This window comes from Luteibacter sp. TLI7-4A (genome assembly GCF_056754745.1).
In genome coordinates this window covers 2,953,664-3,068,470 of the sequence record NZ_JBPGWO010000001.1, presented here as the reverse complement: position 1 = coordinate 3,068,470, position 114,807 = coordinate 2,953,664, and the positions used below count along the sequence as shown (strand labels likewise).

At 66.4% G+C, this 114,807-nt stretch carries 97 protein-coding genes, 1 tRNA gene and 1 riboswitch (2 of these 99 only partly in view); of the genes, 62 read left to right on the top strand and 36 right to left on the bottom strand.

Translation table 11 applies throughout. The annotated features are described in order from the left end of the window. The 3 genes in view from ACR9Y6_RS13525 to ACR9Y6_RS13515 are tightly spaced (each overlapping or abutting the next) and all read left to right on the top strand, a layout consistent with a single transcriptional unit that may run on beyond the window. On the top strand, positions 1–1,593 hold the end of the coding sequence (locus tag ACR9Y6_RS13525; RefSeq protein WP_481281752.1) for an efflux RND transporter permease subunit. 1,611 nt of this gene lie to the left of the window's left edge; only the last 1,593 of its 3,204 coding nucleotides appear in the window; its start codon lies beyond the left edge, outside the window; the stop codon is at positions 1,591–1,593. Further along, positions 1,583–2,782, top strand: coding sequence for an efflux RND transporter periplasmic adaptor subunit (locus tag ACR9Y6_RS13520; RefSeq protein ID WP_481281751.1), 1,200 nt, complete (start codon positions 1,583–1,585; stop codon positions 2,780–2,782). Before ACR9Y6_RS13525 ends, ACR9Y6_RS13520 begins: the two co-directional genes overlap by 11 nt. Continuing rightward, positions 2,769–4,316, top strand: a complete 1,548-nt coding sequence (locus ACR9Y6_RS13515) for an efflux transporter outer membrane subunit (protein ID WP_481281750.1) — start codon at positions 2,769–2,771, stop codon at positions 4,314–4,316. The genes ACR9Y6_RS13520 and ACR9Y6_RS13515 overlap by 14 nt, the downstream gene beginning before the upstream one ends. Positions 4,317–4,614: 298 nt before the next feature. Here the strand turns inward: ACR9Y6_RS13515 and tal are convergent, their stop codons facing one another. The 3 genes from tal to ACR9Y6_RS13500 form a co-directional block, all read right to left on the bottom strand. After that, entirely contained in the window at positions 4,615–5,568 is a 954-nt protein-coding gene (tal, locus tag ACR9Y6_RS13510) for a transaldolase (protein WP_481281749.1), read from the bottom strand. Positions 5,569–5,720: 152 nt separating this feature from the next. Next, the gene (locus tag ACR9Y6_RS13505) at positions 5,721–7,895 is read right to left on the bottom strand and encodes a primosomal protein N' (protein WP_481281748.1); all 2,175 of its coding nucleotides are present in this window, start codon (positions 7,893–7,895) and stop codon (positions 5,721–5,723) included. A gap of 371 nt (positions 7,896–8,266) precedes the next feature. Then, the gene (locus ACR9Y6_RS13500) at positions 8,267–9,445 is read right to left on the bottom strand and encodes a DUF3667 domain-containing protein (RefSeq protein WP_481281747.1); all 1,179 of its coding nucleotides are present in this window, start codon (positions 9,443–9,445) and stop codon (positions 8,267–8,269) included. 88 nt (positions 9,446–9,533) lie between these two features. Between ACR9Y6_RS13500 and ACR9Y6_RS13495 the strand changes: the two genes are divergently transcribed. Beyond that, complete coding sequence (locus tag ACR9Y6_RS13495; protein WP_481281746.1) at positions 9,534–10,922, top strand: MATE family efflux transporter; 1,389 nt, start codon at positions 9,534–9,536, stop codon at positions 10,920–10,922. A gap of 53 nt (positions 10,923–10,975) precedes the next feature. Then, on the top strand, positions 10,976–12,895 hold the full coding sequence (sppA, locus tag ACR9Y6_RS13490; protein WP_481281745.1) for a signal peptide peptidase SppA: 1,920 nt from the start codon (positions 10,976–10,978) through the stop codon (positions 12,893–12,895). 80 nt (positions 12,896–12,975) lie between these two features. On the opposite strand, the gene ACR9Y6_RS13485 is transcribed toward sppA, so the two are convergent. Then, entirely contained in the window at positions 12,976–13,188 is a 213-nt protein-coding gene (locus ACR9Y6_RS13485; protein ID WP_481281744.1) for a hypothetical protein, read from the bottom strand. Positions 13,189–13,233: 45 nt separating this feature from the next. After that, positions 13,234–14,034 carry an ABC transporter ATP-binding protein gene (locus tag ACR9Y6_RS13480; RefSeq protein ID WP_481281743.1) on the bottom strand — a complete coding sequence of 267 codons (801 nt, stop codon included), beginning with the start codon at positions 14,032–14,034 and terminating at the stop codon, positions 13,234–13,236. A gap of 69 nt (positions 14,035–14,103) precedes the next feature. Here ACR9Y6_RS13480 and ACR9Y6_RS13475 point away from each other — a divergent pair, with 69 nt between their 5' ends. Together ACR9Y6_RS13475 and ACR9Y6_RS13470 are read left to right on the top strand one after the other, a co-directional pair. Then, entirely contained in the window at positions 14,104–14,886 is a 783-nt protein-coding gene (locus tag ACR9Y6_RS13475; protein WP_481281742.1) for an SDR family oxidoreductase, read from the top strand. Between the two features lie 81 nt (positions 14,887–14,967). Continuing rightward, a complete protein-coding gene (locus ACR9Y6_RS13470) occupies positions 14,968–16,353 on the top strand; it encodes an Hsp70 family protein (RefSeq protein ID WP_481281741.1) in 1,386 nt (461 codons plus the stop codon). Between the two features lie 319 nt (positions 16,354–16,672). Here the strand turns inward: ACR9Y6_RS13470 and ACR9Y6_RS13465 are convergent, their stop codons facing one another. Together ACR9Y6_RS13465 and ACR9Y6_RS13460 are read right to left on the bottom strand one after the other, a co-directional pair. After that, the gene (locus ACR9Y6_RS13465; RefSeq protein ID WP_481281740.1) at positions 16,673–17,317 is read right to left on the bottom strand and encodes a DUF4124 domain-containing protein; all 645 of its coding nucleotides are present in this window, start codon (positions 17,315–17,317) and stop codon (positions 16,673–16,675) included. Positions 17,318–17,319: 2 nt separating this feature from the next. Next, positions 17,320–18,264, bottom strand: coding sequence for a DegV family protein (locus tag ACR9Y6_RS13460; protein ID WP_306848005.1), 945 nt, complete (start codon positions 18,262–18,264; stop codon positions 17,320–17,322). Between the two features lie 194 nt (positions 18,265–18,458). Here ACR9Y6_RS13460 and ACR9Y6_RS13455 point away from each other — a divergent pair, with 194 nt between their 5' ends. Further along, entirely contained in the window at positions 18,459–19,247 is a 789-nt protein-coding gene (locus tag ACR9Y6_RS13455; protein ID WP_481281739.1) for an AMP nucleosidase, read from the top strand. Further along, positions 19,244–20,128 (top strand): EamA family transporter, encoded by an 885-nt coding sequence (locus ACR9Y6_RS13450; protein ID WP_481281738.1) that lies wholly within the window; start codon positions 19,244–19,246, stop codon positions 20,126–20,128. The genes ACR9Y6_RS13455 and ACR9Y6_RS13450 overlap by 4 nt, the downstream gene beginning before the upstream one ends. A 375-nt stretch (positions 20,129–20,503) precedes the next feature. On the opposite strand, the gene ACR9Y6_RS13445 is transcribed toward ACR9Y6_RS13450, so the two are convergent. Then, complete coding sequence (locus ACR9Y6_RS13445; RefSeq protein ID WP_481281737.1) at positions 20,504–23,626, bottom strand: TonB-dependent receptor domain-containing protein; 3,123 nt, start codon at positions 23,624–23,626, stop codon at positions 20,504–20,506. Positions 23,627–24,101: 475 nt separating this feature from the next. Beyond that, complete coding sequence (locus ACR9Y6_RS13440; protein WP_481281736.1) at positions 24,102–27,152, bottom strand: TonB-dependent receptor; 3,051 nt, start codon at positions 27,150–27,152, stop codon at positions 24,102–24,104. A 456-nt stretch (positions 27,153–27,608) separates the two neighbouring features. Here ACR9Y6_RS13440 and ACR9Y6_RS13435 point away from each other — a divergent pair, with 456 nt between their 5' ends. Next, the gene (locus tag ACR9Y6_RS13435) at positions 27,609–29,267 is read left to right on the top strand and encodes a Na+/H+ antiporter (RefSeq protein ID WP_481281735.1); all 1,659 of its coding nucleotides are present in this window, start codon (positions 27,609–27,611) and stop codon (positions 29,265–29,267) included. 52 nt (positions 29,268–29,319) lie between these two features. Here ACR9Y6_RS13435 and ACR9Y6_RS13430 read toward each other — a convergent pair whose 3' ends face one another. Next, entirely contained in the window at positions 29,320–30,111 is a 792-nt protein-coding gene (locus ACR9Y6_RS13430) for a TatD family hydrolase (protein WP_481281734.1), read from the bottom strand. Between the two features lie 553 nt (positions 30,112–30,664). Between ACR9Y6_RS13430 and ACR9Y6_RS13425 the strand changes: the two genes are divergently transcribed. The 17 genes from ACR9Y6_RS13425 (at position 30,665) to ACR9Y6_RS13345 (ending at position 55,830) form a co-directional block, all read left to right on the top strand. Further along, entirely contained in the window at positions 30,665–31,108 is a 444-nt protein-coding gene (locus tag ACR9Y6_RS13425) for a post-PEP-CTERM-1 domain-containing protein (protein ID WP_481281733.1), read from the top strand. After that, positions 31,105–33,084, top strand: coding sequence for a PA domain-containing protein (locus ACR9Y6_RS13420; protein WP_481281732.1), 1,980 nt, complete (start codon positions 31,105–31,107; stop codon positions 33,082–33,084). The genes ACR9Y6_RS13425 and ACR9Y6_RS13420 overlap by 4 nt, the downstream gene beginning before the upstream one ends. Before the next feature lie 219 nt (positions 33,085–33,303). Then, positions 33,304–40,176 (top strand): ESPR-type extended signal peptide-containing protein, encoded by a 6,873-nt coding sequence (locus ACR9Y6_RS13415; protein ID WP_481281731.1) that lies wholly within the window; start codon positions 33,304–33,306, stop codon positions 40,174–40,176. Between the two features lie 207 nt (positions 40,177–40,383). Beyond that, positions 40,384–42,099, top strand: coding sequence for a type II secretion system ATPase GspE (gene gspE / locus ACR9Y6_RS13410; RefSeq protein ID WP_481282730.1), 1,716 nt, complete (start codon positions 40,384–40,386; stop codon positions 42,097–42,099). 8 nt (positions 42,100–42,107) lie between these two features. Further along, positions 42,108–43,325 carry a type II secretion system inner membrane protein GspF gene (gspF, locus tag ACR9Y6_RS13405; protein WP_481281730.1) on the top strand — a complete coding sequence of 406 codons (1,218 nt, stop codon included), beginning with the start codon at positions 42,108–42,110 and terminating at the stop codon, positions 43,323–43,325. Positions 43,326–43,350: 25 nt separating this feature from the next. Beyond that, complete coding sequence (gene gspG, locus ACR9Y6_RS13400) at positions 43,351–43,776, top strand: type II secretion system major pseudopilin GspG (RefSeq protein WP_306851228.1); 426 nt, start codon at positions 43,351–43,353, stop codon at positions 43,774–43,776. 27 nt (positions 43,777–43,803) lie between these two features. Beyond that, entirely contained in the window at positions 43,804–44,244 is a 441-nt protein-coding gene (locus ACR9Y6_RS13395; protein WP_481281729.1) for a GspH/FimT family pseudopilin, read from the top strand. Further along, positions 44,241–44,657: a prepilin-type N-terminal cleavage/methylation domain-containing protein gene (locus tag ACR9Y6_RS13390; RefSeq protein ID WP_481281728.1), complete on the top strand. Its 417-nt coding sequence runs from the start codon at positions 44,241–44,243 to the stop codon at positions 44,655–44,657. Before ACR9Y6_RS13395 ends, ACR9Y6_RS13390 begins: the two co-directional genes overlap by 4 nt. Then, on the top strand, positions 44,654–45,286 hold the full coding sequence (locus ACR9Y6_RS13385) for a prepilin-type N-terminal cleavage/methylation domain-containing protein (protein ID WP_481281727.1): 633 nt from the start codon (positions 44,654–44,656) through the stop codon (positions 45,284–45,286). Before ACR9Y6_RS13390 ends, ACR9Y6_RS13385 begins: the two co-directional genes overlap by 4 nt. 28 nt (positions 45,287–45,314) lie before the next feature. Continuing rightward, complete coding sequence (locus tag ACR9Y6_RS13380) at positions 45,315–46,169, top strand: type II secretion system minor pseudopilin (protein WP_481281726.1); 855 nt, start codon at positions 45,315–45,317, stop codon at positions 46,167–46,169. After that, positions 46,166–47,425 carry a PilN domain-containing protein gene (locus tag ACR9Y6_RS13375; RefSeq protein ID WP_481281725.1) on the top strand — a complete coding sequence of 420 codons (1,260 nt, stop codon included), beginning with the start codon at positions 46,166–46,168 and terminating at the stop codon, positions 47,423–47,425. Before ACR9Y6_RS13380 ends, ACR9Y6_RS13375 begins: the two co-directional genes overlap by 4 nt. Continuing rightward, a complete protein-coding gene (gene gspM, locus ACR9Y6_RS13370; RefSeq protein WP_481281724.1) occupies positions 47,406–48,008 on the top strand; it encodes a type II secretion system protein GspM in 603 nt (200 codons plus the stop codon). Before ACR9Y6_RS13375 ends, gspM begins: the two co-directional genes overlap by 20 nt. Continuing rightward, a complete protein-coding gene (locus tag ACR9Y6_RS13365) occupies positions 48,005–48,793 on the top strand; it encodes a hypothetical protein (RefSeq protein ID WP_481281723.1) in 789 nt (262 codons plus the stop codon). Before gspM ends, ACR9Y6_RS13365 begins: the two co-directional genes overlap by 4 nt. Positions 48,794–49,088: 295 nt before the next feature. Continuing rightward, positions 49,089–51,029 (top strand): type II secretion system secretin GspD, encoded by a 1,941-nt coding sequence (gspD, locus tag ACR9Y6_RS13360; RefSeq protein WP_481281722.1) that lies wholly within the window; start codon positions 49,089–49,091, stop codon positions 51,027–51,029. Between the two features lie 45 nt (positions 51,030–51,074). Next, positions 51,075–53,585, top strand: coding sequence for an ATP-dependent helicase HrpB (gene hrpB / locus ACR9Y6_RS13355; RefSeq protein WP_481281721.1), 2,511 nt, complete (start codon positions 51,075–51,077; stop codon positions 53,583–53,585). 143 nt (positions 53,586–53,728) lie between these two features. Next, entirely contained in the window at positions 53,729–54,946 is a 1,218-nt protein-coding gene (locus tag ACR9Y6_RS13350) for a hypothetical protein (protein WP_481281720.1), read from the top strand. Next, the gene (locus tag ACR9Y6_RS13345) at positions 54,943–55,830 is read left to right on the top strand and encodes a hypothetical protein (protein ID WP_481281719.1); all 888 of its coding nucleotides are present in this window, start codon (positions 54,943–54,945) and stop codon (positions 55,828–55,830) included. The genes ACR9Y6_RS13350 and ACR9Y6_RS13345 overlap by 4 nt, the downstream gene beginning before the upstream one ends. Positions 55,831–55,837: 7 nt before the next feature. Here ACR9Y6_RS13345 and dbpA read toward each other — a convergent pair whose 3' ends face one another. The 4 genes from dbpA to ACR9Y6_RS13325 form a co-directional block, all read right to left on the bottom strand. Continuing rightward, positions 55,838–57,214 (bottom strand): ATP-dependent RNA helicase DbpA, encoded by a 1,377-nt coding sequence (gene dbpA / locus ACR9Y6_RS13340; RefSeq protein WP_481281718.1) that lies wholly within the window; start codon positions 57,212–57,214, stop codon positions 55,838–55,840. 73 nt (positions 57,215–57,287) lie between these two features. After that, entirely contained in the window at positions 57,288–58,007 is a 720-nt protein-coding gene (locus tag ACR9Y6_RS13335; protein WP_481281717.1) for a pseudouridine synthase, read from the bottom strand. Positions 58,008–58,011: 4 nt separating this feature from the next. Further along, the gene (locus ACR9Y6_RS13330; RefSeq protein WP_481281716.1) at positions 58,012–58,785 is read right to left on the bottom strand and encodes an ABC transporter permease; all 774 of its coding nucleotides are present in this window, start codon (positions 58,783–58,785) and stop codon (positions 58,012–58,014) included. Continuing rightward, positions 58,782–59,714: an ABC transporter ATP-binding protein gene (locus ACR9Y6_RS13325; protein WP_481281715.1), complete on the bottom strand. Its 933-nt coding sequence runs from the start codon at positions 59,712–59,714 to the stop codon at positions 58,782–58,784. The genes ACR9Y6_RS13330 and ACR9Y6_RS13325 overlap by 4 nt, the downstream gene beginning before the upstream one ends. An 82-nt stretch (positions 59,715–59,796) precedes the next feature. Here ACR9Y6_RS13325 and ACR9Y6_RS13320 point away from each other — a divergent pair, with 82 nt between their 5' ends. Both ACR9Y6_RS13320 and ACR9Y6_RS13315 read left to right on the top strand, forming a co-directional pair. Further along, positions 59,797–60,543: an FAD-binding oxidoreductase gene (locus ACR9Y6_RS13320; protein WP_481281714.1), complete on the top strand. Its 747-nt coding sequence runs from the start codon at positions 59,797–59,799 to the stop codon at positions 60,541–60,543. Between the two features lie 46 nt (positions 60,544–60,589). After that, complete coding sequence (locus tag ACR9Y6_RS13315) at positions 60,590–61,870, top strand: peptidase MATCAP family protein (protein ID WP_481281713.1); 1,281 nt, start codon at positions 60,590–60,592, stop codon at positions 61,868–61,870. A 7-nt stretch (positions 61,871–61,877) separates the two neighbouring features. On the opposite strand, the gene ACR9Y6_RS13310 is transcribed toward ACR9Y6_RS13315, so the two are convergent. Both ACR9Y6_RS13310 and ACR9Y6_RS13305 read right to left on the bottom strand, forming a co-directional pair. Next, positions 61,878–63,875 (bottom strand): reprolysin-like metallopeptidase, encoded by a 1,998-nt coding sequence (locus ACR9Y6_RS13310; protein WP_481281712.1) that lies wholly within the window; start codon positions 63,873–63,875, stop codon positions 61,878–61,880. Between the two features lie 95 nt (positions 63,876–63,970). Beyond that, positions 63,971–65,854 (bottom strand): reprolysin-like metallopeptidase, encoded by a 1,884-nt coding sequence (locus ACR9Y6_RS13305; RefSeq protein WP_481281711.1) that lies wholly within the window; start codon positions 65,852–65,854, stop codon positions 63,971–63,973. Between the two features lie 224 nt (positions 65,855–66,078). Here ACR9Y6_RS13305 and ACR9Y6_RS13300 point away from each other — a divergent pair, with 224 nt between their 5' ends. The 3 genes from ACR9Y6_RS13300 to ACR9Y6_RS13290 all read left to right on the top strand — a co-directional run bounded on the left by ACR9Y6_RS13300 (position 66,079) and on the right by ACR9Y6_RS13290 (position 71,680). After that, complete coding sequence (locus tag ACR9Y6_RS13300) at positions 66,079–68,379, top strand: NADP-dependent malic enzyme (protein WP_481281710.1); 2,301 nt, start codon at positions 66,079–66,081, stop codon at positions 68,377–68,379. A gap of 152 nt (positions 68,380–68,531) precedes the next feature. Next, positions 68,532–71,225 carry a pyruvate dehydrogenase (acetyl-transferring), homodimeric type gene (aceE, locus tag ACR9Y6_RS13295; RefSeq protein ID WP_481281709.1) on the top strand — a complete coding sequence of 898 codons (2,694 nt, stop codon included), beginning with the start codon at positions 68,532–68,534 and terminating at the stop codon, positions 71,223–71,225. A gap of 122 nt (positions 71,226–71,347) precedes the next feature. After that, the gene (locus tag ACR9Y6_RS13290; protein WP_481281708.1) at positions 71,348–71,680 is read left to right on the top strand and encodes a DUF4377 domain-containing protein; all 333 of its coding nucleotides are present in this window, start codon (positions 71,348–71,350) and stop codon (positions 71,678–71,680) included. 1,039 nt (positions 71,681–72,719) lie between these two features. On the opposite strand, the gene ACR9Y6_RS13285 is transcribed toward ACR9Y6_RS13290, so the two are convergent. The 4 genes from ACR9Y6_RS13285 to ACR9Y6_RS13270 form a co-directional block, all read right to left on the bottom strand. Further along, positions 72,720–73,049, bottom strand: coding sequence for a hypothetical protein (locus ACR9Y6_RS13285; RefSeq protein WP_481281707.1), 330 nt, complete (start codon positions 73,047–73,049; stop codon positions 72,720–72,722). Between the two features lie 96 nt (positions 73,050–73,145). Beyond that, complete coding sequence (locus tag ACR9Y6_RS13280; RefSeq protein WP_481281706.1) at positions 73,146–73,829, bottom strand: glutathione S-transferase; 684 nt, start codon at positions 73,827–73,829, stop codon at positions 73,146–73,148. A gap of 37 nt (positions 73,830–73,866) precedes the next feature. After that, on the bottom strand, positions 73,867–75,171 hold the full coding sequence (locus ACR9Y6_RS13275) for a thioredoxin family protein (protein ID WP_481281705.1): 1,305 nt from the start codon (positions 75,169–75,171) through the stop codon (positions 73,867–73,869). A gap of 61 nt (positions 75,172–75,232) precedes the next feature. After that, positions 75,233–76,492, bottom strand: a complete 1,260-nt coding sequence (locus ACR9Y6_RS13270; RefSeq protein ID WP_481281704.1) for an MFS transporter — start codon at positions 76,490–76,492, stop codon at positions 75,233–75,235. Positions 76,493–76,588: 96 nt separating this feature from the next. Between ACR9Y6_RS13270 and ACR9Y6_RS13265 the strand changes: the two genes are divergently transcribed. Next, positions 76,589–77,302: an outer membrane protein assembly factor BamD gene (locus ACR9Y6_RS13265; RefSeq protein ID WP_481281703.1), complete on the top strand. Its 714-nt coding sequence runs from the start codon at positions 76,589–76,591 to the stop codon at positions 77,300–77,302. 2 nt (positions 77,303–77,304) lie between these two features. Here ACR9Y6_RS13265 and ACR9Y6_RS13260 read toward each other — a convergent pair whose 3' ends face one another. Together ACR9Y6_RS13260 and ACR9Y6_RS13255 are read right to left on the bottom strand one after the other, a co-directional pair. Next, positions 77,305–78,126: a ferritin-like domain-containing protein gene (locus ACR9Y6_RS13260; protein ID WP_481281702.1), complete on the bottom strand. Its 822-nt coding sequence runs from the start codon at positions 78,124–78,126 to the stop codon at positions 77,305–77,307. Between the two features lie 72 nt (positions 78,127–78,198). Then, positions 78,199–78,612 carry a universal stress protein gene (locus ACR9Y6_RS13255; protein ID WP_481281701.1) on the bottom strand — a complete coding sequence of 138 codons (414 nt, stop codon included), beginning with the start codon at positions 78,610–78,612 and terminating at the stop codon, positions 78,199–78,201. Between the two features lie 190 nt (positions 78,613–78,802). Here ACR9Y6_RS13255 and ACR9Y6_RS13250 point away from each other — a divergent pair, with 190 nt between their 5' ends. From ACR9Y6_RS13250 to ACR9Y6_RS13230, 5 genes are all read left to right on the top strand, one after another. Beyond that, positions 78,803–79,252, top strand: coding sequence for a hypothetical protein (locus ACR9Y6_RS13250; RefSeq protein ID WP_481281700.1), 450 nt, complete (start codon positions 78,803–78,805; stop codon positions 79,250–79,252). A gap of 130 nt (positions 79,253–79,382) precedes the next feature. After that, positions 79,383–79,907, top strand: a complete 525-nt coding sequence (locus tag ACR9Y6_RS13245) for a peroxiredoxin (protein ID WP_371023778.1) — start codon at positions 79,383–79,385, stop codon at positions 79,905–79,907. A 2-nt stretch (positions 79,908–79,909) separates the two neighbouring features. Then, positions 79,910–80,452: a hypothetical protein gene (locus ACR9Y6_RS13240; RefSeq protein ID WP_481281699.1), complete on the top strand. Its 543-nt coding sequence runs from the start codon at positions 79,910–79,912 to the stop codon at positions 80,450–80,452. 72 nt (positions 80,453–80,524) lie between these two features. Continuing rightward, a complete protein-coding gene (locus ACR9Y6_RS13235) occupies positions 80,525–81,265 on the top strand; it encodes a DUF2884 family protein (protein WP_481281698.1) in 741 nt (246 codons plus the stop codon). Between the two features lie 67 nt (positions 81,266–81,332). Beyond that, entirely contained in the window at positions 81,333–81,767 is a 435-nt protein-coding gene (locus ACR9Y6_RS13230; RefSeq protein ID WP_306851164.1) for a PA2169 family four-helix-bundle protein, read from the top strand. Positions 81,768–81,775: 8 nt separating this feature from the next. Here ACR9Y6_RS13230 and ACR9Y6_RS13225 read toward each other — a convergent pair whose 3' ends face one another. After that, the gene (locus ACR9Y6_RS13225; protein WP_481281697.1) at positions 81,776–81,997 is read right to left on the bottom strand and encodes a hypothetical protein; all 222 of its coding nucleotides are present in this window, start codon (positions 81,995–81,997) and stop codon (positions 81,776–81,778) included. 92 nt (positions 81,998–82,089) lie between these two features. Continuing rightward, entirely contained in the window at positions 82,090–84,855 is a 2,766-nt protein-coding gene (locus tag ACR9Y6_RS13220) for an ATP-binding protein (protein ID WP_481281696.1), read from the bottom strand. 332 nt (positions 84,856–85,187) lie between these two features. Between ACR9Y6_RS13220 and ACR9Y6_RS13215 the strand changes: the two genes are divergently transcribed. Further along, complete coding sequence (locus ACR9Y6_RS13215; RefSeq protein WP_481281695.1) at positions 85,188–85,865, top strand: response regulator; 678 nt, start codon at positions 85,188–85,190, stop codon at positions 85,863–85,865. A 118-nt stretch (positions 85,866–85,983) separates the two neighbouring features. After that, entirely contained in the window at positions 85,984–86,811 is an 828-nt protein-coding gene (locus ACR9Y6_RS13210) for a DUF2884 family protein (protein WP_481281694.1), read from the top strand. Between the two features lie 4 nt (positions 86,812–86,815). Here the strand turns inward: ACR9Y6_RS13210 and ACR9Y6_RS13205 are convergent, their stop codons facing one another. Continuing rightward, entirely contained in the window at positions 86,816–87,769 is a 954-nt protein-coding gene (locus ACR9Y6_RS13205) for a D-2-hydroxyacid dehydrogenase family protein (RefSeq protein WP_481281693.1), read from the bottom strand. 82 nt (positions 87,770–87,851) lie between these two features. Next, positions 87,852–88,370: a DoxX family protein gene (locus ACR9Y6_RS13200; RefSeq protein WP_481281692.1), complete on the bottom strand. Its 519-nt coding sequence runs from the start codon at positions 88,368–88,370 to the stop codon at positions 87,852–87,854. Between the two features lie 235 nt (positions 88,371–88,605). Here ACR9Y6_RS13200 and ACR9Y6_RS13195 point away from each other — a divergent pair, with 235 nt between their 5' ends. Genes ACR9Y6_RS13195 through ACR9Y6_RS13180 form a run of 4 tightly spaced genes read left to right on the top strand, consistent with a single transcriptional unit; the run spans position 88,606 to position 91,855 of the window. Next, the gene (locus ACR9Y6_RS13195) at positions 88,606–89,202 is read left to right on the top strand and encodes an anthranilate synthase component II (RefSeq protein WP_481281691.1); all 597 of its coding nucleotides are present in this window, start codon (positions 88,606–88,608) and stop codon (positions 89,200–89,202) included. A 16-nt stretch (positions 89,203–89,218) separates the two neighbouring features. Further along, a complete protein-coding gene (trpD, locus tag ACR9Y6_RS13190; protein WP_481281690.1) occupies positions 89,219–90,250 on the top strand; it encodes an anthranilate phosphoribosyltransferase in 1,032 nt (343 codons plus the stop codon). A 50-nt stretch (positions 90,251–90,300) separates the two neighbouring features. Then, the gene (trpC, locus tag ACR9Y6_RS13185; protein ID WP_481281689.1) at positions 90,301–91,143 is read left to right on the top strand and encodes an indole-3-glycerol phosphate synthase TrpC; all 843 of its coding nucleotides are present in this window, start codon (positions 90,301–90,303) and stop codon (positions 91,141–91,143) included. A 4-nt stretch (positions 91,144–91,147) separates the two neighbouring features. Further along, positions 91,148–91,855: an HAD family hydrolase gene (locus ACR9Y6_RS13180; protein WP_481281688.1), complete on the top strand. Its 708-nt coding sequence runs from the start codon at positions 91,148–91,150 to the stop codon at positions 91,853–91,855. On the opposite strand, the gene ACR9Y6_RS13175 is transcribed toward ACR9Y6_RS13180, so the two are convergent. Next, positions 91,852–92,598 (bottom strand): sulfite exporter TauE/SafE family protein, encoded by a 747-nt coding sequence (locus ACR9Y6_RS13175; protein WP_481281687.1) that lies wholly within the window; start codon positions 92,596–92,598, stop codon positions 91,852–91,854. The two genes, ACR9Y6_RS13180 and ACR9Y6_RS13175, sit on opposite strands and share 4 nt — an antisense overlap. A 137-nt stretch (positions 92,599–92,735) precedes the next feature. Between ACR9Y6_RS13175 and ACR9Y6_RS13170 the strand changes: the two genes are divergently transcribed. Continuing rightward, entirely contained in the window at positions 92,736–93,686 is a 951-nt protein-coding gene (locus ACR9Y6_RS13170; protein WP_481281686.1) for a bifunctional helix-turn-helix transcriptional regulator/GNAT family N-acetyltransferase, read from the top strand. A 16-nt stretch (positions 93,687–93,702) separates the two neighbouring features. Here ACR9Y6_RS13170 and crp read toward each other — a convergent pair whose 3' ends face one another. Further along, positions 93,703–94,398 (bottom strand): cAMP-activated global transcriptional regulator CRP, encoded by a 696-nt coding sequence (crp, locus tag ACR9Y6_RS13165; protein ID WP_306851143.1) that lies wholly within the window; start codon positions 94,396–94,398, stop codon positions 93,703–93,705. Positions 94,399–94,735: 337 nt separating this feature from the next. Here crp and speD point away from each other — a divergent pair, with 337 nt between their 5' ends. Further along, on the top strand, positions 94,736–95,521 hold the full coding sequence (gene speD, locus ACR9Y6_RS13160) for an adenosylmethionine decarboxylase (protein ID WP_089981013.1): 786 nt from the start codon (positions 94,736–94,738) through the stop codon (positions 95,519–95,521). A 303-nt stretch (positions 95,522–95,824) separates the two neighbouring features. Further along, entirely contained in the window at positions 95,825–96,511 is a 687-nt protein-coding gene (locus ACR9Y6_RS13155) for an extensin-like domain-containing protein (protein ID WP_481281685.1), read from the top strand. An 8-nt stretch (positions 96,512–96,519) separates the two neighbouring features. Here ACR9Y6_RS13155 and coq7 read toward each other — a convergent pair whose 3' ends face one another. After that, the gene (coq7, locus tag ACR9Y6_RS13150) at positions 96,520–97,161 is read right to left on the bottom strand and encodes a 2-polyprenyl-3-methyl-6-methoxy-1,4-benzoquinone monooxygenase (RefSeq protein ID WP_481281684.1); all 642 of its coding nucleotides are present in this window, start codon (positions 97,159–97,161) and stop codon (positions 96,520–96,522) included. Positions 97,162–97,427: 266 nt separating this feature from the next. Here coq7 and rplM point away from each other — a divergent pair, with 266 nt between their 5' ends. From rplM to ACR9Y6_RS13130, 4 genes are all read left to right on the top strand, one after another. Beyond that, positions 97,428–97,856 (top strand): 50S ribosomal protein L13, encoded by a 429-nt coding sequence (gene rplM / locus ACR9Y6_RS13145; protein ID WP_306851138.1) that lies wholly within the window; start codon positions 97,428–97,430, stop codon positions 97,854–97,856. Positions 97,857–97,865: 9 nt separating this feature from the next. Then, on the top strand, positions 97,866–98,258 hold the full coding sequence (gene rpsI, locus ACR9Y6_RS13140; protein WP_306851136.1) for a 30S ribosomal protein S9: 393 nt from the start codon (positions 97,866–97,868) through the stop codon (positions 98,256–98,258). A gap of 57 nt (positions 98,259–98,315) precedes the next feature. Beyond that, positions 98,316–98,389, top strand: a tRNA-Gln gene (locus ACR9Y6_RS13135). Positions 98,390–98,717: 328 nt separating this feature from the next. Beyond that, complete coding sequence (locus ACR9Y6_RS13130) at positions 98,718–99,170, top strand: hypothetical protein (protein ID WP_481281683.1); 453 nt, start codon at positions 98,718–98,720, stop codon at positions 99,168–99,170. Positions 99,171–99,214: 44 nt separating this feature from the next. Here ACR9Y6_RS13130 and ACR9Y6_RS13125 read toward each other — a convergent pair whose 3' ends face one another. The 3 genes from ACR9Y6_RS13125 to ACR9Y6_RS13115 form a co-directional block, all read right to left on the bottom strand. Continuing rightward, a complete protein-coding gene (locus ACR9Y6_RS13125) occupies positions 99,215–100,162 on the bottom strand; it encodes an MASE1 domain-containing protein (protein WP_481281682.1) in 948 nt (315 codons plus the stop codon). 204 nt (positions 100,163–100,366) lie between these two features. Then, positions 100,367–101,008 carry an NrsF family protein gene (locus ACR9Y6_RS13120; RefSeq protein ID WP_481281681.1) on the bottom strand — a complete coding sequence of 214 codons (642 nt, stop codon included), beginning with the start codon at positions 101,006–101,008 and terminating at the stop codon, positions 100,367–100,369. After that, the gene (locus ACR9Y6_RS13115; RefSeq protein WP_481281680.1) at positions 101,005–101,622 is read right to left on the bottom strand and encodes a sigma-70 family RNA polymerase sigma factor; all 618 of its coding nucleotides are present in this window, start codon (positions 101,620–101,622) and stop codon (positions 101,005–101,007) included. The genes ACR9Y6_RS13120 and ACR9Y6_RS13115 overlap by 4 nt, the downstream gene beginning before the upstream one ends. A 226-nt stretch (positions 101,623–101,848) precedes the next feature. Between ACR9Y6_RS13115 and ACR9Y6_RS13110 the strand changes: the two genes are divergently transcribed. The 10 genes from ACR9Y6_RS13110 to pnuC all read left to right on the top strand — a co-directional run bounded on the left by ACR9Y6_RS13110 (position 101,849) and on the right by pnuC (position 110,259). Continuing rightward, positions 101,849–102,127 carry a BufA1 family periplasmic bufferin-type metallophore gene (locus tag ACR9Y6_RS13110; protein WP_481281679.1) on the top strand — a complete coding sequence of 93 codons (279 nt, stop codon included), beginning with the start codon at positions 101,849–101,851 and terminating at the stop codon, positions 102,125–102,127. Positions 102,128–102,133: 6 nt separating this feature from the next. Continuing rightward, positions 102,134–102,970: an MNIO family bufferin maturase gene (gene bufB, locus ACR9Y6_RS13105; RefSeq protein WP_481281678.1), complete on the top strand. Its 837-nt coding sequence runs from the start codon at positions 102,134–102,136 to the stop codon at positions 102,968–102,970. After that, positions 102,967–103,701 (top strand): HvfC/BufC family peptide modification chaperone, encoded by a 735-nt coding sequence (locus tag ACR9Y6_RS13100; RefSeq protein ID WP_481281677.1) that lies wholly within the window; start codon positions 102,967–102,969, stop codon positions 103,699–103,701. The genes bufB (ACR9Y6_RS13105) and ACR9Y6_RS13100 overlap by 4 nt, the downstream gene beginning before the upstream one ends. Positions 103,702–103,710: 9 nt before the next feature. Continuing rightward, positions 103,711–104,181 carry a DoxX family protein gene (locus ACR9Y6_RS13095; RefSeq protein ID WP_481281676.1) on the top strand — a complete coding sequence of 157 codons (471 nt, stop codon included), beginning with the start codon at positions 103,711–103,713 and terminating at the stop codon, positions 104,179–104,181. Positions 104,182–104,270: 89 nt separating this feature from the next. Then, on the top strand, positions 104,271–104,540 hold the full coding sequence (bufA2, locus tag ACR9Y6_RS13090; RefSeq protein ID WP_306851094.1) for a BufA2 family periplasmic bufferin-type metallophore: 270 nt from the start codon (positions 104,271–104,273) through the stop codon (positions 104,538–104,540). Positions 104,541–104,601: 61 nt separating this feature from the next. Next, positions 104,602–105,444: an MNIO family bufferin maturase gene (gene bufB / locus ACR9Y6_RS13085; RefSeq protein ID WP_481281675.1), complete on the top strand. Its 843-nt coding sequence runs from the start codon at positions 104,602–104,604 to the stop codon at positions 105,442–105,444. Next, positions 105,441–106,175 (top strand): HvfC/BufC family peptide modification chaperone, encoded by a 735-nt coding sequence (locus ACR9Y6_RS13080; protein WP_481281674.1) that lies wholly within the window; start codon positions 105,441–105,443, stop codon positions 106,173–106,175. Before bufB (ACR9Y6_RS13085) ends, ACR9Y6_RS13080 begins: the two co-directional genes overlap by 4 nt. A gap of 20 nt (positions 106,176–106,195) precedes the next feature. After that, positions 106,196–107,329, top strand: coding sequence for a phosphotransferase enzyme family protein (locus ACR9Y6_RS13075; RefSeq protein WP_481281673.1), 1,134 nt, complete (start codon positions 106,196–106,198; stop codon positions 107,327–107,329). A 21-nt stretch (positions 107,330–107,350) separates the two neighbouring features. Beyond that, positions 107,351–107,447, top strand: a riboswitch (TPP riboswitch). 57 nt (positions 107,448–107,504) lie between these two features. Then, positions 107,505–109,688 (top strand): TonB-dependent siderophore receptor, encoded by a 2,184-nt coding sequence (locus tag ACR9Y6_RS13070; RefSeq protein WP_481281672.1) that lies wholly within the window; start codon positions 107,505–107,507, stop codon positions 109,686–109,688. Further along, on the top strand, positions 109,678–110,259 hold the full coding sequence (gene pnuC / locus ACR9Y6_RS13065) for a nicotinamide riboside transporter PnuC (protein ID WP_481281671.1): 582 nt from the start codon (positions 109,678–109,680) through the stop codon (positions 110,257–110,259). The genes ACR9Y6_RS13070 and pnuC overlap by 11 nt, the downstream gene beginning before the upstream one ends. A gap of 16 nt (positions 110,260–110,275) precedes the next feature. On the opposite strand, the gene ACR9Y6_RS13060 is transcribed toward pnuC, so the two are convergent. After that, a complete protein-coding gene (locus ACR9Y6_RS13060) occupies positions 110,276–111,190 on the bottom strand; it encodes a LysR family transcriptional regulator (RefSeq protein ID WP_481281670.1) in 915 nt (304 codons plus the stop codon). Between the two features lie 103 nt (positions 111,191–111,293). Here ACR9Y6_RS13060 and ACR9Y6_RS13055 point away from each other — a divergent pair, with 103 nt between their 5' ends. Beyond that, a complete protein-coding gene (locus tag ACR9Y6_RS13055; RefSeq protein WP_481281669.1) occupies positions 111,294–112,352 on the top strand; it encodes an aldo/keto reductase in 1,059 nt (352 codons plus the stop codon). A 206-nt stretch (positions 112,353–112,558) separates the two neighbouring features. Here ACR9Y6_RS13055 and ACR9Y6_RS13050 read toward each other — a convergent pair whose 3' ends face one another. The 3 genes from ACR9Y6_RS13050 to ACR9Y6_RS13040 all read right to left on the bottom strand — a co-directional run. Then, a complete protein-coding gene (locus ACR9Y6_RS13050; protein ID WP_481281668.1) occupies positions 112,559–113,479 on the bottom strand; it encodes a hypothetical protein in 921 nt (306 codons plus the stop codon). Positions 113,480–113,544: 65 nt separating this feature from the next. Beyond that, the gene (locus ACR9Y6_RS13045; protein WP_481281667.1) at positions 113,545–114,627 is read right to left on the bottom strand and encodes a DNA topoisomerase IB; all 1,083 of its coding nucleotides are present in this window, start codon (positions 114,625–114,627) and stop codon (positions 113,545–113,547) included. 48 nt (positions 114,628–114,675) lie between these two features. Beyond that, positions 114,676–114,807, bottom strand: partial view of a class I SAM-dependent rRNA methyltransferase gene (locus ACR9Y6_RS13040; protein ID WP_481281666.1) — the 3' portion only. The gene runs 1,038 nt beyond the window's last position; 132 of the gene's 1,170 nt are visible here — the last part of the coding sequence; the start codon falls outside the window, past its right edge; it ends in the stop codon at positions 114,676–114,678.

Genomic DNA, 114,807 nt, shown 5'->3' with positions numbered 1-114,807 from the left:
CATCACCGCAAGGCCTTCACCATCGGCTTCATGGCTTTCGTGGTGTTCTCCTTCGCCCTGGTGCCGATGCTCGGCCGCAACTTCTTCCCGTCGGTGGACTCGGGCCAGATCCTGATGCACGTGCGCGCTCCCGTCGGGACGCGCGTGGAGGAAAGCGCGCGCCTCTTCGCCGAGGTGACCGACGCCGTGCGGAGGATCGTTCCCAAGGAGGAACTCGGGACGGTGGTCGACAACATCGGCCTGTCCTCGTCGGGCATCAACAACACCTATAACAACACCGGCACCATCGGCTCGCAGGATGGCGACATCCAGATCGCGCTGAACGAGGGACACGCGCCGACCGCCGACTATGTGCGCCGGTTGCGCGAGCAGCTGCCACGCGAGTTCCCGGGCACGACGTTCTCGTTCCCACCGGCGGACATCATCAGCCAGATCCTGAACTTCGGCTCGCCCGCACCGATCGACCTGCAGATCCGTGGGCCGAACCTCGCGGCGAACTTCGATTATGCAAGCCGCCTGCTGCGCGAGATCCGCCGCGTGCCGGGCGTGGCCGACGCACGCATCCAGCAGTCGCGGGCCAACCCGACACTCAATGTGGACGTCGACCGCAGCCGCGCGCAGCAGGTGGGCATCACCGAGCGCGACGTCACCAACAGCCTTGGCGTGAACCTCGCCGGTTCGAGCCAGATCGCGCCGACCTTCTGGCTCAACCCGCAGAACGGCGTGTCCTACCCGATCGTGATGCAGACGCCGCAGTACAGCCTCGACAGCTTGCCCGACCTGGAGAACGTGCCGATCAGCCCCAGCACGGGCACGGCCGGTTCGCAGATCCTCGGTGGCCTTGCCACGGTGTCGCGCACGGCCACCAACGCGGTGGTGAGCCAGTACAACATCCAGTCGATGGTCGAGATCTATGCGACGACGCAGGACCGCGACCTCGGCGCCGTCGCCGCCGACATCCAGAAGATCATCGAGGCGAACAAGAAGTTCCTGCCCAAGGCGTCGACCACCGCCTTGCTCGGCCAGGTGCAGACCATGAACAACGCGTTCTCCGGGCTGATCCTGGGCCTGCTCGGCGCGATCGTGCTGATCTACCTGCTGATCGTGGTGAACTTCCAGTCGTGGAGCGATCCGTTCGTGATCGTCACCGCGCTGCCCGCGGCGATCGCGGGAATCATCTGGATGCTGTTCGCCACGCATACCACCTTGTCGGTGCCCGCGCTCACCGGCGCCATCATGTGCATGGGCGTGGCCACCGCCAATTCGATCCTGGTCGTCAGCTTCTGCCGCGAGCGGCTGGCCGAACTCGGGGACGCGACGGCTGCCGCCCTCGAAGGCGGATTCGTGCGCTTCCGCCCGGTGCTGATGACCGCGCTGGCGATGATCATCGGCATGGCGCCCATGGCCCTGGGCCTGGGCGAAGGTGGCGAGCAGAACGCGCCGCTCGGCCGCGCCGTGATCGGCGGCCTGGTCTTCGCCACGACCGCCACGCTGTTCTTCGTCCCCGTCGTCTTCAGCATCATCCACGCGCGTCGTGGTCATCCGTCACCCACACCGGCGAACACCTCCGGAGAGCCTGTCCATGTCGCCTGATACGTTGCAAACCCCTCCGCCGCGCCGGCTCCGGCTGGCTGGCATCATCGCCGCGATCGTCGTCCTGGCCGTCGTCGTGGCCGGCGTGGCGACGCGCGCCAACGACTCGCGAAAGCTGCGCGAATGGACGGATGCGCAGTCCGTACCGACGGTGAACGTGGTCGCTCCCGAGGGTGGCCAGGGCGGTGGCGACCTCAACCTGCCGGGCCGTCTCCAGGCGTATGCCCGTGCGCCGATCTTCGCGCGCACCAGTGGGTACCTCAAATACTGGAAGGCGGATATCGGGCAGAAGGTGAAGGCGGGCGAGTTGCTCGCCGAGATCGAGACGCCCGACCTCGACCAGCAGTTGCTCCAGGCGAAGGCGGACCTAGCCAGTGCGCGTGCCAACGAGGCATTGGCAAAGACCACGGCCGCGCGTTGGCAGGCCATGCGCGACTCCGATTCGGTGTCCAAGCAGGAAGTGGACGAGAAGGTCGGCGACTACGATGCCAAGCACGCGCTGGCCCAGGCCGCGCAGGCCAACCTGGAGCGTATCGAGGCGCTGAAGGGTTTCGCCAGGCTCGTCGCGCCGTTCGACGGCGTGGTCACCGCGCGCGAGACGGACGTCGGCGCGCTGATCAACGCCGGCGGTGGCGGGCAGGAACTGTTCGTCGTGTCCGACGTGCGCAAGCTGCGCATGTACGTCAACGTGCCGCAGAACTACGCGCCTTCCATCAAGCAGGGTGCGACCGTGAAACTCGCGGTGCCGGAGTATCCGGGGCAGACCTTCACGGGTACCGTCGAATCGTCGTCGTCGGCGATCAACGCCGCTTCCGGTACCACGCTGGTCCAGGTGTCGGTCGACAATGCCGACGGCAAGTTGCTGCCCGGTGGCTATGCGAGCGTCACCTTCGACCTTCCGTCGAACGCGTCGTTGCTGCGCGTACCCGCAAGTGCCCTCGTTTTCGACAATTCGGGCCTGCGCGTCGCCGTGGTCGACGGACAGGGCAAGGTCAAGTTCAAGGACGTGACCATCGCCCGCGACTTCGGGAAGACCGTGCAGCTCGGCTCGGGCCTGGCCGCCGGCGACCGCCTGATCGAGAGCCCGCCCGACGGGCTCGCCGATGGCGACACCGTGCGAGTCAATCCACCGAAGAAAGCGGAAGGCGAGCAGGCGAAGAAGGCGGATGGTGACCATGCCAAGGCCTGACACCCTCCCGGTGGGAGCCGCGCCCTTGGTGGAGGGCAGTTCCTTGGTGGGAGCCGACCCTGTCGGCGATTCGACCTTGCGGCAAGCTGCCATCGCCGACAAGGTCGGCTCCCACCGGAGCTGGGCAGGTGCCGGCGTCGCGACCGTCGTTCTGATGTCGCTCGGCCTGTCGGCTTGCTCGCTCGCGCCCAGCTACAAGGCGCCCGATGTGCCGGTGGCGGAGCAGTACGCGAACGCGGCCACCCCGTGGACGGAGGCGAAGCCGGCCGATCATATCGACAGGAACGGCTGGTGGAAGCTCTACGGCGATCCCCGGCTCGACGAGCTGCAGGCGAAGCTGGTCGCGAACAATGCGACGCTGGCGGCGGCGCTCGCGCATTACGAGCAATCGGAAGCGTTCACCCGGCAAGTGCGCGCGGGCCTCTTCCCGCAGATCGGATTGAGCGGCAACGCCACGCGCAACCGCGAGTCCGACACGCGGCCCTTGCGCGGCGCCACGTCGCCCGCCTTCTACAACTCGTACACGATCGGTGCCCAGCTCGACTACGAGGTGGACCTGTGGGGTCGGGTACGCGATAGCGTTGCCGCCGGCACCGCCGAGCAGGCCGCATCGGCGGCGGATCTCGCCTCCGTGCAGTTGAGCCTCCAGGCGCAGCTGGCCGACAGCTATCTCCAGCTCAACGGCTTCGACCGCCAGATCAAGGTTCTCAGCGAAAGTATCGAGGCGTTCACCCGTGCCCTCGAGCTGACCCGGTCGCGCCACGACGGCGGTATCGCGTCGGGCCTGGACGTGGCGCGTGCGCAGACGCAGTTGTCGAACGCGAAATCGCAGTTGACGCAGGCGCAGGCGCAACGCGGACTGGTGCAGCACGCGATCGCAGTGCTGGTTGGCGAATCCGCTTCGACATTCACGCTGGCGACGGATGACGACGACGTGCGCGTTCCCACGATACCCCTCGAAGTGCCTTCGCTGATCCTGCAGCGGCGCCCGGACATCGCGGCGGCCGAGCGGCGCACGGCGGCCGCGAACGCGCGCGTGGGCATCGCTCGTTCCGCGTTCTTCCCGCAGCTGACGCTCGACGCGCAGGGTGGCTGGCAGAGCAGCGCGTGGGGCAGCATCGCCACCGCACCGAATCGATTCTGGTCGATCGGCCCGACGTTGTTCCTCAGCGTGTTCGACGGCGGCCGCCGCAAGGCCGGAGTGGATGCGGCCAAGGCGGCGACCGAGGAAGCGGGTGCGCAATACCGTGGCGTGGTGCTCAACGCCTTCGCCCAGGTCGAGGACAACCTCACCCTGCTGCGCGACCTGGGTGCGGCGCTCACGGATCAGCGAGCGGCCGCGGATGCGGCGCAGCGGTCCGTGGACCTGTCGCTCAACCGGTATCGCGAAGGCGCCGTGGGTTACCTCGATGTCGTCCAGGCCCAGACCGATGCGCTCGACGCGCGGCGCAGCGTGATCGACCTGGAAACCCGCCAGCTTCGCGCCAGCGTGCAATTGATCCGGGCGCTGGGCGGCGGCTGGAGCAACGGCTAGGTGGGAGCCGACCCTGTCGGCGATCCCGCGGCAGCGGGCCAGGTCGAGGCAGCAGGTGGGAGCCGACTTTGTCGGCGATCCCGCGGCAGCGGGCCAGGTCGAGGCAGCACGGTGGGAGCCGACCTTATCGGCGATCCCGCGGCAGCGGGCCAGGTTATGGCTAGCACCCATCGCCGACAGGGTCGGCTCCCACCAGAAGCGGGCTCCAAGTGGGCTCCGACCAAGGCAGGTTCATGAAAGACCCATCATGAAAAAGGGGCCTTGCGGCCCCTTCGTGTATCGCGGGTGGAACGTCGCTCTAGAGCTTCGCGCCCAGCAGCTCTTCCAGCTTGCGCTGGTCGGCGGCGAACTTGCGGATGCCTTCGGCGAGCTTGTCGGTGGCCATCGCGTTCTCGTTGTGGCCCCAGCGGAACTTGGCCTCGTCGATCTTCGCCGGGCGATCCTCGCGGCGGCCGCTGTCCTTCAGGGCGACCGGCAGGTCGCTGGTGTTCTCGTCCAGTTCCTTGAGCAATTCCGGCGAGATGGTCAGGCGATCGCAGCCGGCGAGCGCCTGGATCTGGCCGATATTGCGGAAGCTGGCGCCCATCACCACGGTCTCGTAGCCATGCAGCTTGTACCAGTCGTAGATGCGGCGGACCGACTGCACGCCCGGATCTTCCGCCGGCGCATAGGTCTTCTTGTCGGTGTTGGCGACGTACCAGTCGAAGATGCGGCCCACGAAGGGCGAGATCAGGAATACGCCGGCCTCGGCACAGGCCACCGCCTGCTCGAAGCTGAAGAGCAGGGTCAGGTTGCAGTCGATGCCATCCTTCTGCAGCTGCTCCGCGGCGCGGATGCCTTCCCACGTGGAGGCGAGCTTGATCAGGATGCGCTTCTTGTCGATGCCGATCTCTTCATAGAAGCCGATAAGGCGCTTGGCCTTGTCGATCGACGCCTTCGTGTCGAAGGAGAGGCGTGCGTCCACTTCGGTGGAAACGCGGCCCGGGACGATCTTGAGGATCTCCCGTCCCACCAGCACGGCCAGGCGGTCGCTGGCGTCGACCAGCTGCTGGTCGCGGCTGTTGCCCTGGCCCTTGGCCCACTGCACGGCTTCGTCGATGTAGCCCGAATAAGCGGGAATGCCGGCGGCTTTCAGCAGCAACGACGGATTGGTGGTCGCGTCTTCCGGTTTGTACTTGGCGATCGCGGTGATGTCGCCGGTGTCGGCCACGACGGTGGTGATCTTGCGGAGTTGCTCGAGCTGAGTGGTCACGTTCGGGGTCCCGTTACCTGGTTAAGACTTTCATTGTCGCGCCGATCGCCTCGCAAATGTAGGCATCCGAAGGTATCGGTTCAGCGATATCCACATGATGTGTGAGCGCGCCCGGTGCGAATCAAGCGGAGCAGGGCACAGGCGCCGCTCGCTCAATAGAGATCGATCGGGTCCACGTCCAGCGACCAGCGCACCTTGCGCGCCGCCGGCAGGCCGGCGAGGGCGTGCTGCCACGGCCTCAGGAAGCCGTGGAGGCGCGCGCGCGATTCCGCCTCCACCAGCAGTTGCCCCCGGTGCCGCCCCGCGCGCAGCGGCATGGGCGCGGGCATGGGGCCGGCGATGCGCAGGTCGCCGGGAGCGCCGATGGCCGCGTGCGCCTGGGCGAGGAAATCGTCGACCTCGGCGCGGCCCAGCGCATCGGCACGCAGCAGCACCTGGTGCGCGTAAGGCGGCAGTTCGAGCAACCGGCGTTCCTCGAGCAAGGTGGCGGCCACGGCGGGATAACCACCACGGAGCAGGCCATGAAGCATGGCGTGGTCGGGGTGGTGGGTCTGCAGGAGGACGCTGCCCGGCTTGCTGGCCCGTCCTGCGCGACCGGCCACCTGGACGACGAGCTGGGCCAGTCGCTCCCCGGCGCGAAAATCGACGCTGTGCAGGCCTTCGTCGACGCCGACGATGGCGACGAGCGTGAGATTGGGCAGGTCGTGGCCTTTGGCCAGCATCTGGGTGCCGACCAGGATCGCCGGCTTGTCCTCGCGCAGGCCATCGAGGATGTCGCCGAAGGCCTCTCGCCGGCGCGTGGTCTCGCGATCGATGCGGACCACCGGTATGTCCGGGAACCGCTCGACGAGGGCTTCCTCCAGGCGTTCGGTGCCCTGGCCCTGGGGGCTGAGGTTGGCCGAGCCGCAGGCCGGGCAGGCCGCGGGTACCGGCATGATGTTGTCGCAGTGGTGGCAGACCAGGCGGCGCCGTCCCGCGTGCAGGGTCATCGGCCGTTCGCAGCGCGGACAGTCGGCGTGCCAGCCGCAATCGTGGCAGAGCAGCACCGGCGCGTAGCCGCGGCGGTTGCGGAACACGAGGGCCTGCTCGCCGCGAGCGACCGTCTCGGCCACGGCGTGCACGAGCGTCGGCGACAAGCCATGGTCCAGCCGCTGCGCGCGCATGTCGACGATCCGCACGCGGGTGGGGTGGGACGCGCCCGGGCGCCCCCTCAACACGAGGCGGCGGTAGCGTCCCGCCTCCACGTTGCCGAGGCTTTCCAGCGATGGCGTGGCCGAGCCCAGGACCACCGGCACGTCCAGCGCCCGTGCGCGAACCAGTGCGAGGTCGCGGGCGTGGTACCGGAATCCCTCCTGCTGCTTGTAGGAGGCGTCGTGTTCCTCGTCGACGATGATCAGGCCGGCGTTCGGGAGCGGCGTGAATACCGCCGAGCGTGTCCCGAGCACGACCCGCGCCGTGCCGTCGCGGGCGCGCAGCCAGGCGCGGGCGCGTTCGCCCTCGGCCAGGTTGGAATGGAGCACCTCCACCGCCACGCCCAGCCGCTCGCGCAGGCGGCGCACGGTTTGCGGCGCGAGCCCGATCTCGGGCACCAGCAGCAGCGTCTGCTTGCCGTCGGCCAAGGCGCGCTCGATGAGGGCGAGATACACCTCGGTCTTGCCGCTGCCGGTAACGCCATCGAGCAGGTAAGGCTGGAAACCGCCGAAGCCCTCCCCGATGGCGGCGACGGCGGCGGCCTGTTCCTCGCTCAGCGCCGGGCCGGGAGCCGGCCGGGCGGGAAGCGAGGCTTCCTCGAGTTCGAGCTTCTCGATGAGTCCTGCCTCGACCAGGCGCCTCGCGGCGGCGCGCCATGCCGGCAGGGCGAAAGCGAGTTCGTCGGCGGCGCGTGGTCCCTCGTAGAGCGCTTCCAGCAGGCTGGCCGAGCCGCCCTTGCGGCTCTTCGCGTCGCGCGCGCTGCGACCCTGCGTGGTCAGCGCCCACACCTCCCGCCCCGTGGCTGGCAGCGGGCGGGGTTCGCGCAGGGCCAGGGGCAGGGCGTTGGCGAAGGCCTCGCCCGGAGCACCCGCCCAGTAGTCGGCGGCCCAGGCCAGCGTCGCGAGCAATTCGGCGTCGAGCAGGGGGTAGGGGTCGAGCACCTCGCTGGCGCGCTTCAAGCGCTTGGCCCCCACCGAGGCCTCGGCGGCCGGATCGACCACCACGCCGACCATCTCGCCGCGTCCGAAGGGAACGCGCACGCGCGAACCGGCCTTCGCTTCACCCGCCGTGGGGGGCAGGTAGTCGAACAGGGTCAGCAGGGGGACGGGAAGGGCGACGCGGAGGACGGCGGTCATGCGAGGCCTAGTTTAATGGCATATGCCGATTTTGCTGGTCAATGATTGACCATCCACACATGGGTTTGCCTAAGAATGACATCCCCCGAAAGAGGAACAGGAGCTAAGTGCCCGCCCCGAGAACGCTTTCCATGTTATCCACAACTCCTGTGGATAACTCTGTGGATGAGCTTCGGATGGGGCCCATCCAAGGCGCATGGTTGAGCCATTGGGGTTAGCTTGGGTACATTTTAACCAAGCTGAAATATATTTCTAATTCATTGACTTACGAATCGGGTCCCGGCAAGCCTTCACTACTTGTCCATCGAGCCTTGACAAACGCGAAGGCATCTCCTGCCCTGTGCACAACCACCCGCTCCTAGGAAGAAATCCTAGTGCGCCGCAGCGATGAGGGCGGCCACCGAAAGGGCGAACAGGACCAGCCAGAAATAGACGCTGCCTATCAGCCAGTACTTCAGCAGGGTCATCGGCCAACCCTGCCGGTACACCCGTTTCTGCATCAGCAGGAGGTAGATCGGCATCCACACCCACATCGCCGCCTGGACCAGGGAGATGACCGATCCGGCGAAGGCCGCGTGCGGACGGATGGCCTCCTTGGCGAAGCCGAGGATCATCAGGCCGAGCAGGGAAATGAACAGGAAGGCATGGCTGTGCAGGGCCACGATGATGTGTTCCATGTAGAGCCGGCGGCGGAACGCGTAGAAGAGCTTCAGGATCAGCGCGAACACCGGGATCATCACGAGCAGGGTCTGCGGGATCACCGAGAAGAAGCCCTCGATCATCCGGCGCACGGCCTCTTCCTTTTGCGGCCCACCCGCCTGGATCTGCACGATGTTCGCTTTCAGGTGCGCGATGCCCACGGCGAGGCGGCGCGTCACCGCGTCAGGCAGCCAGGCGATGTCGACGACGGTCGGTCGACTGAGCCAGCCTCCGGCCCGCGGGCGTTTATCGCCCGGGGCCTGGGTGGAACCTGCGACTTCCGCGGGGTCCGCGGCGATCGGCTCGGCGTTCAGTTCCACCAGACGGCGATTCGCCGCCTCCCGAACCAGGTCGCGGGCGACTTCGAGGCCTGGCCTTGCCGCGGCCGGGAGGCCGGGTGCCTCCATCGCCTCGATCAGATCCCGGTTTTGCTCCCGATAGAGTTCGCGCACCCGCTCTGGCGTGGCCGCCTGCTGGAACGCGGCGATATCGTCGCTCGCCGCCGCGCCGTTGTCAGCCCCGCCGATATGCGTGTCGCTGATCGCCAGGTGGACGAAGAAGAAGGCCAGCAGGCAGAACACGAACATCAGGCGGAACGGCGCGATATAGCGGACGCGGCGACCGGCGAAGTACTCGAGGGTGAGGAAACCCGGCTTCGTGTACAGGGGCGGCAGCGTGTGGACGATGCGCTCGTCGAGGTGGAAGAACAGGTCGCCGGCGTCTTCGAGCATGTGCGAGACAGGCCGGATGACGCTCTTGATGGACTGGCCGCATGCGTGACAGAACTCGCCTTTCAGCTCAGCGCCGCAGTTGGCGCACATCAGGCCGAGCGACGGCTTCAGTTCGTTCATTCCCAGGTTCCCCGAGTTTTCCCCTTGCGAATTCGGATGATGGCACGGCAACCGCTACAATGGGCGGCCACCTTTCGCCACTTTTCCCATGTCCATCGACCGCGCACGCGCGCGGCGTGAGATCGGCGCCACCGTCAGGCTGGCCTTGCCGATGATCGTCGCCCAACTCTCCGCCATCGGCACCAATGTCGTCGACGCCGTGCTCGCGGGCCACCAGAGCGCGCACACGCAAGCCTCGGTCGTGACCGGCGCGAACATCTGGGTGCTGGCCATCGTGACCGGCATCGGCACGATGATGGCGGTGCCGCCCACCGTCGCGCAGCTCGATGGCGCGGGCCGCCGCGCCGAGGTGGGGCCGGTATTCCACCAGGCCCTGTACATCGCCTGGGGCCTCGGCGTGCTGCTGGGTATCGGTGTCTGGCACGCTTCGCCGCTGATGGTGCTGTTCGGCGTCGTGGAATCCATGCGCGCCGATGTCGAGGCCTTCCTCCATGCCATCTGCTTCGCGGCGCCGGCACTGACCACCTATTTCGCGTTGCGCGGGCTTTCCGAAGGCCTGTCGATGCCACGTCCGTCGATGTATTTCAGCTTCGGCGGGCTCGTCGTGCTCGCGCCGCTGGGTTACGTGCTGATGTACGGCAAGCTCGGCTTCCCGGTGATGGGCGCGCGCGGCAGCGGCATCGCGACCGCGATCGTGCTCTGGCTGGAAATGCTCGGCTTCGCCATCTATGTGCTGAAACACCGCAACTACCGCGACCTCAACCTGCGCGGGCGCATGGCGCGGCCGGACCGCCGGCAGATCGCCCAGCTCCTGCATGTCGGCCTGCCGATGGCGGTGACCCTGCTGATGGAGGCGGGATTGTTCGTCGCGGTCGCGCTGCTGATCGGCCGCCTGGGCGAGACGGTCACCGCGAGCCACCACGTGGCGCTGAACGTCGCCTCGGTGGCCTTCATGATCCCGCTGGGGCTGTCGATGGCGATCACCGTCCGCGTCGGCAACGCGGCCGGGCGGCGCGACGTGGCGGGCGTGCGTTATGCCGGCCTTTCCGGCATCGCGCTGGTCCTGGTCACCCAGCTCGTCGCCTCCGGCACGATGTTGCTTTTCCCGGCGGCGATCGCCAGCCTGTACACCCACGATGCGGCGGTGATCGCCACCGCGTCGCAGTTGCTCATCCTGGCGGGCTTCTTCCAGTTTTCCGATGGCATCCAGGTGGCCTCGAACGGCGCGCTGCGCGGCCTCAAGGACACCCGCGTGCCCATGGGCATCACCTTGTTCGCCTATTGGATCGTCGGCATGCCGATCGGGTGGTGGCTGGCCTTCGGCCATGGCCTGGGCGCGCGTGGCATGTGGATGGGCTTGATCGCCGGTCTCAGCATGGCGGCTATCCTGCTTTTCGCGCGGTTCTGGCGGAGCAGCGCGAAGGGCCGCTGGCGCGACGATCCCGACATCGCGAAGCCCATGCCATTCCACACGTGATGCCAACGCACCGACGCGCTACGCTGCGCACAATCATTGAGGAAACCGCTTAGATGCCGGATCGCTACGACACCGTGCCGCCGCCCCTGCCGGGCCGCCCCCAGCCGGTCCCGCCGCCGCGCCGCGGTGGAGGATTCGGCCGATTCATGCGTGGCCTCGGCCGTGGCATCAACGTCACCCGGCTGGTGATCATCAACGTGATCTTCTTCGGCCTGCTGGCGGTGTTCCTCCTGCTGCTGTTCGTCGGCGGACGGGCGAGCCGGATCGACGACAAGACCGTGCTGGTGCTGGCGCCGGAAGGGGCGTTGGTGGAGCAGTACAGCGCCGACGCGTTCTCTCGCGCCGTGAACCGGATGTCCGGCGATGGCGTGAAGCAGGTGCAGGTGCGCGACCTCGTCCGCGCCATCGACTCGGCCGCCAAGGACGATCGTGTCAGCCGCATCGTGCTCCGGCCCGACAAGCTGCAGGCCGGCGGCTTCGCCGCCTTGCGTGAAGTGGGCGCCGCGCTCGATCGCTTCCGCGCCACGGGCAAGCCGGTGCTCACCTGGGCGGCCAGTCTCGACCAGGGCCAGTACTACCTTGCCGCTCACGCCGACAAGGTCTACCTCGACCCGCAGGGCGGCGTGATGGCCACGGGGCTCGCGAACTACCGCCTGTTCTACAAGGACATGCTCGACCGCCTCGGTGTGCAGGTACATCTCTTCCGCGTGGGCCAGTTCAAGAGCGCGGCCGAGCCCTTCATCCTCGACCACGCGTCGCCGGAATCGAAGGAAGCCGACGCGTTCTGGCTGGGTGGGCTGTGGACCACCTGGATCGACGAGGTGGCGACGATGCGCCACCTCGATCCCACCGCGCTGCGGGCCGACGTGGATGGCCTCGCCGAGCGCGTGCGCGACGCGAAGGGCAGCCTCGCCGAGCTGGCGGTGGAGGAAAAGCTGGCGGACGGCATCGCCACCGAGCAACAGTTCACGCAGATGCTGCGCAAGGAAGGCGTGCCCGCCGGGAAGAAGGACCAGGGTTTCCGCCAGGTCGATCTTGGTGGTTACCTCGCCGATCGCGGCCTGTCCAGCGTCGACATGCTGCAGACCGGTCCCGGCGTGGCGGTGGTCGTCGCCGAGGGCGAGATCACCGGCGGCAAACAAGCGCAAGGCACGATCGGCGGCGATTCCACCGCCGCGTTGATCCGCGCGGTGCGCAACGATCGCCGCACGCGCGCGCTCGTGCTGCGGGTGAACTCGCCGGGTGGCGAGGTCTACGCGGCGGAGCAGATCCGCCGCGAGGTCGAACTCACCCGTGAAGCCGGTATTCCGGTCGTGGTCTCGATGGGTGACGTGGCGGCCAGCGGCGGCTACTGGATCTCGATGAACGCGAATCGGATCTATGCCGAGCCGAACACCATCACCGGTTCCATCGGCATCTTCGGCATGTTCTTCACCGTGCCCGACACCCTCGCCAAGATCGGCGTGAAGAGCGACGGCGTCGCCACCGGTCCGCTCGCCGGCGCCTTCGACATGACCCGCCCGCTCGACCCCAACGTCGGCGTGCTCATCCAGAGCATCATCGACAAGGGTTATCGCGACTTCGTCGGCAACGTGGCGAAGGCGCGCGGCAAGGATTTCGCCGCCATCGACGCGATCGCGCAGGGCCGTGTCTGGACCGGCCAGCAGGCGCTCGAGCGCGGCCTCGTCGACCGCATGGGCAGCCTCGACGATGCCATCCGCGATGCCGCGCAGCAGGCGAACCTCGGCAAGGACTTCAGCGTGCGCTATGCGGAAAAACCGATGGGCGCGTTCGAGCGCTTCCTCACCAGCATCGGCGACAGTTCCGAGGCCCGCGTGGCGATGTCGTGGGGCTTGCGCTTGCCCTCGTGGGTCGCCCAGCTACCGCGCCTGGCGCCGGAATGGGCGCTGTTCCGCACGGCGGAAGCCGGTAAGCCCCAGGTCTACGCTTACTGCTTCTGCTCGCCGCGCTGATCGAGAGCATCGCCGACAGGGTCGGCTCCCACCAGGTTATCGCTACCCGGTGGGAGCCGACCTTGCCAGCGATAACCCGGCTATTGCGCCTGTGCCTCGATCGCCTTGGCCTGTGCCTTGGCCTGGTCGTCGACGGCCTTCTGCACGTCCTGCGCTTTCTTCTTCTGCGCCTGCATCGAATCCCACGGGGTTTCGACGCGCGCCTGTGGCGCCGGCGGCTCGTTCGGTTGCGGTGGTTTCGAACAGGCCACGCAAGCGAGCGCGACCACGACGGGCAGTGCGATACGGATCATGACGCGGTCCTCCGGGGCTGACCCGAGTCTCGCGCGGCTACCGGGTCAGCGCAATCGCGCACCGTAGAAACCGTCGGTCCGTTCCACTTCCATGCGCCAGCCGAACAGGTCGGACAGGTGCTCGTCCGCCAGCAGCCGCTCCTTGGCGCCCTGGTCGAACAACGCGCCGTCGCGCAGCATCACCACGTGGCCGATCTCCGGCACGATTTCCTCGACATGGTGCGTGACCAGCAACAAGGTGGTGCCGTCGCGCGCGAGTTCGCGCAACAGGTCGAGGAAGCGCCGGCGCGTGCCGGGATCGAGTCCGGCGCAGGGCTCGTCCAGCAGCAGCGCCCGGGGACGGTGGACCAGTGCCCGGGCGATCAGCACGCGACGCGCCTCGCCGGTCGACAAGGTCGAGACGTCGCGTGCCGCCAGGTGCGACGCACCGACCCGTTCCAGTGCCTCCACGGCGCGCCGGCGCATGCCATCGTCGACCGCGTGGTCGAGGCCCAGCGTCATCGAGGCGAAAAAGCCGGACAGCACGGCGTTCAACGCGACCTCGTTACTGGCCTCGAACTCCCGGCGAAGGTCCGACGAGACGACGCCGAGCAGCGAACGCAACTCCGCCACGTTCCAGCGATCGCGTCCGAAGATGCGCACCACGGCCGAGCCGTCGTCGTGGACGAGCGGGTAGACCCGTCGTTCGATCAGTTTCACCAGGGTCGACTTACCCGAACCGTTGGGCCCGAGGATGGCCGTGTGCTGGCCCTGGGCGACGGTGAGCGAAAACCTGTCGAGCAACGCGCGGCCTTCGCGGAGGACGGTGGCGCGGTCGATGGAGAGCAGCGGTGTCGAAGTATCCATGTTCCCGAGCATACCGGCCCCTCGGAGCCGGCGGCGATACCTTGTACGATCGTTCCAAAGGAGACCGACATGCATCCACGACTTTCCAGTTGGCGCCTCGACGGGCGCACCGCCCTGGTCACCGGCGCCAGCAAGGGTATCGGTTACGCCTGCGCGCGCGAACTGGCCGTCCTCGGCGCCGACGTGCTGCTGGTGGCGCGCGATGAACTCGTCCTGCAGGAAGTGCGCGACGAACTGGCCGAGGAATGTCCCGACGTGGAAGTGCTGGGCATGGCGGCCGACCTCTCCGACCACGAGGACCGCCTGGCCGTGTTCGACTGGATCGTCGACCTTGGCATGAACCTTTCCATCCTGGTGAACAACGTCGGTGGCAACACGCCGCGTCCGACGCTGGACTACGAGGAGGACGAATACCGCGCGCTCTTCGAACTGAACGTGTTCTCCGCCTTCGAAATGAGCCGGCTGGCCTATCCGCACCTGGTCCAGCACGCCAATGCGGCGATCGTGAATGTCGGGTCGGTCTCCGGCATCACGCATGTACGTACAGGTTCACCCTATGGGATGACCAAGGCCGCGCTGCACCAGATGACCCGGAACCTCGCGGTCGAATGGGCGGAGGACGGCATCCGCGTCAACGCGGTGGCGCCGTGGTACATCCGCACGCAACGCAGCGAGCCCGCGCTCGCGGACTCCGAATACCTGGAGGAAGTGCTGGAGCGGACGCCCATGGGCCGCATCGGCGAGCCCGAGGAAGTGGCCGGGGCCGTGGCCTTCCTCTGCCTGCCGGCATCGAGCTACGTCACCGGCGAAGTCGTCGCCGTGGATGGCGGATTCCTGCGCTACGGCTTCTGAGGCCTTAAGATAGGCGGTTCCCCGGGGCCGCCGGCGCGCCGCCGCGCCATGCCGCCCGCCTGTCTTGCCCCCGAGAGCCCCATGAACATCGGTATCGACTTCGGCACGAGCTATTCCGCCGCCGCGACCTTCGTCGGCGACGAACTGACCCTGATCCACTTCGGCGAGGCCAGGCAATTTCGCACGGCCGTCTTCTTTCCCGAAGTGGTGCCCGATCCGAACGACTTCCAGCTGACGCCGGAACTCGACGCCCAGGTCGAGGCCCACATCCGCTCGGCACGCGCCCAGCAGCGTCAGTTCGCGACGGAAGCGCAGCAGCGCGGTGGCGCCTTCGTCGAACGCGGCGACAACGAACTGCGTCGCGACGCGTTGCGCACGGTGCGCCGCCAGTGGATGGAGCGCCGCGCCGCCGAATCGCCGACCGCGACGGTGGAAAGCTTCCAGCATGCGCTGTTCGGCGACGAGGCCGTCGAAGCCTATCTCGAGTACGGCGACGGCAACCTCATCGAATCGCCGAAGTCGATGCTGGGCTATCGCCTCGATCCGCAAGTGCGCAAGGTGATCGTGCACATCGCCACGCACATCCTCGAGCACATACGCCTCGCCGCCAGCCGCCAGCTCGGCGAGGCCGTGCGCACCGCGGTGATCGGACGGCCGGTGCATTTCCGCAGTTCCATGGGCGAGAAGGGATCGGAACAGGCGGTGGAGATCCTCCGCGAAGCGGCCGCCGTGGCGGGCTTCGACGGCATTTCGTTCCTGGAGGAACCCGCGGCGGCGGCGATGCACTACCACAAGCGGCTCACGACACGGCAGGCCGCGCTCATCGTCGACATCGGCGGCGGTACCACCGACGTCGCCTTCGCCGAGCTGGGCGGCGATGAACTGCCCCGGATCGTCCGCACGTGGGGCCTGGCCAAGGGTGGCACCGATCTCGACATCAACCTCAGCATGCACAGCTTCATGCCCCAGCTGGGCAACAACGTCACCCGCGTGCCCGTACATCATTTCGTCGAAGCGGCCAGCGTGCACAACCTGCCGAAGCAGCGCGAGTTCCGCCGCCAGGATTACCGCATGGTCGACGAACCCTGGCAGTCGCGGTTGCGCGCGTTGCAGCAGCCGGGCGCCACGACACGCCTCAACCAGGTCGCGGAGCGCAGCAAGATCGCCTTGAGCATCGTCGACGACACCCACGCCGATCTCGGCTTCCTCGAACACGGCCTCGGCGTGGGCATCGCTCGCGCCGACATGGACGAAGCGGTGGAGCCGTTCATCCACCGCATGCAGCGCCTGCTCGCCGAGGTCCGCGAGGAATGGCCCGGCGTGCCCGCCAGCGTGTTCCTCACCGGCGGCACCTCGCGCTCGCCGATCGTGAAGGCGGCCGTACGCGACAGCTTCCCGGGCATTCCCATGGTCGAAGGCGACCCCTCGCTGGGCGTGGTGTCCGGACTCGCGGTGGCAGCAGCCTGATCGAGCTTTTGTGGGAGCCGACCTTGTCGGCGATCCCGCGGCAGCGGGCCGGGTTGCGGCAAGCAACCATCGCCGCTGAAGCGGCTCCCACAAGGGCAGCGGCTTCCACAAGAGCAGCGGCTTCCACAAGAGCCACCCATAGTGAGCCGGGTCTTTGTGGGAGCCGACCTTGTCGGCGATCCCGCGGCAGCGGGCCGGATCAATGCAAGCCCCCATCGCCGCTGAAGCGGCTCCCACAAGAACAGCGGCTCCCACAGGAGCGGCAGCTTCCACAAGGGCTGAGGCTCCCGCCATCGGGTATCGGCAAGCCTTCAGCAGCCTACCCGCAGCCCTTCAACTGTGCCTGTAGCCGTGCATCCTTCGCCTCCAGTGGAGCGCGCTCGCTCTTGAACGCGTTGCGGAGCAGCCGCTGGTTCGCCTCGGCGTCGCCGCGCAAGGCCTGGCAGGCCTCGGCGGGGCTGAGCCGGCGGCACTGGTCCTGCACCCATACGTAGTTGCTGGTCGCCACCGCCGCCGCATTGCCCTTGCCGCGGTTGAGTTCCGGCGCGGAAGCGACCGCCGCGTCGCGGTTGCCATAGGTATCGGCGAGCGACGGGGTGATGGCGCCGAGCACGCCGAGCGGCGCCATGTATGGCTCGGGATGCCCGTTGTCGCTGGTGTACGGCTTGCCGTCGGTGGCGCGGATGCAACCGTAGAGCACGGGAGCCGGGGCCACGGGTGCCGCCGGCGGGGGTGTCTCGTCGACCGCCTCGCGCGATGGCGGCGGCCCGGGCATCGGTGCCACGCGCCCGTCCGCCGGTGCGGAGTCCTGCAGCTGGATCGCCTGCTGGCGCTGATTCTTCGCGCAGGGTGTCTGCTGGTAGATCGTCTGTCCACCGGCCTGGCACTTGTAGACGGTTTCCGCCGCCACGTCGCCGCCCGTCGCCAGGGCGAGGGCGGCGAGCAGGACGCGCAGGGGAAGCATGCTCAGAACTCGGCCACGTGTTCTTCGGAAGCGAGGCCGAGTGTCATCGCGCCTTCGCCGACGTTGACCATGCCCGTGATACCCATCGGGCTCTCCAATATCTCCACGCCGGCCTCGGCGCAAACGCGCGTGAGCGCCTGGTAGCCGGGCAGGTTGCGCATGTCGTCGAGATCGCCGCCGTAGCTGAGCGAGAGCGAAGGCACGAGCAAACCGGCCTGCACGCGCTTCGCGGCGTAGTCGAACAACGTCTGTGCACCATGCTCGAAGCCCCTGACCTTGCCCACCGGCCCGGTTTCACCCTTGTGCGCGCGCAGGATCGGCTTGATATCCAGCGCGGTACCGAGCATGGAACTCAGGAAGCTCACGCTTCGGTCGCCCTTGCTGCGGGCTCGGGACCGGAGATAGTTGAGGTCGCGCGGCAGCATGTAGCCGTAGGAACAATCGGCGATATGGGCGGCGCGTTCGCGTACCTCGGCGGGGGACTTGCCCGCCTGGATCGTTCGCACCGCCTCGACCACCACCGGTGCCGAGCCGGCGAAGATGTTGCGGGTATCGACCACGCGCATCAGGAAGGGGCCGCCGATGCCGGCGGCTTCGCGGACCGGCCGGTAGTTCTTGAGGATCGCGAAGCTCGCCTTGATCACGTTGTCGTGGATGGGGCTGCGCGTGGCCATGATGGTGAGGCAGACGACGCAGTCGTATTCCTTCACCATCCGCTGGAGGAAGAGGTTCTGCACGTCTTCCACCGAGCTTGCCTCGGTTTCGGCCGAATGGCTGCGGCTGCCCAGCTTCTGGTTGCGGAAACGCTGGATCTCGACCGGGTCGCGGTCGTCCTTGAAGCGTTGCAGGTCCACCTTCACGGCGATGGGCATCACCGCGATACCGTTGCGCTCCAGGAAATCCTGCGGCAGGTCGCAGGCCGCGTCGATCGCTACGCCGATTCGCATCGGGCACCACCCCCCATCGTAGGCCTGACGGCCCGCGGCGCCCGAAACACCCGATGCGTCCCGGCTTGCCCCGCTGGGCCGGATGCTACACTTGCGCGAATGAATTTGGCACTCCGCCGGCGTGGCGTCGCCGGTAACCGCGCCGTCGGCAGGCAAAGGCGAACGCCGCCGGCGCATGCGCACCCGGATTCGACATGAAAACCAAGAACGAGATCGTCTCCAACTGGCTGCCCAGGTACACGGGCACGCCCGTGGAGGCATTCGGCCGGCACATCCTGCTGACCAACTTCGGCCACTACGTGGAGCGCTTCGCCCTGGAGCACGGCGTGGAGGTGCACGGGCGCGACCGGCCCATGCCCAACGCGACGGCCGACGGCATCACGCTGATCAACTTCGGCATGGGCAGCCCCAACGCGGCGACGGTCATGGACCTGCTCAGCGCGATCGAACCCCAGGCCGTGCTGTTCCTGGGCAAGTGCGGCGGCCTCAAGAAGAAGAACGCCATCGGCGACCTGGTCCTGCCGATCGCCGCGATCCGGGGCGAGGGCACCTCGAACGACTACCTCCTGCCGGAAGTGCCGGCCCTGCCGGCGTTCCAGTTGCAGCGCGCGGTGTCCACCATGATCCGCGACCTCGGCCACGACTACTGGACGGGCACCGTCTACACGACGAACCGCCGGGTCTGGGAACACGACGACGGTTTCAAGGAATACCTGCGCCGCACCCGCAGCATGGCGATCGACATGGAAACCGCGACCATCTTCGCCGCCGGCTTCGCCAACCACATCCCCTGCGGCGCGCTCCTGCTCGTGTCCGATCAGCCGATGATCCCGGAAGGCGTGAAGACCGAAACCAGCGACGCCGCGGTCACGGCCACCTTCGTCGAACGGCATATCAAGGTGGGCGTCGAAGCGTTGAAGCTCGTCCGCCGCCACGGCCGCAGCGTGAAGCACCTGCGCTTCGAAGACGATGGCGAGCCATGAAACCCGCAGACCTGCTCTTGGGCGTACTCGTCGCACTGATATGGGGAAGCAATTTTTCCGTGATCGAGGTGGGCCTGCGCGACCTCGATCCCTTCCTCCTTACCGGACTGCGCTTCACCTTCACCGCGTTTCCGTTGGTGTTGTTCCTGCGCCGGCCGCGTGACGTGCCCGTCGCGGCATTGGCGGCGTACGGCGTGCTGTTCGGCGTCGGCCTCTGGTGGGTCGTGAACCTGGCCATGGCCAAGGGGATGTCGCCAGGGCTTTCATCGCTGGTGTTGCAGTTCAGCGCGTTCTTCACCGTCCTGTCGAGCGCGGTGTTCCTTCGCGAACGCATCCACACGCCCCAATGGGTGGGCATGCTGCTGGCGGCGGCTGGCCTGGTGATCGTGATAAGCCATATCGAAGGTACGTCCACCGCCGTCGGCATCGCGCTGGTCTTGCTGGCGGCGTTCAGCTGGAGCGTCTGCAACCTCATCGTGAAGCGGCACAAGCCGGCCGACATGATCGCGTTCGTCGCTTGGTCGAGCGTGTTCTCCGCGCCGCTGCTGTTCATCCTCACCTATGTTGTCCACGGCCTGGCTCCCTTTCAAGCCCTTGCTCACGGAGTGAGTTGGCGGGCGGCCGGGTCGGTGCTGTTCCAGGCTTATGTGACCACCGTGTTCGGTTACATGGTGTGGAACAACCTCATGAAGAAATACCCGGCGACATCGGTGGCGCCGTTGTCATTGATCGTGCCGGTGTCCGGCATCTTCACCTCGTACCTCGTGTTCGACGAGCGTTTCGAGCCCGCCGTGTGGGGTGGCATCGTGGTGATGCTGATGGGTGTCGCCTGCTTCGTCCTCGTGCCTTACCTTCGGCGTCGCGGTGTCGCCGTCGCTTGAGGTTGCTTGGTAGGCGGCAATACGCCCGGGCACTCGGTGTGGGAACTCGACCCTGGTGGGAGCCGACTTTGTCGGCGATGGGTGCTTGCTGCAACCTGGCCCGCTGCCGCGGGACCGCCGACAAAGTCGGCTCCCACCAGGCCGGTTCCCACCAGGCCGGTTCCCACCAGGCCGGTTCCCACCAGGCCGGTTCCCACCAGGCCGGTTCCCACCAGGCCGGTTCCCACCAGGCCGGTTCCTACCTGGGCCGGCTTCCATCAAAGCCTTCCATCGACGCCTTAAAAAAAAGCCGCCCGTGGGAGCGGGCGGCGATCTGGGGAGGTTGCATCGGTCGCGCGCCAGGGGCGCGCGCCGTTGTCTTCTTGTGGTGGAGCGTCAGAGCGAGAAGTCGTACTCGGCGGACAGCTGCACGTAGCGCGGCTGCTGGAAGCTGGTGGGGATCTTGTACGTGCTTCCGGAGAGTGAATTGCCGCTGTCGTCCTCGCCCACTTCGTTGATCGACGTCGTGTGTTGCTTGTTGAAGACGTTGAAGACGTTCGCCGAAAGAGTGACGCCCTTCGCCCACACCGGCTTGTACGAAGCGTTCAGGTCGATGTTCCAGTAGCTCGGCGTGCGGCCGACCGAGCCGCGCTGGACCACCATGCCGTCGCAGTAGAGGTACGCGCCCGAGCCGTAGCCGCCGACCACCTGCGAGTCGATCGGGTTCAGGCCGTAGCAGTTCTCCGGACGGCCGGTCTGGAACACGCCGTTGGCGCCCACGAGCCACTCGTCGTTGATTTGCCACGCGCCGTAGATCTTGAACGTGTGCTTGCGATCGTTCGGCAGGTAGCCGTTCGAACCGGCCATGATCTCCGGATAGTCGAACAACTCGGTCGTGCCGGTATCGGCCTGGCCGTTGCTGGAATCGACGCCACCTTCGGCATTGCCCCGCGTATGCGAGAAGACATAGGACGTCTTCAGGTACCAGGTGTTGTCGAAGTTGCGCTCGGCGGTCAACTGCAACGCGAGATAGGAGCGCTTGTACTTGGGCTCACCCACGTCCACGCCCGGAAGGTGGATGTCGTAGAGCGTGCCGGTGGCATCCACCGGCGTACGCAGTGTCACCGAGCTGCCCGGATTGAAGATGTAACAACCGGGGACGTTGGCGTCGGCGGGGGTCAGGCTCGTGGTGTCGAGGTTGAGCCCGTACTGCGCGTTGGCCGCCTTGGCGATCGGACGGAAGTCACAGGAGTCGTCGATGCCGGTCAGCACCTTGCGGTAGATGGCCTTGGCACCGAAGGTCCAGTCGGCGACCTGCTGCTGCGCGCCCAGGATGAACTCACGCTGCTTGAACGGCTTCAGGTCCTTGGTGGCGACGGCACCCGGATTCGGAACCACGCCGGCTTCGCCGTTCGAGTAGATGATGCCGGTGCGCGACGGGAAGGCCGCCGCATACGCCGCGGGCAAGGCGCCGAGACCGGTGGGTGCGCCGGTCACCGGATCGATGCCCGTGTAGCTGAAGTACTGGTTCTGGTACAGCGAGGCCGATGAGCCGCGCAGGGCCACGTTGCCGTCCAGCGGCAGCGAATAGTCGCCGGCGCTGCCATAGATCTTCAGCGTCGAATCGCCATGCACGTCCCACGAGAAGCCAAGGCGCGGCTGCCAGCTGTGCACCTGCTTCACATAGGTCTGGCCGAGGCTGTTGGTGTTCTCGAAGCCGTCGTTGCGCACGCCGATGCGGGCGACGAAGTTGTCTGTGATGTGCCAGTTGTCCTGCAGGTAGTACGACTTCTGCGTGATGCCCACCTTCGCGCCGGTGGCGAACACGGTCTGTTCGACGACGCTGTCCGCCGGATCGAGGCCGGGTGCGTGGCCGAGGATGGCTTCCGGCTGGGAGATGTACGTCCAGCGGCTGCCGCCCTCGTAGGCGGTACCGGTGTCGGTGGTGAAGTGGTCGCGCGCCCAACCGGCCTTCAACTCATGGTCGCCGAGGTGGTACTCGAAGTCGATGCGGCCGGCGTTACGCTTGTCTTCGCCGTCGGGCGTGTTGAGGAACCCGCTGGTGAACGAGCAGTGCGGGGCGGCGGTCCCGCCGTTGCTGACCGGAATGCGGTTATCGACGATCAGGGGGCAGCCGGGCGAGTTGGCCGCGTTGAAGATGTTGCCGTCGTATTCTTCCAGCGTGCCATCGGCCGTGGTGGCGCGTTCGTCGCGCCGGTTGGTGCTCTTGCCGTACTGCGCCGATATCGTGAAATCGTCGGTGATGTAGCTGGTGTACTTCAGGATGTTGTTCATGCCGCCGGTCTTGTCGTAGACCTGGCCGAGGTAGTCGCCCCGATGCGGTTGGCCGTCGGCGTCGTAGCTGTATCCGTAGATGCTCTGCTGCTGCGTGCTGCTGTCACTGAATCCGGTGTATTCGAGGATGTTGCTCTCGTTGATGTTCCAGTCCAGCTTGACCAGGTAGCGCGGGTCCTTGATCGTGGTCTTGTTGAAGTTGCCACTACCCGAGGAATCCCCGTAATGCTCGTCGGCCGTGCGCGTGCCGCCGACGAGGGCGAACATGAACAACTTGTCCTTGATCAGCGGACCGCCCAGCCACGCGTTCCAGCGCTGGCCGAAGTCGGTGGCGTTGCCGGTGTTGTTGTTGCCGACCACGTAGTTGCTGTTGTGCCGGTTGTTTTGCAGCAGGCTGCCGTTCTGCAAGTAGATGTTGGGCTGCTTGGCCTGGAACTGGTAAGGGTCCCAGGTGAAATCGACGCCGCCCTTCCATTCGTTCGTGCCGCGCTTGGTGTTCACCGAGATCACGCCGCCGGTGGAATTGCCATACTCGGCACCGTAGCCGCCGTCCTGGATTTCCTCCTGGTCGATCGCCTCGAACGGAACCTGCGAATAGGTGAGGCTCTGGAAGAAGTTGGTGACGTTGAAGCCGTTCACGTAGTAGCTGTTTTCGGCGACGGACGCGCCGCCGAAGGAGGCCAGGTTGCCGAAGGCGCTGTCGCCCTTGGTCGCGCCGGGTGCGAGCAGGGCCACGGCGGTCTGGTTGCGCGCCAGCGGCAGCTGCTTGATCTGTTCCGAGGTCATGACCGTGTTGGTCTGGCTCGAGGTGATGTCGATCGGCGGCAGCGCGTTCGCCGTCACCGACACGGTCGTCAGGTCCTGCGCATTCGCATTGGCCGCGCCAGCCGCATTGCCGGCGGCGAGGTTCAGGTTGAAGCCCTGGCCGGCGACGATCTGGATGTCGCGCGTGGAGCTCTGGCCACCCTTGGTGGAAGTGATCTTGTAGTCGCCCGGAGGCAACGACGAAATGTTGAAGCGGCCATCGCCACCGACGGTGGCGGAACGGCTCAGCCCGCTTCCCGTATTGGTGGCGGTGACCTGCGCCCCGGCATCGGCGGTGCCGTAGACGGCGCCGACCGTGCTCTGCGCAAAGCTGCCCGTGGCGACCAGGCCGAGGCCGAGCGCGATGGCGAACGATAACGAGCGCCGCCTGGTGCGCTCCATTGAGTAACGCGAATCCATGGTGATCTCCCCGGCCATTGGCCAAATGCTTCAAGTCGTCCCGTCATCCCTCGACGAACGGAACGGAGTGGTTCACGTGATGGCCGTCCGGGCCCCTGTATGGCGTCGATCTCCTCCGCATCGATGCGCCGCGTATCGCCGTTAACGAAACTGCAACAAGCGAGCGCAAACTACGCCCGGCCGACATCGGCACTCAATGCGAGTTGCATGAACGAAAGTTCTTGTCCCTCTTGTGAGCGCGGCGGGCGCAAGGGCCGGATGCCCGGATCGCAAGGCCGACGTGGCGGAGGAATGCGGTTGTCCGTATGGATGGCGCAGGAAGATGCGGGGCGCGTTAAGGCGAAGATGAAAAAGTTTTCATGCGGAACGAAAGATTTTCACTGCCTTCCGGAGACATGAAGGAGCAATGAAATGAAAAAAAGGCCGCTCCAGGCGGAGCGGCCAATCTGGGGAGTGTCGCTTTTCTTCTTCTAGGTCAGAGCGTGAAGTCGTAACGCGCGCCGAGGCGGACATAGCGCGGGTCCTGGAACGACCGGGCGCGCTTGTAGTTCGGATTGGCCAGGCCGTTCGAGGTCTCACCCGTCTCGAAGTACTGGGTCACCTGCTGCTTACCCAGAAGATTGAAGATGTCCGCGGAGAACGTGAGCTTGTGATCGGCGAAAGCCGGTTTCCATGCCGCGCTCACATCCATGGTGTACGTCCACGGCGTGCGTCCACGTGACCCACGGGGCGCTGGCTCCCCGTTGCACCAGAAGTAGTTGGCGCCGTATCCATAAGGGTCGCCACCGGCCGAGAGCGGACGGATGCCCAGGCAGCTGACGGGTGCGCCCGAGGTGACGCGGCTCACTGTGGAGAACTGCCATTCTTCCGTCGGCGCGTAGGTACCGTAGACGCGGAGCTGGTGCTTATGGTCGTTTGGCAGGTCGCCGTTGGTATTCTCCATGATCTGCGGGAAATCCCAGCTCTCGGTGGTCGATACGTCGGCCTGGACGATGTTCGAATCGAGCTGTCCCTCCGAGTTGCCATAGCTGCGCGAGTAGGTGTAGTCGATCTTGCCGTACCACTTGTCGCTGAACTGGTGCTCGGCGTAGAGGTCGAGCATGTAGTACGAACGCTTGGGCTTCGGTTCGCCGATATCCGCGGCGGAAAGCGGAACGTCGATGTACTGTCCCGCCGCCGGCGACACCACGAAGGTGTTCGCGCGTCCCGGGTTGTACAGCCAGCAACCCGTGCTCCTCGCGATGCCGGCGGCGACCTCGTCGCTGAGACCGTTGCGATCGCCCCAGGCCTGGAGCGGTGCGGAATCGCAGGTATCGTCGATCAGGCTGCGCAGCCTGCGATACATGGCCTTGGCACCCACGACCCAGTTGTCGGTGAGTTGCTTGTCGAAGCCGAGGATGTACTCATCCTGGTAATACGAATGCAGGTCGCGAGCCGAGACGGTCTTCGCATCGGGAGGGGTGCCGTTGGCGCCGTTGAGGTAATAAGTGTTCGAGTACGCCCCCTGGCCCAGCCCCGTCGGGATGCCCGTGGCGGGATCGATGCCGGTGAAGCTGAAGTACTGCGATGGATACGTCGACGGTCCGGCGCCGCGTACGGCCACCGACGTCGGCAGGCCGAGGTGATAGCGTCCGGCGTTGGCGTAGATCTTCAGTGAGCTGTCACCGTAGACATCCCAGGATACACCGAGACGGGGATCGAGTTGGTGACGAGCGCGCGCATAGGCTTCGCCGACACCGTTGTAGTTGGAGAACTGTTCATTGCGCAGGCCGATATACCCATGCCAGCGGTCGGTGATCTGCCAATTGTCCTCGACGAACTGCGATCGCTGGTTGGTCCGCGCGGACGTGCCGGTGGTCAGCGCGGTGGACTCCACGTAATAGCCATTGGGGAAGTCCGCCGGGTTGTACAGGCCGGGATCGAGGCCGAGGTTGATCAGGCGCTGCTGGATGACGCTGCCGTCGCCCACGTCGTTGTACGTGTACGACGTGCCGCCCACGGGTATGGACCCCCAGGTGGCGCGAAGCACGTAGTTGTCGACGCCGGCACGGAGATCGTGGTCGCCGATCCGGTATTCGATGTTGGCGCTCCATCCCTTCGTGCTGTCCTTGGACCCGGGAAGGAGGGTGGAAGTGGCGCCGACCGTGCAGCCGGTCTGCTTGTTGTTGATGAACTCGACGCGGGAGTCGGTGATCGAGGGACACGCGACGCCGGACGCGCCATCCACGTTCTGCTCGTGGTCGGAATGCGCGCGGCCGTACATCGCGTTGATGGTCAGGTCGTCGGTGATATAGCCGGTGTAGTGGGCGATATAGGTTTCGCCGCCGGGCGTGCCGTTCGTCTGCGTGCCGTTGTAGTTCTTCGTGTACTGGTGGCCGAGGTAATCGCCGCGCCCGGTGTTGTAGTTGTACGCGAAGATGGAGGCGTCGGTGGTTTCGGTGTCGCCAATGCCGGTCAGTTCGAGGATGTTGTTGTCGGTGATGTTCCAGTCGATCTTGCCGAGCCAGCGCTTCGTCTTCGCCGTATCCTTCTCGTCGTCGCTGACCGAGTTGGGGCCGGTATAGTTGCCGGTCTGGCGGATCCAGTCCGCGGCGGCGAAGATGAACAGCTTGTCCTTCACCAGGGCGCCGCCCAGCGAGCCGGAATACTGCAGGTTTTCCGAATCGCGTTGGGCGTAGGCATTGCCGCGCTGGTATAGCGTGCCGTTGCGGAGATAGACATTGCGCGGTTCCTGCGCGAGTGCTTCCGGCGACCAGAGCACCTGCACGTCGCCCTTCCACTCGTTCGAGCCACGCTTGGTCACGACGTTGATGACGCCACCGGTGGAGCGGCCATACTCGGCGCCGTAGCCGCCGATCAACACCTGCTCCTGGTCGATCGCGTCATACGGAAGCTGGCGCGAGCTCACGCCGGTCAGGGGGTTGGTGACCTGAAAGCCGTTGATGTAATAAGCGTTCTCCGAGGCCGATGAGCCACCGAACGAGAGTGCGTTGCCATAGCCGCGCGCGGCCGACGTCGTGCCGGGAGCGAGCAGGGCGATCGAACTGATCGACGTACGCGCAATAGGTAGCTTGGCCAGCTGATCGGCGCTGAGCACGGTGCGCGAATCGACGGAGCTGACGTCGATGCTCGGGAGGCTGTTGGCGGTGACCTGCACGCTTCCCAGCGTCGTCGCGTCGGCGTTGGTCGCCGCGAAGGAAACGTCGGTACTCTGGCTGATCTGGGTCTGGACGCCCTTGTGGGTGTCGACGGCGGCGCCGTTGTGCATCAGGGTGACGTCGTACGTGCCGATGGGCAAGGAATTGGCGCGATAGCGGCCGCTCGCGTCCACGGTGATGTCGCGGCGGAGACCCGTGGCCGTGTTCTCGATATGTATCGTGTCACCCGGCGCCGCCGAGCCGAAGATCGAGCCGGTGGCGTTGCTCTGCGCGAACGCGCCGCCCGTGCTGCCGGCGGCGATGGCGAAAGCCACGGCAAGGGCGAGCCTTCGACGCGGCGCGGTCGATGATGAGGTTACGTGCTGCATGAACTACCCTCCTGAAGTAACGCGTGACGAAATGACGGCCAAGGCGTCCCCGCGTCCGCGCGGCACGCGAACGTTCCGCCGATGCATCGGCGGGAAGTGACTACCTCGTTATGGCGTTCCGCATGACCATCCCGCTCGCTAAGGCGACGGAAGGCCGCGCGGCCTCATGGCGAACGTGGGCGTCCGCCACCTCCTGAAGGGGGTACTGTCCTGAACGGATAAGGCATCGCGATCTCCCCTGGAACTCGTGCAAGCAAGGACGTCATCCATGGCGCAAAAGTGGCGACCGCATGGAGGCGGTGCGTGAAATCAACGTAAACCCCTGTCACACAACGTAACAATAGGAATAAATCCTAAGCAGGTAATTACGAATCCATTCGTAAATTCATGCCCTTTCGGCTGGCTTTCGACATGGCGCAGGTTGCCTGTCCGCGCCGCCCCGGATAGCGTCGCGCGATGGATCTCGTCATCACCATCCTCTTGCTTCTCCTGGTCGTCGCCCTTTCCGGCGCGGTTGTCCGCGTCTTGCCGGTGAAGTTGCCATTGCCACTGTTGCAGATCGCCTTGGGGGCCCTGCTGGCGCGGCCATTCGGCATGCACGTGGAATTCGACCACGAACTATTCTTCCTGCTCTTCATTCCGCCGTTGCTGTTCGCCGATGGCTGGCGAATCCCGAAGCGCGAACTGTTCCTGTTGCGCGGTCCGATCCTCGCGCTCGCCATCGGATTGGTGTTCTTCACCATCCTCGGCATCGGTTATTTCGTGCACTGGATGATTCCCACCGTGCCGCTCGCGGTGGCATTCGCCCTCGCGGCGGTCTTGTCGCCGACGGATGCGGTGGCGGTGACATCGATCACCGGCGATTCGACGATACCGCCACGCCTGATGCACATCCTTTCTGGCGAGGCGTTGCTCAACGATGCTTCAGGCCTCGTGGTGTTGCAGTTCGCGATAGCGGCGGAGCTCACGGGCCGGTTCTCGCCCGCGGCGGCGGCGGGCGATTTCGCCGTGATGGCATTGGGCGGCGTGGCCGCCGGCGCCTTTGTCGGCTACGTGTTCGGCATTTTCCGCCGGCGCCTCGTGCGGTGGAGCGACGAGGTCGATCCGGCGAGCCAGGTAGCCCTGCTGCTCCTGCTTCCCTTTGCCGCTTATTTGCTCGCGGAACATTTTGGCGTATCGGGAATCCTGGCCGCCGTCGCCGCGGGCATGACCATGAACTACACCGATGTGCTCAAGGGCGGCTATGTCGCGACGCGCATGCAGAACGGCGCGGTGTGGTCGATGGTGGAATTCACCTTCAACGGCCTGATCTTCCTCCTGCTCGGCCTGCAGTTGCCAGGCATCGTCGACGGCGCGAAGAACGACCTTGTCCAGGCGGGTGGTGGGGCGATGTGGCACCTGCCTGCGTACGTGGTCGCCATCACCCTGGCGCTCGTCGTGTTGCGTTTCATCTGGGTGTGGGTGTCGTTGCGCTTCATGCTGATGCGTGCGCTGCATCGCGGTGAGAAGCGTCCGAAAGTCGGTACGCGACTGGTCTGGACCACGGCATTGGCGGGCGTGCGTGGGGCCATCACCATGGCCGGCGTGCTTTCGTTGCCGCTGATGAAAAGCGATGGCGTGCCGTTCCCCGTGCGCGACCTGATGATCCTTCTCGCCACCGGCGTCATCCTTTGCACGCTGCTGTTCGGTGCGATCGGCCTGCCGCTGTCCGTGAAGGGATTGAAGATTCCCGGCGAAGACCCGCGTGTGCGCGAGGAGCGCAAGGCGCGGGCACTGGCCGCGGAAGCGGCGTTGCGCGGCATCGCGGGTGAACAGCAGCGCGTGGAGGCCGGTGGCGACGAGAATGCCGTGGCACTGGCCTCGCGCGTCGCCGCTCGCGTCATGGCGGATTACCAGCAACGGCTCGAGGCCGCGGGCGAGGAAGGCGACGTGCCGGAGAAGGCGCGCGCCGAGGCAGGCACGGAACGCGTGATGCGGCTGGCCGCATTACGTGCGGAGCGGCGCGAGCTGTATGCGCTACGCCGCAGCCACGAGATCAACGATGAAACCTTGCAGACATTGTTGCGCGAGGTGGATCTCGCCGAAGCGGCGTTGACGGGGTTGCACTCGGGCTGACGATCCGTCCAGATGGTTGGATACGCGGTGTACTGCTTCGGGGGGCGAGCGGTCAGGTGGCGAGGTGGAAGAAGGCTTCCGTCGTGCGCACGCTTGCTTCGGTCAATGCCTCTCGCGTCTCGCCACGATCCCTCGCCACCTCGTCGCGGATGTGTGCCAGGTACATCGGCTCGTTGCGACGATCCTTCGGCATCGGGCGGATCGTGCGCGGGAGCAGGTAGGGCGCGTCGGTTTCCAGCATGAGCCGGTCTGCGGGAATCATCTTCACCAGCTCGCGCAGGTGCGCGCCCCGGCGCTCGTCGCAGATCCAGCCGGTGATGCCGATGTGGCAGTCCAGGTCGAGATAGTCGCGCAGTGCTTCGCCGGTATCGGTGAAGCAATGCACCACGGCCGCGGGGACGCGATCGCGATATCGCTTCAGGATGGCGAGGAAATCGTGGTGGGCGTCGCGCTGGTGAAGGAACAAGGGCTTCCCCACCTCGACGGCAATCTCCAGTTGACGTTCGAACACCTCCCGCTGGACGTCCCTCGGCGAATAATTGCGGTTGTAGTCCAGCCCGGTTTCACCGACCGCACGAACTTCCGGTTCCTTCGCGAGCCGGCGCAACAGCGCATGGGTTTCCTCGTCGTAGTCGATCGCATGGTGAGGGTGCACCCCGGCGGTCGCGTAGAGGCGTCCGGCGTGGGCGCGGGCGAGTTCGAGGGCGTGCGTGCTGCCTTCACGTGAAGCGCCGGTGACGACCATCTTCCCCACGCCGTGGGCCGTCGCACGGGCCAGTACGGCGTCAAGATCTTGACGAAAGGAATCGTGGGTCAGGTTGGCGCCGATATCGATCAAGTCCATGATTTTTTTCGCTTTGAGACCATTGTTGTAGAGATGTAACAGGACGTTATTGTCACGCAAGGCTATGAATTGAAAACCTATCCAGACGTTTGATCATCGTTTGCGCGGGGTTTCCCGCACGTATGTTTGGAGGGCACGGAAATTTGCGTCAAACGATTGACGTTCGCATTTTCCTGCTGCTACGTTCCAACGACCGCCGTCAATAAGACGACGCGCCGGAGGGCGCAAGAAGGATCTATTCGACCTTTTCGCAGGGGACGTCCACCAGGACATCAAAAGGGATGACGACCGGCAACCGGCCGTCCGCCAGCAGTACCAAGGGTAAGGGGTAGTGCAGATGGTAAATCGTTCGATCGCACCATGTCGCCGCGGCAAGTCCATGCACCGGGGCATCACCACGTCATGAATCGTCACCGCTGGCGCGTGCGCGCCGGCGGGCAGGGATTGGCGTTGAGGGGAACGTCGAATCCTCGAGTGTTTACGCCGGCGAGGGGGTCTTCGCCGGTGGGCGTGCAGGGAGGGGTCCCGGCGCCGCACTAGGGAGGTATGGGTAATGACTTCACGATCACTGGCACAGGCCTTGGGTCTCGTGCTGACGGGCATCTTCACGGTGGCGGGGGCGGCACATGCCGCCGATACGCCGCATGCGACCCAGCCCCAGGCCGTCATGGTCCAGGGCGTCCAGGTCGCTATCGATCCTTCGACCGGCCGCCTCCGCGAACCGACGGCGGCCGAGCGCGCGGCGCTTTCGAAGGCTTTCCAGGTCCGTTCCAGCCGGGCCGCCTCGCTGTCGGCGCAGCCGCGCACCGCGGCCGATGCGAAATCCACGTTCCGCACGGTGAGCCTCGGCAATGGCGTCCGCGCCAAGGCCGTGCGCGTGCCACAGGAACTGATGAGCAGCGTCGTGGCCGAACGCGCGCCCGACGGAACGCTCAGCGTGCACCACGACGACCATGGCGTGCAGGCCGCGCCGAAGGCGCCGGAGGTGACCCGATGATCCGCCGCACTCTCCTCTTCACCGCGCTCGCCGCCGCCGGCCTGTTCGCCACGGTCGGTGCCCAGGCCGCCGAGATCAAGATCGTCAACCAGGACGTCGGCACCGGCCAGGGTCTCGACGACCCGACGCCAGCCGCACCGGTCGGTGGCAATCCCGGCACCACGGTCGGCAAGCAGGCGCTGAACGTCTACCAGTTCGCCGCCGATATCTGGGGCGCCGTGTTGCAGAGCGACGTCACGATCGTGAACAACGCGACCTTCGAGCCGCTGTCGTGCGATGCCACCTCGGGCGTGCTCGGTTCCTCCGGCACCACGTATATCTTCTATTTCGACGACGCCAGCACGTTGCCGCCTGGCGCCGTGCGCAACACCTGGTACCACTCGGCGCTGTTCGATGCCCTGACCCACGAAGACGGCGTGCCGGGCGAAGCCGATATCCAGAGCCAGTTCAACGGTGCACTCGGAACGCCGGGTTGCCTGGAGGGTTCGCGCTGGTACTTCGGCCTGGATGGCAAGACGCCGGCGGGCTCGATCAACTTCCTCAACGTCGTGCTCCACGAAATGGCCCACGGCCTGGGCTTCTCCGGCTTCAACAGCCTGACCACCGGTTCGCCGTACGTCGGCGATGACGGCGTGGCGCGTCCTGACATCTATTCCACCTTCGTCTTCAACGACACGCAGATGAAGAAGTGGTACGACCTCACGCCGGCGCAGCGCGTCACGGCGGCACTGGACGACGGCAAGCTCGTGTTCACCGGCGCCACCGTGAAGGCGGAGGCGCCGCTGGCTCTCGGGACGCCGAATGTCTTCCGCGTGACGGCACCGGCCGCGGCGGCGGGCGACTACGGTTATTCGCAGGCCGCGTTCGGCCCGACGGCGACCTCGTCCAACTTCACCGGCAGCGTGGTCCAGGCCTCGCCGGCCGACGGTTGCGCGGCGATCACCAACGGCTCGGCGATCGCGGGCAAGATCGCGTTGATCGACCGCGGTACCTGCGACTTCACCGTGAAGACGCTCAACGCGCAGGCGGCCGGCGCATCCGCCGTGCTCATCGCCAACAACCAGGCCGGCGCCATCACGCCGGGAGGCACGCCCGCCTCGCCGGTGAACATCCCGGTGATCGCGGTGAGCCAGGTCGACGGCAACAAGCTGAAGGCGAACCTCACCGGCCTGACCGGCGCCGTGGGCACGGGCACCGGCCTCGCCGGCACCGATGCACAGGGCAACGTCCAGCTGTATGCGCCGACCGTGCTCGCCCAGGGTTCGTCGTTCTCGCACTACGACACGCGCCTGACCCCGAACGCGATCATGGAATACGCGATCAGCCAGGATCTCGTCGGCCAGATCGACGTCGACCTGACGCCCGCGCTGTTCCAGGACATCGGCTGGGGCCTCAACCGTACGTCGCAGAAGCTGCTCACCTGCGATACCGGCATCCCGACCCTCGTGCCGGGCGGCGTGATCATCGGCGCCAACGTGATCGCCAATGCGCAGATCCTCGCCGGTGCCGCCGCGAGTGTCGGTGACTACCGCACAGCCGTGCATGCCTATGCCGGCCAGCTCGCCACCGATGGCCTCATCACGGCCGGCCAGGCCACCAGCCTCAACGCATGCCTGTCCGATGCGGAGACGCAGTCGCAGTACGACGCATGGGGTCCGCCGCCGGCGCCTCCGGGCATCGTGCTGAGCAACAACACCGCGCTGGGCAACCAGAAGGGTGCGGCCGGTGCGAGCACCGTCTACCTCCTGACGGTGCCGGCCAACGCGAAGACGCTGACCCTGCGCACCTTCGGTGGCTCGGGTGACGTGTCGATCTCGGTGACCGATCCGAGCGGCAAGGTGAAGGACCAGCCGAACCGTCCGGGCAACAGCGAACCGTTCACTGCCGGCAAGCCGGCGGCCGGCACATGGACGCTGACCGTGAAGGGAGTCAAGGCGTACTCGGGCGTAAGCGTCCTGGGTGCGTACACGCTCTGACGCACGACATGGAAGAGGCCCCGGTTCGCCGGGGCCTCGACCGTGATGCGCCCGCCATGCGGGCGAGGACACACACACCGAACACGTTCGAGCGGCCGGCGCCTGCGCCGGTCATGGGGATACATCGTCCGCCGCGGTCGCGACGGACTGGCGGAGGGCAGCGCGCCGCGCGCCCGCGCATCGATCGCTCACATGCGGACATCTGGGAGGAAGGCTGACGTGAACACCATCTACAGCAAGGTCTGGAACAAGACGCTCGGGATTCTGGTCGTGGCTTCGGAGCTGGCTCGGGCCAGCGGCAAGGGTGGTGCATCACGACGCGTGCGCGCCGCATTGGCTGCGTTGCCACTGGCTGCCGGCGCGATGCTGGCGCTGGGCAGCGCACCGGCGCACGCAGGCAATGTATGCGGCGGCTACCTGTTCGGCATCCAGGGCAAGGCGCCGGTAGCGAAGGGCGACGACGCCTTCGCCTGCGGCACCTCCAGCAAGGCCGCGGGCGACTACAGCACGGCGGTCGGTACCGCGGCGAACAGCAGCGGCGCGTACAGCGTCGCCCTGGGACAGAACGCGCAGTCCGCCGGCATCTATGCGACGGCGCTGGGACAGAACGCTCGCGCTGTCGGTACGGACAGTGTCGCGGTCGGCGAGTCCTCCTATGCGAGCGGATCGGCCAGCTCGGCATTCGGCACGGATTCGCGCGCCACGGCGAAGAACTCCGTCGCCCTCGGCGACGGATCGATCGCGGATCGCGCGAATTCCGTATCGATCGGCAAGATCAACGAAGAGCGCCAGCTGGTGAACGTCGCCGACGGCACGCAGGCGACCGATGCGGTCAACAAGCGGCAACTGGACAAGGTCTCGACATCGGTCGGCGGCGTATCGGCGCGCGTGGACACGCTGTCCACCCGCGTCGACGGCGTGACGACCCAAGTGAACCAGCTTGCGGACGATGTCAGCGACGCCACGCATTACTTCAAGGCGAACGGTGCCGGCGATGGAAGCGACGATGCACAGGCCACGGGCGATTACGCCACGGCATCCGGATCGGGCGCCTATGCCGGTGCGACCGGCGCGAGCGCGTTTGGCTCCGGCGCGGTGGCGACGCAGCAGTTCGCCACGGCGACGGGCTATGGCTCGGTGGCATCGGGACAGAACAGTGCCGCCTACGGTTCGGGTGCGCAGGCTTCGGCCAATGGCGCGACGGCGATCGGCGGGCAGGCGCTGGACGAGGACGGCAATCCGTTGATCACGTACACCTCGACCGGTGAAGCGGTCGGTCCGGCGACGGCCTCGGGGCTGGCCGCGACGGCGGTGGGCGCGAGCGCACAGGCCGAAGGCCAGTTCGCGACGGCCTTGGGCACGGCGGCGTTCGCGCAAGGCGAGCAATCGACGGCGAGCGGCTTCCTCGCGCAGGCCTCCGGTGCGGGTGCGGTGGCGAACGGAGCGCAAGCCTTCGCCGATGGCGACCTGTCGGTGGCCACGGGTTACGGCTCGGCGGCGTATAGCAGCGGTTCGACGGCGATCGGCGGTGGCGCGAGCGCGGCGGGCGAAGGCAGCGTGGCGATCGGCAATTACGCGGAGACTGGCTTCGGATTGTTCGGCATCGAAAGCGCGAACGCGGTGGCGATCGGCGCGGGCAGCTGGGCACTGGGCAACGGCGGCACGGCGCTGGGCGCGAACGCGTGGGCGATCGGCGAGAACTCGGTGGCGCTGGGCCAGGGTTCGTACGCGGATCGCGACAACACGGTGTCGGTCGGCGACGTGGGCAGCGAGCGGCAGGTCACCAACGTGGCGGCGGGTACCGAAGCCACCGACGCGGTGAACAAGGGACAACTCGACTCGCTCGCCACCAGCGTCGGCGACGCGAGTCATTACTTCAAGGCCAACGGCCTGGGCGATGGTTCCGACGATGCGCAGGCCACGGGTCAGTACGCGACGGCGTCTGGCTCTGGTGCCTACGCGGGCGCAGACGGTGCGAGCGCGTTCGGTAGCGCCGCGGTCGCCACGGGGTCGAATGCGACGGCGACCGGCAGCGGAAGTGTCGCCACGGGACAGAACAGCGCGGCCTACGGAGCGGGTGCGCAGGCCAGCGGTCCGGGTAGCGTCGCGGTCGGCGGCGTCGCAGTGAATGAAGACGGCGATCCACTGGTGACCAATCAAGGCGTCCCGGTCGATACGGCGGCGACGACGGCCGCGGTCGGTGGCACGGCGATCGGCGCGAGCGCGCAGGCGGGCGGTTTCGCCTCTTCCGCGATCGGCGTGGGCGCATACGCCAGCGGTGCGCAAGGGACGGCGGTGGGCGCGGTCGCCAATGCGATCGGCGATTATTCGACGGCCGTGGGTACGCAGAGCGCGGCGACCGGCGCGAGCAGCGTCGCCGTCGGTGAATCGTCGCAGGCGACGGGCGAGGAAAGCGTGGCGGTGGGTGGGACGGCCTACGGCGGCTTCATTCCCACGATCGCAAGCGGTATCGGCTCCTCGGCCTTCGGCGCGGGTGCATGGGGCACGGCCGATTACAGCACGGCGATCGGCTGGTCGAGCACGGCCGACCATCTCAATGCCACGGCGGTCGGCGCGAACGCCGGTGCGCTCGATGTCGGCGCGGTCGCGGTCGGTTTCCTGAGTCGCGCCATCGGCGTGCAGACGACGACGGTCGGTACCAATTCCTTCGTCTGGGGCGACAACGCCTCGGCCTACGGCAGCAACACGTCCATCAGCGGCAACAATGCGACGGGCCTGGGCGCCAGCTCCAGCATCGATGGCGAAAACAGCACGGCGGTGGGCGCGAATACGTCGGTCACGGGTAGCGGTTCCACGGTGACCGGCGAAAGCAGCACGGCCATCGGTGACGAGGCGACGGCGAACGGCCATGGCGCCATCGCGAGTGGTCATGGGGCGTCGGGTTTCGGCGCGGGTAGCTTCGCCAGCGGCGATTACACGACGGCGGTGGGCCAGGGCGCGATCGCGCAAGGCACCGGTTCTTCCGCTATCGGCAGCGGTGCGAGCACGAACGCGGACTTCGCCACGGCCACCGGCTATGGCTCGGTGGCATCGGGACAGAACAGTGCCGCCTACGGTTCGGGTGCGCAGGCTTCGGCCAATGGCGCGACGGCGATCGGCGGGCAGGCGCTGGACGAGGACGGCAATCCGTTGATCACGTACACCTCGACCGGTGAAGCGGTCGGTCCGGCGACGGCCTCGGGGCTGGCCGCGACGGCGGTGGGCGCGAGCGCACAGGCCGAAGGCCAGTTCGCGACGGCCTTGGGCACGGCGGCGTTCGCGCAAGGCGAGCAATCGACGGCGAGCGGCTTCCTCGCGCAGGCCTCCGGTGCGGGTGCGGTGGCGAACGGAGCGCAAGCCTTCGCCGATGGCGACCTGTCGGTGGCCACGGGTTACGGCTCGGCGGCGTATAGCAGCGGTTCGACGGCGATCGGCGGTGGCGCGAGCGCGGCGGGCGAAGGCAGCGTGGCGATCGGCAATTACGCGGAGACTGGCTTCGGATTGTTCGGCATCGAAAGCGCGAACGCGGTGGCGATCGGCGCGGGCAGCTGGGCACTGGGCAACGGCGGCACGGCGCTGGGCGCGAACGCGTGGGCGATCGGCGAGAACTCGGTGGCGCTGGGCCAGGGTTCGTACGCGGATCGCGACAACACGGTGTCGGTCGGCGACGTGGGCAGCGAGCGGCAGGTCACCAACGTGGCGGCGGGTACCGAAGCCACCGACGCGGTGAACAAGAGCCAGCTCGACGCGGTCGCCAGTGGCGCGAGCGATGCCAGCCATTATTTCAAGGCCAACGGGCTGGGTGACGGCAGCGACGATGCACAGGCGGTCGGCGATTTCGCCACCGCTTCCGGTTCGGGCGCATTCGCAGGTGCCACGGGTGCCACGGCCAACGGCAGCGGTGCGGTCGCCACGGGTGCCAACGCGACGGCCACGGGCTATGGCAGCGTCGCTTCCGGACAAAACAGCGCGTCGTACGGTGCGGGTGCGCAGGCCAACGGTCCGGGTAGCGTCGCCGTCGGCGGTGTAGCCGTGGACGAAGACGGCAACCCGCTCATCACTAACGGCGGCGTGCCGGTCGATACCGGCGCGACGAGCGCGGGCGTGGGTGGTACGGCGGTCGGCGCGAGTTCGCAGGCGGGCGGTTTCGCCGCGTCGTCGTTCGGCGTGGGCGCCTATGCCAGTGGCGCGCAGGCGACGGCGGTGGGCGCGGTCGCCAACGCGATCGGCGATCTGTCGACGGCGATCGGCACGCAGAGCGCGGCGACCGGCGCGAGCAGCGTCGCCGTGGGCGAAAGCGCGCAAGCGACGGGCGACGAAAGTGTCGCCGTCGGTGGCAGCACGTTCTTCGGCCTGATTCCGGCGCAAGCATCGGGTTATGCCTCATCGGCCTTCGGCACGGGCGCATGGGCCACGGCTGACTATGCGACCGCCCTGGGCTGGAACAGCTACGCGGATGGCGCGAGCAGCACGGCGGTCGGTGAATCGGCGATCGCCGCGGCGGCGAACTCCGTGGCCCTCGGAGCGGGCTCCTTCAATGACCGGGCGAATACCGTTTCGGTCGGCGATGCCGGCAGCGAGCGGCAGGTCACCAACGTCGCGGCCGGTACCGAGGCCACCGACGCGGTGAACAAGGGACAGTTGGATTCGCTCGCCACCAGCGTCGGCGACGCCAGTCATTACTTCAAGGCGAACGGCCTGGGTGACGGTAGCGACGACGCACAGGCGAACGGTGATTACGCCACCGCTTCCGGTTCGGGTGCCTTGGCGGCGGGCTCCGGTGCCACGGCCACCGGTTCCGGCGCGGTGGCCTCGAACCAGTTCGCGACCGCGACCGGCTACGGCAGCACGGCCAGCGGCCAGAACGCGGCCGCCTTCGGTGCGGGCGCACAGGCGACAGGCGCGGGCAGTGTCGCGGTGGGCGGTAATGCTGTCGACGAGGACGGCAATCCGCTTATCGCCGACGGCAATGGCAACCCGGTGGACACCGGTGCGACCAGTGCCGGCGTAGGCGGCACGGCGGTTGGCGCCAGTTCGCAGGCCGCCGGTTTCGCGGCGACTTCGGCCGGTGTCGGCGCTTACGCCAGCGGTGCGCAATCCACGGCATTGGGCGCGGTGGCCAATGCGACCGGTGACTATGCGACGGCCGTGGGTACCTCCACCACGGCGTCGGGCGCCGGCTCGGTCGCGGTCGGTGGGCCAAGCAACCTCGCTGGCGTCGGACTCATCTATACCGGCGCGACCGGCGACAGTGCGGCGGCATTCGGTGCCGGCGCGCAGGCGACCGCCGATTTCGCCACGGCGCTGGGTGCCATCGCGGGAGCCGAGGGCGTGGGTAGCACGGCGCTGGGTTACTTCGCCTACGCGCCCGGCGGCAACGCCACGGCACTGGGCATCAACAGCTGGGCGTCCGGCGCGAGCAGTGTCGCGGTGGGCGATTTCTCGACCGCTCGCGGCGCCGCCAGCGTCGCCCTTGGCGCCAATGCGACGGCCACCGCGGTGGATAGCGTGGCGGTCGGCTCGAACGCCCTGGCGGATCGCGTGGGTACGGTGTCGGTCGGCGCGCGCGGCAGCGAACGCCAGATCACCAACGTGGCCGCGGGCGAGCAAGGCAGCGATGCCGTCAATGTGGATCAGTTGACCCAGTTGTCAGACAGCGTGGCCAGTGCCCGCCATTACGTATCGGCCACGGGTGCCGGCGACGGTTCCGACGATGCGACCGCGACAGGTACGCTCGCCACGGCCACCGGCGCGGGAAGCAGCGCCACGGGCGATCTCTCCACCGCCAGCGGCGCCTTCGCCACGGCGAGCAGGGAGTCGGCCACGGCCGTGGGCGCCTTCGCCAATGCCGGCGCGGCCGGCGCCACCGCGATCGGCGACAGCGCGCGTGCGCTGGCGGCGAATTCGGTGGCCCTGGGCAGCGGTTCGCTGGCGACGCGGGCGAACTCGGTCTCGGTCGGCAGCGGAAGCAACAACCGCCAGATCACCAACGTGGCCGCCGGTACGCAGGCGACCGACGCGGTGAACCTGAGCCAGTTGAACACGGCATTGTCCGGGGCGTTCGCCGGCACCTCCAATGTCACCGGCAACGCGGTGGCGATGGCCCTTGGGGGCGGGGCGACGATGGGTGCCACGGGGTTCGTGGGCCCCGTGTACCGTGTCCAGGGTGGCTCGTACAGCACGGTCGGCGACGCGGTGGGTGCGCTCGACGGCGCGCTATCCTCCCTGGACACCCGCGTGAACCAGCTGGAGTCCGGTTCCGGCGGGAGCACCCTTCCGGGAACGGCGCCGGTGCGGCGCAACAGCGTGATGTCGGCGTCGGTCGCCAGTGCCGCTGTCGCGGCCCCGATGGTCGCGCAGGACGTGTCCGCCCCGGTACAGGCGGCGGCCGTACCGGTCACCGCCGCCGTCGTCGACGGAACGGGTAACGGCACCGCCATCGGGGCCGGCAGCTACGCGAAGGACCCCACCGACCTGGCCGTCGGCACCAATGCCAGCGTAGGCGCCGACAATGGCACCGCCGTGGGGACGGGCGCCACGGTCACGGCGGCGGCGACCAACAGCGTCGCGCTCGGCGCCAATTCCGTGGCCGACCAGCCCAACACCGTCTCCGTGGGAAGCGCGGGGGCGGAGCGGCGGGTGACCAACGTCGCCGCCGGGACGGCGCCGACCGACGCGGCCAACGTGAGCCAGGTCGACCAGGCCGTCGCCACCGCGAAGTCCTACTCCGACCAGGGCGATGCCGCGACGCTGAGCAGCGCCAAGGCATACACCGACCAGAAGTTCGGCGACGTCGTCAGTGGCGGGGCGTTCGACGAGTACAAGCGCACGGTGGATCGCCGCTTCAGCAACCTCAACGACCGCCTTAACAAGGTGGGCGCGATGGGTGCGGCGATGTCACAGATGGCCTTCAGCACCCAGGGCGTCAACGGCGACAACCGGCTCGGCGTGGGCGTGGGCGGATACAAGGGTCAGGGCGCCCTGTCGGTCGGCTACTCGCGCAGCCTCTCGTCCAACGCCAGTCTCACCTTCGGTGCCGCCGTGAGCGGCGGTGAGACCTCTGGCGGTGTTGGTGTAGGCGTGGGCTGGTAAAACAACCCGGGCGGCGCCCACAAGGCGCCGCCAAGTCCTTGAAGCCGGTGGAAACGCCGGCTTTCGTTCGTTACGCCGAGTCGCGAAACGCAGCGATCGCGGTCGCCGCCGACGCACGGTATGTGCTACCAATAGCGGCCCGTCCGGTCAGGAACGATCGGCCGGACGACGTAACCAACGGACCGTGATGGAGATGGCATGTCTGCGATGACCGAGCATAGGGATATGCTTACCGGGGAACCGGGAGAAGTCCAGGTGTGCGCGCACCTCGTCGCGCATGGCCGGCTCAAGGATGCCGACCTTGCGCGGGCCCGCCGCCTGCACGATGAAACGCCGGAGGGTACGCTCACGGCGCTGATGGCGCGGCTTGGCCTGGTTTCCGAGCGCGATCTCGCCGATGCTTGGACCGACCTGCTCGGCCTGCCCTTGCTCGCGGCGAAGGACGCGCCGGAACTGCCCCCCGCCGATACGGAACTCTCGCTCCGTTTCCTCAAGCAATACCACGTGGTTCCCGTCCGCGACGGCGATGACGGCGTCGTCCTGCTGGTGGCCGATCCCGCCGATCCGTATCCCCTGCAGGCCGTGCGGCTGGCGACCGGGCGTGACATCCCGCTGCGCGTCGGCCTGCGCTCCGAGATCGACGATCTCATCGAACGTTATTACGGCCAGGGCCGCTCCGCGATGGGCAGCATCGTCGAGAGCCTGGACGGCAACGCCGCCGTGGAAGACGATGTCGAGCACCTGCGCGACCTCGCGTCCGAGGCGCCGGTGATCCGGCTGGTCAACCTGATCCTGCAACGCGCGGTGGAACAGCGGGCGTCGGACGTGCACATCGAACCGTTTGAGAACCGGCTCAAGGTGCGCTACCGCATCGACGGTGTCCTGCATGAGGTGGAGGCGCCGCCATCGAGTTCCACGGCGGCGGTGATCTCGCGCGTGAAGATCATGGCGCGTCTCAACATCGCCGAGCGCCGCCTGCCGCAGGATGGACGCATCCAGCTGCGTGTGCAGGGCAAGGAACTCGACCTTCGCGTCTCCACCGTGCCGACCAGCTTCGGCGAATCGGTGGTGATGCGTATCCTCGACCGCGAATCGGTGGTGTTCGACTTCGCCTCGCTCGGCTTCACCGACCACTTCCGTGGCCGCTTCGTCGAAGTGCTCGACCGGCCGCATGGTATCCTCCTGGTCACCGGCCCCACCGGCTCGGGCAAGACGACCACGCTGTACACGGCCCTTTCGCAGATCAACACGCCCGACGTGAAGATCATCACGGTCGAGGACCCGGTCGAATACCAGATCGAGGGCATCAACCAGATCCAGGTCAAGCCGCAGATCGGGCTCGACTTCACCGGCGCCCTGCGCTCGATCGTCCGCCAGGACCCGGACGTCATCATGATCGGCGAAATGCGCGACCTGGAAACCTGCCGAATCGCGATACAGTCCGCGCTCACCGGCCACCTCGTGCTCTCCACGCTGCACACGAACAGCGCGTCGGGAGGCATCACCCGCCTGCTCGACATGGGCGTGGAGGATTACCTGCTCGGTTCGACCGTCAATGGCATCCTCGCGCAGCGCCTGGTGCGCCGCCTGGACCCCGAGACCGCGATTCCCTACGAGGCGCTGCCCGAGGTGATCGAGCAGTTCGAACTGCACAAGTACACGGACGAGCGCCCCATCCGCCTGTGGAAACCCGGCACCAGCGCCACCAATCCCACCGGCTACCGGGGCCGGCGCGCCATCATGGAATTCCTCGTGATGAGCGATCCGTTGCGCCGGCTCGTGATGCAACGCGCCGACGCGGGAGAGATCGAGCGCCAGGCGCGTGCCGAAGGGATGCGCACCATGTACGAGGACGGGCTGGCCAAGGCGGTGGCCGGCATCACGACGATCGAGGAAGTCCTGCGCGTCACGCAGGAATCGTAGGCCTTCGCATGAGCCAGTTCCGCTATCGAGCCATCAGCGCCGCCGGCGAGGCCCTGACGGGCCGCATGGAAGCCTCGTCCATCGAGGACGTGGTCGCGCGTTTGCACGACCAGGGACACACGCCGCTCGAAGCCGCGCCGGCCGATGGCGAATCGTCGGGTGGCGGGATCGCCGCGATGTTCCGCAAGGGCGCGTTCACCGGAGACCAGCTCGCCCAGTTCACCCACCAGCTCGCCACGCTGCTCGGTGCGGGGCAACCGTTGGATCGCGCGCTCGGCATCCTGCTCGACCTGCCCGAGGGCGAACGTGCGAAGAACATGGTGGAGCGCATCCGCGACCGGGTGCGCGGCGGTACCACCCTTTCCACGGCGCTCGACGAGGAAAACGGCGTGTTCCCCCGGCTTTACGTGAGCCTGGTACGCGCTGGCGAGGCCGGTGGTTCGCTGGACGAAACGCTGCGACGTCTCGCCGATTACCTGGAGCGGTCGCAGGCCTTGCGCGGCAGCATCATCAATGCGTTGATCTATCCGGCCTTCCTGATGGTCGGCGTGCTCGGCTCCCTGGTGCTGTTGCTGGCCTACGTGGTGCCGCAGTTCGTGCCGATCTTCGCCGACATGCAGGTGCCCATCCCGCTCATCACCAAGGTGGTGCTGGCGATCGGCACGGTCATCAGTGACTGGTGGTGGGCCATTGGCGCGTTCCTCGCGGTGCTCGCCATGTTCCTGCGTCTGCGCCTGCGCGACGCGGAGACGAAGCTGGCTTTCCACGGCCGCCTGCTTACGATGCGGGTCGCGGGGCCCTTGCTGCTCAAGGTCGAGACCGCGCGCATCGCCCGCACGCTGGGCACGTTGCTGAAAAACGGCGTGCCGCTGCTCTCGTCCCTCGCGATCGCGCGCCAGGTCACCTCCAACCGTGCCCTCGACCTGGCCCTCGAACAGGCCGCCGAGCGTGTGAAAGGGGGTGCCGGCCTCGGCAGCGCGTTGAGCCAGACGGAGCGTTTCCCGCGGCTCGCCCTGCAGATGATCCAGGTCGGCGAGGAAGCCGGTGCACTGGATACCATGTTGCTCAAGGTCGCCGACACCTTCGACGTGGAGGCCAAGCGCGCCATCGACCGCTTGCTTGCCGCGCTCGTGCCGACCCTCACCATCGTGATGACCGTCATGGTCGCCTTCATCATGGCGGCGATCCTGCTGCCCCTGCTCAGCCTTACCAGCAACATCAACTGATCAAACCGTTCCAAGGAGTTTTCCCATGCGCGCGAACCGTACCCTCCGACACCGCCACGCCCGCGGCTTCACGCTGCTGGAAATGCTCGCCGTGATCGTCCTGATCGGCATCATCGGCGCCATCGTGGTGACCCAGGTCGGCAAGAACGTCGACAAGGGCAAGTACGGCGCGGGCAAGGCCCAGCTCACCACGCTGAGCCAGAAGATCGAGAACTACGCGCTCGACAACGGCACGCCACCGCATTCGCTCGACGATCTCACCACCAAGCCCGCCGACGCGAGCAGCTGGCAGGGCCCGTACGCGAAGGCTTCCGATCTCAAGGACCCCTGGGGCCATCCGTTCGGCTACCGCTACCCGGGCGAGCACGGCAGTTTCGATCTCGTGTTCTACGGACAGGACGGGAAGGCCGGCGGCGACGGCTACTCGGCCGACGTCGGCAACTGGCAGTAACCGGCGGCGGTGGTACGGGTCACGGCCATGCGCGCACGCGGATTCACGCTGTTCGAGATGCTCGCCGTGATTCTCCTGATCGGGGTCGCCGCGGCGGCGGTCTCGATCCCGGTGACCCAGGGACTGGCCAGTGCGCGGGTCAACGCCGCCAGCGGCGAACTCGCGGCGGCGCTGCGCTGGACCCGCGCGCAATCGATCGTGCGTGGCCAGAGCCTCGCGCTGGAAGTCGATACTTCCGCGTCGACCTATAAGGCACCCGGCAAGCCGGATGTGCGCCTGCCCAAGGATATGCGCGTGTCGATCACCAGTGCGCGCGAAGACCAGGCCAACGCCAGCACCGGACGCATCCGTTTCTTTCCGGACGGCAGTTCCACGGGTGGACGCATCACCCTCAAGCGTGGCCAGCGCGAGTGGCATGTCAATGTCGGCTGGCTGACCGGTGCGGTCAGCGTGGTGGACACGCGATGACCCGCACGCGCCAGCAAGGCTTCAGCCTGCTCGAAGTGATCGCCGCCATCGCGGTACTCGCCATCGCCTTCGCGGCGCTCATGCAGGTCGCCGGCAGTTCGCTCAGCCTCACCGCGCGGGCGAACGAACGCACCCAGGCAGCGCTGCGCGCGCGCAGCCTGCTCGACGGCGCCTTCGTGATGGAACCCGTGCGTGAAGGCGGCAGTGAAGGCCGCTTCGACGATACCTACCGCTGGCGCATGAATGTCAGCCGCTACCAGCCACCCGACGAGAAGCCGGCGGCGGACGGATTCGCGGCGGCGGGGATGTATCGACTCGATCTCGACGTGATCTGGGGACAGGGCGGCGACGAACGGCACGCGCGTTTCTCGACGCTGCGCCTGGCCGGGTCGGGCGGGGGTACTCCGCAATGAGACGCGCGTCCGGATTCAGCCTGATGGAAGTGCTGGCAGCGCTGGCCTTGCTGACGATCGTGTTGCTGGGCGTGTATTCCGGCATCAGCACGGCGACGCGTATCGTGCGCAGCGGTGGCGACGCCATCGAGCGCATGGACGAGATCCGCTCGGCGCAGTCGTTCCTGCGTAGTGAACTGGCGCAGGCGCTGGTGATTCCTTTCGGGCAGACCGACGACGGCGATCCGGTCGTCTTCACCGGCGACGATCACTCGTTGCGTTTCGTGGCCCCCATGCCGGGTTACCTGTCGAAGCTGGGCCCGCAGTTGCAGACGGTGTCGCTGGTGGAGGACGGCCATTCGAGTTATCGGCTGGAGGTGGCGCTTGCCTTGTTGCCCCCCGACGGCGGCGATCCCCAACCGCTCGGTGAACCCGAGGTCCTCCTGCGCGGCATCGGCAAGGGCGCGTTCGCCTATCGCGGCATGGACGATCAGAACCGGCCGGGCGACTGGCAGGACACGTGGACCGACACGCGGCGCATGCCGTCACTGGTGCGCATCGCGCTGGATGTGGGGGAAACGTGGCCTTTCCGACGCTCGTCGCTCCGATCAGGATCGATCCCTCCGCCTCGCGCAATGGATTCGGCATGATGCGCGGCACGCGCGGATCGGTGCTGCGGTGATCGCGCGTCGCGACCGTGGCGTGGCCCTGCTCATCGTCCTGTGGGGCTGCACGCTTCTGGCGATCATGCTCGGTGGTTTCGCCGCGCTCGCCCGCACCGAGGGCTTGCAGGCGCGCTACCAGTTCGCGCAGACGCGCGCGCACTATGCCGCGGAGGCTGGCGTCATGCGGGCGATCGAGGGATTGCAGACACCCGATGCCGCGTCTCGCTGGGTGGCCGACGGACGGCCTTACGTATTCGCATTCGACGATGCGAACGTCAACATCACGATCGTCGACGAGGATGGCAAGGTCGACCTCAACGCCGCATCCGGCGATGTCCTCACGGGCCTGTTCAAGGCCGCCGGTGCGACCGACGACAAGGCCGGGAGCCTGTCCGCCGCCATCCAGGACTGGCGTCGTCCCGGCGACGCGGCATCGCCCAATGGCGCCAAGAAGCCGCAGTACGAGGCCGCGGGCCTCGCGTATGGGCCGCGCAACGGACCGTTCGCCACGGTGGAGGAAGCCCGCATGGTCCTGGGCATGGACGCGCGCCTGTGGACGATGGTGGCGCCCGCGCTAACGATCTGGTCGGGACGCGAGCGACCCAATACCGAACACGCGCAGCCGTTGGCGCTGGCGTCCATTCCCGGGCTGGGCAGCGCGGGCGCGGACGCCATCCTGGCGAGCCGTGGACAGAGCAGCGGCGCGGCCGTCGCGGGAGGCAACGGTGTCACGCACACGATACGTGCGGAGGCCATCCTTGACGACGGAACCAGGAGTTCCCTTACATCGACGGTCCGTTTGCGTGGGATAAGATCCGGAAACCAGCCCTACGCTGTTTTGCGTTGGCGCGAAGGAGATGTTGAATGAGCACATTGCAGGAAGCCTCCCAGGTTCAGCTCGACCGCCTGCGCCGTGCCTGGCGGGGTAGCGCGCTGCCTGGTTTCCTGCGCTGGTGGGGCGGTGAGCTCGCCGCCCTGGTGCCGGTGCGCTGGCGCGCGGCGTTCGCCGGCGGCGAACGCTGGTATGTGGTCGAGCGCCAGGCCGACGGGTGGCGGTTGCGCCGCTCGGGGGAGTCGGCCGTCCTGGCGGAAGTCGCGGATATCGACGACGCGGAACACCGGATAGCCGTGCTGGCGCGCGCCCTGTCGGAGGCCGACCCGGCGGACCGCCGGATCGCCCTGGTACTGCCCACCGCGCAGGTATTGCGCCGCCGCCTCGTCTTGCCTGTCGCGGCGCGCGACAACCTGCGCCAGGTCGTGGGCTACGATCTCGACAGGCAGACACCCTTCCGTGCGGAAGACATCCATTACGGCGTACGTGAACTCGGTGGGGGCGGTCCCGAAGGGCGTTTCGTCGCCGAACTCGCCGCCACGCCGCGGGCGACGCTCGATCCCCTGCTCGACGAGCTCGCATCGCTGGGCGTCGCCCCCGATCGGGTCGACGTCGCGCAGGGGCATGCGCTTGCGGGCGTCGACCTGCTGCCGCCGACACGTGCACCGCGTCGCGTCGACCGGCGTCGACGACTCAACGCCGGCCTGCTCGCGGTCATGGGGCTGCTGCTGTTCGCCGTCATGGCCGCCTGGTTGCACAACAGGAACGCGGCGCTCGAAACCATGCGCGCCGATGTGGAGGCGATGCAGGGTGACGCGCAGCGGGTCAAGGCACTGCGCCAACGGCTCACGGAGAGTGCGGGCGCCTCCGGTTTCCTCGCACGCAAGAAAACGGAGACCGCAGCGGTCCTTCCCGTGCTGGAAGAACTGACACACCGCCTGCCGGATGACACCTGGCTCGAGCGCTTCACCCTCAACGCCAGCGGCCAATTGGGGTTCCAGGGCCAGAGTCCCCAGGCGGCACGCCTGATCGACGCATTGAAAGGTGCCCGTACGATCGGCGACCCGAGTTTCCAGGGCACCATCCAGGCCGACCCGACCTCTGGCAAGGAACGTTTCTATATGCAGGCCAAGGCACTCGTGCCCAAGCCGGACGCCGTGCCGGCCAAGGCCATCGCGGCGGGGCCGGCCGCCAGCGCGTCGGCCCCCAAGCCCGCGCAGGCATCCACGACGCCGGCGAAACCGGCACCTGTCCAGGGCAAGGAGATCGCCGATGCGCATGAAGCCCGCTGAATCCCGCATCGCCGCCATCCTGTTGCTCGTGGTGGCGGTCGCGATCGGCTACTTCGCCCTCGTGCACTGGTGGTTTGTCGCACCACAGTTGACCGTGGCCGACGAAATGAACGACCTGCGCGATACCCAGCGCCGCTACGCGGCGGCTATCGCGGAACGGCCTCAACTCGAAAAGCGACTGGCATCGCTGGAGCAGGGGCAGACCCATAGCGACGCCTTCCTGCCCGGTGACGACACCAACGCCGCCGCCGCCGGCCTGATGCAGCGCATCGTCGACGTCGCCGCCGCGCACCGTGAGGACGGCGCGTGTGATGTCGTCCAGAAGATGCCTGTGCCCAGCCAGGAGAAAGCCGGCGATCCCTACCGAAAAGTGACGGTGAACATCAGCCTTCGTTGCCAGATGCAACCGATGACGGCCGTGTTGCACGATATCGAGGAAGAAACCCCGTACCTTTTCATCGAGGACTTCAGCATCTACCGCAATCCCGTGGCCGCGCGCTCCGGCGCGGCCGTACCGATGGAGGTGCAGTTCACCGTATCCGGTTACATCCATGCCGCGCGCGCGGCGAAGGCGGCTTCGTGAACGCCGCGGGACAACGCAGGCTGACACCTGTCCTCACCACCGCCACGTTGGCGCTCGCCGCGGTGCTCGCTTCCCTTGTATTCGGCGTAGGACGGGGGGTGCATTGGGACGACCCGGTGGCCGCCGAACCATTGCCGGCCGCGCGTCCGGTGGAGATGCCGGCGCCCACACCGCTCGCACGTTTCGCCGAAGTCTGGCAGCGGCCCTTGTTCATGGCGGACCGCAAACCGGTCGCCGTGGCGGATACCGACGATTCGTCGAGCAACATCGGCGACCTCGAGTTGACCGGCATCATCATGACGCCCGAACTGCGCATGGCCTTGCTTCGCGATCGTGGTAAGGATTCCACCGTGCGGGTGAAGGAAGGCACCGCGCTCGCCGACGGCCACTGGACCCTCGCCTCGCTCACACCGCGCAGCGCGGTGTTCGACAACGGCGGTGAACACCGCGAGTTGACGCTGAAAGTGGCCGCTCCGGAACCTCTTACGAAGAACGGCCAACGGCCTCCCGGCATGCCGCCCGGTCAGCCCGGTTCGCCGCAACAACCGCCTCGTGCACAACCCACGCCATCTGGCAATGGCGTTCACGTCGAGCAATTGCCGGCGCAAGGCATGACCGGCCCCGCGCTTCCCCACCCGGCATCGTCGTCGTCGGCTCGTGAGGCACCTCCCCGGCAGGATGACGACGCCCTTCAGCGGGCCCGTATAGAGGCCTTGAAGCAAGCCGTGCAAAAACGTCGCATGGAACAGCAGCAACAACGCCAGCAATCATTGGATTCGCAGTAGCGGGCGCTCGACGCGCCCCCAGGGAAGGAGGAGCAACACCATGAAACGCAGCATTATCGGCTTGGCCGTGCTTTCGGCCTTGCTGACGGCGGCCTGCGCCCCGCATAAGCCCCGACAAGGGTCCGGAGCCATCGAACGGGCCGCACTGGAAGGAGTGGACCGGCCTGTTCCTTCATCTCTTCCACTGGCTCCGGAGGAAGGCGGGGTATCGGATGTTCCCCGCGCTACACACTCTTCCGTCGCCCGGGAAATCGAACACGGAAGCGGTCGCTTCATACGCCCCCGCGCGGCCGATGTGCCCCGTCCGGCGGTGACCGGCAAGGGCGCGGTGACGTTGAATTTCGAGGACCAGCCCGTGGAAGCGGTGGTGAAGGCCATCCTCGGCGACTTGCTCGCCGAGAATTATTCGGTGGCTCCCGGTGTGCAGGGAACCATTTCCTTCTCCACCTCGCGTCCTGTCTCGCGGGAAGATGCATTGCCTATCCTGGAAACATTGCTTGCGTGGACGGGTAACGCACTGGTGCGTGAGCACGGCCGCTACAGTGTCCTGCCGGCGCACCAGGCGGTAGCCGGGCGCCTGGTACCGAGCCTCAAGGCCGCCAAGCCGGCAGCCGGCCTGAGTGCGCGGCTCTTTCCCCTTCACCATGTGGCGGCACCGGCCATGGCCAAGCTGCTCGCGCCCTTCGCGGCCGCCGACGCCATCCTCCTCGCCGACGCCGCGCGCAACGTACTCGTCGTCGCGGGGACCCGCGACGAACTGGCCAATTACGGCGAAACGATCGACACGTTCGACGTCGATTGGGTCGCCGGCATGTCGGTCGGTGTGTTCGGCCTGGAGCACGCATCGGTGGGCGAACTGCTGCCGGCGCTCGATTCGGTGTTCGGCGAGAAAAGCGGTGCGCCCGTCGCTGGGTTGATCCGGTTCATGCCCATCGAACGAACCAACGCGCTCGTCGTGATCGCCACGCAGGCGGCGCATCTCGACCAGGTGGGCGAATGGATCGCCCGTATCGATCGTGGCGGTGGCAACGAACCCCGCCTGTTCGTGTACGACGTTCGCCACCTGCTGGCATCCGACCTCGCACGCTACGTGGCGAACGTCTTCGGCGGCTCGGCTTCGGACCAACCCGCGCCCACGCTGGCGCCCGGGCTCACGCCATCGGCATTGGGGGAGGGTGGCGATGCCAATGCGAGCGAGGGGAATGCCGGTGGCGATGTCCATTCGACCGAGCAGTCATCGTTCTTCCAGCCACCGCAGGCGCATCCGCCCGCGGCCACGGGTGGCGACCGGGCATCGGGCATCCGGGTGACCGCTATCGATACCAACAACCAGTTGATGGTGAGGGCGCGTCCGTCGCAATGGTCGGAGATTCGCCAGGCGCTGGAGCGGCTCGATGCGATACCGCTTCAGGTGCAGATCGAGACCCGCATCCTCGAGGTTACGCTGCGGGACGAGTTCCGTTTCGGCGTGCAGTGGTATCTGGAAGGCATGGCTGGCGGCAACGGTGGCGTGGCCCAGCCAGGCAACAAGCAGCGGTGGGCACTGGGCGGAGGTCCTGGCTTGAACGGACGGCCGGACACGCTTTACTACTCGTTCGTCAACAAGGATCTCCAGGTCGTCCTGCATGCGATGCAACAGGACGACAACGCGAAGATCCTTTCGGCGCCATCGCTGGTCGTGGTGAACAACCGCAAGGCGCGCATACAGGTCGGCGATCAGATCCCGGTGACGCAGACATACGTGAATACCTCGCTGGGAGGCAATAGCCAGGTGGGGCAGGTCGAGTACAAGGACACCGGTGTCATCCTCGATGTTCGCCCTCGCGTCAATCCCGGCGGCCTGGTTTACCTCGACGTCGCCCAGGAAGTGAGCCGTGCGGGAATCCGTCTGGGCGACAACGTGCCGATCATCAAACGCAAGCTCACCACGCAGGTGGCCGTGCAAAGCGGGCAGACCGTCCTGCTGGGTGGACTGATCCAGGAATCCGAGACCCGGTCGCGCAGCGGCGTGCCTTTCCTGTCACGCGTTCCATTCCTCGGCGCGTTGTTCCGCACGAACATGGATACCGGGGAGCGTACCGAGCTGATCGTCCTGATCACGCCGAAGGTCATCACCGGTGGCGAGGACGCCAAGCGGGTGTCGGACGATTACCGGCGTGCGTTCCGCTCGCTGCGGCCCTTCGAGGCAGCGGCGGAGGTCGCGCCGATCGCGGCCGGAGACACGGCGGAAGGATAGGGTACGTGGCCGCGGGGACGCCGGCTTGCGTACCATAGCCGGTACATGAGTCCTGTCTTTCCCATCTCCCCGCTGCTCCCTGAGATCGTGGCCTCGCTGGCGGAGCGGCCACGTCTCGTACTGGAGGCACCGCCCGGTGCCGGCAAGACCACCCAGGTGCCGTTGGCGTTGCTGCATGCGCCATGGCTGGCCGGCGGTCGTATCGTCATGCTCGAGCCGCGACGGATCGCGGCCCGGGCGGCTGCGTCGTTCATGGCGAGGCAACTCGGTGAAGATGTCGGCGAAACGGTGGGCTACCGTATCCGTTTCGAGTCCCGCGTCGGCCCGCGTACCCGCATCGAGGTCGTCACCGAGGGCATCCTGGGCCGGATGATCCAGGACGATCCAACCCTGGACGGCGTCCGTGCCGTCGTCTTCGATGAGTTCCACGAACGTCATCTCGCGGGGGATCTCGGTGCGGCGCTCGCGCTGGACGTGCAGGCGAGCCTGCGGCCGGACTTGCGCCTGTTGGTGATGTCGGCGACGCTGGACGGCGAGCGCATCGCGCAATGGCTCGATGCGCCAAGGCTCAGCAGCCCGGGGCGCAGTTTCCCCGTACGTATCGAGTATCCGCCGGTGCGCACGCAGGAGACGATGGAGCAGCACCTGGCGCGCGTCGTGTCGCAGGCGCTTCGGGAGGTCGATGGCGACGTGCTCGCCTTCCTGCCCGGGCGCCGCGAGATCGAGCGCGCGCGTGCGATGCTCGAGCGGCAGGTCGAAGGCGCGGAGATCGTCGCCCTTCACGGAGAGCTCTCCCTGGCCGAACAGCAACTGGCGTTGGCGCCGGCCGATGCGGGTACGCGTCGTGTCGTCCTTGCAACCAACGTGGCCGAGTCCAGCGTGACCTTGCCCGGGATTCGCGCGGTCGTCGATTCGGGCCTTGCACGCGAACCACGCTTCGATCCGCCCTCCGGCTTTGCACGCCTGGAAACGGTGAGCATCTCGCAGGCTTCCGCCGACCAGCGCGCGGGTCGCGCCGGCCGTGTCGCCGAGGGCGTCGCGTACCGGTTGTGGCCGCAGAGCCAGCGCCTGGACCCGTCCCGGACGGCGGAGATCGAACATACCGAACTTTCCGGCCTCGCCCTCGAGCTAGCCGGTTGGGGCACCGATGAATTGCCATGGCTCGATGCGCCACCGGCCGGCGCGATGGGCCAGGCGCGTGACCTGCTGCGCCGCCTCGGGGCGCTGGACGAAGCCTCCACCATCACCGGCCTGGGCCGCGAGATGCTGGTCCTGGGCGCGGCGCCACGCCTGGCGGCCGCGGCGTTGCGGGCGGCGCCCGAACACAGGGCATTGGTCGCGGACTTGCTGGCCCTCGTCGAGGCGAGATCGCCCCTGCGAGGCGAATACGGTCGCTCGGACGATTTTCGCCAGCGCCTGGCGGCCCTGCATCTCTGGCGTGATGGCGGCGCCCGCGCGGCGCGCGCCGGCTCCGCCGACGTGGGCGCGCTTGCGGCCATCGAGAAGGCTTCCTCCGGATGGCGCCGACGGCTCGGCGCACGCACGGCCGCTAGCGGAGTCCCCAACGCGCACGCGATTGGCGATCTGCTCGTTCATGCCTATCCCGATCGGGTCGCGCGTCGTGATGACTCGCAGCCGATGCGCTACCAGCTGGCCAACGGCCGCGGCGCGCGCTTGCACGAAGCGAGTGCCTTGCATGGCGAACCTTGGCTCGTGGTGCTGGACCTGCGCCTGGATGCCCGTGACAGTCTCGTCTTCGCCGCCGCGCCTTTCGACCCCGACGTGCTCGAACGCGACCATGCGGACCGGTTCGTCACCGAACGCGTCCTGCGCTGGGATGACGCGCGGCAAATCGCCGAAGGTTTCGAGGAACGTCGTTTCGACGCGTTGCTGATTTCGCGCAAGGCCATTCCTGTCACGGGTGCCGATGCGCTACCTGCGCTGTTGGCAGCGATACGGGCGCGCGGCGTGGCTGCGTTGCCGTGGAGCGAGCAGGCCCTGCGCCTGCGCGCGCGGATCGGAGCATTGCGTGCGTGGCGTCCGGAACTGGGCTTGCCCGACGTATCCGACGACGCGTTGACGCGCACGGTCGATGCCTGGCTTTCACCGTACCTCGGCGGCAAGCGGCGGATCGAAGCCGTGCAGGCCGCCGAATTGTCGGAAGCCTTGTCATCGATGCTCGACTACGAGCAGCGCCGCGCCCTCGACGCACATGCGCCGGAAGAGCTCAAGGTACCCAGCGGCATGAGCCGCCGGCTCGTGTATGGCACGCGCGATGACGATCCGGGTGCACCGCCGGTACTCGCCGTGAAGCTGCAGGAACTGTTCGGCCTGTCCGACACGCCTCAGGTGGGCGACGGACGCGTGCCGGTGATGCTGCATCTGTTATCGCCGGCGGGACGCCCGATCCAGGTCACGCAGGACCTCGCAGGGTTCTGGAATCGTACCTACCCGGAAGTCAGGAAGGAACTGAAGGGGCGCTATCCGAAACACCCCTGGCCCGACGATCCGTGGACCGCGGTGGCGACCCATCGCGCCAAGCCGCGAGGTACATGACCGTCGCGAAAGGCCGGTGACGACCGACACGCTTTGCTGCCCGGGATGGAGGCTCTCCAGGGCTTGCCTGATGGCATGTGACAAGCGGTCTTGCTCGAATGTGAGGCCACCTGCGCGGACGGCCGTGCATGAAAGGAATCGCCATGTCCCTGTCGCTCCCTCGGATGCCATATCCGGCATCCGTCTTCGCCGCATTCGATCCCGTGCTCTTGAAACCGGGACGCGGCATCGCCGCCCTCGCGATCGCCATTTGCCCGATGGCACGGGTCGCCGGCGCGACGACGCTTGCCACCGATCCGATGACCGCGCTCATCCGCGAGTACTCGCGGGAGGGCGGCGGTTACGCATACCTTAGCAGCGGCAACGACGAATCCTACGCGCGCTACGTTCTCGATAGGCCCTCTTCACCCTACGCGAACATCCAACGGTCACCGCTTCCCTCGCCGGACGCACCCACGCGGCGCGCCATCGAAAGCGTATCGACACCGGAACATCCCGTGAATGTGCGCGATCTCCATGACATGAAGGTATGGGATCTCGGTTTCACGAAGGCCCGGATATCGAACGAGACCTTCAGGATGCCGGCGGAATTCCGCTACCTCCCGGGTGCGTGGAGCATCGTGAAAGCCGGCATCGAACCGGATATCTACGCCCAGGCTATCCGTAGCCAGGGCCTGGAGCATCCGGCGATGACGGCGAACTACGCGCTCGCCGCGCAATTGCTGCGGGCGAAGCTGGCGGCGACACCGTCTTCCCTGTGGAAAACCCGAGGTCTTCGCCACGACGTGCTCGATCGATTCGTGGGAGGCGAGTTCATGCAAGCGCACGATTTCCACTATCTGATCCAGTTCCTCGACGGCGCCCTGGCGGCGTGGGATGCCGGCTCGACGAGTGCCTACGGTTTTCGTCAGCTGCCGGCAGCGCTACGGCTGGGGCGCATCGCCGCGGCGTACCGGCAGCGCCTTCCGTTCGAGCACGAGCCCTGCCTGGATGACGGCAGGCATGACCCCGGGCACGCAGGCATGGGCGCTTTCGACCGGCGGCCACTGTGCTTCGACGATGCGACGGACAGGGCCGTCCATGTGTGGTACGCGCACGAACTGGTGCGGGAACTTGCCTCGATCCCTGATGAAGCGAATGGGAACGTCAGTCTTGCGCAGCGCATGGCGGCGCCCTTGCGCAGCAGCCGTCAGGGATGGATCGGTATACGCCGGCCCGATGCCGTCGCGGAGGTCACGCGTATCGAGGTGGTGCAGGCGAAGGTGGCCGGCCAACTCCTGGTGGAGGGGGATGTGTCCTACCGTGATGCTTTCGGCGCATCCAAGCGCGCCTTGCGACTTTCCTGTGGGAGGCGGCCATGAGCATGACCGTCCGGCGCCGGATCACGACCGTGTTCGCCGTGGTATTCATCGGCGTGTCGGCCGCGGGATATCCATGCTGGGCCAAGGATCTCCCTCAGGGTGGCGTGACATTGCTGTCGATCGACCAGGACGACGACCACATGATGCAGACATGGATCGGCGTCGCCATGAACCACTATGCGAACGCCATGGCGGGTTGGCTCGTCGACGCGTCCAGGGACCATGGGGGCTATGTGTCCGTGCGGGCGCTCTCACGATTTCAACAGCAATTGCGCAGGGCGACATTCGCTCATTTCGAATACCGTTACGTCGTGGAAGGAGTGCCGTTCACCCGGACCTATCTCGCCGCTTCGGGAAGAGGATTCAGGACGTACATCGACCCGGGGGAGCCGGGGTTGGTCGCTCCCTCCGAGCCGGACAGCGAGTACTTCAAGCAGGACGATGTGGTCACGTTCGCGATGGTCGCGACGGCTACCGAAGGCTCCGAGGTCCTGCCGCAACCCGGCCGTCCGAACGGCCCCAATCGCGGCAACGATGCCGAGATCAAGGTGCTCCAGGCGATCATCCGGGATATTCACGAAGGAACCGTCGCACCGGCCGGTCATCTGCTCGGCTTCGTCAGCAAGCAACCGTGTGAGTCATGCGACCCGGCGCTGCGCCGGTTCGCCGTCGAAACGGGCTCGGAAGTCCATGTGAACTATGTTTTCGGGGCGAATCAGGATGGCTTGCGGACGCCGGCATGGGCGGCGCTTCGCGAGGCCCGCCAAGCCGTCGTCGACGACCTCGTCACCATGTTCTCGGCACCCGCGGCGAGCACGTCACCGGACCTGGAAGATCCCCTCGACGACGATTCCTCGTCGGCCTCGGTTTGCAGGCGGCCCTGAGCGATATCTAGGCCAGGGCGCGCACCCTGAAGTTACGGCCCTTGATCTTGCCTGCGCGCAACCGTTCGAGGGCCTTGTTGGCGAGGTCACGGCGAATGGCGACGTAGGCACGGGTGGCGAAGACGTCGATCTTGCCGATGTCCTTGGCATCGAGGCCCGCATCGCCTGTAAGCGCACCAAGGATATCGCCCGGTCGCATCTTGTCCTTGCGGCCGCCGTCGACGACGAGCGTTTTCATGGGCGCGAGATTCAGCACCTTGCGGGCTTCGTTTGCCGGCTTGGCCGGGTAACGAACGAGCGGGCCACCGAGGCGGTCTTCGATCTGGCGAAGCTTGCCCAGTTCACGCGAGCTGGCCAGGACGATCGCCAGGCCAGTCGCTCCTGCGCGACCGGTACGGCCGATACGGTGTGTGTGCGTATCGGGATCGTGGGCCACGTCGTAACTGACCACCAGCGGCAGGTTCGCGATATCCAGTCCGCGGGCCGCCACGTCGGTGGCGACGAGGACCGAGCAACTCCGGTTGGCGAAACGGACGAGGACCTCGTCACGATCGCGTTGTTCGAGATCGCCATGCAGGGCAAGCGCGGAAAAACCGCGGCGATCGAGTTCCGCCGCCACGGCTTCGGTGTCCTTGCGCATGTTGCAGAACACGAGGGTCGCCTCGGGCTTCTCCTGGGTGAGGATGCGCGTGAGCACATCGGCCTTGACGGCAGGTTCGACCTCCACCGCGCGCTGCTCGATCGTGGTTTCGTCGTGCGATTCCTCGACGGTGACGGTTACCGGATCGTGCTGCACCCGGCCACTCACTGAGCGGATGGCATCCGGATAGGTTGCCGAAAAGAGCAAGGTCTGGTGATGCTTCGCGATTCGCTTGACGATGTCGTCGATGGCTTCCTCGAAGCCCATGTCGAGCATGCGATCGGCCTCGTCCAGTACCAGCACCTTGATGCCTCCACCATGCAGGCTGCCGCGCTTGAGGTGTTCCTGCACGCGACCCGGCGTGCCGACGACGATGTGTGGATCGTGTTCCAGCGAGGCCAGTTGGGGGCCGAGCGGCATGCCGCCGCACAGGGTCAGCAACTTGACGTTGGGCAGGTTCGTCGCCAGGCGGCGAATCGATTTGCTGACCTGGTCCGCGAGTTCACGGGTGGGGCACAGGACGAGTGCCTGCAAGCGGATCTGCTGTACGTCGATGCGTTGGAGCAGGCCGAGCCCGAAGGCGGCGGTCTTGCCGCTGCCGGTGCGGGCCTGTGCGATGACGTCGCGCCCTTCGAGGATGGGCGGAAGGCTTTCCCTCTGGATCGGGGTCATCGATGTATAGCCCAGGTTCTCCACGGCGGCCAGGAGGGCGGGAGACAGGGGCATCTGCTGGAAATCATTCATGGGACGTATGATCGCACGCCCGCGCATGCGCGGCTCCGTCCGGCGCGATGCCGGCCGGGCCGGCCGCGGCCGATCACCATTGTGTACGTTGCGGCAGAAGGCCGCGAAGTTCGGCCTCGGTAAGGTTTCGCCATTGTCCCGGCTTGAGGTGTCCGAGCTTCACGTTGATGACGCGCACCCGGCGCAGTTGGGTCACGCGATAGCCGAATTCGGCCGCCATCAGGCGAATCTGCCGGTTGAGGCCCTGCGTGAGAACGATCGCGAAGCCGAACTTCGCGATCTTCCGGACCTTGCAGGGCCTGGTCATCTGGCCGTGGATACGCACGCCCTTGGCCATTCCCTTGAGGAATTCGTCCGTCACGGCCTTGTTGACCGCGACGAGGTATTCCTTCTCGTGGTGGTTCTCCGCGCGCAGGATCTCGTTGACGATGTCGCCGTTGCTGGTCAGCAGGATCAGGCCTTCCGAATCCTTGTCGAGCCGCCCGATGGGAAAGATGCGCTGCGGGTGATCGACGAAGTCGACGATGTTGCCATCGACCGTGGTATCCGTCGTGCAGGTGATTCCCACGGGCTTGTTCAAGGCGATGTACACGCCACGGCTCTTGACCGGGCTGGCGACGAGGGTGCGCGCCACCACCACTTCGCCGTCCACCTTCACGACGTCGCCATCGAGCGCCTTGGCGCCCATGCCGACGACCTCGTCGTTGATCGTGACCCGGCCGGCGACGAGCAGTTCGTCGGCCTCGCGGCGCGAACAGATTCCCGCTTCGCTGATGTACTTGTTGACCCGCATGCGCCTAGGAGCGCAGGCCCACGCCGCGGCTGAGCAGGCGCAGCGCGATCGCGGACAAGCCCACGACGAACACGAGCATCACCACGAAGGCCGTGACGATGGGTACGTCGCTGACGCCCAGTACGCCGAAGCGGAAGGCGTTCACCATGTACAGGATGGGGTTGACCAGCGAGATGCTGCGCCACGGTTCGCCGAGCAGGTCCACCGAGTAGAACACGCCGCCGAGATAGGTCAGGGGCGTGAGCACGAAGGTCGGCACCAGGGCGATGTCGTCGAACTTCTTGGCGAACACCGCATTGACGAAGCCGGCGAGCGAAAATACGGTGGCACCCAGCACGACCGAGAGGAAGGTGGTGATGGGATGGGCCACGTGCAGGTCGGTGAAGAACAACGCGATGACCAGCACGAGGGCGCCGACGATGACGCCGCGGGTGACCGCGCCGATCACGTAGCCGAGCAGGATGACCCAGTTGGGCATCGGCGATACGAGCATTTCCTCCACGAAGCGGCCGAACTTGGCGCCGAAGAACGACGAGGAGATGTTGCCGTAGCTGTTGGTGATGATGCTCATCATGACCAGGCCGGGCACGATGTATTGCATGTAGGTGAAGCCATGCATCTGGCCGATGCGGCTGCCGATCAGCTTGCCGAAGATGACGAAGTACAGCGTCATCGTGATGGCCGGCGGAATCAGTGTCTGCGTCCAGATGCGCATGATGCGCATGATTTCGCGACGGACGATGGTGCCCAGGGCGACGAGGTTGGTCGAGCCGCTCATGCCACGTTCTCCCGGCCATGCTCGACGAGGCGGACGAATAGTTCCTCGAGGCGGTTGGCCTTGTTGCGCATGGAGGTGACGGTCACGCCATGCGTCGACAGCGCGGCGAACAGGGAGTTGAGGTCGTGTGCGCGGGACATTTCGGCTTCGATGGTGTGGTCGTCCATGGCGCGCAGGACGACGCCGGGCAGGACCGGCAGCGAGGCGGGCACGCTCGACACGTCCAGAACGAAGGTTTCCACATCGAGCGTGGCGAGCAGGCTCTTCATGGTGGTGTTCTGCACGATGCGTCCATGGTCGATGATCGCGATGTTGCGGCAGAGCTGCTCCGCTTCCTCGAGGTAATGCGTGGTGAGGATCACCGTGGTGCCGGCGGCATTGATACCGCTGACGAACTGCCACATCGAACGACGGATCTCGATGTCGACGCCCGCGGTCGGCTCGTCGAGGATCAGCAGCTTCGGCTCGTTCATCATGGCGCGGGCGATCATCAGGCGGCGCTTCATGCCGCCGGAAAGCATCCGTGCCTGGTGATGCGCCTTGTCCCACAGGCGGAGTTCCTTCAGGTACTTCTCCGCGCGGACCGACGCTTCGGCGCGGCCGATGCCGTAGAACCCGGCCTGGTTCACGCAGATATCGAAGGGTTTCTCGAACTGGTTGAAATTGATCTCCTGGGGGACCAGGCCGATCAGCCGCATGGCTTCGCTGCGATTCTTGTGGATGGACACCCCGAATATCTCGGCATCGCCCGACGAGGCGTTCACGAGGGAGGACAGGATGCCGATCAGGGTGGACTTTCCGGCGCCGTTGGGCCCGAGCAGGGCGAAGAAATCGCCCGGCTGGACGGTGAGGGAGATGCCCTTGAGGGCTTCCACGCCGTTGCCGTAGGTCTTGCGTAAATCGTTGACGTGTAATGCGGGAGTGGTCATGGGCTGCGCCGGGATGACAAGCCGCCTATTATACCGGGCTTTGCCGGGTCGCCTCGTTCCCCGGCGTCAACAGAGACTTTCCATGGCCGAACAATTCCAGCTCCGCCTCGCCGACAGCTTCATGCTCGCGCCCACCGTGCGGCACCTGTCCTTCGAGCGGGTGGACGGCCAGCCGCTGGCCTTCGTACCGGGCCAGTTCCTCCAGGTGCACTTCCACTACGACGACGGCAAGCCGACCAAGCGCAGCTATTCGGTCGGCACCGTGGGCGACGGCAGCGGCCCGGTGGAGCGGATCGAGATAGCGGTGAGTTATGTCGACGGAGGCGCCGCGACCAGGCTGCTGGGCGAGCTGGAGCAGGGTGGCACGATCGACGCCAGCGGTCCGTACGGCCGTTTCTGCCTGATGGAGGCGGACCGGAACCAGCGCTATATCCTGATCGCGACCGGTACCGGCGTGACCCCGTACCGCGCCATGCTGCCCCAGATGGAAGCCCTGATGGCCAGCCGGGGCTGCCGGTTCGTGCTCCTCTACGGCGCACGCAACGAAGGGGAACTGCTCTATGGGGAGGAGTTCGAGGCCTTCGCCCGGACCCACGAGGGCTTCACCTTCCACCCATGCCTGTCGCGCGGCGCCCGGCCGAATCCAAGGCCGCACGACCGCCTGGGCTATGTGCAGGACATGCTGGCCGAACTGGAGCCATCCGGTGAAACCGACATCGCCTACCTCTGCGGCAACCCGAACATGGTCGACGCCGCGTTCGCCGCCCTCAAGGAGCATGGGCTGGCCGTCCAGCAGATCCGTCGCGAAAAATACATCTCGTCGCGTTGACCCGCCCGGTGGGGCCGATGGGCCGATCGGCCTATAATCCGGCCCCATGCATGCTTACGTCGCCCCATCCCACCTTTCGGCCGAGATGCGGCGTTACGCGACGCTCGACCAGCGCCTCCTCGCCGCGGTCCGCGCCATTCGTATCCTGGCCACGATCTCCTGGCCCGCATCGGTGGAAGAGCGCCTGATCGCGGAGTTCGGCGCCGGACGCCTGTCGATCCCCGACATTCGCTACCGCCCGCCGGATCTCGGCGAGACCCGGGCGGAACTCGAGGCGATCGAGGCGGAGGTCGACGAGGATCATCCCATCGCCGAATACCTGCGGCGCACGGCCGAATCCTGGCGGATCGCCACCCTCATGCTGGAGGCGGCCGGCACACATGGCGTCACCGAAGCGTCCATCGCGCTCTACGGCAAGCCCGGAGACGCCATTCCGGGCAGCAACCGGAGCAACCTGGACGCGGCCCGGTACTTCGTGAACCTGGCGGACGAACTGGGCGCCGACCTGGACACGGAAGACGCAACGGGCAGCATTCCCGCCGAGGAACTGCGGCGGGACATGTCGGAGCGGCTGGACGCCTTCTTCGCTCCGGGCACCATTTCCGTGGAGGTCGACCCCGAGCTCACGGCGAAGGCCGCGGCGGGTGCCACGCGGATCCGCCTTCGTGGTGGCATGCACTTCACTGAATACGACCGCCACCAGTTGCTCGCGCACGAGGCCTTCGTTCATTCGTTGACCGCCTTGAACGGACGCGAGCAACCGGTGCTCGCGTCGCTGGCACGCACGTCGCCACGAGTGACGGCGACGCAGGAAGGGTTGGCTGTCTTCGCCGAGCTGATGTCGGGAGCGATCGACATATCGCGCTTGAAACGCATCAGCCTGCGCATCCTCGCTATCGACATGGCCCTCAACGGTGCCGATTTCGTCGAGGTGTTCCGCTATTTCCGCCGTTGTGGGCAAAACGTGGCGGACAGTTTCCACTCGACGCAACGTGTCTTTCGTGGCGTACCGCTCACGGGTGGATCGGCGTTCGCCAAAGACAACGTGTACCTGAGCGGCTTGCTCGCGGTGCACACGTTTTTCCGCTGGGCGCTGCGCCAGCGACGTCTGGACCTCCTGCGCAACCTCTTCGCGGGAAAGCTCGCGTTGCACGATGTCATGAGCCTCGAAGCCCATTTCGAAAGCGGAGACATCGTCGTTCCACGTTACCTGCCGCCATGGATGCAGCACGTGCACGGGCTTGCCGGAAAACTCGCTTTCTCGCTGTTCGTGAATCACATCCACATGGCGGGTGTCGAGGCCGAGGAAATCTCGCTCGGCCTTTGATATCCGGCTAGCGAAGGATGAGTTCGCCGGGAGACAGGGCGAAGAACCGACCATCGGCGCAGCCTACGCGCAAGCGTGCGTGGCGCGACGTGGGCACGCTCTGGGGTATCGTGATGGTCGCCCGGCCCTTGTTCGGCACCGCGTCCGCCAGCGATACATCCAGGAAGTTGCGTCCTCCATCGAGCGAGAGGTCGATCTGTACCCGGCTACACGAGACCGGGGCGTCGACGGTACCGGCCACCTCCCATCGAACCTGCCGCGCCTTGCCACGCTGAAGAGCGGCCCCCGCCTTCGGCAAGGTCACCTCGAACGGCTTGCCAGTGTCGACGACGCGTACGGTGCGATCCGCGGAGACGACATGGGAGCGGAAATCCCGGTTGTCCCTGGCGGTCAGGCGAAAGTGGAGCTCGCGGGAAGTCTCGGGAAACGCGTCACCGCGTCCGGCGGGTTCCTCGCCAAGCAGGACGGACATCGAAGGAAAGGTCTGCTCACCTTCCGTATGTGGCGTTCGTGAGCGGAACAACGGCCCGGAGCCGGTATCCGCAAGGGTGTCTTCCTTCTCCTGCACGTCGCCGAGGTCCATTTGCTCGAAGGTATAGGTCATGCGAGCCGCCGGGTCGGCGAACCGGGCCAGCCCGGTGAGCCGGAACGGGGTGCGTGCGGGCACGACCATCGGGCGGTGCCAGCCCTGGGTGTCCAGCAAGGGTGCGGGCGACGTGTTCACGCGGGCCTTGGCACAAGTCCCCCCGGCACTTGCGAGCCATGTCTGGACCTGGTCGATGCTGGTGCCATGGAAGTAGGGATCGCTGCGCGGCTGGAGGTCGTGCGAGCCGCAAATGCCGGCGTAGCCCATCACGGTCGAGCCGCTGCCGGGAGCGACGGCGCTGCCCTCGTCCCGGGCATCCTTGTTGCAACCGTTGAACGTATGCCGTGCGCCGAACTGATGGCCGAGTTCGTGGGCGACGAAGTCCACGTGGAATGCATCCTCGAAGGGGCGCGTGCTCCCTGTCATGCCCGCCGCCTTGGAATACTGGCGTTCCGCGTGCTTGCCGGACCATGGCAGGCAGGTATTGCCGATGGCCCCGGCCACCCCGGCATCCCGCTGTCCGTCCATGACATGCCCGACGTCGAAAGCGTCCTTGCCGATCACGTCCTGGACGACCTTCACGTTGTGCAGTGCCATCTTCCAGTCGTTTCCGGCCACCTTGGAGAAGGGATCGGCACTGGCCGCGGTGAACACGAGCCGGTCGTTTCCCTCGGCGAGCACGAGGTGCACGCCGAGGTCGTTCTCGAAAATCTCGTTGATCCGGTTGACGGTGCGGACGATGCCGGCAAGGCCGTCTTCGACCGTGCCGCCCATGTGTTTCGTGTAGGAGTGGGTAGCCGACATCGCGATGCGGAACGTACGCAGGACGGCGGTGGCGCTGCCACGGGCCGTGGCCGCCCGCGGCAACGCCGCCATGGCGTCGATCATCTCGCCATGCTCTTGTCTCTGGGTGGTTGGCGTGTCGGCGCGGCGGAAGACGATATGCGAGCGAGCCGACGAGCGCCCTGTCTGCCTGCCCGCTGCTTCCGGCTGGACCATCCAGTCGCCCTCGCGGTCGCGGACCGAGGCGTACAGACCGCCGGCCGTGATGTCGAGCCTTACCCGGCGGCCGTCGCCGTCGTGGCCCTTCAGGCTGCCAAGGGCGGGAAAGCGCGCGGCGAGCCCGGGCGGCAGCACGGCGGAGTCTTCGAGTTCGAAGTCGGTCGTGCCACCGCCCGGCAAGGGCAGTGCGACGACACGCCGCGCGGAACCACGTGACGCGCGGTTGATCTCGGCCAGTGCGTCGGTATCCAGCGTGACGCGCCGGAATTTCGTGGGCTGCGTGGTGGCGGTGCGCGCGGCGCTGGCGACGAGCGGCGTCGGGGCGTCGCTCCACAGTTCGCGTGCCAGGGCATCGTCGACGGCGACGGTAGCCAAGAGGGTGATGATGGCGAGGGGCAGGGGGCGGTACTTGCGCATGGGGAATCCTTTCGGGGAGGCAGCCGACGTCGTCGGGCGACTCATGAAACCTGATTGCCACACCGCGATCTGTAGGCTTATTCCTGTCCGGCGCGTCAGTGGCTTGCGACACGCCGGATGGCGAAGGACCGAGGCGAGACGGCGAAGAACGGACGCCAGTCACAGCCCACCCGCAGGCGTGCCCGCTCGCTGGTTGCATCCGGCGGCAATGGGAACCACGCCTCGCCATCGTTGGGCTCGTCGACGGCGAGTGCCGGCGTCAGCCATGTGCGGCCGTCGTCGAGCGAGAGATCGATCGATACGAAGTGGCAGGAAATCGGTGCCAGGTCCGTGTCGGCGACATCCCAGCGCAGGGCCATGGATTGTCCGGCGAATGCGGCTGGCGAGGAGCCATCGTCGAGCACCGCGAACGGCCTGCCGGTATCGACGACCAGCAGGCGCGTGTCGGCATGGGCGACCGTCGATGCCTCGCCGCCGTTGTCGCGGACCGTGAGGCGGAAGTCGAGCGAGCGCGTGGCTGTTGGATATGCCTCGCCGGGTCCGGCCGGTTCGTCGCCGAGCACCACCGCCATCCTGGGGAACACCCTTCGTCCGGTCGGCGTGGGTGGGAACGAACGGAAAAGAGGCCCGTCGTCGTGCCCAGCCAGCACGTCGCGACGGCCGATGGCGGCGTCCATCTGATCCCACGCGTAGCTCAATCGCCGGCCCTCCGTGACCGGCTCGGCCCGCGCGTCGAGAACGAACGGCGTGCGTGCGGGGATGACCGCTTGCCCGGCCAGCGAGGCTGGGTCGATCCATGCCGCGCTGGCGGGGTTGATCCACCGGAACGCACAGCCGCCTCCGCGCGATGCCAGCCAGTCCTGCATCTGCTCCAGGTTGGCCGCGTGGAAGTAACGGTCGGCGTGCGCCTGGAGCGGACCGTCGTGTCCACAGGCGGACGGTGCGAAGCCCATCGCGGTGCTGCCGCTGCCCGGTTCGAACGCCCGGCCCTCGAGCGTGGCGTCGGGGCATCCACCGGCCGTCGGCCAGGCGCCCAGCTGGCGGCCGAGGACATGGATCATGAAGCCGACGGCTTCGGAGGTGGCGGTCTCGGGATGGGCGTGTCCGCTCCAGGCGGCCGCTTTGTGCGTGGCCAGGAAATCGGCGTCGCGGGCATCGCTGCAAGACGTGCCGACATGGCTTTCTCCGCCGGTGTAGTCGGTAAGGGCATGGCCGATATCGTAGGTTCCCGCACCGATTTCCCGGTCGATCAGGTTGGCGGCCGCGGGACCGGGATCTTCGTGCCTGAAAGGATCGCGGGACGGCCGGGGACGGATCAGCCTGTCGTTGTCCGCGACCAGGGTGAAATGCACGCCCACGTCGGTCTCGAACACCTCGTTCGCCTGGTTCACCACGTGGACGATTTCCGCGAGGGCTCCCTTCGTCGTGCCGCCGAAATGAGCCGCGTAGCGGCTGCTGGCAGCCACCGCGATGCGGAAGTCATAACGTATGCCGCCCCCTCGCGAGGCGGAGCGATCCCCGGCGACGGGACGTGGCAGGGAAAGGCCGTCCGCGGCCATGACCGCGAACGAGGCCGTGCCGGCATCGTGTGCCGGCAACGCACGCCATTCCGCCGCCGTGCGTGCGCGTGTCGTCCATTCGTGCGGTCCGTCCCGCACGCTCATCCTCACGCCACCCGGCGAAAGGTCGAGCCGGACCGTCCTTCCATCGGCGTCGATGCCGCGAAAACTGCGCAAGCCGGGAAACTTCGCCGCCAACGCGGGCGGCAGCGTCTTCGAGTCGCGCACACGAAACAGGCCGTGCCGGCCGTCGCCCAGCGGGAGATACACGGATGTCGACGTTCCGCCGTCCATCGGCAGGCGAGCCAGCTGCTTCCTGAGCTCCGCGAGCGTCGAGACGTCCGCCATGGCCCATCCGGCCGTGGGCATGCAAAGGACGGCACCCGCGAGCGTGGCGCGAACGAACGTGAGGCGAAGCATGGCGATCCCTGCATGACGAAAGGCCACCGAGCGTACGCAGGCGCACGGCCGGGCAATGCAGGCTTGCATGCCGCCGATAGGTCGGAATCGGTATCACTGCTTGTCGCAATGCAACACACCGCTGACGGCGGAGACCGCGTGGCGCGGTGCTAACATGACCGCTTACGTCGCGGTGCCGCCGCCGCGTCCGCCTTCCTTTTTCCCGTTACGTCCCACAGGATCCCATGGCCATCTCCGAGGAACTGAGGCAAGCCGCTCTCGAATATCACCGCCTTCCCCGACCGGGCAAGATCAAGGTTACGCCGACCACCTCGCTGCTGACGCAGCGCGATCTCTCGCTCGCGTATTCGCCCGGCGTGGCCGCCGCGTGCGATGCCATCGTCGCCGATCCCGGTGAGGCCGCCGAACTCACGGCGCGATCCAACCTGGTCGCGGTGATCTCCAACGGCACGGCGGTGCTGGGGCTCGGCAACATCGGCGCGCTGGCCAGCAAGCCGGTGATGGAAGGCAAGGGCGTGCTGTTCCAGAAATTCGCCGGCATCGACGTGTTCGACATCGAGATCGACGAGGCGGACCCGGACAAGCTGGTGGAGATCATCGCCAGCCTCGAGCCGACCTTCGGCGGCATCAACCTCGAGGACATCAAGGCACCGGAGTGCTTCATCGTCGAGCGCAAGCTGCGCGAGCGGATGAAGATCCCGGTCTTCCACGACGACCAGCACGGCACCGCGATCATCGTCGGTGCCGCCGTCATCAACGCGCTGCTGGTCACCGGCAAGAAGATCGAGGACGTGAAGCTCGCCACCACCGGCATGGGCGCCGCGGGCATCTCCTGCGTCGACATGCTGGTGACGCTGGGCATGAGGAAGGAAAACATCCTCGCGTTCGATCGGGACGGCGTCCTGCACACCGGCCGCACGGACCTGGACCCGGACAAGCAGCGTTATGCGCGCGACACCGACAAGCGCACGCTGGCCGAGATCGTCGAGGGTGCCGACATCTTCCTGGGTCTTTCCGCCGGTGGCATCCTGAAGCCGGAGATGGTCGCCACGATGGCCGCGCGGCCGATCATCTTCGCGCTGGCCAATCCCAATCCGGAGATCCTTCCGGAGGATGCGAAGGCCGTGCGCCCGGATTGCATCATGGCGACGGGTCGCTCGGACTATCCGAACCAGGTCAACAACGCCTTGTGCTTCCCGTACCTGTTCCGTGGCGCGCTGGATGTCGGCGCGACGGTGATCAACGAGCAGATGAAGGTCGCCTGCGTGAAGGCGATCGCGGAGCTGGCGCGGCGCGAGGCCTCCGATGTGAGCGCGCGCGCCTATGGCGGCAAGCCGCCGAGCTTCGGGCCGGAATACCTTATCCCGCAGCCGTTCGATCCGCGTCTCCTGATCCAGTTGCCACCGGCCATCGCCCGGGCGGCGATGGATTCCGGCGTGGCCGCGCGGCCCATCGAGGATTTCCCCGCCTACATCGAGAAACTGACCAGTTTCGTCTTCCGCACGGGCCTGCTGATGAAGCCCGTGTTCGACCGTGCCAAGGCCGATCCCAAACGCGTGGTGTACGCCGAGGGGGAGGAAGAGACCGTGCTGCGCGCCGTGCAGACGGTGGTGGACGAGGGCCTGGCCAGGCCGATCCTGGTGGGACGGCCGGACGTCATCGAGCGCCGAATCGCGCGCGCGGGCCTGCGCTTGAAGCCGGGCGTCGACTTCGAGATGTGCAACATCCATTCCGATCCGCGATTCGAGGACTACTGGCGCCTCTATCACTCGATCATGGAACGCCAGGGCGTGACTCCCGCCTCCGCGAAGGCGGTGGTGCGTTCGCGGCCGACCGTGATCGCCGCGCTGATGGTCGAGCGTGGCGAAGCCGACGCCATGATCTGCGGGCTGGTGGGCACGTATCACAGCAAGCTCGAATACATCACCAACATCATCGGCCTGGACGACGGCATCGCCGAGGCGTCGGCGATGGCTGCCGTGGCGACCGAGAAGGGCACGTTCTTCTTCCTCGACACCTATGTGCAGGACGACCCCAGCGCGGAGCAGGTCGCCGAGGCGACCCTGCAGGCATCCATCCGCCTGAAGCTGTTCGGCATCCAGCCGAAGATCGCGCTGCTCTCGCACTCGAATTTCGGTGGCCGCGAGACGCGGAGCGCCCGCAAGATGCGCGACGCGCTGAAAATCATCCGGGAGAAAGTCCCCCGGCTCGAGGTCGAGGGCGAAATGCAGGCGGACGTGGCCCTGACACCGGAATTGCGCGAGCGGATCTTCCCGAACTCGCGCCTGGAAGGTAAGGCCAACGTCTTCGTCTTCCCCAATCTCGACGCCGCCAACACCGCGTACAACATGGTCCGCGTGCTCTGCGACGGAGTGGTCATCGGCCCGATCCTGATGGGCGTGGCCAAGCCGGCCCACATCCTCACGCCTCAGGCCACGGTACGCCGGGTGGTCAACATGACCTCGGTGGCCTGTGTCGAGGCGCAGATCCGGGCGGGGAAGCCACGGACGGTCGTAACTGATTGATCGGTCTGGATGTCGGTGGATACGGGGGCGATCCCAACCCCCCATACCACCGCGTATGCGGAAACCTTGAGTTATCATGGAAAGGTTTTCCCGCCACCCCAGCGGCCTTCTTCAGTCCCCATGAGCGCGCGTCACGCGCGAGCGGAGCATCCATGGACCAGATCGACGATATCCTTCACCAGGACCTCGACCCCACCGAAACCCGTGAATGGGTCGAGTCGCTCAACGCCGTCATCAACCACGATGGCACCGAGCGCGCGCATTACCTGCTGGAGCGCATGGTCGACTCCACCCGTCGCGCCGGCGGCTACCTGCCGTTCGACCCGACCACGGAGTACGTCAACACCATCCCGCCGCACATGGAAGCGCGCAGCCCGGGCGATGCCGCGATCGAATGGCGCATCCGCTCGCTGATCCGCTGGAACGCCCTGGCCACCGTCGTGCGCGCCAACCGCAAGCCCGGCGACCTCGGCGGCCACATCTCCAGCTTCGCCTCGTCGGCCACGCTGTACGACGTGGGCTTCAACCATTTCTGGCGCGCCCCGAGCGCCGACCACCCGGGCGACCTGGTGTTCCACCAGGGCCATTCGGCGCCGGGCGTCTACGCGCGCTCCTTCCTCGAAGGCCGTATCGGTGAAGACCAGCTCGACCTCTTCCGCATGGAAGTGGAAGGCAAGGGCCGTGGCCTCTCGTCCTACCCGCATCCCTACCTGATGCCGGACTACTGGCAGGTGCCGACCGTGTCGATGGGCCTCGGTCCCATCCAGGCGATCTACCAGGCGCAGTTCTGGAAGTACCTCGAACATCGCGGCCTGATCCCTAAGAGCGACCGCAAGATCTGGTGCTTCATGGGTGACGGCGAGTCGGACGAGCCGGAATCGCTCGGCGCGATCTCGCTGGCCGGCCGCGAGGGCCTCGACAACCTCATCTTCGTCATCAACTGCAACCTGCAGCGCCTCGACGGTCCCGTGCGCGGCAACGGCAAGATCATCCAGGAACTGGAAGGTGTCTTCCGTGGTGCCGGCTGGAACGCGATCAAGGTCGTCTGGGGCAGCTATTGGGATCCGCTCCTGGCCCGCGACACCACCGGCAAGCTGCGCCAGCTGATGATGGAAACCGTCGACGGTGAATACCAGGCGTGCAAGGCGTTCGGCGGCGCGTACACGCGCGAGAAGTTCTTCGGCAAGTACCCGGAGACGGCCGCGCTGGTGGCCAACATGTCCGACGACGACATCTGGCGCCTGAACCGTGGCGGCCACGACCCGCACAAGGTCTATGCGGCTTACCACGCGGCGGTGAACACCAAGGGCATGCCGACCGTCGTCCTCGCCAAGACGGTGAAGGGCTACGGCATGGGCGCCGCGGGCGAGTCGCAGAACCCCGCGCACAACCAGAAGAAGATGGATACCGATGCGATTCGCGCGTTCCGCGATCGTTTCAACATCCCCGTGCCCGACGACAAGCTGGACGAGGTGCCGTACTACCATCCGGGCAAGGACTCGGAGGAAGTGCAGTACATGCTGGAACGCCGCCGCGCGCTGGGCGGTTCGTTGCCGCAGCGTCGCCGCAAGGCCGACCAGTCGTTCAAGGCGCCCACCCTCGAGGCGTTCGAGCAGATCACCAAGGGCACCGGCGATCGCGAGATCTCCACGACCATGGCCCTGGTCCGTGGCATGAACCTCATGCTGCGCGACAAGGAACTCGGTCCTCGCCTCGTGCCGATCGTGGCCGACGAAGCCCGTACGTTCGGCATGGAAGGCATGTTCCGCCAGATCGGCATCTATGCGCCGTTCGGCCAGAAATACCGTCCGCAGGATGCCGACCAGCTGCTGTACTACCGCGAGGACCAGAAGGGCCAGGTGCTGCAGGAAGGCATCAGCGAAGCCGGCGGCATGAGCGCCTGGCTCGCCGCGGCCACGAGCTACAGCATCAGCAACGTGCCGATGCTGCCGTTCTTCATCTATTACTCGATGTTCGGTTTCCAGCGCATCGGCGACCTGTGCTGGGCGGCGGGCGACATGCGTGCGCGCGGCTTCCTCATCGGTGGCACCTCGGGGCGCACCACGCTCAACGGCGAGGGCCTGCAGCACGAGGACGGCCATTCGCACCTGCTTTCCGGCGCCATCCCGAATGTCATCTCCTACGATCCGACCTTCTCCTACGAGCTGGCGGTGATCCTGCAGGACGGCACGCGCCGCATGATGCAGGAGCAGGAAGACGTCTACTACTACATCACCGTGATGAACGAGAACTATGCCCATCCCGACCTGCCCAAGGGCAGCGAGGAAGGCATCGTCAAGGGCATGTACCTGTTCAAGGACGGTGGCAAGGCGAAGAAGAACGAGCCGCGCGTGCAGCTGATGGGATCGGGCACGATCCTGCGCGAGGTGATCGCGGCCGCCGAATTGCTGGAGAAGGATTTCGGCGTGACGTCGGACATCTGGTCGGTGCCGAGCTTCTCGGAGGTTCGCCGTGAAGGTTTCGACGCCGAGCGCTGGAACCGGCTTCACCCGGAAAGCCCGCAGCGCGTGCCGTACGTCACCGGCTTGCTTGCGGACCGCCAGGGCCCCGCCATCGCCGCCACCGACTATGTCCGCGAATTCGCCGACCAGATCCGCGCCTTCATGCCGGACGGCATGCGTTACACGGTGCTCGGCACCGACGGCTTCGGCCGCAGCGACACGCGGGCGAACCTGCGCAGCCACTTCGAGGTGGACCGCTACTGGATCGCACATGCGGCCCTCGCCGCCCTGGCGAAGGACGGCAAGGTCAACGCCAAGGACGTCAGCCGCGCCATCAAGGAATACAAGCTCGACATGGACAAGCCGAACCCGATGACGGTCTGACCGCCAGCGCGATGGAACGTGAACGAAGGCCGGAGCGATCCGGCCTTCGTCGTTTTCGCATCACGCGGTATCGATGGGCATGCTGTTATCCATGGCCCTGTCGACATATGCGGACCCATGCCATGCGCCTAGCCTTCCTTGCCGCCATCGCCTTGAGCCTGGCCGCCTGCGCCACGGCGCCAGCGGATCACGGTTCGCGTTCCCGCCTGTTGTACGTCGCCGCGATGAAGGCGCCGTGCACGAACGGCGTCATGAAGACGGAGTGCTTCCAGTACCGCGAAGAAGCCACGGATGCCTGGCAGGTGACCTACGTGCCGATCGAGGGTTTCGACTGGCAACCGGGCAACGAATACCTGCTGAAGATCACCGAGGTGCACGCGAAGGAAGCCCCCGAGGACGCGTCGCGCGTGACATGGCATGTGGACAAGGTGGTCGAGCAGCATCCGGTGAAGTGAAGGTGGTGGGGCCCTGGTGGGAGCCGACCCTGTCGGCGATCCCGCGGCAGCGGGCCGGTTTCCTGCACGGCTCGGCTTCGCCCTCGCGTTGGGGTTGGGGGCGTGGGGCAGAGCCGTCGGCCGCCACCCTCGTCGCTCCGGTTGCACCGTCGCTCGGGAAGGGAAGCCGCTGCGCGGCCATGTCTTATGGCTGGCGCCCCGTCGCGCCCGTCGCGCCGGGCGGGGTTTCCGACTCGCCTTCCATGGCTCGGCGGAAACGGCCGGCCGTCCAGGCCGGCCCCCTGGCGGGCCTTTTCGCCCGTCGCTCCTCGGTTCCACACGTCGCGACGAGGGTGGCGGCCGACGGCTCTTCCGAGCACTGAGGGGTCGTGCGACAAAAGCAACGCCGCCTACCGGGTGATGCCGTCCTCGGGTGGATGCCGTCTCCGTGTGAAACCCCTCACGCGGGTGGGAAGCGGGCTGGCCCGCGATTCGCCACCCTAATTTCGAGCGAACGAGGCCGTGCATCGCCACCGAGCGAGCGGTGACACGCCTCGCCCGATCAGTGCAAGGCCTCCTTCGTCACTGGAGAGATTGAGGACTCGCGGACCAGCCCGCTTCCCACCCGGGTGCGGCATGTGGCATGTGGCGAGCGTCGCTCTTTCCCACCAGCCCACCGCAGGGTCCAGAGAGCTGCCGGGCGCCACCCTCGGCGCGACATTAGGAGCCGAGGACGGGCGGGCGGAGAAGGCCCGCAGGGGATCGGCCAGGACGGCCGATCGTTTCCGCTGAGCCAGGAGGGCGAATCGGAAACCCCCGCCCGACCGTCCGAGCCCGCCGGGGCGCAGCCATCAAACACGGCCGCGCAGCGGCATCCCTCCCCAAGGGACGGCGACTACCGTCGCGACGAGGGTGGCGCCCGGCAGCTCCCCCGCGACGCCGCACACAACGAATGCGAGGGCGAAGCCGAGCCCAGCACTAAGCGAACCCCAGAAATGCGCGAAGAACCACAAAAAAAGCCGGGATTGCTCCCGGCCTTTCCCTGTCCCTAGGGATAGATTCAATCGTCGTCGCGCAGCACGTGGCGGATCAGCAAAAAGGTGCCGATCGCGGCGGCGGCGATACCGATGGTGAGCCCCGGGTTGCGGCGCACCTGCTTGCGCAACTTGCGGTACTGGTAGGTCGCCTCGTCGGCTACATCTTCGGCCAGGTAACGGATGCGCTGGCCGCTGAGGCTGTTGCGCTTCGTGAACTTGTTCGTGACCCGGCGGCTGCGCTCGAGCAAGTCGTTGCCGACTCCCGAGGCCTCGTCGGCGTAATGGCGGACGCGACCCGATACACCGTTGACGGCGCTCTCGACCTGACGCGCGAATTCGCGGTTTCTGCTCATCGGATGGCTCCCTCTACGACGTTACGGTTGGAAAGCGACTTTGCGGTCCGCCTCGTGAGCGTCGTGTAAACAGGCGCACAAGGGTTGATGAGGGATTCAGCCTGGCCGGGCAGGGGCGAGGTCGTAGTCGCCGCCCCTTTCCAACGCCCTTTGATAGGGGGGGCGGGCGTGGATGCGTTCGAGGAATCCGTGTAGGCCAGGACGGGTGGCGTCGAGCGCCGCGCGGCTGGACGCGGCCTCGAGGGGGAAACTCATCTGGATGTCGGCCGCGCTGAACTCGTTGCCCGCGAACCAGCCCGTCTTGCCGATTTCGCCCTCCAGGTAGTCGAGGTGCAGTTTGAGCTGCGGGTCGACGAAGGCCTTCTGCGCACCGCGCGCCAGCATGCGGGCGATGGGTTTGGCGAAGAACGGCACGGGTGCCGACTCCATGCGGATGAATACGAGCTTGAGCAGCAGCGGGGGCATGGCGGACCCCTCCGCGTAGTGCAGGAAATAGCTGTAGCGCAACGCGTCGGGCGTGTCGTCGGCGGGCTTGAGCCGCCCCTCGCCATAGCGGCCAACCAGGTATTCGACGATGGCGCCGGATTCGGCCAGCGTGACATCGCCATCCACGAGCACGGGCGACTTGCCGAGAGGATGGACGGCGCGGAGTTCCTTCGGTGCCAGCATGGTCTTCAGGTCGCGCTGGTATCGCACGATCTCGTACGGCAGGCCCAGTTCCTCGAGCAGCCAGAGTACGCGCTGCGATCGCGAGTTGTTCAGATGGTGGATGACGATCATGGCTGCTTCGAGTAGTGAGGAGTGCGCAGGTTACGGATCAACCCGCCGCGGTCAACGCCTCCTGCAATTTCTTCGTCTGTTCGGGAAACGCCTTGCCTTCCGCCGCGACGGTGTCGGCCACGCGCTTGCGCGCTTCGTCGTCGCGATGCAAGGCACGCAAAGCCTTCACCTGATACGTCGCGACCGCGAAGCGATTCGCGCCGTACGCCTTCTTCGACGCCGCATCGAGATACGGGAGGCCTTCGGCGGGTTTGCCACTCTCGACGAGGCGGCGGCCGTAGCGGTAGTTGTAGACGTAGTCGTCGGGATAGGCCGCGATCAACTGCTTTTCCAGCGTGTCCAGTTCGTCGCCCGCCTTCGCCCTGACCAGGTACACGCGAAGGTTGTCGGCGAGGTTGCGGTCGCTCTTGAGATCGCCGTGCAGCTTGTCCCGGCTCAGGTCGATGGCCTTGCGCAGCACGGCTTGTTCGGCGGCGTGGTCGCCAAGTGCCGCATCCAGGTCCGCCGCCGTGAGAACCGCGCTGCGCTGGTCGGCACAAGCCGGGGTGGCGGTGAATACCTGCGTGGCGAGGAACTGCTCGTAGGAAGCCCGTTGCGGCGCGAGCGTCGACTGCCGGGAATCAGGGTGCTGCGATTCGGTGGCGCCGATAAGGTCATCCAGCACGTAAGGACGTTCGCAGCCGATATTGCCGGCGAGGACCCTGGTGGCGGCCTCGGCGATGCCCTTGTCGTCCTTGCGGTCCTTCGCCTGCAGCAGGAGCAGGCGTTGCTTGGCCAGCGCCACGCGCTTGTCCTTGTCCGATACGTTGCGCACCATCGCCGGCAAGGTGTCGAACCAGGCCATGCCTTCGTTGCCCTGGTAGCGCTGCTGGTAGGTATCCAGCACGTCGGCCACCGCGGCCATCGAACCCTTGGCGGCATCGGACTTCTGCTTGGACAGGCGCGCATCGCCGGAAAGGAGGGCCGCGACTTCGGGATAGAACTTGTCACGAGGCCGTTCGGCGAGGATGCGTCCCAGTTCCTCGCCGTCGGGCCCGATCGCCACGTAGGTCGGCAGGAAGTGGACGTTGAGCTTCTTCATCCATGCCTGGTCGGCGGGCTTGTCGGCGTCGGCTTCGTAGAACACGACCTTGCTTTCGAGGTCGTCCCACTCCTTGCCGTTGAGGACATGGCTGGCCATGTAATAGCAGGAGTAGCACCACACGGCCTGGAAATCGATCAACACCGGCTTGTGCTCGCGTTTGCCCTGGGCAAGCGCGGCATCGAGGCTGGCGGGTGTCTCATGCGCGGCGAAGGCCGGCGCGGCGAACATGACGAGGACGGCGACAAGCAGGCGCTTCATGGTGGACCCTCACCCTTTGGAGGTATAGACGTCCACCTAATAGCACGTTTCCGGCACCGTGTCAGATCGTGTCGCTGGCGCCCTCGACCGGCTCCGGGTCCGATACCAGTCCCTGCCGGCGGCGCAGGGAAGGGAACCACCATATCCACAAGCCCACGACCACGAGCGTACCGATGCCGCCGACCAGGGTCGCGTTCACCGCGCCCACGGCGGCCGCCAGCAGCCCGGACTCGAACTCGCCGAGCTGGTTGGACGTGTTCACGAAGATGGCGTTGACCGCACTCACCCGTCCGCGCATGTCGTCCGGCGTTTCCAGTTGCACCAGCGCGCCGCGGATCACCATGCTGACCATGTCGAAGGCACCCAGGGCGAACAGCGCGACCACGGACAGCCAGAGGGTGGTGGAAAGCGCGAAGACGAGCGTGGCGACGCCGAAGCCGGCGACCGACCCGAACATGATCGGCCCGACCCGGCGTTCCAGGGAATGCCGGGCCAGCCATACCGACATCAACAGCGCGCCGACCGCTGGCGCGGCGCGCAGGATGCCCAGGCCCCACGGACCGGTGTGCAGGATGTCCTTGGCGAAGATCGGCAACAAGGCCGTCGCGCCGCCGAGCAGCACGGCGAACAGGTCGAGCGAGATCACGCCGAACACCGCCGGCCGGCGGCGGATGAAGTGCACCCCGGCGAACAGGGTCTTGAGGGTGGCCGGCTCGCGTCGTGGCGGCAGGTGGTCGTAGGCCAGGCGCGACATCAGCGTCAACGCCACGAGGTAGAGCAACGCGGAGACGCCGTAGACGGTGGCGGCGCCGGCCACGTAGAGCAAGCCTCCCAGCGCCGGTCCGGCGATCATCGCGGCCTGCCCCGCCGAGGCGTTCGCGGCCATCGCGCGGGGAAGCACGTGGGTGGGAACGAGCGCGGGCAGCATGGACTGGAGCGCGGGGAATTCGAAGGCCTTGGCGACGCTGACCACGAAGACCAGCGCGAGGATGCCCGTCTCGGTCAGGTGGCCCGCCAGGCTGAACCCGGCCAGCAAGGCGATGGCGATCCATTCGACCGCCTGGCATACCGTGACGATGCGGCGCCGGTCGAACTGGTCGGCGATGTGGCCCGCCGGAAGGGCCAGCAGCACCGATGGCACGAACTGCGCGAGGCCGATCAGGCCAAGGTCGAACGCGCGATGGGTCAGTTCGTAGATCTGCCAGCCGACGGCGACGGACATCATCTGAAAACCGAAGCTGGAGGCGTTCTTGGCGAACCAGAATTGCAGGAAGGCGCGATGGCGCAGGAGCGAGACCGCTTCCGTGGTGGGCGAAGGCATGGGGAATCCTTGGGGCGTCCCCCGCATTTTACGCCGCGCCTTGCCAGGCGCGGCATCGAGCGGCGAAGCTAGGGGCTTTCCAGCAGGAATCGCAAGATGATGCGCCGTATCGCCGTCCTCCTCGCCATCGTCGTCCTTGCCGCGGCGTGTTCCTCATCGCAGGACCAGCAGGCCGCCGCGCCGGCATCCACCGCGAGCGACCAGACCGCGGAGGCCGCGAAGAAGCTGGAGACCTACCAGCAACTGCTGAAGCTGCACAACGATGGCCCGGCGGTGCAACTGGGCCATGAAATCATCGACAAATATCCCGACACGCCCGCGGCGGCCGAGGTAAAGAAGACCCTCGACGCGCTCGAGGCCAACTACAAGGCGGCCAGCGAGAAAGCCCGCCTCGCCGCGTTGTGGCTCTACCAGACCTCGCCCATGCAGGGTGGCACGCAGAGCACGGCCACCATCCAGTCTTCGCGGCCGACGGGCGAGCAGACGGTGCGCCTGATCCTTCGCCGGCATACCGACTGGGGCCAGAGTGTCTTCCTGTATGCCACCACCGGGAAGGGTTTCGTCTGCAAGGGCGATTGCTCGCTGAAGGCCACGTTCGACGGCAAGGCGAAGACGATCAAGGCGTTCCGCCCGCCGACCGGCGAGCCCGCCCTGTTGTTCCGCAACGATGCGTCGTTCCTCAAGGACCTGGCCCGGACCCGACGGCTGACCATCGACGTGGTGACGATCAGCCGTGGCGAAACCACGCTCGTGTTCGAGACCGGCGGTTTCGATCCGGAAAAGTGGACGTCCCTGCCGAAGAAGAAATGACCTCAGTGCAGGAACAGCTTCTCGGTGATCCGCGTGAGCGGCCACTCGAGCATCGAGTTCACCCTCGGCGGGAGATCCAGCGGGCGTAGCAGCATCTTCACCGTCATCTCGGCGGGGATGTGCCGCTTGAGCAGGCCCTCGGCACGCGAGGTGACGCGGCGGAACTCCGCGTCGTCCTGGGCCTTGTCCGGATAGCGCACGTTGAAGACGTGACGCAGGGCGATGTCGCTGTCCTCGTTCTTGATCTCGCGGAGGCGCTTGAGCAGCACGCGGAACGTGCTCAGGCGACCGATGCCGTCGCGCTCGCGATAGATGCGGAAATGCTGGTAGAAGTGCTTGTAATGACGCACTTCGTCGCTCTTGATGTAGTTGGTCAGCTCGCGCAACACCGGTTCGTCGGTGACCTCGTTGAGCGCGCGATACAGGCTTGCCGTACCCGTCTCCACGACACAGCGCGCGGCTAGCTCCAACCCACGGTTCGGCTCCAGTTCCTCCGACGTGCAGACCGAGCCGTAATGGGCGAAGAACGCCTTGAAGCCCGCGTCCCAGTCGAAGTCGGGCCATACATGGCGCACATAGGCGGCCAGCGCGCGGCCGTGCTGCATTTCCTCGTGCTCCCAATGGTCACGCAGCCAGCCTTGCAGTTCCTCGTCACCGGCGAAGTGGTCGACGAGGTTGTGCGTGTACAGGTCCGAGCCGCTTTCGACGAAGGACGAGCTGCACAGGAGCAGGAAAAGATCTTCGTTATGCCTGACCTTCTCCACGTCGATGCGCGAGAGGTCCAGTTTTTCGAGCGTCCATGGCAAGGTGGCGGCGTAGCTCACTGCGGAATGTTCCTCGATCACAGGTCCTGGTGCCCCGGGGCACAATGACGGGATTGTGACAAAGGCGGCGCGTCAACGCACCACGGTCACCGGCACATGGGCCTTGGCCAGGACATCGGTGGAGGTCGATCCGACCAGCCAGCGGGCGAGCGCGCCTCGTTCGGTATGGCCGATGACGATGTGGTCCACGCCGTGCCCGGCCACGAAGGAGAGCAGGGCGTCGCCGGGGCTGCCATGGACCAGCTCGACCTCCACCGGCACGCCGGCCGGATGCCCGAGCGCCGCGACCTCCTCGCGCAGGCCGGCCAGGCGCTCCTCCCCGACATCGGTCATCATCAGGGCCGAGATATCGGCCCCATTGTCGAGCTGGATCACCGAAACCACGTGAACCTTCGCCCGGGCGCAGGCCGCCAGTTCCAACGCGAAGAGGTAGGCGCGGCGGGCGGTTTCCGAACCGTCGTAGCCGACCAGGATGTTCTTGGGCATGGGAAATCCTCCATCGAATGGATACGGCTCGATATTAGGACCATGGCGGCGCTCCGGGGAGCCAGTTCACCCGCCGTCCATCAAGCCGGGCCATTCCTGAACGGCCGCTCGGGCGCTCCGTGTTTCTTCACATTCGTGAGTGGAGAATCCGCTTCGCAGTTCCCTGCCACCTTTCAACGGAGAAACGAACATGATCAAGCGCATCACGGGTATGGCCGCCCTGGTTCTGGCGGCGGCAGGTGCTTTGACGGTCCAGCCGGCCCAGGCTGCCGAGGGCGGTACCAAGTGCCACATGACCTTCAGCACGAGCGGTTGGGCCGCGATCTACAAGCGTGCCGATGGCCAGGGCCACGTGCGCTGCGACAACGGCCAGTCGGCGACCGTGATGATCCACATCCGCGGTGGTGGTATCACGGCCGGCAAGTTCAGCATCGAGAATGGCAAGGGCGAGTTCACCAACGTCAAGAACATCAGCGAGATCTTCGGCGACTACGCGACGGCCGGCGCCAATGCGGGCGCGGTGAAGAGCGCCGAGAGCCTGGCGATGACCAAGGGCGAGGTGTCCCTTGCCGTCACCGGTACCGGCCGCGGTTTCAACCTCGGCGTGGACGTCAGCAAGTTCGAGATCGCGCGGAAGTAATAGCCGGCGCCTGGTGATCTCGGGGGCGCCCCTGAAGGGGGCGCCTTTTTCTTGAGTTCCGGCACGGCCGGCGCAACCTTGGGAGCCTCGCGAGTACACTCACCGCGATCCCACCCATCGAGGTTCCCCCATGCGCCGCCTCCTCAGCCTCATCGCCCTGTGCATCGTTTCCGCCGCCGCCTGGGCTTCCAGCCCCGTGGTTGGCGAGAAAGCACCCGATTTCCGCCTGCAGGACCAGAAGGGCGAATGGCACACCCTGCAAACCGAGCAGGGCAAGTGGCTCGTCCTGTATTTCTATCCGAAGGATTTCACCGCCGGCTGCACCACCGAGGTCTGCACCTTCCGCGACGACATCGCCAAGCTGCACAAGGCCGGCGCGGTGGTGCTGGGCGTGAGCCTGGACGACGTCAAGTCGCATGCGGAGTTCGCCGAGAAATACCACGTGCCGTTCCCGCTGCTGTCCGACCCGGACGGCGCCGTCGCCACGAAGTACGCCGTGCTTACCAGCCATGGCGATACCAAGTACGCCTTGCGCGAGACCTTCCTGATCGACCCGGCCGGCAAGATCGTCAAGGTTTATAAGGATGTCGACCCGGAGAAGAACTCGGGCCAGGTCCTGGCGGATCTCGCCGCACTGAAGAAAGCGGGCGCCTGATCGTGTTCCAGGCCGCCAAGGGTGCCAGGCACGCCCGTCCCTTCGCTCCGTGGCGCATCGTGGTCTGGCTGGTGATGCTGCTCGCCGCCGCCGGCTTCGTGATCAATACCTATGCCTCGGTCCTCTTCGCCCATGCGGTGGGCGCGGTGAGCGCCGAGGCGATCGCCGCGGGCGCCGGCGATCCGCGCATCGGCCTGCTATGGTCGCTCGCCTACGCGCTGGCGGCTTTCGTCGTGATGGTCTTGAGCCTCGGGACGCTGCGCTGGCGCGACTGGGGCCGGCGCGCGATGCGGGTCGTCGCCCTGCTGTTGATGCTCTGGGCGGCCTATACCGCGTGGGTTTCGTTCGACCAGTGGAGCCAGCTCGGTACGGTCCTTTCCCAGGCCGGCCTGCCGGCGGACCTCCTGGCGGCCGGACAGAAGCACAGGACGATCCTGCTGATCGGCCTGGTCCTCAAGATCGTTTCGGTTCCCGTGCTGGCCTGGCTGTCGTGGATCCTCGGCAGCGTGTCGGTACGCCAGCAGTTCGCCCAGCCGGCGCTCTGATCGGTTCAGCCGGCATTCGTACGCCGCCGGCTATCGAAGCGTTTTCCGCCGGGACCCGCCATGACACCACGCTTGCTCGTCTTCGCCATCGCCACCTGCCTTGCAGGTGGGGTGGCGGCCCAGGACCTCGGCACCACCTGTCAGGTGGCCAGCACCTATGACCTGACGGTGCGGCCGGACAGCCTCGTGTTCGAGCGCCCCGATGCGGCCCCGCGTAGCGTGCGCATGCAAGATGGCAGCCTGGCGACCGATGGGCGGGCGGTATCCCTTCGGCCGGATGAGCAAGACCGTGTCGCCCTGTTCGAACGCAACCTCCGGGCCTTGGTCCCGAAGGTCAAGGCGATCGCGAACGACGGTGTCGACCTCGCCGCACGCGCGGTACGCGACGAGGCCGCCACGGCCGCCCCGGGCGCGGTGGGCAGTGGCGAACTCGACCGGGTGTTGAATGCCCGGGTGGCGGACATCAAGCGGCGCATCGCCGCCAGCCAGAGTACGCGCGACTGGCAGGAGGATGCGATGCGCGCCTATGCTCAGGAGATCGTGTCCGATGTGACGCCCATCCTTACCCAGGACGTCGGCGGCGAAGCCATGGCGTTGGCGATGAACGGCGATTTGCAGGGGGCGGCGGCGTTGCGGGACCGTGTGGCGTCCGTATCCACCGGTGGCCAGGCCCGCGTGGTGGCACGGCTGGAGGCGGCGCTCAAACCGCGGATCCAGGCGCTGTGTCCGTCGATCCGCCAGTTGGGCGATCTGCAATCGGGTCTGCACGATGCGACCGGCAGGCCCTTGCTTTTGCTCGAAGCGGGTGGCTGACCACCGGCTGACCGGTGCCCGGCGCGTTTAAGGCCGGCTAAGTCCGACGGGGCTAACGTGCTGCCCCATGGAACGCAACTCGACCCGTGTGGTAAACGGCCTGATCCGGCGAGTGATTGCAGACCGCGACCTCTATCGGCAGGCTGCACGTGGCGTTCGTGAGCCGGGACTCAAGACCATCCTGGAGGAATCCGCCGCCTCCCTGACCGCCATCGCTACGGACCTGCAGGACGAAGTGTCCTCCGCGGGAGTGCGCCCGGCGACGGCCGGTGGGCCCATGAGCGGTGTCCGGCGGACGATGATGGAAGCCTCGGTGAAGCTGTCGCATGATCCCGATGTGACGTATATCCGGACGCTGGAGCAGATGGAGCGTCGTCTCCTGGACGCCTTTCTTCGCCTCGAGGCGAGTTCCGGAGATCGCGCGATGGTCGGCAGGCATATCGCGCGCCTGCGCCTGCTGCACCTCGACATGACCAACCTCGGCAGCGCCGCCGGGCGCTGACGCATCGCCTACGCGGCGAGACGTATCGCGTGCAGGGTGCGGTGCAAATGGATGTCGGCGGAAACGCGGACGGGGAATGCCGACATCAGCGTTTCGCGATCGGCGAAGAAGTTGGCGAAGGCGATCGCGTCCGCGGGATCGGTGCGTACGGCGATCTGCACGCCCTCGCGGAAGATGCCCCAGGTCTCGCCTATGTCCGCGATGTGATATTCGATTGCGTGTTCGTTCATGCCTCGTCCTCCGCCGGACGCCTGAAGGCGTACTGTGATCAGGATGACGAGGGAATCAGCGCGAGGCTATCGGACTAGTCTGAAAATTCGTACTAATTCTTGAGCATATCCTCAGTGCATGGATGCGCATCCAGCGCGGTCCGCAATCGCGAGGCATAGCCTTCTATCGCCGACGCCAGTTCCGGTAAACGATGCATGGCGGCCGCGCCATGGGCGCCGCGAAGTTCATTTTCCAGGTATTCCGCAAACGCGGCCTCGGTCGATGGGCCGAAAACGCGCATGCCGCCGAGGATGCGATGAACCCAATCCGCCGCGGCGGACGGATCGTCGAAGGCGGCGATTCCCGCCATGTCTTCGCGCACGGCCATCTCGAACCGGTCCACCATGAGAGGCAGCAAGGCGAGATCGCCATAGGTTTCCCGCCATGCATCCAGATCCCAGGGCGAGCGGGCGGAATCTTCATCCTCGCCGGGCGAGAGCAGCATGTCCAACTCGCCCAATCGCAGCGGCTTGGTAGCGAATCCGTCCATTCCCGAAGCGCGGCAGCGGGCTTCCTCGCCGGGAAGCGCATTCGCGGTGACCGCCACGATGCGAAGAGGCGAACCTTGCTTGCGCAGTGCGCGGGTGAGCGCATAGCCGTCCATCACCGGCATGTGCAGGTCGGTCAACAAGACGTCGAACCGGCGCGACGATGCGCGGGCGAGCGCCTCCGCGCCGTCCGCGACCAATTCATAACGATGGCCGAGACGGGCCAGTTGTGCCGCGACCAGCTGCCGGTTCGTCGCGTTGTCCTCGGCAACGAGTACGTCGAGGGTTGCTTCTTTTACCGGCGGCGTGGCGACGACGGCCGTGCCCACGGCCTCGTCGCTGGCGGCATGTCGCGATCGCTCCATGTCCAGTACGATCGACAGTCGCGTACCCTCTCCGACCACGCTCGACATCACGAGATCGCCGCCCATCAGTTCCACCAGGCGCCGACTGATGGCCAGGCCAAGACCGCTTCCGCCGAAGCGGCGTGTCGTCGACGGCTCGGCCTGGCTGAAGGGGGCGAACAGTCGCTCGATATCCTTACGGGCGACGCCGATGCCCGTGTCGACCACGTCGATGCCAATGCTCTGCTTCATCTCCATGTCTTTCACGACGTCGACGACGATGTCGATGCGACCCCGGGCGGTGAACTTGATGGCGTTGCTGACGAGGTTGAGCAACACCTGGCGCAATTTGGCCGCGTCACCCATGACACCCGGCGCCAGGCGCGCATCGACATGGATGTCCACCGAAAGGCCTTTTTGCCTTGTCTGCCGGGCATGCAGTGCCACGACGTCGTCGAGCAGCTGGCGAAGATCGAAGGTGGCATGCTCCATCTCGACGGCGCCGGCTTCGATTCGCGAGAAATCGAGCACGTCGTCGACGATTCGCAGAAGCGCTTCGGCCGATGACTCGGCGGTACCGAGCAGGTGGCGCTGGCTCTCGTGCAGCGATGTCTCGCGGAGCATTTCGAGCATGCCGATGAGCCCATGCATCGGCGTGCGGATCTCATGGCTCATGGTGGCGAGGAACCTGCTCTTCGCCGCGGTGGCCTCTTCAGCCACCTGCTTGGCCTCGGCCAGCTGGGCAGCTTGTTCATGCCGGTCGGAGATGTCGATCCAGTAGCCGGTGAATTCCACCGCGCCCGCCACCGGCCGAGGCAGCGCATGCGAGGCGATCCAGCGTTCGGGCGCGACATCGCGTATGCGCATTTCCGCGTGGATCGGCGTAAGTGTGTTGGCCGCCCTTGCGACCTCCGCAAGCAGCGGCGCCTGGTCGCGAGGATCGATCCGGGCGAACGCGCGGCGTTCGTCGTGAAGGAACGTATCCACGGGAATCCCGAAGATGGGTTCCGGGTTCCCGCCTACGTGGATGAACTCGATGCGTCCACCCTCGAAGTAGCGGAAACGATAAAACACGGCAGGGATATGCCGGGTGATGTCGGCGAGCCGTTCTTCGCTCGACCTTCGCCGTCGTGTTTCGCGACGCAGGCGTACATACGCGTGGGATACGGCGAGAAGGAGGGCGAGCACCGCGGCACCCGGCGGCCCGGCCTTGCGTGCGATTTCCCGCCAGGACCCTCCCCACGTGTAGTGGGATCGCAACCAGGTGTTGCGGATGGCCTGGGTACGACGCTCGGAGATCCGGGCGAGCGCCCTGTCGAGCAGCGGTACCAAGGGTGCGTACCGCCGATCGACGGCGATCGCGAACTCCGCGCGCTCGTCCGTGGGCGCCGCGAGCTTCAATCGCGCGGGATGGTCGCGGCGCATGAAGTATTCCGCGGTCGCGATGTCGCCCACATAGGCATCGGCTTGTCCCGATGCCACGGCGCGCAGTCCTTCGGCCGCGTCGCGTACCGCGACGGGTTCGACGAGGGGAAGGTGGCGTACCGCATCGGCGACCGCGCCATGGGCCAGGTTGGCCGCGACACGGTGCCCGCCCAGGTCGGCGGGCCCCGCGATGGTCGCCATGTCGTCACGCGTCACGATCATCACGGGAAAATCGATGTAAGGCTCGGTGAAATCGAAATTCCTGCCCAGCTCGTCGTTTCGGGGCGAAGCCGCGGGAAGGATATCGATGTCACCGGCGGTGGCCCTGCGCACCGTTTCTCCCCAGTGCTGCGTGGGGACGGGCACATGGGCGACGCCGAGAGCGGACAGGGCATCGTCGAGGTAATCCATGGCAAGGCCGACGGGCACCCCTCTCCGATCCACCAGGGACAGTGGCGCCGATGTCGGATCGATGCCGACACGCAACACGGGCAGGTGCGCCAGCCAATCGCGCTCGGCGTCTGTCAGTGCGACGCCGTCGTCTCTTGCGGGTCCATCCACGCCCGCGGCGATATGTGGGCCGGTGGCTCGACCGGAACATATGCCCTCGGCAGGAATGGTGTCGGCAAGCGAGGCTTGAAGGCGTCGGCTTCCATCGGCGTGCCGTCGGGTGGGTTCATGAGTTCGCGCGACCGTGGAAAGCGGTAAGCAGGATGACGTGCCGTCCGGCGGGCACGGCACCGGCTCCGCATCGACCCTGTCGGCGAAGGCATCGCATGAGCAAACCGCGAACGGAATGATGACTAGGATTCTCAATAGCTGCATGGCGTTCCTTCGACCACGAGCGGATGTTTACTGTAATCTCCGCGATGGTACGACGAGTAGCACATCTCATGGAGAGCGGCAGCAGTTATCCGCCGGCGAGGGAAGAAATGGTTCTGCGCACGATCATTGCCGACGATCATCCGGTGGTCCTGATGGGCACCCGTGCGGCGCTCGAGGCGTCGGGTGATATCGTCGTAGCCGGCGAAGCAGCCAATGGCGATCAACTCGTCGACCTGCTGGCCTCTCGTCCATGCGATGTCATCGTTACCGATTTCTCCATGCCTGGCGGTCGTCACGGTGACGGGCTTTCGCTGATCGACCTGGTCCGGCGGCGTTATCCGCGGCTGCCGATCGTCGTGCTCACCATGGTGAACAACGCGGCGGTGCTGCAGACGATGCGGGTTCGTGGCGCGTTGGGCCTGTGCGACAAACGGGCGCCACTCAAGGAAGTGGCGGTGGCGGTGCGTCATGCGGCGGCGGGCCGGCCCTATCTCAGCGAGACGATTCGACGCCAGTTCGACCAGGCCGGCGTGCACAGCGCGACCGACATGACGCGGCTTTCCGCCCGGGAGATCGAGGTCGTGCGCCTGTATGTGAGCGGCATGTCCATTACCCAGATCGCCGAGCGCCTCAGTCGCAGCGTCAAGACGGTAAGCCGGCAAAAGCGCGACGCCATGCGCAAGCTGGGCATCGATCATGACAGCCGGCTTTCCGAATATGCCCGTGAAAGGGGTCTCGCCTCCTGACCCTGCTGGAAGTCAGGGTATGACCATTCGCCCATGTGGTGCCGCGCGAATCGGCTTAAACCTTGGGGCGCCCGGGCGCATCCCACCCGGAGCCAACCGTTCCCTGGGGAGAAGAACCATGCGCCATTCACTGATTGCCGGCACGATCGCCATCGCGCTCGTCCTCGCCGCCCCCACCGGGCAGGCGAAGGGCTTCAACTTCAGCACCGATACCTGCAAGCACGACTATTCCACGGCCTACGATGTCGATGTCACGGCCAATGGACTGTCCTTTCATCGCAAGGACGGCGTTCCGGCCCGGATCTTCCTGCACGATGGTTCGTTGAGGGTGGATGGCAAGGACATCGCGGTCTCCCGTAGCGACGCCGATGCATTGCGCCGCTACGAGGACGGCGTTCGCCGGCTCATGCCGCAGATCGCTTCCATCGCCCGCGATGGCGTGGAGATCGGATTCTCCGCGATGACATCGGTCACGCTGACGTTCGCCGAGGGTGACCAGCGCGCGGGGATGCTCGAGAAGTTGAAGCGCAAGCAGGCCGAGGCATTGCGCGAGATCGACGAAGGCATCGGCGCCGGGCATTGGTCCGCGGATCGCATGACCGAGACGGTCGCCGGTTCGGTATCGGACTCGGTGGGCGAGCTGGTCGGCTCGGTCACGTCCAGCGCGGTGACCGCCGCCCTGTCCGGCGATTCGAGCAAGGTGGCGGCGCTCCAGGCGCGTGCCGAGTCGTTGGACAAGGCCATGGACCGGGAGATGGACAAGCGTTCGAAAGGTCTGGAGGCGCGCGCCAACGCCATCTGCCCCCAGCTCAACGACCTCGCCGACCTGCAGCGTGGATGGAGCGTGCGCACGGCCGACGGCAAGCCGCTCGAACTGATGACGATCAAGCCGAAGGGCAGCCACGATCACGACGAAAGCGAGCCGAAGAAGGTCGCTTCGTCCTGAACGATCATCGGGCGTAGTGCCGGTCGAGCCAATCCAGCACGTTGCGGACGGTGTCGCCGTGGAAGGTGCGGTACATCTCTTCCGTGACGTAGCCGATGTGTGGTGTGGCAAGCACGTTGGGCAGGGTACGGAAGGGGTGCGCCGGCGGTAGCGGTTCCTCGTCGAAGACGTCGATCGCCGCGCCCGCGAGGCGGCCGTGGCTCAGCGCATCGACCAGGGCGGTTTCGTCGACGATCAGGCCTCGCGAGCTGTTGATCAACCGGGCACCGGGCTTCATCGCGGCGAGATCGTCCGCACCGATGATCCCCCGGGTGCGTTCGCTCAGGCGGGTATGGATGGTGAGGAAGTCGGACCGGGCCAGGAGTTCCTGCTTCGTGACACGACGGACACCCAACGCGCTGGCGGTTTCCTCGGCGAGGTTCTGGCTCCAGGCGATCACCTGCATGCCGAAGGCCTGGCCGATCCGCGCCACCTTCGAACCGATGCGTCCGAGGCCCAGGATGCCGAGGGTCTTTCCGTGCAGTTCCACGCCCAGCCCCATCTGCCACGCACCCGCGCGTACGGAGGCGGCCTCGTCCGCGATGCCGCGGGCCAGGCCGAGGATGGCGGCCCAGGTGAATTCGATGGTGGGCGTGGACGAGTAGTTCGTATGGACTACCTCCACGCCACGCGCGGCGGCGGCCGCCTCGTCGATCGATGCGTTGCCGCGACCCGTGGACGCGATGAGGCGAAGGCGTGGCAGGGCGGCGATGAGGTTCGCGGTCATCGGGGTGCGTTCGCGCATGACGCAGATGACGTCATACGGCGCCAGTCGCCGCGCCAGGGCATCGTGGTCCGCCTCGTGATCGTGGAAGACGGTGACCTCGGCGCGGCCTTCGAGGAGCGACCAGTCCGCGCAACGCAAGGCGACCTCCTGGTAGTCGTCGAGCACCGCGATACGGATCGTTGCATCGTTCATGGTTGTTTCCCGTGTCATGCGGGCTGGATCAAAAGGGGCACCTAGGATCGCCTGTGCGGGAGATGCGGACAAGCGAGGCGGGTCAGCCGTCACGATCGCCCGAACGATTCCGCCGCCATCCGGCGATGCCGCTATCCACGCTCCATCGTCCGGCACCCGAGATCACCAGGGAAACGAGGCCCGCGAGGTAGAGCAGGTCGCACTCGTAGCCGGGTTGTCCGAAATGGGCGACGCCGGCCTCGACCGACATCAACTTGATCGAACTGAAGCCGTACGGCAGGTGCACGGTGAAGATCGCCACGAGCAAGACCACGGCCATTGGAATGCTGGCGAGCACGACGAACGCGCCCACGAGGATGGCGAAACCGCCGACGATCTCCACGAGGACCGTGAGCCACGACATCAGGCCGGGCGCGGGGACGCCGATAGCGGCAAGGATGCCGGCGAACATATCGGGGCCGCGGAGGAGCTTCGCGAAACCGTGCTGCATGAAGCCGCCACCGACGATGAGGCGCAGCACGAGCGGGGCCCACGCCGCCAGCTGCCGGGGCCGATCGTAAAGGAGGGTGGATAGCCCCGATGCGGGAAGAGGTGGGTTCATGGCGCGTTCCTCGGTGACGGTCGTCCCAGGGAGACCGCCCGGCGAGGGGAATCCTTTCATCGCCAACGGGGAACTCACCGATCGCCGGCCATGCGCGGACACGTCGTCCCGAAGGTTCGAACGCCGGGCTGTCCGTGCCGGCGGGTTCGTCGGATAATGGCCCGCTGGCTGACAAACGCGTGATACTGCGGCTATCCGATCCTTTAATGGCTCCGCAAATCAATAGGATAAGCACGTGCTCCTGATGATCGACAACTACGACAGCTTCACCTTCAACCTCGTCCAGTACCTCGGCGAGTTGGGGCAGGAAGTGAAAGTCGTAAGGAACGATGCCCTTGCCATCGCGGACATCCGCGCACTGGCGCCGTCGCGGATCATGATCTCGCCAGGGCCGGGTACGCCGAACGATTCGGGCGTGTCCATGGACATCCTGCGCGAGATGGCGGGCGAAGTGCCCATCTTCGGGGTCTGCCTGGGGCACCAGGCCATCGGCCAGGTGTTCGGCGGCAAGGTGATCCGTGCGCGGGAGATCATGCACGGCAAGACCTCGCCTGTACGGCATCGCGGGCAGGGCGTGTTCGCCGGCCTGCCGAATCCGTTCGAGGCCACGCGATACCACTCCCTGGTGGTCGAGAAGGAATCCGTGCCGGATTGCCTCGAAGTCACCGCGTGGACCGAACGCGAGGACGGCTCGATCGACGAGATCATGGGCCTGCGCCATCGCACGCTCGATATCGAGGGCGTGCAGTTCCATCCGGAATCGATCCTCACCCAGCACGGCCACGACCTGCTGCGCAACTTCCTCGGCATGCCGCTGCCGCTCGCCGCGTAAGAAGGATCCAAGCGCCATGCCGATGACTCCCTCCGAGGCGCTGCAGCGCACGATCGAGCACCGCGAGATCTTCCACGACGAGATGATCGAGTTGATGCACCAGATCATGCGGGGCGACGTCAGCCCGCTGATGACGGCGGCCATCCTCACCGGCCTGCGCGTGAAGAAGGAGACCGTCGGTGAGATCACCGGCGCCGCGCGCGTGATGCGCGATCTCTCGGCGAAGGTCGAGGCCGGCCCCCATCCCCATTTCCTCGATATCGTCGGCACCGGCGGTGACGGCGCCTCGACGTTCAACATCTCCACGGCATCCATGTTCGTCGCCGCGGCCGCCGGCGGGCGCGTCGCCAAGCATGGTGGCCGCAGCGTCTCGTCCAAGTCGGGCAGCGCCGACGTGCTCGAGGCCCTGGGCGCGCGCATCGACCTGCTTCCGGCGCAGGTCGCGGTCTGCATGGAACAGACCGATATCGGCTTCATGTTCGCGCCCAACCATCATCCGGCGATGAAGGTGGTATCGCCCGTCCGCCGTGAAATGGGCGTCCGCACGATCTTCAACATCCTCGGGCCGCTGACCAACCCGGCGGGCGCCCCGAATATCCTCATGGGCGTATTCCATCCCGACCTCGTCGGCATCCAGATCCGCGTGCTCCAGGCGTTGGGCGCCAGGCACGCCATGGTGGTATGGGGTCGCGACGGGATGGACGAGATTTCGCTGGGCGCCGCGACGATGGTGGGCGAGTTGCGCGATGGCGCCGTGCATGAGTACGAGATCGAGCCGGAAGATTTCGGCCTGTCGATGGCATCGAGCCGTAATCTCCGCGTGGAAGACTCGACGGAATCCATGGGAATGTTGCTGGATGCCATATCCGGCACCCCGGGCGTTCCCCATGACATCGTTTGCCTGAACGCGGGTGCCGCGCTGTATACCGCCGACGTCACGCCTTCCATACAGGCCGGTATCGACCTCGCCCGCGCGACCATCGCAAGTGGCGCGGCTCGTGTAAAAATGGACGCGTTCGTGGCCGCGACACAACGGCTCGGCGCCTGATATCGTCGGGGCTCCCCGAAAACCCCGGCCTTTCCCAAGGAAGTCCCTCGATGCCCGACATTCTCCATCGCATTCTCGACCGCAAGGTGCAAGAGATCGCCGAGCGCAGCCGCAAGCGCTCACTCGACGACCTTGCGGCACGCATCGCCGACCTCGAGGATACGCGTGGCTTCGTGGCCGCCATCGATGCGCGCCTGCACGATGGCAAGCCGGCGGTCATCGCCGAGATAAAGAAGGCCAGCCCCAGCAAGGGGCTTATCCGTGCCGATTTCGATCCGGCGGCGATCGCGAGCAGCTACGAACGCGGAGGCGCCACCTGCCTCTCCGTGCTCACCGATGCCGATTTCTTCCAGGGCCACGAAGATTACCTCGATCAGGCGCGCAAGGCCTGTTCGCTGCCCATCCTGCGCAAGGATTTCATCATCGACGAGTACCAGGTGTACGAGGCCCGGGTGATCGGTGCCGACTGCATCCTGCTGATCGTCTCCGCCTTCGCCGACAAGGGCGGTGAAGACGTGATCTACGACGAGAACCGGTTGACCGAGCTTTCCTTGCTCGCCGCCGAACTCGATCTCGACGTGCTCGTCGAGGTGCACAACGAGGAAGAGCTCGAAGTGGCCCTGAGTCTTCCCGCGCCGCTGATCGGCGTGAACAACCGCAACCTGCGTACCTTCGAGACGTCGCTGGGCACCTCCCTGAAGCTCAACGATCGCGTGGGCCCGGATACGGCGATCGTCGCCGAATCGGGCATCCATACGCCCGAGGACGTGCGCAAGCTGCGCGAGGCGGGCATCCATACCTTCCTGGTGGGCGAGGCCTTCATGCGTGCCGCCGACCCGGGCGCCGAATTGCAGAAGCTCTTCGGTACCCAGCCCCAGCCGCACCGACACTGACGCGATGGACCAGAGGATGGCGGCGGCGGTGGCCGACGACACCGCCGCCGATGCGCGGCGTGTCGTGTTGTTCGATTTCGATGGCGTGATCGTCCGCCATCAGACACTGGAGATGTTCTTCCGCGAACGCCTTTCAGGCGCGGGACGCTGGCGGTTGCTGCTGGCGCTTCCCATCGTGCCCCTGGTGCCCCTGCTGATCGGCAGTGTGCGAGGCAATCGTTTCCTCGGTCGCGTCTTCCTGCGCGTGACCACGTTCGGCCGCCGCGAAGCCTCGTACCGGCGAATGATCGACGCCTACGCCCGAGCCTATGCGCGGCGTCCCGGCGTGTTCTTTCGCGACGCGGTGGCGACCTTGCGCAGGCATGTCGACGCCGGCGACCGCGTGATCGTCGTCAGTGGCAACGACCGGCAGATGGTCGAGGCGATCCTCGATGAAGTGAACCTCGGCGGCCACGAGCTGGTGGCCTCGCAGACCCGCGGCGGCCTGTTCGGCATGCGCTTCATCCGGCATAACGTGGACGGCGCCAAGGTTCGCGCCCTTGAGCGGGAGGGCGTTCCGCGCCCCTGGAGCGTCGCCTATGGCGACTCGCTGTCGGACCTGCCCCTGCTCAAGGCGGCCGATGCGGCGAAACTGGTCAATCCCACGCCGAAGACCGCGAAGAAGGCCGGGCGCGCCCTGGGTGACAAGCTCGAAATCCTGTACTGGTTCTAGCGCAGGACGTAATTGCCCAGCTGGTAGAGGCTGATCCCGATGATGAGGCAGCCCACCGCGGTCATCACGTAGCGTGGCGGCAGGTGCCTCACCAGCCAGGCGGCCAGCGGCGCCGCGATCACCCCGCCCGTGAGCAGGCCCAGGACGATCGGCCAGTGCTGTATGCCCATGTGCGCGATCAGCGTGGTGGAAATCGCCAGGGTGACGACGAACTCCGCCGCGTTCACGGTGCCGATGGTGTGCCGCACGGCCCCGCCGCGCGCCAGCAGGGTGGAGGTGGCGATCGGACCCCAACCACCGCCGCCGATGGCATCGAGCAAGCCGGCGACGAAGCCCAGGATCCCCTTGTGGCGCACCCGGTGGTGGGAGACCACCTTGCCGGCCGCGCGCACCAGCACCACCACGCCCAGGATCAACAGGTACGCGTACACAAAGGGTTTGATGGTGTCGCCAGGCACGCTGGCGAGGAACCACGCGCCGATCACCCCGCCGATCACGCCGGGAATGGCCAGCCGGCGGAACGCCTTCCAGTCGACGTTGCCGAACAGCGCATGCGCACCGCCGGATACCCCGGTCGTGAAAATTTCAGCCGTGTGCACGGTCGCGCTGGCGACGGCCGGCGGCAGGCCCAGCGCGAGCAGTACGGCGTTGGAAACGACGCCGTAGGCCATGCCGAGCGCGCCATCGACCAGTTGGGCGAGCAGGCCCACGCCGACGAAAATCAGGAATTGGCTCCAGTCCATGTACCGTCCAGAGGAAGGGTCGGGATCCACCATATACGAGGTGGGTGCGATCCCGGCATGAAGAAAGGACGGAATGCTTGCGTGCGGCATCGCGACGCCGCTAGCCTCGTTTTCCCAACCTCCCCATTGGATCGCCGATGTACCTCTCTTCCCTGCGTGAGCTGGCGCTCGGCAGTCGTCTCAAGGCATTGAGCGACCAGTTCTACCAGGCCGTCGACGAGGTCTACAAGGCGTGCGGCGCGGGTATCGAGTCGCGCTGGTTCCCGGTGCTGCGCTATCTGCGCGACGTGGGTCCCACGACGGTCACCGACATGGCGCTGGCGATCGGCCAGACTCATTCCGCGGTCAGCCAACTCGCCGACCGGCTGGTCGATGCCGGCATGGTCGTTCGCCAGCGCGATCCGCAGGATGGCCGCCGCAGCGTGCTGGCGCTGACCGACGCGGGCGAGCGCGCGCTGGGTGCGCTGGGGCCGGTATGGCTTGCCATCCGCCGTGGCATGACCGAATCGCTGGGGCCGCGCGGTCGCGCGCTGCTCGACGCGATCGATGGCTGCGAACAGGCCCTCGCCGAACGTCCACTGGTGACGGCCATCCTCGAACAGCGGGCCACGCTGTCGCGCGCGACCGTGGACATCGTGCCTTTCGAGCCGGGCCTGCGCGAGCACTTCCGCCGGCTCAACCAGCAATGGCTGGAGCGCTACTTCCGCGTGGAGGAGGTGGACAACGCGTTGTTCGCCGATCCCGAAGGTCTGGTCGTCGACGCGGGCGGAGCGATTTTCTTCGCCCTCTACGCGGGCGAGGTCGTGGGTACCTGCGCGCTCATTCGTGAAAGCGAAGGCGTCTATGAATTGTCCAAGATGGGCGTGGACGAGAACTATCGAGGCCTTGGCGCCGGTCGCAAGCTGCTCGGCGAAGCGATCGCCGAATATCGCCGGCGCGGCGGCCGGGAATTGTTCCTGGAGTCGAACAGCCGCCTGGACCGTGCGTTGGGCATGTACGAGCGGGCCGGTTTCGTCCGTCAGGCATCCGTCCGGCCCGGCTCGCATTACGAGCGGGCGGACGTCTACATGATCTACCGGGGGCCGTGAACGGGCCCCGGCGTCATCAGCGGGTGCCGCGGACCACGATGGTCTTGCCCGCGACGTCGATCATCCGCTCTTCCTCGAGTTGCTTGAGCACGCGACCCACCATTTCACGGGAGCAGCCGACTATACGGCTGACTTCCTGGCGGGAGATGCGTATCTGCGTCCCGTCGGGATGGGTCATGGCGTCCGGTTCCTGGCAGAGATCGAGCAAGGTGCGCGACACCCGGTTCGTCACGTCCATGAACGCCATCCGGCTCACCTGGCGAGAGGTGCGCAGGAGGCGATGGGTCAACTGTGAACCGATGGCGAACAGCAGTTTCGGGCATTCGGCGGCGAGCGGGCCTTCCAGGAGCTGGAAGAGCCGTTCATAGCTGATCTCGGCCATTTCCACGGCCGTTCGCGTACGGACCAGCGACTCGCGCTGGGCCTGTTCCACGAAAAGCCCCATTTCACCGATGAACTGGCCGCGATTGATATAGGCCAGGATCAATTCCCGGCCTTCTTCGTCCTCGGTGCAGACGGCAAGCGAGCCGTCGACGACATAGTAGAGCGTGTTGGCCGGGTCTCCCGGCCGGATGATCGCCGTCTTCCCCGGATAGCGACGACGATGGCAAGCATCCAGAAAGCGGCCCATGGAGGCCGGGTCGGGCGCGAAGCTCGAGGGAGCCTGCGACCGTTCGAACGCCTGTTGCAACAGATATTTGAGTTGAGCCACAGCAGATTCCGTTGAGCCTCAATGGCATGGCGTTCCCCTTCAGCGGTCAGCCGACGGATTTCCGTCAGGCGTCGCCGACTCGCCATGTCCCCTGGGGATTATTGCAGACATCCGGGCGCCAAAATCCACCATTTGGGGGGAAGGACGCGCCGCGTGTTCAAATCTTCACCATCTTGCCCCATAATTTCACCCCCTCGGCGTCCAGACCCCTTGTCTCACGCCGTACACAAGCGCCGGGCAGACTATTCGTCTCGTTCGTCGTCTTTCATCGTTGCGGGGACCCTTGCTGCTAACCCGCGTCTGCTGCTGGCCGTTCCCCCGGCCTCGGAGAGTCGCTGTGGTCAAACCGCTTCCCCGCCTTCGCCTGCAAGGTTTCAACAACCTTACCAAGGCGCTGAGCTTCAACATCTACGATATCTGCTATGCCGTTTCCGAACAGCAGCGGCAGAACTATATCGAGTACATCGACGAGCAGTACGACGCCGATCGCCTGACCCAGATCCTGACGGACGTGGCGGAGATCATCGGCGCGAACATCCTGAACATCGCCCGCCAGGACTACGATCCCCAGGGAGCGTCGGTCACCATCCTCATTTCCGAGGAGCCGGTGGTCGAGAAGCTCGGCCGCGACACGATCTCGGGCGCCGTCGTGGCGCACATGGACAAGAGCCACATTACCGTCCATACGTACCCGGAAACCCATCCGCACAACGGTATCGCCACCTTCCGCGCCGATATCGACGTGGCCACCTGCGGCGTCATCTCGCCGCTGAAGGCCCTGAACTACCTGATCGACAGCTTCGAGTCGGACATCGTGATCGCCGATTACCGCGTGCGTGGCTTCACGCGCGACGTGAAGGGCAAGAAGCACTTCATGGATCACAAGATCAACTCGGTGCAGGACTACCTGGCCAAGCACATCCGCCAGAAATACGAGATGTTCGACGTGAACGTGTACCAAGAGAACATCTTCCACACGAAGATGCACATCAAGGACTTCGACCTCGACACCTACCTCTTCGAGGCCCAGGCCGACGACCTCTCGTTCAAGGAGCGCCAGCGCATCGAATCGCTGCTCCGCCGGGAGATCGAGGAACTCTTCCACGGCCGCAACCTGATGTGACGAAAGACCCCGCGAAAGCGGGGTTTTTTCTTGGCACGGGCTGAACGACCGCCGCGGTGGGAAAGCTGCCGTGGAGGGAGGGCTGCCCTGATGGGAGAGTTGCCGTGGAGGGAGGACTGCCCTGGTGGGAGCCGACCTTGTCGGCGATCCCGCGGCAGCGGGCCAGGCGACGGCAAGCACCCATCGCCGACAGGGTCGGCTCCCACCGAAACTTCTCCCTTGTGCCTCTCCCTTGAGCCTCCCCTTTGACTACGAGCATGAGGAGGCATCCGGCCTTCACGTGCGCCGCATTAGCGTCGTTTCATGCGTCCGCTTCTGCTCTTCCTCCTGCTGTTGGCCCTGGTTGCCGCCGCATGGCTAGGTGGCTGGCGCCCGCCCGATCGCTACAACCCTTGGGCTCCGCTCGATCTCCGGGCGGAGCCGGATATCTTCCTGCGCTTTAAGCTGGCCCGGCTCGGCGACGATCCCGCCATGTGCCGCGCGGCGCTGCGAGACGCGGGGGCGGTCTTCATCCCTCTTGCGGATCGCCAGGAGGCCGGCGGATGCGGCTGGACGGATGCGGTGCGTCTTTCCTCGGTCGGCGAGGCGCGCTTGGCCTCGCCGGCGATGGTCACCTGTCCGCTCGCGGCGTCCCTGGTGTTGTTCCAGCGCCGCGTGGTCCAGCCTGCGGCCGAGGCCACGTTCGGCTCGCCGGTGCGGACGATCGATCACGTGGGCAGCTATGCCTGCCGCAACGTCTATCACCGGAACCAGGCGCCGTTGAGTCGCCACGCCAAGGCCGATGCCATCGACGTGACCGGTTGGCGCCTGGCGAACGGAAAGCGACTGAGCGTGGAGAAGGACTGGACCAGCCCCGACGGTTCGGCCTTCCTTCGCGGCCTGCAACACGACGGGTGCCGCTACTTCGGCGCCTTCCTCGGCCCGGATTACAACGCGGCGCATCGCACGCACTTCCACTTGCAAGGAAGCGGTTTCGGCGGCTGCCGCTGAGGTCCCGCTCAGATCCGGTAGGCGACGGTCTTCATCACCGTGGACGCGGCGTGCATCAGGCGCGGCAGGGGCCAGGGCAGGTCGATGCCGCCACGGGCCTGCGCGGCATCGGCGTGGCGGACCTCGTCGGCCTGCATCTGGCGGAGGATGGCGCGGGAACGCTCGTCCTGCGGGGGCAGGCGTTCCAGGTGCTCGGCGAGATGGGCCTCCACCTGGCGCTCGGTCTCGACGACGAAACCCAGGCTGATCGGATCGCCGACGGCCGCCGCGGCCACGCCGATGGCGTAGCTGCCGGCGTACCAGAGCGGATTGAGCAGGCTGGGGCGGCTGTCGAGTTGCTTCAGGCGCTCCGCGCACCAGGCCAGGTGGTCGGTTTCCTCCTGCGCGGCGTGCATCAGGTGCCGACGCGTCTCTTCCGTGCGCGCGAGCGCCGCCTGGCCCACGTAAAGCGCCTGGGCACACACCTCCCCGACATGGTTGATCCGCATCAGTCCGGCGGCATGGCGCCGTTCGGCGTCGTCCATGGGCGCATCCGGCACCGCGTCGCCCGGAGAACGTTGAACGGGCTCCGGCGAACCCGCGACGGCCTCCATGGCGCGCTCGAGGCCGGAAATCAGGCGGTCGAGGCGGTTCAGCGAGCGAACGGACATGGGAACTCCTGACGTACGGGGATGACACACGTTACAATGCCCACCGCCCGATGCCAGGTGAAGGCGCTGCGGCCGCTTGTCGCGGTCGCCTTCCCATAGACCGGGCAGGCTTGTGAAGCGGCCCGGTCATCATGTTATGATTGTCGGCCCAAAGCTCACGTGCAACGTGGGCTTGCGCGATGAGGGAAAAGTCCGCTATTCTCTCGCGCCTTTGCTTTCACCGATTCCGTGTTCCGTCTGTCCAGGCGGCAAACCAGGTATTTGAAATGAAAACGTTCACCGCCAAGCCGGAAAGCGTCAAGCGCGATTGGTTCGTGGTTGATGCCACGAACAAGACCCTGGGTCGCCTGTCGACCGAGGTTGCGCGTCGCCTCCGCGGCAAGCACAAGCCCGAGTTCACCCCGCACGTCGATACCGGCGATTACATCGTCGTGATCAACGCCGAGAAGGTGGCCGTGACCGGTGCCAAGCTGGACGACAAGATGTACCACCGCTTCACCGGCTACGTCGGCAACCTGAAGACCACGAGTCTCAAGGATCTGCTGGCCACGCATCCGGAGCGCGTGATCGAGATCGCCGTCAAGGGCATGCTGCCGAAGAACCCGCTGGGTCGCGCCATGTACCGCAAGCTCAAGGTGTACGGCGGCGCCGAGCACCCGCACACCGCTCAGCAGCCGCAGGCGCTGGAAATCTAAGGAATCGACATGGCTATCCAGCAGAATTACGGTACCGGCCGCCGCAAGACCTCCGCCGCCCGCGTGTTCCTCCGCAAGGGCACCGGTGGCATCGTCGTCAATGGCAAGCCGCTCGAGCAGTTCTTCGGTCGTGAGACCTCGCGCATGATCGTGCGCCAGCCGCTCGAACTGACCGACAACGTCGAGAAGTTCGACATCATGGTGACGGTCGCCGGTGGCGGCATCACGGGTCAGGCCGGCGCCATTCGCCTCGGCATCGCCCGTGCCCTCGTCGAATACGACGAAGCGCTGAAGTCGCCGCTGCGCAAGGCTGGTTTCATGACCCGCGACGCCCGCGAAGTCGAGCGTAAGAAGGTCGGTCTCCACAAGGCCCGTCGCGCCACGCAGTTCTCGAAGCGCTAATACTCGCGCTTCAAAGTTCGACGCACCAAGGTCAGAGCGCGTCGAATCCCGGTTTATTGGGAGATCGTCTAACGGTAGGACAACGGACTCTGACTCCGTTTATCTAGGTTCGAATCCTAGTCTCCCAGCCAAACCAGAAAGGGCCTTGAGAAATCAAGGCCCTTTTCTTTTTGGTTTTTCGCGGAAGGTCGTGGGTGTCCAGCGTATCGGGATCGTTGGACCTGGCTTTCACGCCGGCAACGAACGAGCGTCGAGTCGAACTGACCCCCGGTCCTGAACGAATGGCCGCTCCGGCTATGCAGGAACGCTCGAGGTATGCGCGAATTCGGCAGGCGCCCCGTCGGCGCCCCGATCGATGGGGGAAAGTGGGCTGATCGGCCATGGATTCGCCATGGTCGAGTCGCAGGATCTGCGCCATTCCAGTCGCAGACTTGCCCACCAGCCACGAGGACCACGACCATGCGCATCCATGCCCGTTCGTTGCTAGCTTCACTCATCACCCTTTCCGTCGCGCTCGGGACGGGCGCGGTCCAGGCACAAACCTCCCTCTCGGGGCTGGGTCAGGCCTGGCCGAATGCCACCGACGTCAGCACCAGCCCGAACTACCACGTGTACGTGTTCCAGCGTGGCGGTACCCATTACGTCCAGGTCAACGACGCCAACGGCACGGTGCGCGGTGCCTTCGCGCGCACGGCGTATAGCCTGGTCGGCTTGCCGATCGGCGTGGATGCCACTCGCCTTGCCACGCCGGACGAGCCGCTGCCGGTGCCCGCGAGCACGACGGGTGAGACCGTATACGACGACGGCACGGTGAAGTTGTTCGTGGCACCCCAGGCCGACGGTACGACGCAGATGATGATGGTCGGAAGCGACTGCAAGACGCCCCCGGAATGCGCCAGCCGCGGTCCGTGAAGGTGGTGCTTCAAGTGCAGGGAGGAGTCGCTTCGGCTCCTCCCTTACTGGTGGTGAGGCGTGGTCGATGCTTCGCGCGCACGCGGGACGAGCGCCGCCGCGATACGGCGTGCCACTTTCACTCCCAGCAACAGCGATGTGGAAATAACGAAGGAAAGTACGGCCTGCGCCTGGATCATCGCTGGATCCTGAAGCTCGAACGCGGTCGACGCCATCGCGATACTCGCCAGCATGCCGCCGATGGCGGTGCCGTGCCATCCATGACGCCAGGTCATTCCAAGCACGGGAATGACCATCGCGATACGCGCCCACTGGAGGGGGCCATCGCTTAGCTGGGAGGCAAGGCCCATCAACAGCGCGAGTCCAGGCACGACAAGGAACAGTGCATCGCGGGTGAGGGTGCTATGCCATACGGCACGCCACGTGACGACCTTGGCGGGTTGCCCTGCCAGCCGTTCGCGTAACGCCATGATGGTCGGCGTGAGTGTGAGAGCGCCGAGATAGGCGCCCAGTATCCAGGCGAGAAAAAGCGAAGTTGTCACGGGTGGCGTCGCCGATCCGTCGCCCATGACCACTGACGCGAGCGCGGCCGAGTTGCTCACCGCGGTGGCTGCCGCGCAAATCAGTGCCGCTCCCATGATCATGCCCATGTTTATCTGCCCGTCGGCGCGCAGGAGTGTCGTGCGCGTACGCAGCCAGGCAATAGCGGGCATGCAAAACAGAATGGGCGGAATCGAAGCGACGATGGCGAAATACACGCCGAAAGCCGATGCGTGCAGTACCGCCATCTCGGCGATCGGTAGCGCCTCGCCGATCGCGAGCGCTGGCCAGAAACGACGCGGGACCAGCAGCAGGCAAGCCAGGCGCAGGCCAGCCGGCAGCATCCAATGCGAAAATGAAAAATACCGGGTCAGCTCGTAACACGCCGCATAGGCTCCTGCGACGGCGACATATCGCCCCCAGGCAAACGGATCCCTGTTTGTTCCGCTCACGTTATGCCCCTCGCCTCACTCGTCCGGACCGGGTCTGGTCAGCCGATGACGAGGCACTTCATCCACTGACCGCTGGCGCCGTGACGCAGGAAACGGGCGGACCCGGTTCGCGACGGCACGACTAGTTTGAAGCTATAGCGGCCGGCCCGCCATCGATTGGAGCCCGTTTCGGACGATTTGCCGATTAAGGGCCCTGATTGAGGGTTACCAGCGTAGCGCCCTTGGCCCTGCCAGGGTACCCAGGGCGGCCGGGATGAGCATGCCCAGAAGATACCAGGTGGACCAGAACGGTGGTGCCATTTCCGGGCAATGCAGGCAATACGCGACCGTTCCCGTGGCCCCCGCCAGCAGGCCGACGGCCGCTCCGGCCAGCCGGGGCCGTACCGGTGCCATGCCGCGTACGGCCCAGAGCATGGCGACGAAGGCCGGCATCGCCAGGACCGCGATCAGGATGGGGCATACCCGCCATGTATGGCCAAGGATCAGGGGCAGATGTGTGCCGGGGGCGGCATGGGCGAGCACCCAGGCCATCGCGATCCAGCCCAGCGCGACCGGCGTGGCGAGCACCGCCCAGGCCCCTCCCACGCGGACACCCGGCCGGGCGAGTCGTGACGTGACCCATAGCGCCGCCGCGGCGATGGCGCTCGCATAGGCCAGCCGGAACCAGAATGTCGGCACCCGGGCCGCTTCGCCGATATCGGGGCGGACCCCCAGCAGGAGGATCATCAGGAGCAATGCGCCCCCCAACCCGGCTACCCAGGCGAGCGCGAAACGCCGGGCGGGTCCCCGGCGGTCGACGGCGGGGGCCCGGCTGGCCAGGAAGGTGACGAGGTCGTCGGTTTTCATGACCGGCTCCGGATGCGCGCAGCCAACGCTTTCAGGCCACGGTGGACTCCCACCTTCACCGCCGACTCGGACATGCCGCAGCGCCGTGCCGCTTCGGAAACCGAGAGGCCTTGCAGCTTCACCAGCACGATGGGCAGGCGATGGCGGTCGGGCAGGGCTTCGAGCAGGACCCCGACGTCGCGCCGCGCGTCGGCAGGATCGACATCCGAGGCGACGAACAGGCCGCCATCGTCGTCGAAGGGCTCGTGCAACGCCTCGCGCCGCGAATGGGCCCGAAAGAAATCCATCAGCTTGTAACGGGCGATCGCGTGGACCCAGGCGGTCAATGGCTGCTCCGTGCGATACGTGTGCCGTGCATTGTGCACGGCGAGCAAGGTCTCCTGCAGGATGTCCTCGACGTCGGCCTGGGCGCGGGGAAGACGGCGCCGCAGGTAGGCGCGCAGGTGTCCGGACAGGCCGTCGAGGAACTGGCGATAGCGTGCCGCGTCCCCAGCCAGCCCGGCGATGAAGCTCGCGCGCAATTCGGCCTCGGCCGCTGGCGTGCCTCTCACGTCTTGCCTTTCGGCGGGACTGGCGATCACCTCCCGGCGTTCCATCGACAGGGATTCAGCCATGTTGGATAGGGCATCGCAAGGGCCTCGACGGGAGGGGGTGCGGCGCCGGGAGGGTGCCGGAAAGGCGAAGAGCCATGGCGACGCGCGGGTGTGCATGCCACGGTATTCGTAGCCAGGCGCATTTTGGTTACGACTAAGGAAAAAAAATTCGCTGTAACCCTTCGAGGCTCGGACGCGAACTCCTTCTCGACCCGGACATCGTGTCCGCTATACGAAGGAGCATCGCATGAATCGTCACGCCGTCTCGCTTACCCTCACCCTTGCCGCCCTCGTCGCCGGTGTCGCCCATGCCGACGGCAACCAGGATGCCCGGAAACCCGCCGTCGAGAAATGCTGGGGCGTGGCCAAGGCAGGACAGAACGACTGCGCCGCCGGCCCGGGTACGACCTGCGCGGGCACGGCGAAGGCCGATTACCAGAAAAACGCCTGGAAGAACGTCCCCGCTGGCACGTGCACGTCGATCAAGACGCCTCACGGCATGGGTTCGCTGACCAAGGTGGGCTGACCCGCCATGCGTCCGCCGCTCGCCGCCGGCCTCGGTTTCAAGCCGCGGTATTTCCATGAGGCGCTTCGCTGCGCCTCCCCGGGATTGTGGTTCGAGGTCCATCCAGAAAACTACATGGGCGACGGAGGGCCGCGTCTGGCGATGCTGGATGCCTTGGCGGATCGTCACCCGCTGTCGTTGCACGGGGTGTCGCTTTCGCTCGCGGCGGCGGCGCCGCCCGATACCGGTCATCTGCGCCGTTTGCGACGACTCGTGGATCGCGTCAGGCCCGTGCTCGTCTCGGAGCATCTGGCCTGGTCGGCGTGGGGCGGACGCTACATGCCCGACCTGCTGCCTTTCCCCCGCACGCGGGAGGCGCTGGAATGCATCGTCGCGAACATCCTGCGCAGCCAGGAAGCGCTGGGGTGCGGCATCTCGATCGAGAATCCGGCCCACTACCTCGTGCTCGATGGCCACGACTGGAGCGAGACCGATTTCCTGGCCGAACTCGTCCGCCGGACGGGCTGTGGGTTGCTGCTCGATATCAACAACGTGCATGTCAGTGCGAATAACATCGGCATCGATGCACTTGCCTACCTGCAAGCCTTCCCACTGCACGCCGTCACCGAAATACATCTCGCCGGGCACAGCGTGGAGGGAGACCCTCCGGCGAACCTGCTGATCGATTCGCATGATGCGCCAGTGGATGAGCCCGTATGGGAACTGTACCGTCATGTGCTGTCGCGAGGCGGACCGCGCCCGACCCTGATCGAGCGTGACGGTAACCTGCCGTCGCTCGATGCAATGCTTCAGGAGTGCGCGCGCGCGGGAAGGATGCTCGAATCGCAAGGGCAGGCGGCATGAGCACCCTGGCGGATTTCCAGGCCGCCTTCGTGGAAGCGCTCCATGACGAAGCATCCACGTTCCTCCCCGCCAGCCAGTGTCCTTTCGCCGTTTACCGCCATACCGTGATGCGTGCCTGTCTCGATGCGCTGGAGGCGAATTTCCCCGCCGTGCTCTGCCTGGTCGGACGCGACTGGTTTCGTGCCGCCGCGGCGATCCACGCCACGCGGTCACCGCCGAGCGATGTGCGCCTGGCTTGTTATGGAGAAGGTTTTCCCGGGTTTCTCGAATCATTCGAACCAGCGGCGGAACTGCCTTACCTGGCGGACGTGGCCCGACTGGACCGGCTCTGGAACGAAACCCTCGATGCCGCAGACGCGGAGCCGTTCGACGTCGACCGTCTCGTGGGACTGGCGCCGTCCGCGCTGGAGGCCATGCGCCTGCGTGTTCACCCGGCGACGCGGTGGCTGGCTTCGCCTTTCCCCGTGCTGTCGATCTGGCAACCGAGCAGGGACGGCATCGCGGTCGACGGCGCGCTGGCCTGGCGCCCCGAATGCGCGATCGCCGTGCGCGTGGCTGGCGAGGTCAGCGTGCTCCCCGCATCGCCCGCCGAACTCACCTTGCTCGAGGCGTGCCGACAGGGTGCCACGCTGGGCGAGGCGGCCACCGCCGTCGCCCGGGCGCATCCGGACGCGTCCATCGAGTTCACTTTTTCCGGACTGTTGCGGTCCGGCGCCTTTGCCCATTCCTGAGGACTTGCCATGGCTTCGACCACCATCACCGTCACCGCGCGCCGATCGCTGCGCACGCGCTGGAACGCACTCGCCGACCGCGTCGAACGATGGATCGGACACGACATCCTCGCCCTCGTCGCGAGGCTGTCCATCGCCGCGGTCTTCTTTCAATCGGGCCGCACGAAAGTGGAAGGCTTGCTTACCATCACCGAGGGTACGTACGAGCTGTTCCGCAGCGAGTACAAGATCCCGCTGGTTCCGCCCGAGATCGCCGCGCACCTGTCGGCGGGCATCGAAACCTTCGTGCCGATCCTGCTCGTGCTGGGCCTGGCCACCCGTTTTTCCGCGTTCGTCCTCCTGGGGATGACCACGGTGATCGAGGTATTCGTCTATCCGGATGCCTGGCCGACCCATCTGTCCTGGGCGGCGATCCAGCTGTATCTCGTCGCCCGCGGCGGCGGTCGTCTTTCTGTCGACCGTGCCCTTGGCATCCGCTGAAAAAAAGCGTATCCAGCTGTAACCGGATGTGCCGGTGCGGCGAATTCGTCCATGCCATCCCGGCATTCCTTTCCGTACGGAGAACGACCATGCATACCGCCACCCACAGCATCGCCGCTGCCGCCGCCATCTTCGCCGTATCGGCCGCCGCGATCTCGGCGCCGGCCCACGCCGCCGAACAGGCCGCCGGCAAGACGGTACATTGCTACGGCATCAACAGCTGCAAGGGCACGTCCGACTGCAAGTCGGGCAACCACGAGTGCAAGGGCCAGAACGATTGCAAGGGCCAGGGCTTCAAGGCCGTGTCCGTGCAGGAGTGCACGGCGCAGGGCGGCAGCACCACGCCGCCGGCGAAGTAAGGGTCCTGGATCATCGCCCGGCCGCTCCGGCGGCCGGGTATTTCGTTTCGCGGAGCGTGTCATGTCCCACCCATCGCCGATCCCGTTCCATGGATTTGGACTCGGCTTGCGCATTCCGCACTACACCGATTTCCTCGAGGCGCCGCAGGCGGTCGATTTCCTCGAGGTGATCTCGGAAAACTTCATGGTCGACGGCGGCAAGCCGCTCGACGTGCTCATGCGCGTTCGCGGGAGCTATCCTGTCGCCCTGCATGGCGTGTCGATGAACATCGGTTCGTCCGACGGCGTCGACAGCCATTACCTGCGCCGCCTGCGTCGATTGGCCGACCGTGTCGAACCGCTATGGGTCTCGGACCATCTGTGCTGGACGGGCATCGATGGCCACAATTCACACGACCTGCTTCCGTTGCCCTATACCCGCGAAGCGCTCGACCTGGTCGCCGACAACGTACACGCCGCGCAAGATGCGTTGGGGCGCGCCCTGGTACTCGAGAATCCATCGACCTATATCGATTTTCCCGAGACGGCCATGGGCGAGGCGGCCTTCCTCCACGAACTCTGCGATCGTACGGGTTGCTTCCTGCTTCTGGACGTGAACAACATCTACGTCAGCGCGACGAACCACGGCTTCGATCCGGACGACTGGCTCGAACGCCTTCCGCTGGATCGCGTGCGCCAGGTCCACCTCGCTGGGCACAGCCAGGGGCGCGACATGCTCGTGGATACGCATGACGCACCCGTGCCCGACCCCGTATGGGCGTTGTATACGCGTTTCATCGAGCGACTCGGCGATGTCGCCGTGATGATCGAGCGTGACGACAGCATCCCGCCACTTCCCGAACTGCTGGCGGAAGTCGCCCACGCGCGCGACCTCGCCGATGCGGTTCGCCAGCGCGCCGCATGAACCTGCGCAACCGCCAACGCGCCTTCGCGTCCGCGCTTTTCACGGGCACCGTTCCCGAAGGCGTCGATCCCCGCGGCATGGCGGTCCACGCCAACAACTACCGTAGCCAGCTCGTGGCGTGCCTGCGCGACTCTTACGAGAAGACCGCGCTATGGCTGGGCGACGACGTCTTCGACGCGGTGGCATCGCGCTACGTCGAACGGCACGTGCCGTCGTCATGGACACTGGACGCGTACGGCGAGTCGTTCGTGCCGTTTCTCGAACGGGCCTATCCCGCGGACGACGAAGTCGCCGAGCTTGCATGGCTGGACTGGCATCTGCGTCGCGCGTTCTCGGGGCCGGACGCCGACACCATCGGAGTGGGCGATCTTGCCGCCGACGATTGGGATCGCGTGGAGATCGACTTCGTGCCGACCTTGCGCTTCCGCCCGATGCGAAGCAACGCCGTCGCCATCTGGCGCGCGATCGCCGATGGCATACCCCCTCCGGCACCCGTCGCCGTGGAGCAGGGCGTGGGCGCGCGCGTGTGGCGCAACGGGCTTTCGCCCCAGTTCGCCAGCATGACGGCGGACGAGTCCGCATGCCTCGACCTTGCCCTCACCGGGGCCACCTTCGGCGAACTATGCGAATACCTCGGTCGTACACATGACCAGGAGCGCATCACGCGCATCGCCGGCGGCTGCCTTGGTGCATGGACGGCCGAAGGCATGATCCGCGGGTTGCGTCGCTGAGACATCGCTACACTGTGTCGATGATCGATGACGCACACCTGGCCCATGGGCTCGCAGGCGACCACCTGGAGCCGGACTGGCCGCCACTGACGGAGGACGAAGTGGCGGCCGTCGTCGCGCGGATAGCGGCGCTCGGCTCGCTGGTTTCCGTCGACTGGCGCAGCCCACGGCCGCTCTCCGCGGCCGCGCTGGCGACGACATCGTCGGGTCGGGTGTTCGTTAAGCGCCATCACCGGAGCGTGCGCGACGCGCATGCGTTGGCCGAGGAGCACCGGTTCGCCGATTTCCTGCGGGCGCACGGCATCCCGGTGCCGCGCATTCTCCGGGATGGATCGGGTGCGTCCGTGTTCATCGTGGATGACTGGGTCTTCGAGCTGCATGAGCCCGCACGCGGCGTGGATGCCTACCGCGACGCGTTCTCGTGGTCGCCGATCGGCGGGGTGCGGCATGCGCATGCCGCTGGCGCCATGCTCGCACGCTTGCACGATGCCGCGGAGGGCTTCCATTCGCCGCAGCGCGCCACGCATGTCCTTATCGCGCGCGCGGAGATACTCGCCTCGCCGGACCCGCTCGCGACGATCGCATCGCAGCTGCCCGCGCGGCCCGCCTTGGCCGCGTACCTCGGCGAGCGCGACTGGCGGGGCGAGATCGCCGCGGCGATCGCTCCCTGGCACGCCCAGGTGGCAAGCGCCTTGGCGGCGCAGTCGCCTCTGTGGACCCATGGCGACTGGCATGTTTCCAACCTCTGCTGGAGCGGGTTGGACGACGAAGCGGGCATCACGGACGTGCTGGATTTCGGACTGTCGGCGGTTACGTTCGCCTTGTTCGACCTCGCCACCGCCATCGAGCGCAACGCGATCGCCTGGCTCGACATCGAGCGGGGAGATATCGCCCGTCACGACCTCGCACTGGCCATCGTCGAGGGATACCGTTCCGTCAGGCCCCTGGACGTGGTCCAGCTCCATATCCTGGCGAACCTCCTGCCCATCGTCCACCTGGATTTCGCCCTGTCCGAGGTGGAGTACTTCGAAGGGATCACCCGCCGCCGCGACCACGCCGACGTGGCTTATCACACCTTCCTGCGTGGCCACGCCGCCTGGTTCGCCGGTGTGCACGGGCAGGCCCTGCTCGCGGCCATTCGCGGCATCGCCTGACGTTTCGTGGTTCAATAGGCGTTCTAGAAGCGGGGGTGCCCGGCGAATGCCGGGCTGAGAGAGTCCCTTGGAACCTGACCCGGTTAATACCGGCGTAGGGAGCTTGCAGAGCCATGGAATCCCCACGGGGTGACATGGCTCGCCGTCGCTTCGTCCGTGAACCCCGAAGACGACGATGACCCTCACCCGTACCCCGCTCGCCCTGGCCCTGCTTTCCCTTGTCACCGTGGCACACGCCGCGGACGATGCCGCGTCGCAACCACAGCAGGCGCGCACGCTGCCCGCCGTGGACGTCCACGCGACTACCGCCAGCGGATACCGCGCCGCCGATTCCCAACTCGATACCTTCGGCAGCTTCGGCAGCGCGCCGCTGCACGATACGCCCGCGGCGATCACCGTCATCACCCGGGCGCAGATTGACGACCGCCAGCCGCGTTCGCTGAGCGAGCTGGTACGCGGCGATGCCGCGATCAACGACAACTACGCGCCGGCGGGCTACTACCAGGATGTCTCCATCCGCGGCTTCCCGCTGGATCTCGCCACCGGTTTCCGCTTCAACGGCATGATCATGTCCGCGGAACAGCTGCTGGCGCTCGAAGGCAAGGACCGCGTCGAGGTGCTGAAGGGCCTGGGCGGACTCGAGGCCGGCGTGGTCGAGCCGGGCGGCCTGGTCAACTACGTGAGCAAGCGCCCGGCGGACGTCCATACGGTCACCGTCGGTACCGATTCGCACGGGTCCAACTACGAGGCGCTGGACCTCGGTACGTGGTTCTCGCCATCGTTCGGCGTGCGCGTGAACGCGGCGAACGAGAAGACGCACTCCTACATCGAGCACGCCGATGGGCGGCGCAGCTTCATCTCGATCGCCGCCGACTGGAAGATCACGGACAAGGCCACGGTGCTGCTGGATACCGATTACCAGACCAGCGGACAGCGTTCCGCTTCCGGTTATCAGTTGCTGGGCGGCACGGTTATTCCCGCGCATCCCAGCCGTACCGAACTGCTCGGCTACCAGTCGTGGCAGCGCCCGGTGGGCATCCATTCGAGCAACACCTCGTTGCGTTTCAACTATCGCTTCGACGACAACTGGAACGCGCAGGTTTCGGCGGGCCATAGCCATACCGTGATCGACGACAACGTCGCCTTCGCCTATGGTTGCTTCTACGCCGCGTCCTGCGCTTCGGGCGCCACCCCGGGGTACTTCTTCGCCCCCAACGGCGATTACGACGTCTACGACTACCGCAGCCCGGACGACACGCGGCAGAACGACGAGTTGCGTGGCGTGCTCACCGGCACGTTCGCGACCGGTGCGCTCGATCATGAAGTCAACCTCGGCGCCTCGGCATTTCGCCGTACGGTCGACCAGCGCCCCTATGTCTACGACTACGTGGGCACCGCCAACATCGACGACCGGATCGTGCCCGCGTTCGACCCGTCGCCGAATCAGCCCGGCCCTTCCGCGCGGCGCCTGACCAGCTGGCAACGCACGTTGTTCGCGATCGATCGGATTCATCTCGACGAGGCATGGCAGGTGCTCGCGGGTGCGCGCTTCGTCCGCCTGAACGAGCGGGCGTACGACGACACCGGGGCGCTCGAGCGCACGACGCGGATGACCAAGACGTTGCCGCAGGCGGCGGTCCTCTGGCAACCGACCGCTCCACTCACGACCTACGTCAGTTACGGCGAAGGCCTGTCGCTCGGCCGCGAGGCGCCCTATTGGACGTCGAATGGCGGCACGACCCTCGCGCCGTTGCATTCGCGCCAGGTCGAGGCCGGCGTGAAGTACGCGGTCGACGATGCGCTCGACCTGCAGGCGGCCATCTACCGCATTCGCCAGTCGTACCAGTTCGCGCGTCCCGACGATACGGCGGAAGGCTTTACCTTCGTGCAGCAGGGCCAGGAAGTGCACACGGGCCTGGAACTCAACGCGGCCGGCCGCATCACCGACAACCTGCGCCTGACCGCCAGCGCGAACATCATCCGTGCCCGCGCCGAGCATACGGGCACGCCTGCCTACGAGGATCACCAGGTGGTGAACGTGCCACGCTGGCGCACGGCGGTCTATGCCGACTACAGCCTGCCGTTCGCGCCGGGACTCGCGATCCTCGGCGGCTGGCGCTACGCGGGCACCAACGTCGCCACGCCGGATGGCGCGACTCGCGTACCCGCTTACCACGTGTTCGACGCGGGACTCCGCTTCACCACGAGCATCCGTGGCCACGCGACGACGCTGCGGCTCAACGTCGACAACGTGTTCAATCACTTCTACTGGCGCGACACCGGCACGTCGGGGGGCGACAGCTATCTCTTCCCCGGCATGCCGCGGCTGGCCCGCCTGTCGATGACCTATGAACTTTGAGCTGTCCCTCTTCGAACTGTTCGCCGCGCTGGTCAGCGCGGCGGGCGTGTGGCTGACCGCGCGGCGCAGTCCCTGGTGCTGGCCGGTGGGACTGGTATCGGTGATCGCGTACGCATGGATCTTCGTCGACGCGAAACTCTATTCCGACACCATCCTGCAAGCGATCTTCGCCGTGCTGATCCTCTATGGCTGGCATCGCTGGGTGCGCAACCTCGACGGCAGCGGCCATGTTCGCGTGGCCGCGCTGGAGACCCGCAGCGCGATGGTGCACCTGACCGTCGGTGCGGCGGCGGCATTGGCGCTGGGTTATGCGATGCATCGCTATACCGACGCCTCGCTGCCCTGGCTGGACGCCGCGTTGACCGCGTTCAGCCTCGTCGCCCAATGGTGGCAGGCGCGGCGCCACGCGGCGGCATGGTGGTTGTGGATCGCCGTGGACGTGATCTATGTGGGCGAGTACGCCTATAAATCCCTGCCCATCACGGCCGTGCTCTACGCAGGGTTCGTCGTCCTCGCCGCCGTCGGTTTGCGGGCGTGGCGCCACGGTGCCGCGGCCCCGCAGGGCGCATGAGCCGCGGCCGGCTCCGCTAAAGCACGCCAGCCTGCCGCACCAGTACATCCAGGAACGCCTGCACGATAATGCTGGGCGCGTCATCGCCGCGTGCGCGGTAACCGACGACGATCTCCCAACACGGCTCCTCGTCCTCGACGATGTCGGCGCAGGCGACAGGCCGCGCATGGCGGTCGTCGCGACGATTCTTCGCGATCGATTCGGGTACCAACGCGATGCCAAGGCCCTGGGCGGCGAGTTCGAGCAGCATGCCCATGTCGTTCACCTCGAAACCGATGCGCCGGTCGAGGCCGGCCTTGGCGAACGAGGCGTCGATCAACTGGCGCATGCCCCAATCGGCACGCAGGTCGACATGGCTCTCGCGCGCGAGGTCGGCGAGGGTGACATCGTGTGCACCCGCGAGACGATGCTTCGGCGGGCAAACCGCCACGAGGCCTTCGCAGACCAGGAGCTTCGTGGTCACCTCGGCCACCGGCGCGGCGGGTGGCTGGGTGAAGGCGATATCCAGGCGACCTTCGCGAACCTCGTCGAGCAGGTCCGCCGAGCCGTCGAAGCGCAGTTCGACGTCGATGCCGCCAAAGGCGTCGCGGAAGCGGCCGAGCGTCATCGGCAGGTCGATGAACGGAGCGAGGCTCTGGATGGCGCCGATGCGCAGGCGGCCCCGTGCAAGGCCGTGCACCTGGGTCACCGCCAGCCGCGCGGCACGCGCGGCATCGAGCACCCGGTGCGCTTCCTCGAGCAGCACGCCACCTGCGGCGGTCAGGGCGACGCTGCGCGTGGTTCGGACGAACAGCGGCCCGCCCAGTTCGTCCTCCAGGGCGCGGATGGTTTGCGACAAACCGGACTGGACGACGTTGAGGCGCTGGGCCGCGCGCGTGAAGTGGCGCTCTTCAGCCACCGCCACGAAGTACTCCAGTTGCTTGAGGTCCATGTAATTAAGTTTATATGGTGCTTAATTCAATCAGAATTTTCCATTTTACAGATGAATGAGCCCGAGGCTACCGTGGACCGGTTCCCTCCCCACAGGACTCCCCATGAAGTATCGACTGCTCGGCCGCTCCGGCCTCAAGGTTTCCACCATCACGATGGGCACGATGACGTTCGGCGGACAGGGCAAGTTCGCCTCGGTCGGCAACACCGGCGTCGAGGAGGCTCGTCGGCTGATCGACCTGTGCATCGATGCCGGCGTCAACCTGATCGACACGGCCGATGTGTACTCCGACGGCCGCTCCGAGGAAATCATCGGCGAGGTGCTCGGAGGCAAGCGCCCGAAGGACGTTCTGATCGCGACCAAGGCGCGTTTCCCCATGGGGGACGGCCCCAACAACGCGGGCCTTTCACGCTATCACCTGATTCGCGAGGCGGAGGCCAGCCTGAAGCGCTTGCGCACCGACGTGATCGATTTGTACCAGGTGCACCAGTGGGACGGGCTGACGCCACTGGAGGAAACGCTTGAGGCGCTCGATACACTCGTCCGCCAGGGCAAGGTGCGCTACCTGGGCTGCTCGAACTATTCCGCGTGGCACCTGATGAAGGCGCTGGGTGTCAGTGAGCGCGAGCATCGACAGCGTTTCGTCAGCCAGCAGATCCATTACACGCTCGAGGCACGCGAGGCCGAGTACGAGCTGTTGCCGATCTCGATCGACCAGGGCCTGGGCGTGCTCGTGTGGAGCCCACTTGCCGGTGGCCTGCTCTCCGGCAAGCATCGCCGCGATACGAAGGCACCGGAAGGCACGCGCCAGCTGGCCGGCTGGACCGAGCCACCGATCCGCGACGAAGAGCGCCTGTGGCGCATTGTCGACGTGCTGGTATCCATCGCGGAGGCGCGTGGTGTATCCGGGGCACAGGTCGCGCTCGCCTGGTTGCTGGAGCGGCCGGCGGTGACCTCCCTGGTGATCGGGGGGCGCACCGAGGCGCAGTTCAAGGACAATCTCGCCGCCGCCGATCTCACGCTCACCGTCGAGGAACGCCGACGCCTGGACGAGGCGAGCGCTCCGCCCGTGCTGTATCCCTACTGGCACCAGTTGATGACGGCGTCGGATCGACTGGGCCCCGCCGACATGCCCTTGCTCGCGCCGCACCTGTCGAAGTGACGGGGAATCCATCCGGTCGCGGTGACGGAACGTGTACGGCAAATTGGTCGAAATTTTCAGAAAACTTCCATGTGCCAGGCAGGCGAACTACCCCATCATGCATGGGTCGCCGCAGGCCGGAACGGCTGGCTCAAGGACTTGAGCCCTGTACTGGCCGGTGAACGGCAACGGCCGGGGCGTGGGACGCGCCCCGGCCGTTCTTCCTGCTATGGCTTCGCGGAGGCGCCCCAATCGTCGGGACCGAAGGCCAGGTGCAGCACCGCCTTCGTGTCGTCCTGCAAGGGCGGGTTGTAATCCAGCGTCGTGCAACCGGTGGCGAGCTGTCGCTTGGCCGCCAGGGCCATGGCTTTCGCCATCTGGCTGGCATGCGCCGGCGTTCCCTTGCGATCCTCCTTGATCGCCACGCGGTAGCCATCCGCGCTGACGCCATCCTGGAAATCGGGCGGGGGCGACTGCCCGGGGGCCAGGGGAACCACATCCATTCGCTTTCCGCAGGTGCCCACGCTGACGATGTCCACGCTGCCCAGCAGGCTGCCGATGAATCGATCCGCGCTGTCCACCAGGGAGTCCACGGCGTCCACCGTCGTGGTGAGGCGGACCTTCACGAAGTACATCTTCCGATAGAAGAGGTAGGTGCGTGAGGTGAGCATGTCCTGCTGCGCATCGAACACGATCGGCAGGAAACGGCCTTCCAGCTTCTTGCTGCCCGGCAGGCGCGCCGTATACGCGGACTCGTCCCCCCACCACACGTTCCGATAGATCTGCTGGCGCTCGGCAAAGGCCACCGACTCGCGAAAGTCCTCGGCGGCGCGGCGCAGCATCGTGGCATCATCACCTTCACCCGCCGGGTAGATGAATACGTCGGCGATGATCCAGTCGGCCTTGTCGATGTGATAGCGCAATGAAACGCCGGCGGCGATATCTCCCTCGTCCGCATAGTTCTTCACCGCCGCGAGGGTCGCACCGGCCAATCGCTTGGGCGCGATGATCCAGGTGTCGTCGATGACACCACGATGGCTCCGTGCATCGGGCACCGCGAACGGCGGGTTGCCCGGCACCTCCTGCGCACCGCTACCCATGCTGGCCACCAGGCCGATCACTACGGGAATCACCTTCCACCGCGACATCGTCACAACAACCCCTGGATAATCGAACGCGAACCCCGTGCGCGCACTATAGCCATCCGTTCGCCTCAACGGGAGCGGTTCGCGACGCGAAGTCGTCGACGCAGAAAAGCGAGGGTCAAGGCTTCCAATTTTCGAGGAAAACGCAGCGTCGCTTCGGGAACGCGGCGGTGCAGTTCGCCTTCCAGCCAGCCGGAGAAAACCTCGGGATGAATATACGAGGCGCGGCAGACCGCCGGTGTGTTACCTAGTACGGTCGCGACCTGCTTGACCGCGCTTGCGAGGATCGCCTTCAACGCACGATCCCCGCCATCGACGGGAAACGTGGTCGCGCCGAGCACGGCGACGGCTTGCACGGTACCGCCCCAGGTGCGGAAGTCTTTCGCGGTGAATTCACCGCCCATGACCTCGCGCAGGTAGTCGTTCACCATGCCTGAATCCACCGGCTGGCAGTTGCCTTCGTCGTCCACGTACTGGAACAGGCGCTGCCCGGGCAGTTCCTGTACGCGCCGCACGACCTTCACCAGGCGGCGGTCGTCGAGGTCGACGTCACGCCATAGCCCGCTCTTGCCACGGAAATGGAAGGTGATGCGGCCCCGGCGCACGGCGACATGGCGCGAGCGCAGCGTGGTCAATCCGTACGAGTTGTTCTGCTTCGCGTAGCTGTCGTTGCCCACGCGGATCATCGTTTCCTCAAGCAGGCTCACGACAAGGGCGAGCACCTTGTCGCGCGGCAGGCCGGGCAGGGCGAGGTCCTTGCGCAGACGCCGGCGTAACTTCGGCAACGCCTCGCCGAACTCCAGGATACGCTCGAACTTTCCACGGTCCCGCGTGCTGCGCCATCGCGGGTGGTAGCGATACTGCTTGCGGCCGCGTGCGTCGCGCCCGGTGGCTTGCAGGTGGCCGCGTTCGTTCGTGCAGATCCACACATTCGTATAGGCGGGCGGGATGGCGAGCGAGCGGATGCGCTGGAGTACGGATGGTTCGGTGACCGGCTTGCCTTCGGCGTCCAGGTATCGAAACGAGCGGCCCCGCTTGCACCGGGTGATGCCTGGATCGGCATCGCACACATAAACGAGGCCCGCCGTTTTCGCGTGGGCCCGTTCGACATCTGCCACCACAAGGGCGTCGGCCGGAGGTTTTCTGGACATGGCCGGCACTATGGTCCGGCCGCCGATCAAGGCCGGGTGAACGTACCGTCAGCCGACGCGGCAGAACACCGCCTTGAGGTAGCGGTTCTCCGGTACGTTGCTCGCCACGGGATGGTCCGGACCGGCGCCGGCGATGTGCAGCACCTGGATATCGCGGCCAGCGTTCAGCGCCACGCGACG

Bases quoted from the DNA above. Each gene is read 5' to 3' on its own strand.
- ACR9Y6_RS13520 (WP_481281751.1), top strand. From the start codon at position 1,583: ATGTCGCCTGATACGTTGCAAACCCCTCCGCCGCGCCGGCTCCGGCTG.
- ACR9Y6_RS13515 (WP_481281750.1), top strand. From the start codon at position 2,769: ATGCCAAGGCCTGACACCCTCCCGGTGGGAGCCGCGCCCTTGGTGGAG.
- ACR9Y6_RS13505 (WP_481281748.1), bottom strand. From the start codon at position 7,895: ATGACCGCCGTCCTCCGCGTCGCCCTTCCCGTCCCCCTGCTGACCCTG.
- ACR9Y6_RS13500 (WP_481281747.1), bottom strand. From the start codon at position 9,445: ATGAACGAACTGAAGCCGTCGCTCGGCCTGATGTGCGCCAACTGCGGC.
- ACR9Y6_RS13495 (WP_481281746.1), top strand. From the start codon at position 9,534: ATGTCCATCGACCGCGCACGCGCGCGGCGTGAGATCGGCGCCACCGTC.
- sppA (WP_481281745.1), top strand. From the start codon at position 10,976: ATGCCGGATCGCTACGACACCGTGCCGCCGCCCCTGCCGGGCCGCCCC.
- ACR9Y6_RS13485 (WP_481281744.1), bottom strand. From the start codon at position 13,188: ATGATCCGTATCGCACTGCCCGTCGTGGTCGCGCTCGCTTGCGTGGCC.
- ACR9Y6_RS13480 (WP_481281743.1), bottom strand. From the start codon at position 14,034: ATGGATACTTCGACACCGCTGCTCTCCATCGACCGCGCCACCGTCCTC.
- ACR9Y6_RS13475 (WP_481281742.1), top strand. From the start codon at position 14,104: ATGCATCCACGACTTTCCAGTTGGCGCCTCGACGGGCGCACCGCCCTG.
- ACR9Y6_RS13470 (WP_481281741.1), top strand. From the start codon at position 14,968: ATGAACATCGGTATCGACTTCGGCACGAGCTATTCCGCCGCCGCGACC.
- ACR9Y6_RS13465 (WP_481281740.1), bottom strand. From the start codon at position 17,317: ATGCTTCCCCTGCGCGTCCTGCTCGCCGCCCTCGCCCTGGCGACGGGC.
- ACR9Y6_RS13460 (WP_306848005.1), bottom strand. From the start codon at position 18,264: ATGCGAATCGGCGTAGCGATCGACGCGGCCTGCGACCTGCCGCAGGAT.
- ACR9Y6_RS13455 (WP_481281739.1), top strand. From the start codon at position 18,459: ATGAAAACCAAGAACGAGATCGTCTCCAACTGGCTGCCCAGGTACACG.
- ACR9Y6_RS13450 (WP_481281738.1), top strand. From the start codon at position 19,244: ATGAAACCCGCAGACCTGCTCTTGGGCGTACTCGTCGCACTGATATGG.
- ACR9Y6_RS13445 (WP_481281737.1), bottom strand. From the start codon at position 23,626: ATGGATTCGCGTTACTCAATGGAGCGCACCAGGCGGCGCTCGTTATCG.
- ACR9Y6_RS13440 (WP_481281736.1), bottom strand. From the start codon at position 27,152: ATGCAGCACGTAACCTCATCATCGACCGCGCCGCGTCGAAGGCTCGCC.
- ACR9Y6_RS13435 (WP_481281735.1), top strand. From the start codon at position 27,609: ATGGATCTCGTCATCACCATCCTCTTGCTTCTCCTGGTCGTCGCCCTT.
- ACR9Y6_RS13430 (WP_481281734.1), bottom strand. From the start codon at position 30,111: ATGGACTTGATCGATATCGGCGCCAACCTGACCCACGATTCCTTTCGT.
- ACR9Y6_RS13425 (WP_481281733.1), top strand. From the start codon at position 30,665: ATGACTTCACGATCACTGGCACAGGCCTTGGGTCTCGTGCTGACGGGC.
- ACR9Y6_RS13420 (WP_481281732.1), top strand. From the start codon at position 31,105: ATGATCCGCCGCACTCTCCTCTTCACCGCGCTCGCCGCCGCCGGCCTG.
- gspE (WP_481282730.1), top strand. From the start codon at position 40,384: ATGACCGAGCATAGGGATATGCTTACCGGGGAACCGGGAGAAGTCCAG.
- gspF (WP_481281730.1), top strand. From the start codon at position 42,108: ATGAGCCAGTTCCGCTATCGAGCCATCAGCGCCGCCGGCGAGGCCCTG.
- gspG (WP_306851228.1), top strand. From the start codon at position 43,351: ATGCGCGCGAACCGTACCCTCCGACACCGCCACGCCCGCGGCTTCACG.
- ACR9Y6_RS13395 (WP_481281729.1), top strand. From the start codon at position 43,804: ATGCGCGCACGCGGATTCACGCTGTTCGAGATGCTCGCCGTGATTCTC.
- ACR9Y6_RS13390 (WP_481281728.1), top strand. From the start codon at position 44,241: ATGACCCGCACGCGCCAGCAAGGCTTCAGCCTGCTCGAAGTGATCGCC.
- ACR9Y6_RS13385 (WP_481281727.1), top strand. From the start codon at position 44,654: ATGAGACGCGCGTCCGGATTCAGCCTGATGGAAGTGCTGGCAGCGCTG.
- ACR9Y6_RS13375 (WP_481281725.1), top strand. From the start codon at position 46,166: ATGAGCACATTGCAGGAAGCCTCCCAGGTTCAGCTCGACCGCCTGCGC.
- gspM (WP_481281724.1), top strand. From the start codon at position 47,406: ATGCGCATGAAGCCCGCTGAATCCCGCATCGCCGCCATCCTGTTGCTC.
- hrpB (WP_481281721.1), top strand. From the start codon at position 51,075: ATGAGTCCTGTCTTTCCCATCTCCCCGCTGCTCCCTGAGATCGTGGCC.
- ACR9Y6_RS13350 (WP_481281720.1), top strand. From the start codon at position 53,729: ATGTCCCTGTCGCTCCCTCGGATGCCATATCCGGCATCCGTCTTCGCC.
- ACR9Y6_RS13345 (WP_481281719.1), top strand. From the start codon at position 54,943: ATGAGCATGACCGTCCGGCGCCGGATCACGACCGTGTTCGCCGTGGTA.
- dbpA (WP_481281718.1), bottom strand. From the start codon at position 57,214: ATGAATGATTTCCAGCAGATGCCCCTGTCTCCCGCCCTCCTGGCCGCC.
- ACR9Y6_RS13335 (WP_481281717.1), bottom strand. From the start codon at position 58,007: ATGCGGGTCAACAAGTACATCAGCGAAGCGGGAATCTGTTCGCGCCGC.
- ACR9Y6_RS13330 (WP_481281716.1), bottom strand. From the start codon at position 58,785: ATGAGCGGCTCGACCAACCTCGTCGCCCTGGGCACCATCGTCCGTCGC.
- ACR9Y6_RS13325 (WP_481281715.1), bottom strand. From the start codon at position 59,714: ATGACCACTCCCGCATTACACGTCAACGATTTACGCAAGACCTACGGC.
- ACR9Y6_RS13320 (WP_481281714.1), top strand. From the start codon at position 59,797: ATGGCCGAACAATTCCAGCTCCGCCTCGCCGACAGCTTCATGCTCGCG.
- ACR9Y6_RS13315 (WP_481281713.1), top strand. From the start codon at position 60,590: ATGCATGCTTACGTCGCCCCATCCCACCTTTCGGCCGAGATGCGGCGT.
- ACR9Y6_RS13310 (WP_481281712.1), bottom strand. From the start codon at position 63,875: ATGCGCAAGTACCGCCCCCTGCCCCTCGCCATCATCACCCTCTTGGCT.
- ACR9Y6_RS13305 (WP_481281711.1), bottom strand. From the start codon at position 65,854: ATGCTTCGCCTCACGTTCGTTCGCGCCACGCTCGCGGGTGCCGTCCTT.
- ACR9Y6_RS13300 (WP_481281710.1), top strand. From the start codon at position 66,079: ATGGCCATCTCCGAGGAACTGAGGCAAGCCGCTCTCGAATATCACCGC.
- aceE (WP_481281709.1), top strand. From the start codon at position 68,532: ATGGACCAGATCGACGATATCCTTCACCAGGACCTCGACCCCACCGAA.
- ACR9Y6_RS13290 (WP_481281708.1), top strand. From the start codon at position 71,348: ATGCGCCTAGCCTTCCTTGCCGCCATCGCCTTGAGCCTGGCCGCCTGC.
- ACR9Y6_RS13285 (WP_481281707.1), bottom strand. From the start codon at position 73,049: ATGAGCAGAAACCGCGAATTCGCGCGTCAGGTCGAGAGCGCCGTCAAC.
- ACR9Y6_RS13280 (WP_481281706.1), bottom strand. From the start codon at position 73,829: ATGATCGTCATCCACCATCTGAACAACTCGCGATCGCAGCGCGTACTC.
- ACR9Y6_RS13275 (WP_481281705.1), bottom strand. From the start codon at position 75,171: ATGAAGCGCCTGCTTGTCGCCGTCCTCGTCATGTTCGCCGCGCCGGCC.
- ACR9Y6_RS13270 (WP_481281704.1), bottom strand. From the start codon at position 76,492: ATGCCTTCGCCCACCACGGAAGCGGTCTCGCTCCTGCGCCATCGCGCC.
- ACR9Y6_RS13265 (WP_481281703.1), top strand. From the start codon at position 76,589: ATGATGCGCCGTATCGCCGTCCTCCTCGCCATCGTCGTCCTTGCCGCG.
- ACR9Y6_RS13255 (WP_481281701.1), bottom strand. From the start codon at position 78,612: ATGCCCAAGAACATCCTGGTCGGCTACGACGGTTCGGAAACCGCCCGC.
- ACR9Y6_RS13250 (WP_481281700.1), top strand. From the start codon at position 78,803: ATGATCAAGCGCATCACGGGTATGGCCGCCCTGGTTCTGGCGGCGGCA.
- ACR9Y6_RS13245 (WP_371023778.1), top strand. From the start codon at position 79,383: ATGCGCCGCCTCCTCAGCCTCATCGCCCTGTGCATCGTTTCCGCCGCC.
- ACR9Y6_RS13230 (WP_306851164.1), top strand. From the start codon at position 81,333: ATGGAACGCAACTCGACCCGTGTGGTAAACGGCCTGATCCGGCGAGTG.
- ACR9Y6_RS13225 (WP_481281697.1), bottom strand. From the start codon at position 81,997: ATGAACGAACACGCAATCGAATATCACATCGCGGACATAGGCGAGACC.
- ACR9Y6_RS13215 (WP_481281695.1), top strand. From the start codon at position 85,188: ATGGAGAGCGGCAGCAGTTATCCGCCGGCGAGGGAAGAAATGGTTCTG.
- ACR9Y6_RS13210 (WP_481281694.1), top strand. From the start codon at position 85,984: ATGCGCCATTCACTGATTGCCGGCACGATCGCCATCGCGCTCGTCCTC.
- ACR9Y6_RS13205 (WP_481281693.1), bottom strand. From the start codon at position 87,769: ATGAACGATGCAACGATCCGTATCGCGGTGCTCGACGACTACCAGGAG.
- ACR9Y6_RS13200 (WP_481281692.1), bottom strand. From the start codon at position 88,370: ATGAACCCACCTCTTCCCGCATCGGGGCTATCCACCCTCCTTTACGAT.
- trpD (WP_481281690.1), top strand. From the start codon at position 89,219: ATGCCGATGACTCCCTCCGAGGCGCTGCAGCGCACGATCGAGCACCGC.
- trpC (WP_481281689.1), top strand. From the start codon at position 90,301: ATGCCCGACATTCTCCATCGCATTCTCGACCGCAAGGTGCAAGAGATC.
- ACR9Y6_RS13180 (WP_481281688.1), top strand. From the start codon at position 91,148: ATGGACCAGAGGATGGCGGCGGCGGTGGCCGACGACACCGCCGCCGAT.
- ACR9Y6_RS13175 (WP_481281687.1), bottom strand. From the start codon at position 92,598: ATGGACTGGAGCCAATTCCTGATTTTCGTCGGCGTGGGCCTGCTCGCC.
- ACR9Y6_RS13170 (WP_481281686.1), top strand. From the start codon at position 92,736: ATGTACCTCTCTTCCCTGCGTGAGCTGGCGCTCGGCAGTCGTCTCAAG.
- ACR9Y6_RS13155 (WP_481281685.1), top strand. From the start codon at position 95,825: ATGCGTCCGCTTCTGCTCTTCCTCCTGCTGTTGGCCCTGGTTGCCGCC.
- coq7 (WP_481281684.1), bottom strand. From the start codon at position 97,161: ATGTCCGTTCGCTCGCTGAACCGCCTCGACCGCCTGATTTCCGGCCTC.
- rplM (WP_306851138.1), top strand. From the start codon at position 97,428: ATGAAAACGTTCACCGCCAAGCCGGAAAGCGTCAAGCGCGATTGGTTC.
- rpsI (WP_306851136.1), top strand. From the start codon at position 97,866: ATGGCTATCCAGCAGAATTACGGTACCGGCCGCCGCAAGACCTCCGCC.
- ACR9Y6_RS13130 (WP_481281683.1), top strand. From the start codon at position 98,718: ATGCGCATCCATGCCCGTTCGTTGCTAGCTTCACTCATCACCCTTTCC.
- ACR9Y6_RS13120 (WP_481281681.1), bottom strand. From the start codon at position 101,008: ATGAAAACCGACGACCTCGTCACCTTCCTGGCCAGCCGGGCCCCCGCC.
- ACR9Y6_RS13115 (WP_481281680.1), bottom strand. From the start codon at position 101,622: ATGGCTGAATCCCTGTCGATGGAACGCCGGGAGGTGATCGCCAGTCCC.
- ACR9Y6_RS13110 (WP_481281679.1), top strand. From the start codon at position 101,849: ATGAATCGTCACGCCGTCTCGCTTACCCTCACCCTTGCCGCCCTCGTC.
- bufB (WP_481281678.1), top strand. From the start codon at position 102,134: ATGCGTCCGCCGCTCGCCGCCGGCCTCGGTTTCAAGCCGCGGTATTTC.
- ACR9Y6_RS13100 (WP_481281677.1), top strand. From the start codon at position 102,967: ATGAGCACCCTGGCGGATTTCCAGGCCGCCTTCGTGGAAGCGCTCCAT.
- ACR9Y6_RS13095 (WP_481281676.1), top strand. From the start codon at position 103,711: ATGGCTTCGACCACCATCACCGTCACCGCGCGCCGATCGCTGCGCACG.
- bufA2 (WP_306851094.1), top strand. From the start codon at position 104,271: ATGCATACCGCCACCCACAGCATCGCCGCTGCCGCCGCCATCTTCGCC.
- bufB (WP_481281675.1), top strand. From the start codon at position 104,602: ATGTCCCACCCATCGCCGATCCCGTTCCATGGATTTGGACTCGGCTTG.
- ACR9Y6_RS13080 (WP_481281674.1), top strand. From the start codon at position 105,441: ATGAACCTGCGCAACCGCCAACGCGCCTTCGCGTCCGCGCTTTTCACG.
- ACR9Y6_RS13075 (WP_481281673.1), top strand. From the start codon at position 106,196: ATGATCGATGACGCACACCTGGCCCATGGGCTCGCAGGCGACCACCTG.
- ACR9Y6_RS13070 (WP_481281672.1), top strand. From the start codon at position 107,505: ATGACCCTCACCCGTACCCCGCTCGCCCTGGCCCTGCTTTCCCTTGTC.
- pnuC (WP_481281671.1), top strand. From the start codon at position 109,678: ATGAACTTTGAGCTGTCCCTCTTCGAACTGTTCGCCGCGCTGGTCAGC.
- ACR9Y6_RS13060 (WP_481281670.1), bottom strand. From the start codon at position 111,190: ATGGACCTCAAGCAACTGGAGTACTTCGTGGCGGTGGCTGAAGAGCGC.
- ACR9Y6_RS13055 (WP_481281669.1), top strand. From the start codon at position 111,294: ATGAAGTATCGACTGCTCGGCCGCTCCGGCCTCAAGGTTTCCACCATC.
- ACR9Y6_RS13050 (WP_481281668.1), bottom strand. From the start codon at position 113,479: ATGTCGCGGTGGAAGGTGATTCCCGTAGTGATCGGCCTGGTGGCCAGC.
- ACR9Y6_RS13045 (WP_481281667.1), bottom strand. From the start codon at position 114,627: ATGTCCAGAAAACCTCCGGCCGACGCCCTTGTGGTGGCAGATGTCGAA.